Source organism: Micromonospora sp. NBC_01405 (assembly GCF_045040155.1).
Lineage (GTDB): Bacteria > Actinomycetota > Actinomycetes > Mycobacteriales > Micromonosporaceae > Micromonospora.
In genome coordinates this window covers 2,585,628-2,699,104 of sequence record NZ_CP109532.1, presented here as the reverse complement: position 1 = coordinate 2,699,104, position 113,477 = coordinate 2,585,628, and the positions used below count along the sequence as shown (strand labels likewise).

Sequence of the window (113,477 nt, the reverse complement as noted above, 5' to 3'; positions counted from 1 at the left end):
TGGAGCATTGCGGACGGCTGGGTCGGGTCGGCGCACTTCTCCTTGGCGTCGACCCTCGACACCACGGTGAAGGTGTCGGCCTCGCCGCAGGTCGCCGCCGTCACGTTGGCGCCAACCCGCTTCACGCAGGAGCCGACCGCCGGCACCTTGTCGTCGCTGAACTTGCCGAGCAGCATGAGCAGGCCGAGCGGGACCGCGAGGATCAGCACGGCGGCCACCAGCACGACGGCCAGCACCCGGCCGTTGCGCACCTTCGGCGGTGGGGCCTCGGTCTTCTGCTCGGCCGCGTCCGGCTTGAACGAGTCGAACCGGCCCTGCTCGGGCTCCACGTCCCAGGACGAACCCGACTGCTGGCCCTGCGTCGGGAAGGCCGGCGGGAAGCCACCCTGAGCCGGCTCGCCGAATGGGGCCGGGCCGTGCCCCGGCGCCGCGCCCTGGGCGGCCGCGCCACCGCTGACCGGGGCCGTCGGGCCGCCGAACTGGTCATTCGGCCGGTCGCCGTCGTGCGGCCGGACGCCGTTCACCGGCCGGTTGCTGACCGGCGGGTCCATGAAGGACGGCACGCCGGGCGGGAAGACGGGCGGAACTGCCCCTGCCGCGGCGGCCGGCCCGTCGCCGTATCCGTGTTGCCGGTCGGGCTCGTCGAAACGCTGCGGCGCCCGGTCGTCGAACCGCTGCTGCTGGCCGGCCTCGTCGAACCGCCCGTGCGGGCTCGGCTCGTCGAACCGGCTCTGCGGCCCGGGCTCGTCGAACCGCCCGTGCTGGCCGGCCTCGTCGAACCGCCCGTGCGGGCTCGGCTCGTCGAACCGGGCCTGTGGGCCGTGCTCATCGAAGTGTCCCTGTGGGCCCGGCTCGTCGAAGCGGTGCGGCGGGTTGGGGTCGGGGTAGAAGCCCTGCCCCTCCGCCTGCTCCGGCTCCTCGACCGGCTCCGGGCGGGTGGGCCGGCCGTACACCCGGGGCTGCGGCGCGGGCGCGTCGCCGGGCCGGACCTGGTCGGCCGGGGGCGTCACCCGGCTGGTCAGCGGCACGGACGCGCTCGCCGAGACGCTGCCGGGCTCCCCGGCCTCCGGCAGGGAGACAGCGGCCCGGGCGGACGCCTGGCCCTCCGGCGACATCCGGGGAGCGGGAACGACCGGGCCGGCGGGAGACTGGGGCTCCTCGGTGCGGCCCCAGCCGTTGTCGGCCCCCGCCAGTTCCGGCTCGTACGCCGACGGCCCGCCCTCGCGGCCTGACGGCTCGACCTCCGGGGTGAACTGGGCCGGCGGCAGGTAGTCGGCCGGCGGGGCGGCGGCCAGGCTGGCGCCGGGCACCCGCTGCTCCTGCGGCGGCAGTGGGACGGCGTTGGCCGGCGAGATCCCTGGGGCCGGTGCCGGCTGGTACAGCGGCCGGTCCTCCGACCGTTCCGGCTCCCAGCCGTTGCCGGCCGGCTGTGTTGCCGCGGGCTCCGCCTCGGCGGACCGTCCCCACGCCTCGCCCGGTGCCCACGGCTCGACGTCCGGCACGGCGGGCCGCTCGGTCCGATCCGGGCCGGGCCATTGCTGCTGGTCCTCTGCCGGGGCGCTCCAGGATGGCGGCCCGTCCACACTGACGGTGGCGGTGGCCCGGGCAGGCGGCACCGATGTCGGCTCGGCAGCCGCCCAGTCCGGGACGGCCGGGCGGTCCTCCTGCTGCTGCGGCACCGACGCCGCGCCCCACGCGCCGGGCGTGGCCGTCCCGTCGGCACCGGCCCAGGCGGTCGGCTGGGGCTGGTCGTCGCGCTTGCCTTCCGTGGCAGCCCAGCTGTCGGAGCGGGCGGGGTCGTCCTGAGGGGAGGCGGGCGAGCCGGCGTTCCAGCCGCCGGAGCGGGCGGGGTCGTCCTGCTGTCCGCCGGCGTTCCAGCCGCCGGAGCGGGCGGGGTCGTCCTGCTGTCCGGTGGGGTTCCAGCCGTCGGACGGGTTGGCGTCGGCCTGGGCGGGCCAGGCGTCCTGGGGCGGGGTGGCCTGGCCGGGGACGCGGGCGGCACCCCGGGCGGCCGACTCGGTCTGCCCCCAGGGCGTGGGCGGTTGCTCGGCCTTGCCGGCGAACGCGGGCTGCTCGGCCGGGGCCCAGCCAACTGGGTGAACGGCTCCGTCGTCCGGCTGCCGGCCGGCGTTCCAGCCGCCGGAGCGGGCGGGGTCGTCCTGAGGGGAGGCGGGCGAGCCGGCGTTCCAGCCGCCGGAGCGGGCGGGGTCGTCCTGCTGTCCGGTGGGGTTCCAGCCGTCGGACGGGTTGGCGTCGGCCTGGGCGGGCCAGGCGTCCTGGGGCGGGGTGGCCTGGCCGGGGACGCGGGCGGCACCCCGGGCGGCCGACTCGTTCTGGCCCCACGCGGCGGGCGGCTGCTCGGCCTGGGCGGGCCAGGCCGGCGCCGGCTGTTCGGGCTGCGTTCCCCAGGCCGGCTGGGGCTGATCACCGGCGGGGCCGGGCGGCGTGGGCGGCGCGGTGGCGGGCCAGGTGGGGCTGGGCTGATTCTCCTGCTTCCAGTCCGGCATCGGCTGGTCGGCCTGGCCCCAGGCGGGCTGCGACGCGGCGGGCGGTGGCCCCCACACGTCCGGCCGGTGCGGCTCCGGCTGCTGTGCCGGCGCCTGGGCGGCATCCCACGCGGCGGTGGGCGGCTGGTCGTTCTGCGACGCGGCACCCCAGGCCGCCGTGGGCGGCTGGTCACCCTGCGGTGCGGCCCCCCACGCGGCGGTGGGTGGCGGGGCGGCACCCCAGGCCGCGGTGGGCGGCTGGCCACCCTGCGGTGCGGCGCCCCAGGCTGCGGTGGGCGGCTGGGCGTTCGGCGGGGCGGCGGCGCCCCAGGCAGCCGTGGGCGGCTGGTCGTTCTGCGCCGCCCGGGCGGGAGCTGGCGGATTCGGCCGGGCCGTGGGGGGCGGGGGTGCCCAGCCCAGGTCCGGGCTGGCGACGCCGTACGGCGCGGGCGCGCCGGTGCCCGGCGACACCTCGTCCGGCTCTTGGCCGGGGTGGTGCGGGCCCTCGGACGTCATCGGTGCGCCTCCTCCATCACATGTCGGCCGCCGACGCCGGCGGTGCGTCGGCGTCGGTGCCGGTGTCGCCGGCGATACCGGCAGCGGGGACTCCCCGCACCGTATCCGGTGACCGCCCGCGGCACCGGGGAGCACCGGCCGTCACTCCGCGTCGCCGGACCGTGTCGAGCAGCATCTATCGGCGCGACGGGTCCGGACGGTGTGGTTGACGACCGAACTCCACCGTACCGGGCGGTGCTGCGGGGCGGAATCCCGGTGTCAATCGGTCCGAAACGCCGACGACCCGCCCGGGGTGACCGGGCGGGTCGTCGAACTGGAGGAGGAGAGAAAAGTGTGGGGCGTCAGCTCATGTGACGCTGGGCGATGGTGAGAAGCTCGTCACGGACCGCAGGCGAGTTGGCGGAACGCAGCGCGTGCTCGATGGCGCGGGCACGGCGGTTGGCGTCGCGGCGGTTGCGGATTCGCTCGATCATGCTCATCTGGGTCTCTTCTCCTGGCTATTCGGTTGTCATCCCCTGATGTGTCCATTGAAGCGCAAGATGGGCGGGGAATCCATCGATTATTAGGTGAGCTGGGACACCTGCCTAAGGATCGTAGGTCAACGAGGCTTTTGGCCTGGGTTTTCTTCTACCAACGGCGACGGCCGGTGTGCCGGGCGTTCACCCGTGGCACACCGGCCGTCGCTGGTGTCGGCTAACCGTCAGGTCCAGGCGAGCAGCGCCGCCTCCGGGTCGGCCAGGAAGTCCCCGATGTCGCGGAGGAACTTCGACCCGAGCTCACCGTCGATGATCCGGTGGTCGAAGGACAGGCCCAGCGTGGTCACCTGACGCGGACGGACCTTGCCCTTGTGCACCCAGGGCATCTCACGGACCGCGCCGAAGGCCAGGATCGCCGACTCGCCCGGGGGCAGGATCGGCGTGCCGGTGTCCACCCCGAACACCCCGACATTGGTGATCGTCAGGGTGCCGCCGGACATGGAGGCGGGCGAGGTCCGGCCGGCCTTGGCCGTCTGCACGAGGTCGGTCATCGCGTCCGCCAACTCGCGTAGCGACAGCCGGCCGGCGTCCTTGATGTTCGGCACGATCAGCCCGCGCTCGGTGGCCGCCGCGATGCCCAGGTTGACGTAGTCCTTGACGACGATCTCGTCGCCGGCCCACGTCGAGTTGACCATCGGGTGTCGTCGCACCGCGAGCAGCACCGCCTTGGCCACCAGCAGCAGCGGCGAGACTCGGACATCGCGCCACTCCCGCCGGCCACGCAGCCGGTCCAGGGCCTTCGTCGCCCGAGTGACGTCGACGGTCATGAACTCCGTCACGTGTGGGGCCGTGAACGCCGAGCGGGACATGTTCTCGGCGGTGAGCTTACGTACCCCCTTGACGGGGATGCGCTGCTCGCGGTCCGCGCCGAAGCTCGCCGCCGTGGTGGTCGGTGCCACCGCCGTCAGCGGCTCGGCCGCCGTCGCGGTGCCGCTCGCCGCCTGCCGTACGTCCTCCCGGGTGACCGAGCCCAGTGGACCTGACCCGGTCAGCGCGGCCAGGTCGACGCCAAGGTCCCGGGCGAGCTTGCGTACCGGCGGCTTGGCCAGCACCGGCCCGCCTGCGCGCGTACCCCCGTGGCCGTTGCCGGTCGTCGGCGCGACGACCACCGGGGCGGCCGGGACCGGTGCCGGGGCGGCCGGAGCGCGGGTCGCCGGGGCGGCGGTGGCCTGGGCCGGGACGCCGGCCTTGCGCGGCCGGCGCTTGGCCGCCGTGGTGCGCGGGCCGTAGCCGACCAGGACGGCGGTGCGGCCGCCCGGGGCGGGGCCGCCGATCAGGCCCGGCTCGACCGCGCCCTCGCTCGGGGCCACCTCGACCGCCGCCAGCGATGCCGCCGACGGGGTGGGCAGGTCCGCCGACGGGGTGCCCGTGGTCGACTCCTCGATCGGGCCGGCACCCGGGTCGGTGTCGATCGCGATGATCGGCGTGCCGACCTCGATCGTGCTGCCCGCCGGGTGGAAGATCGACCGCACCTGACCGGCCCACTTCGCCGGGATCTCGACGGCAGCCTTGGCCGTCTCCACCTCGACGATCGGCTGGTTCAGCTCGATCATGTCGCCCACCTTGACCAGCCAGGCGAGGATCTCGCCCTCGGCCAGGCCCTCGCCCAGGTCGGGCAGGTTGAACTCCTTGATCCGCGACACGCCGCTCACCACCCGAAGGCCCGGTCGACGGCGTCGAGCACCCGATCGAGGTCCGGCAGGTACTCCTCCTCCACCCGGGAGGCCGGGTAGGGGGTGTCGAAGCCGGTCACCCGCAGCACCGGGGACTCCAGGGAGTAGAAGCACTCCTCGGTGATCCGGGCGGCGATCTCCGAGCCCAGGCCCAGGTTGCCCGGGGCCTCGTGCACCACCACGCACCGGCCGGTGCGCTTCACCGACTCGTACGCGGCGGTCAGGTCCAGCGGGGAGAGCGTGCGCAGGTCGATGACCTCCAGCTCCCGGCCGTCCTCGGCGGCGGCGGTCGCCGCCTCCACGCAGGTGCGCACCATCGGGCCGTACGCGAGCACGGTCGCGTCCGTCCCGGGTCGCGTCACCCGGGCCGAGTGCAGCGGGTACGCCGCCGACAGCGGGGCGTCCAGCTCGACCGGACCCTTCTCCCAGTAGCGCCGCTTGGGCTCCAGGAAGACGATCGGGTCGTCCGAGGCGATCGCCTGTTGGATCATCGAGTAGCCGTCCTGCGGGTTTGCACAGGTGACGACCTTCAGGCCGGCGGTGTGCGCGAAGTACGCCTCCGGCGACTCCGAGTGGTGCTCGACCGCGCCGATGCCCCCGCCGTACGGGATGCGGATGACCATCGGGATACGGAGTTTGCCCTGCGAGCGGTAGTGCATCTTCGCCACCTGCGACACGATCTGGTCGTACGCGGGGTAGACGAATCCGTCGAACTGGATCTCGCAGACCGGGCGGAAGCCGCGGATGGCCAGGCCGACCGCGGTGCCGATGATGCCGGACTCGGCCAACGGGGTGTCGATCACCCGCTGGTCGCCGAAGTCCTTCTGGAGCCCGTCGGTGACCCGGAAGACGCCGCCGAGCTTGCCGACGTCCTCGCCCATGATGATGACCTTCGGGTCGTCCTCCAGGGCCCTGCGCAGGCCGGTGTTGAGCGCCTTTCCGAGGGTGAGCGTCTCCGTGGCCATCAGTGGGCCCTCCCCTCGAACGACTCCATGTAGCGGCTGAACTGTGCCCGCTGCTCGTCGAGCTCAGGCGAACCGTGCGGGTAGACGTGGTCGAACATCGTCACCGGCTCGGGGTCGGGCATGGCGAGCACCCGCTCGCGCAGGTGCACCGACTCGGCGCGGGCCTGCTCGTCGAGGTCGGCGAAGAAGTCCGCGTCGGCGATCTTCTGCTTCTCCAGGAACGCCTTCATCCGGGCGATGGGGTCCTTGGCCTGCCAGGCCTCGACCTCGCTGGCGATCCGGTACCGGGTCGGGTCGTCGGAGGTGGTGTGCGCCCCCATCCGGTAGGTGTACGCCTCGATCAGGCTGGGGCCCTGGCCGAGCCGCGCGTTGTCCAGCGCGTGCCGGGTCACCGCGTACGAGGCGAGCACGTCGTTGCCGTCGACCCGGACGCCGGGGAAGCCGAAGCCGCCGGCCCGTTGGTAGAGCGGCACCCGGGTCTGCCGCTCCAGGGGCTCGGAGATGGCGTACTGGTTGTTCTGGCAGAAGAACACCAGCGGGGAGTTGAAGACGCTGGCCCAGACGAACGCCTCGTTGACGTCGCCCTGGCTGGTGGCGCCGTCGCCGAAGTAGGCGATGACCGCCTCGCCGTCCTCGGTGCCGGTCTTGCCGTCCATGTGGATGCCCATGGCGTACCCGGTCGCGTGCAGGGTCTGCGCCCCGATCACGATCGTGTACATGTTGAACTTGAACTCGTTCGGGTCCCAGCCGCCCTGGTTGACGCCGCGGAACAGGCCGAGCGGCATGATCGGGTCGATGCCCCGGCAGTAGAGGACGCCGTGCTCCCGGTAGGTCGGGAAGGCCATGTCCTGGCTGCGCAGCGCCCGGCCGGAGCCGACCTGCGCGGCCTCCTGGCCCAGCAGGCTCGCCCACAGGCCCAGTTCGCCCTGCCGCTGCAACGCGGTGGCCTCGGCGTCGAGCTTGCGGACCAGCACGAGGTCGCGGTAGAGCCCGCGGTACTCCTCGTCGGTGAAGTCGACGCGGTACTCCGTCCCGTCCGGGCCGAACGCCGTCTCGATGCGCTCGCCCTCGGGCGTCAGCAGCTGTACGAGTTCCGGGTTGCCGGAAGCCGCTGACGCGGCCCGCTTGGAACGGGGTGCGGCCCGCCGGCCGCGGGTGGTGACCCCGGGGTCGCCCTTTGCCATCCGTCTCTCCCTGTCATGTCTGCGTCGGCACCGGGGGTGACCCGTCCGCGCAAATCGTGCGCCGGCCCGGCCGGTGCCGGGCTGGTCCTGGCGGCCGCGCCTAGCCCCGGTGGGGGTTGCCGCGCGGCGTGAAGCCGGATCCGTGGGACGAACCCGGTTCGGGAGCGCCGACGCCCAACCGGGCCTGCCGCGGGGTGCGCGGAGGCCGCGGCTGCGTTGCCGTCGTGGTCCATATTCGCAGAGGAGGTGAGGGGCCCCACAGTACGCCCGCCCAGGTTTCCGGTCGCTGTCAGCTTTGCGGCTCATCAGGCGATTTGTCGTAGCGGATTCGCGTCCCGGTGGCGGCGGCGGACAAATTGTGTGTCGACACGCTGTGGTGCCTGGTGAACTGACCGTCACTGGTCCAAGCTGATGACGCCGGGGCGCGGCTTTCATGGGCTTATGTCCGCTTATCGCTGCCCTGTCGCCCGTGACCGTGCCCGACGACGAGGAGTATGGCGTGTCCCAGTCAGGTGAGGGTCCGGCCGCTCCGCTGCTCGGTCGGCACCGCGCGGCGGGCGGCTACCGCCGGGTCGTCGGCGCGCACCGCGCCCCGGGCTTCGCCGCTCACGGCCGGGGGTACCTCTTCACGGTCGCCCTGCTCGCCGGCACCGCCTCGATGCCGATCCTCGCCGCCGTCAGCGCGGGCTCGGCCACGGTGGGCAGCACGGCGCTGCCGGACAGCAGCACCCCGTTCATTCCCACCCCGTCCGTCGGCCCGGTGGTCGTTCCGCTGCCGGTGACCGGCCGGCCCGCGGTGATCCCGTCCACCCGGCCGGGCATGGTCGTAGCGCCGTCGACCGGCCCGTCCGCCCCGGGTCTGGCGCCGCGGGCCCCGGCCCCGCCGGCCGACCCCGATCGGTCCGGCCCGGACGCGATACGCCACCCGCCGCCCCCGGCGCCGATCCCCCCGCCGGCCCCCCGGCCGCCCACGCCGCCTCCCTCACCGAGCCCGACCCCGGCACCGCACCCGACGCCGGTGCCGTCACCGACCGACCCGCCGACGCCGGATCCGACGCCCACGGTGACGCTCTCCGACTCGACGCAGGCCCCTTCCCCACCGGGCGACACCGGGCCCTCGACCAGTTCGGAGCCGACCGGTTCGGAGCCGACCGCGAGCAGCCTCGGCGCGACCGTTGACCCGGCCGCCCGGCCGCGCGACATGCTCTGCGGTCGTGGAGCATGAACCGGATCGGCGGGCAGACGCGCGGCAGCGACTGGAGCGGGGCCAGGCCGGCGCGACCGGGGACGGGGCGCTGAGCGGCCCGGACCTCCCGGCCGAGCCCCCGGTTCCGACCGAGCCGACCGAGCCGGGCCTGCGGATCGCCCGGCTGGTCACCGAGCTGACCGCGCCAGCCGTCCTGGTGACCCTGCTGACCGTGGTGGTCGCCTGGCACGGAGCCCGGGGCGGGGTCCACGGGCTGGCCTGGGGGCTGCTCGCCACCGTCTTCGCCAGCGGCATCCCGTTCGCGTACATCCTCGGCGGGGTGCGGCGCGGACGGCTCACCGACCACCACGTCGGCGTACGCGAGCAGCGCCGGCTGCCGCTGCTGTTCGGGCTGGCCTCGGTGGCGATCGGGTGGGCCCTGCTCGCGGCGTTCGGCGCGCCCCGCCCGCTGCTCGCCCTGGTGGCCGCCGGCGTGGTGGGGCTGGTCGTGGCGGTGGCGGTGAGCCACTGGTGGAAGATGTCGATCCATACGGCGGTGGCCGCCGGGGCGGTGGCCGTCCTGGCGCTCACCTTCGGCGCCCCGCTGCTGGCCGCCGCGCCGCTGCCCGTGCTGGCGGGCTGGTCAAGGGTGCGGCTGCGCGCCCACACGCTCCCGCAGGTGGTGGTCGGCGGCGCCGTCGGCGGGCTGGTCGCCGGGGTCGTCTACGCCACGCTCGGCTGAGCCGCCCGCCCCGGCCGCTCCTGACCCCGCAGCCCGCGCGGGCCGTCAGGCAGGGCCGGCCACCCCGTCGGGGCGGGCTCAGCGGCCGAGCAGCGACGCCGTGCCCGCTCAGGCCCCGTCGTCGGCGAGCCGGTGCCGGTTCGCCTCGATCCAGGCGTCCAGGGCGACCGGGTCGTCCGGGTCCACCCCGTCGGCCATGAGCTGGGCCACGGCCGCGGTGGCCGGGCTGCGCCGCTCCCCTGTCGAGTAGAGCCGGGCGAACTCCGGGATCATCTCCTCGATCGCAGTGTCGGTCCGGGTCGCCGCCGCCTCCGGCAGCCCCTTGCGCCTGGCCGCGTAGGCCGCCCAGCCGCGTAGCACCCGGGGGAGCATCGCGGCGTCGTCCATGTCGAGCACGGCCCGCCGGTGCACCCAGTCGAGCAGGAACAGCTCGGCCACCGTGGGACTCCACCGCAGCGGGTCCGCGTCCGGGAAGCTCGCGGCGTGGTCGAGCAGCAGGCTGAGACAGAAGTGCAGCGAGGCGAGCCCCGCGTCGTCGGACGGGTCCAGATCGAACCGGACCGCCTCGGGCGAGGCGAGAAACGCCCGGACCAGGGCGGTCCGCTCGTCGCCGGAGAGCGGCTCGGCGTCCCGGGCGGCGCGCGCCGGCGGGGGCAGCAGCGCGAGCCGCGCGCCGGCCAGCGCGCGGTCGGTGGCGAGTGATCCCTCGGCGGGCAGCTCGCCCAGCTCGTCGGTGACCGTCAGGTGCCGGCCGACCTCGCCGTGCAGCCTGGCCGGGTCCTCCTCCCGGAACCAGGTCAACTCGTCGCCGTCGACCATCTCCCGGACCTGGTCGACGATCCGGCCGGCAGGGCCACCGACGAAGATGTCCTTGGTGATGCCGATGTTGTGATCGACCAGGGCCACCAGCGCGTGCTCGGGGCCGCCGGCCTCGTCGTCATAGGCGAAGGTGGCCAGGTAGGAGGTCTGGTCGCCGTACACGTCGCCGTAGCACCAGGTGCCGGTGAGGTGCACCCGGCCGAGCTGCTCGGACCAGGCGGGGGCCTGGGTGCCGGGGTGGACCTTCGCCGCGCCCTCCGCGTCCGGCACCAGGGCTGCGAAGACGGTGCGAATGGTCTTTGCCGCAGCGGTGCGGCGGCGGGTGGTGGCGGCGAGGAAGCCGGAGACGAACTCCCGGACGGCCCCCTCCCGGTCGGTCTCCGCGACCGCGTAGACGCTGCCCAACAACGCCGCGCCGAGCATCTCGGCATCGAGGGCGGTGTCGAGCCTGGTCACGTCGCGTGCGGCGTGCAGCACCGCGTCGTAGGGGGTCTGAGGCGTGGCCATGCGTCGACCCTACGCCCGCGGGGGAGCCCCGGACAGTGAAGGCTGACCGGGGTTCAGCTGCGCTCGGCGTCCCGCAACGCCTGCCTCGCCTGCCCGTACCGGTCGAGCACCGCCCGGACCGGCGTCACCACGTAATCCCGGCCGACCGCATCGACGGCGGCGGTGAGTCGCTTCTCGGCCCGGTGGCGGGCCCGGCGGGCCGACCACCGCACCACCGGGCGGGTCAGCGCGGCCAGCAGCAGCCCGGCGAGCAGGCCGCCGAGCAGCAACACGGTGGGCAGTGGGGCCTCGCCGACCCGGGGATACTCCAGCGCCGGCAGGCCGAGGGCCCGCAGCGCGTAGCCGAGGGCGAGCCAGCCGAGGCCGGCGACGGCGGCGACCGTGACCAGCCACTGCACCGCGCCGACGAACCGCCACCAGACCGGCCTGCGGTCCATCCCCAGGTCGGTGCCGGCCACCGCGCGGTCCAACGCGTCCGGCAGGTCTCCCAGCCGGGACCGGGCGGCGGTGGTCACCGCGGTCGCCCAGGGTGCCGGCAGGCCCGCGCCGGACCGGTCGGCCACCGCCCGCACGGCCAGCCCCAGCGCCGAGCGCTGGGCGGCGGTCGGATCGGGTACGGAGGTCGCGGCGACCAGGCTCTCCGCCGGGGCCCCCGCGTCCGTGCCGGAGACCGCGCCGGGCAGGTGCAGCCGGCGCAGCGGGTCGGGGCGCAGCCGCCGCCAGCCCCGCACCAGCGGCCAGCCGGTGCTGGCCACGGCCCGGTGCCGGTACGCCCCCTCGACCGCCGCCGCCACCGCCGGCACGCCGGCCGTCCCGGCCAGCGCCCGGCTCAGCGAGCCGACGGTCCCCTCGTCCGGCCCGGCGGCCGGCGTGTCGGCGGCGACCAGCTCGTCCAGCCCGGCGACGACCGTGTCGACGTCCCCGGCGAGGCGCCGCAGCGCGGCCTGCCGACCGGCGACCGTGCGTTCCAGCGTCCCGCGCAGCTCGACGATCCTGGCCGGGTCGATGGCGGTGGTGGCCAGTAGCGGCACCCCGCCCAGCCCGTCGGCGTCGAGCAGCCGGCGCAGGTCGTCCAGCACTGGGGGCAGCTCGGCCGGGGGCAGCCGGTCGGCCTGGTTGAGCACCACCAGCGTCACGTCGCGGTGCCGGTGGAACTCGCGCAGGTAGTTGGTGTGGATCACCCGGTCGGCGTACTTCTGCGGGTCGACGACCCAGACCACCAGGTCGACCAGGCCGAGCAGCCGGTCGACCTCCAGCCGGTGCGACCGCTGCACCGAGTCGAAGTCCGGCAGGTCGAGCAGCACCAGCCCGTGCAGGGCGGACTCGTCGTCGGCGTCGAGCGCGCTCTCCCGGACGAACCGGTGGCGGGGCAGCACGCCGATCCAGTCGAGCAGCCGGTTCGCCCCGTCCAGCGGACCCCAGACGCAGGCGTGCGCCACGCCGGTGGTGGGGCGGCGCACCCCGACCGGGGAGAGACCCAGCCGGGCGAGCGCGTTGAACAGGCTCGACTTGCCGCTGCCGGTGGCCCCGGCGAGGGCGACGACGGTGTGGTCCCGGGAGAGCGCAAGCCGGGTGCCGGCCCGCTCGACCAGGGTGTGCGCGGGCACGAGCTGGGCGTCTGGGAGCTGGCCGTCCACCGCGTCGAGGAACCGGCGGACCGCGTCCAGGCGGGCGATCAGCGCGTCGGGGTCGACCCGCTGGTCACCCTGGAGCGCCGCGCGCACCCGGTCGGCGATGTTGGTCATCGGGCCTCGGCCTCCGGGGTCGGTGCGGCGGGCAGGACCGGCGCGTCGGCCGTCGCCAGGCCGCTGCGGCGCCGGGCGTCCTCCACCCGGTCGCCCGCGGCGCGCAGCGGGTCGCCGGCGTCCGCCGCCGGGCGGGCCGCCGCGGTGCGGGACAGGAACCGGTCGGCCTCGGCGTCGAGCAGCTCCCGGACCCGCGCCAGCAGGTCGCCCCGGGCCCGGTTGGCCAGCGTACGCACGGCCTGGTCGCCGAAGATCGCCTGGAGCACGGCCTGCGCGGCGACGGTGGTGCCGGCCCCGGTGGCCACCTCCAGCCCGGTCGGGATGAACGCGGTCGAGGCGAAAACGGCGATCATCACGGCCAGCCCGGTGGCGTTGACCGCGTACGAGGCGGTGCGGGCCACGAACCGCTTGTCGCCGCCCTCGGCCCGGACCAGCTCCAGCACCCCGCGCTGCCAGTCGCGGACCAGGCGCTCGGCGCGGGCGGGGAAGTCCTCGGCCGGGTGCGCCAGCGGCGGGTCGAGCAGCGCCGCCCCGGCGGGGTGCGCCCGCCACCCGGTGTACGCGTTCTCGGCCGCCTCGGCGGCCACCCCGCGCAGCAGCGTGACGAGCTGGGACTCGATGGCGTTGCGCAGCTCCGCGGCGGGCGCGGGCCGGCCGGTCACCGCGGACACCAGGCGGTCCCGCAGCCGGCCGATCCGGGCCTCCAGGGTGCGGAAGAACTCACCGGTGCCGACGAACTCCTGCCAGCGGGCGAGCACCTCGCCGCGGAGCAGCCGGCCGTCCTTCAGCCCCTGCTCCACGGCCCGCTCGGCCCCCCGGTACGCGGCCCGCACCCGCTCGTCGAGGGCGTCGGCGGCGGCCACCTGCTCGTCGGCGGCGTCGGCCAGCCCCGCCACCGCGGGGTGCAGGGCGGCCAGCGCCCCGTCCAGGGTCTGCCGGACGACGGCGGACCGCGCCCCGGCGTCGGCGGCCAGCCGGGCGAACCAGGTGCTCAGCGGGGCGGTGACCTGGTCCGGTAGCAGGCCCTGGCCGTCCACCCACGTCTCGGGCAGGACGAACAGCGGCGCCGCGCCGAGGCCCTGTTCGGCGAGCATCTCGGCCAGATGGGCGGCCACCTCGTCGGTCGCCTCCACAGGCACCCGGTCGAGCACCATCGCGATCACCACGCCCCGGGCCCGCGCGGTGTGCAGCAGCTCCCAGGGGACCGCGTCGGCGTACCGGGCGGCGGTGGTGACGAAGAGCCAGAGGTCGGCGGCGGCGAGGAGTTGCCCGGCCAACGCCCGGTTGGCGTCGACCACCGAGTCGATGTCGGGGGCGTCGAGGAAGGCCAGCCCGGCGGGGAGCGCCGGGGCGGTGACCAGGTGCAGGGTCCCTGGGCCCTCGCTCGGCTCGTTGGTGCGGGTGAGGCCCGGCAGCAGCTCGCCCTGGCGGAACCAGCCGGAGTCTGCCGGGTTGCACACCAGCACCGGCGAGCGGGTGGTCGGCCGGAGCACTCCGGCGGCGCTGACCCGGGCCTGGACCAGGCTGTTGACCAGGGTCGACTTGCCGGCCCCGGTGGAGCCGCCGACGACCACCAGCAGCGGCGCGTCGAGCCGGGCCATCCGGGGCAGGAGATAGTCGTCGAGCTGCGCGGTGAGGCTCGCGCCGATCTGGCGGGCGGAGTCGGCCGAGGGCAGGGCGAGCGGGAACCGGGCCGCGCCGATCGCGGCCCGCAGGCCGGTGAGCGCGGCGGGCAGGCCGTCTCCGGTGGGGCCGGACGGGTCCTTGCCGGCGTCCTCGGTGCCGGTACGGGCGGCGACGGCGGGCGAACCGGAGCGGGCGGCGGGGTCCCCGTGCGTCGTCACCGCTAAAGCGTGCCCGACCGGCGCAAGTGAAGACAACCGGGCTCCCCGTAACGTGAGGTTGCGTCGGGTCGGCTCAACCCGATTTGACGATCGCCGTGGGCGTGGCACTATTGAGTCAAGTTCACTCAACTTGTGGCGAGTACGCGGCGGGTTGTTCCCGTCACCTGCCCCAACGTAAGAAGCGAGGAAGCGAAGATGGCACGTGCGGTCGGTATCGACCTCGGCACGACGAACTCCTGCGTCAGCGTTCTCGAGGGCGGTGAGCCAGCCGTCATCGCCAACGCTGAGGGCTCGCGGACGACTCCGTCGATCGTCGCGTTCGCCCGCAACGGCGAGGTGCTCGTCGGTGAGGTCGCCAAGCGCCAGGCGGTGACGAACCCGGACCGGACCATCCGGTCGGTCAAGCGGGAGGTCGGCACCAACTGGACCGTCGACATCGACGGCAAGAAGTACACCCCGCAGGAGATCTCGGCCCGGACGCTGATGAAGCTCAAGCGGGACGCCGAGGCGTACCTGGGCGAGCAGATCAGCGACGCGGTGATCACCGTCCCGGCCTACTTCAACGACGGCCAGCGCCAGGCCACCAAGGAGGCCGGCGAGATCGCCGGCTTCAACGTGCTGCGGATCGTCAACGAGCCGACCGCCGCCGCCCTGGCGTACGGGCTGGACAAGGGCTCCAAGGAGCAGACCGTCCTGGTCTTCGACCTCGGCGGCGGCACCTTCGACGTGTCCCTGCTGGAACTGGCCGAGGGCGTCGTCGAGGTCAAGTCCACCAGCGGTGACAACCAGCTCGGTGGCGACGACTGGGACCAGCGGATCATCGACCACCTGGTGAAGACCTTCCGGGGCGAGCACGGCATCGACCTGGCCCAGGACAAGATGGCCCTCCAGCGGCTCCGCGAGGCGGCCGAGAAGGCCAAGATCGAGCTGTCGGCGGCCACCACCAGCAACATCAACCTGCCGTACATCACCGCCGGTGCGGCCGGCCCGCTGCACCTGGACGTGACGCTCAGCCGCGCCGAGTTCCAGCGGATGACGCAGGACCTGCTGGACCGCTGCAAGGGCCCGTTCGAGCAGGCCGTGAAGGACGCCGGGATCAAGATCTCCGGCGTCGACCACGTGATCCTGGTCGGCGGCTCGACCCGGATGCCGGCCGTCACCGACCTGGTCAAGCAGCTCACCGGCCGGGACCCCAACAAGGGCGTCAACCCGGACGAGGTCGTCGCCGTCGGCGCCGCGCTCCAGGCGGGCGTGCTCAAGGGCGAGGTCAAGGACGTCCTGCTGCTCGACGTGACCCCGCTGAGCCTGGGCATCGAGACCAAGGGCGGCATCTTCACCAAGCTCATCGAGCGCAACACCACGATCCCGAGCAAGCGCTCCGAGGTCTTCACCACGGCCGACGACAACCAGCCGTCGGTGCTGATCCAGGTGTTCCAGGGCGAGCGGGAGATCGCGGCCTACAACAAGAAGCTCGGCACCTTCGAGCTGACCGGCCTCCCGCCCGCTCCGCGCGGCGTGCCGCAGGTCGAGGTCACGTTCGACATCGACGCCAACGGCATCGTGAACGTGCACGCGAAGGACCTGGGCACCGGCAAGGAACAGAAAATGATGATCACCGGCGGCTCCTCGCTGCCGAAGGACGACATCGAGCGGATGCGCCGGGACGCCGAGGAGCACGCCGACGACGACAAGCGTCGTCGCGAGGAGGCGGAGACCCGCAACCTCGCCGAGGCGCTCCAGTGGCAGACCGAGAAGTTCCTCGCCGAGAGCGGTGACAAGCTGCCGGGCGAGAACCGGGAGCAGCTCACCGAGGCCCTCGGCGAGCTGCGCGGCGCGCTCGGCGGCCAGGACATCGAGAAGATCAAGGCGGCCCACGAGCGGCTCGCGCAGGTCTCCCAGCAGGCCGGCTCGCTGCTGTACGCGTCTCAGCAGGCCGATCAGGCCGAGCCGGGCCAGCAGCCGGGTGCGGCGGGTGCGGCGGGCGCGGGCGCCGGTGCGACCGGCGGCGCGCAGGCCGGCGGTGCCGACGACGTGGTCGACGCGGAGATCGTGGACGAGGACAAGAAGTGACGATCCGCCTCGCACACGTACTCACGGCAGAGGGATGAGGTAACCGCATGTCGGAGAAGCCACGAGCCGCCGACCCGGGCTCCACCGGGTCGGCGCCGGGTGGCTCCGCGACCGCCGGGCAGTCCGCCGGCGAGCAGCCGCGGGTCGTCATCCGTGACAACCGCAAGATCAACACGTCGGAGGAGCCCGCCGCCACCGACGCCGGGGCGGACGTCCCGGCGGAGGGGCTGGTCGCCGACGCCGAGGTCGTGGTCGACGAGATCGAGGTCGAGGCCGCCTCCGTGGACGGGCCACCCGTGGTCGACGCCCCGGCGCAGCCGGTGGAGAGCGGCACCCCGGCCACCGGCGTGCCGCCCGGCGCGGAGCTGGAGGGGCTGCGGGCCGAGCTCGACGAGCGGACCCGGGACCTCCAGCGGGTGACGGCGGAGTACGCCAACTACCGCAAGCGGGTGGACCGGGACCGCAGCCTGGTCCAGGAGCAGGCGACCGGCTCGGTGCTCGCCGCGCTGCTGCCGATCCTGGACGACCTGGACCGGGCCCGCGAGCACGGCGATCTGGTGGGCCCGTTCGGCGCGGTGGCCGAGCAGCTCACCACCGCGCTGGGCAGGTTCGGCCTGAACGCGTTCGGCGAGCAGGGCGACCCGTTCGACCCGACCCGACACGAGGCGGTGGCCCACCGAACCTCCGCCGACGTGACCGAACCGACCTGCGTACAGGTCATGCGCCGGGGCTATCAGCTCGGCGAACGGCTGCTGCGGCCGGCCATGGTCGCGGTCGCCGACCCGGAGTAGTGCCGACCCGCGCCGTCCCGCCCGCCCGCACCGGGCGGGCGGGACGTCCGGGGTACGTCCCGCGGAAGGGGGTGGACCGGTGAGTTCCAAGGACTGGATCGAGAAGGACTACTACGCCACTCTGGGCGTGCAGAAGTCCGCCTCCCCGGACGAGATCAAGAAGTCGTACCGGAAGCTGGCCCGGGAGTCGCATCCGGACCACAACCCCGGCGACCCGCAGGCCGAGGAGCGGTTCAAGGCCGCCTCCGAGGCGTACGCGGTGCTCGGCGACGAGGCCAAGCGCCGCGAGTACGACGAGATGCGCTCGCTGTTCGGCTCGGGCGCCTTCCGGCGTAACGCCCGGGGAGCGGGCGGCCCCGGCGGGCAGCCGTTCGACGTCTCGGACATGTTCGGCGGCGCGGCCGGCGGCGGTGACCGTCGCTTCGGCGGGGCCGGCTTCCAGGACCTGTTCAGTTCGATCTTCTCGGGCGGCGGGGCAGCCGGTGGGCCGTCCCGTCCTCGTGGCCCCGCCAAGGGCCGGGACATCGAGACCGAGGTGGCGCTCGACTTCGACGACGCGGTCCGCGGGGTGACCCTCCCGCTGACCCTGCGCGCGCCCGGGATCTGCGACACCTGCCACGGCAGCGGGGCGAAGCCCGGCACCCAGCCGGTGACCTGTCAGGTCTGCCACGGTGCCGGGGTGACCACCCGGAACCAGGGGTCGTTCAGCCTGTCCGAGCCGTGCCGCAACTGCCAGGGCGTGGGCACGGTCGTCGAGGAGAAGTGCCCGGAGTGCCACGGCACCGGCGGGGTCACCAAGACCCGCACGCTGAACGTCCGTTTCCCCGCCGGGGTGGCCGACGGGCAGCGGATCCGGCTGGCCGGGCGCGGTGAGCCGGGCGAGCGCGGCGGCCCGGCCGGCGACCTGTTCGTGCACGTGAAGGTCCGGCCGGACGAGCTGTTCGGGCGTACCGGGGACGACCTGACGCTGACCGTGCAGATCACCTTCCCGGAGGCCGTGTTCGGCACGGACCTGCGGGTCCCCACGCTCGACGGCACGGTGACCCTGCGGGTGCCGCCGGGCACGCCAAGCGGCCGGGTGCTGCGGGCCCGGGGCAAGGGCGTGGTGCGCAGGGACGGCCAGGCCGGCGACCTGCTGGTCACGCTCGACGTGGTGGTACCGGCACGGGTGTCCGACGAGGCACGGGCGGCGCTGGAGGCGTTCGCCGAGCAGTCCCCGCCGGCCGCCCGGGAACATCTCGACGCCCGGGTGCGTCGGTTCAGTTGAGCCTGCTGGAGTGCGTACGGAGGTGAGCGGGGATGGTGGGAGAGTTCACCGGCTCGGATGACCCTGCCTACGAGGCCAAGGTCCTGATGATCTCGGTGGCGGCGCGGATGGCGGGGATGCATCCGCAGACGCTGCGCCAGTACGACCGGCTCGGCCTGGTGCAGGCCGGCCGGGCGGCCGGCGGCGGGCGCCGCTACAGCGTCCGGGACGTGGTGCTGCTGCGCGAGGTGCAGCGGCTCAGCCAGGACGAGGGGGTGAACCTGGCCGGGGTCAAGCGGATCATCGGCCTGGAGCACCTGGTGGAGCAGGCGCAGCAGCGGATCGCCCGGCTGGAGGCGGAGCTCGACGCCGCGTACCGCCGGGTGGCCGAGCTGGAGTCGTTGGCCCGGTTTCCCGGTCGGGATCTGGTGCCCACCACCCGCACGTCCACCGCCCTGGTGGTCTGGCGCCCGCGCCGCGACCGCTGACCGTCCGCCACCCAGCCGCACCGCTCCACAGCTCCGGACCGCTCCATCGGCCCGGTCCGCTTCCCGGGTATCCCGGCGCGGACCGGGCCGTTCCGTTAACCTGTGAATCAGGGCCTATCAGCTCAATCCGGGTCATAAGAACCGCTGGAAACCACCGCACCGGCGAGGGGGGACCATGTCGGAACCGGCCAAGAAGGTGGCGCAGCAGGCGGAGGCGCGGCTCGACCGGATCGCGAAGTCCGCCCGGGAGCAGTTCAACAAGATCACCGAGAGCCGGTTCACCGACAGGATCAAGGACGGCCGGTTCGCCGACCAGGTCGACCACGGCGTCGACCAGGGGCGGGCCGACGTGCGGCGCGACCAGCAGCGCGAAGGGCGCGGTGGATCGGCCGCCTGACGGCCGGTGCGCCGACGTGCGGGCCGGGTTCCACGGGGGAACCCGGCCCGTTCGCGTGCCCGGGATGCGTGCCGGTCAGCCGATGCGGCGGTTCTCCCGGACCAGACCGCCCTCGCACCAGTCCCGGTAGGCGAAGAGGTCCGGGCGGGCCAGCAGCACCCGGCTGTTGTGCGTCCAGTTGTGCATCAGCTCGTCGCCGGCCCGTTCCGCCTGCTCGACGAGCTTGCGGAAGCGCCGCTTGGGATGGGCGCGGAAGTTCGTCCGGATGCCGTCGGCGGCGTAGATGTAGAGGCAGTGCAGCGCGAACCGGCGGGCCGGGCAGGCCGGGTCCATCGCCAACTCGAAGAGCGTCTGCACGAGGTGGTCCCCGGCGACCAGCAGGTCCCAGTCCTGAGGCATCGAGGTCAGCGGCACGGAGTCCGGTTGGTAGGCCCACGCCCGCAGCTCCGAGGGAGAGGGGTCGACGGGATTCGTGAAGCCGCGGAACGTCGACTCCTGCACGCTCACCGGCCAACCTTCCGCTTGCGTACGCGGGGGGACCGGCCCGCCGCGGACTGGCTGCTGGGGCGAACGGTAGCCGGGGTCGCCGACCAGCGGAAGGGCTCCCCGGCACGAATTCGACAACCGATGGAACGGGCCGGGTCGGCCGTACGGCCGACCCGGCCCGACCCGTTTCCGTGCCGGGGTCGCGAATCAGTCGGCGCTGACCAGCGGCTCAGTTCGCTGGCGGAGGGCCCGCTGCCGCAGCCACACCTTGAACCAGGCGAAGTCGGGCAGCCGGGCCAGCATCGGCCCGGTCACCACGGTGATCAGCACGTACGCCGTGGCCAGCGCGGCCAGCTTCGGTTCGACGCTGCCGGCGGCGACGGCGAGCCCTGCGATGACGATGGAGAACTCACCGCGTGGCACCAGGGCCAGTCCGGCCCGCCACCGTCCGGGCTCCTTGATCCCCACCCGCCGGGCGGCCAGGTACCCGGTCAGGGTCTTGGTGCCCATCGTCACCACGGCCAGCGCGAGCGCCGGCAGCAGCACGGGCGGGATGTCCCGCGGGTCGGTGACCAGCCCGAAGAAGACGAAGAAGACGGCGGCGAACAGGTCCCGCAGCGGGGAGAGCATCTCGGTGGCGTGGTGGGCCACCGGCCCGGACAGCGCGATGCCGACGAGGAACGCGCCGACCGCCGCCGACACCTGAAGCTTGGCCGCGATCCCGGCGACCAGCAGGGTCAGCCCGAGCACACCGAGCAGCAGCGCCTCCGGGTCCTTCGCCGACAGGGCCGTGGAGATCAGGTGGCCGTACCGGATCGCCACCACGAGCACCAGCACGACGGTGCCGACCGCGACGCTGAGCGCGATGCCGCCGCCGAGCAGGCCGCTGCCGGCCAGCACTGCGGTGAGCAGCGGAAGGTAGAGCGCCATCGCCAGGTCCTCGATGACCAGCACCGAGAGGATCACCGGCGTCTCCCGGTTACCGAGCCGGCCCAGGTCGGCCAGCACCTTGGCGATCACGCCGGACGAGGAGACCCAGGTGATGCCGCCGAGCACGATGGCGGCCACCCAGTCCCAGCCGAGCATGAAGGCGAAGGCCGCGCCGGGCAGCGCGTTGAGCACGCCGTCGATCAGCCCGGCGGGCGCCGCCGAGCGCAGGTTGCCGACCAGTTCGCCGGCCGAGTACTCCAGGCCGAGCATCACCAGCAGCAGGATCACGCCGATCTCGGCGCCGACGGCGAAGAACTCCTCGCTGGCGGCCAGCGGAAGCACACCGCCGTGCCCGAAGACGAGCCCGGCGAGCAGGTAGAGGGGAATGGGTGAGAGGCCGATCCGCCGGCCGAGCCGCCCCAGCAGCCCAAGCAGGAAGAGCAGCGCACCGACCTCGATGAGCAGCGTGGTGGTCTCGTGCATCCGCGCCTCAGCCGTCCGGATCGTTGTCGGCGAGGATGGCTGTCACGCCGTCGAGCCCCTTGCGGGTCCCGACCACGACCACCACGTCACCGGCCTCGAAGCGGAAGGTCGGGTCCGGCGAGACGATCACCTCGCCGTGGCGCAGCACCGCAACGATGGAGGCGCTGGTCCGGGTGCGTGCCTTGGTGTCGCCGAGCCGCTTGTTGACGTACTTCGAGCCGGCCGTGATGATGATTTGCTCGGTGAGCAGCCCGGCGGCCTGCTCCCGGAGCCCGGACAGCTGGCCCAGCATCAGCGACGCGCCGAGGATGTCGGCCAGCGCCTCCGCCTCGTCGTCGGTGAGGGGTATGTCGTGCTGGCATGAATCGGGATCTTCCGGGTCGTACAGGACGAGGTCGCGGCGGCCATTGCGGTGGGAAACCACTCCGAGCCGGCGGCCGGATTCCGTCATCAGATCGTGACGCATTCCGATTCCGGGGAGGGCAGTCTGTTCGACACGTACTCGCACGTGCGCAAGGCTACCGGCTGAGGGGAAGGTCGATGAATGGTCGGTTCCTCCGATGGGCGGTCGCTGTGCTGCTCGTACCGCTGGTGACGGGCTGTTCGATCGGTCCGGTCCGTCGCCCGCCCCCGGACCGGACGGTCCCTCCGCCCAATCCGGCGACCACCGCGCCGGCGTCGTCCCCCACGGCCTCCGACGTCGAGGTACGCGAGGTCCGGGTCGCCGTCGGCCGGCGGTACGACCCGCCGTACGTCGAGTTCGTCACCGCCGAGCAGGGGTACGCCCTCTTCGCGAGCTGCGGAGGCGAGCCCCCGGACCGGAACTGCCCGGCGCTGTTTTACACGACGGTGGACGGCGGGCGTTCCTGGCAGCAGCGGCGACATCCCCGTCCGGTCGCCGGCAGCCAGCAGTTGTACGCCGTCCCCGGCGTGTTGGCGCTCCACTCCGAGCCCCGCGACTGGTACACCTCCACCGACGGCGGCGTCACCTTCGCGCACGCCATCGGGGAGCGGGCCCCCGCGGCCTGGCAGGCCGCCCAGGGCCAGTTCCAGATCGACGAGGCCACCGGCCGGGCGGTTCGCTGGCAGGGGCGGCGGATGACACCCCTGCCCGCCCAGCCGCCGGTGCCCGAACTGCACGGCCTCGTCGAGACCCGTGGCCTGCTGGTGGCGGCCGGCGTCGGCGGCGGCGGGAGACCGTACGCGGCGATCTCGCCCGACGGCGGGCGGAGCTGGCAGCGGACGGCGGTGCCGGCCCCCGACGGCGAGGTCGGGATGCTGCGCCCGGTGGCCGGGCCGGACGGCGAGGCGCGGCTGATCGGCTGGCCGCCGGACCGGACGAGGTTTCCCACCTTCTGGCGATACCTGGGTCGGTGGATGCCGGTGCCCGCCGAGGGGCATCCGGCGCGGGCACACTCGGCGGTACCCCTGACCACCGGCCGGTTCGCCGTCAGCGGCCCGGACGGCGTGGGCGTGGTCGCCGACGGCCGGTACGACCGGCTCGACTGGCCGGTCGGCCCCGAGCACCACCTGACCCTGCTGGACGACGGCACGGTGCTGGGCCGCGCCTCCGACGAGGTACTGCTGGCCTCGGGGCCGGTCGGCAGCCGCCACTGGGTGCGGGTGGTGCTGGAACCCACCTGAGCGGCCGGCTCGTGCGGATGGCGGCTGCCCGCACCGGTTGTGCCAAGCCGGTGAGGGCCCTATTTAACCGCCTGTGGAGCTGCCCGGAGCTGCCCGGCCCCCTGCCGGCCGCCGGGGAGCTCGGCTGGCGGTGGAAGCAGCGTAGGTGACCCAGCTCACACCCCCAGGGTTGAGCGGAATAGGCTCAACTCTGGTTGTGTCCTTCCTAGTGGACACGCCGATCCGGGGGAGCCCATGAACACGGAACGTCTCACCACCAAGAGCCGCGAAACCATTACCGGTGCCGTCGCGCTGGCGAACCAGCGCGGCCACGCCACCGTGGAGCCCTGGCACCTGCTGCTGTCGCTGCTGGACACCGAGGGATCGACCGCGGCGGGCCTGCTGCGCGCCGCCGGGGCCGACCCCGCCGAGCTGCGCCGGGCCGCCCAACGCGCGGTCGACGGCCTGCCGGCAGCCAGGGGCTCCAGCCTCGCCGAGCCCACCCTGGCCCGCGAGTTCGTCAACGCCATCGGCGCCGCCGAGCAGATCGCCCGGCCGCTGGGCGACGAGTACACCTCGACCGAGCACCTGCTCGCCGGCCTGGCCCGGGTCGGCGGCGCGGTCGCCGGCGCGCTGAGGAACGCCGGCGCGACCGAGGAGAACCTGGTCGCCGCCTTCCCGACCGTCCGGGGCGGGGACCGGCGGGTCACCACCGCCGACCCGGAGCAGACCTACCAGGCACTGACCAAGTACGGCGTCGACCTGACCGCCAGCGCGCGGGACGGCAAGATCGACCCGGTGATCGGCCGGGACTCCGAGATCCGCCGGGTGATCCAGGTGCTGTCCCGGCGTACCAAGAACAACCCGGTGCTGATCGGCGAGCCCGGCGTCGGCAAGACGGCGATCGTCGAGGGCCTGGCCCAGCGGATCGTGGCCGGCGACGTGCCCGAGTCGCTGCGGGGCAAGAAGCTGATCTCGCTCGACCTCGGCGCGATGGTGGCCGGCGCGCAGTACCGGGGGCAGTTCGAGGAGCGGCTGAAGTCCGTGCTGGAGGAGATCAAGAACTCCAACGGGCAGGTCATCACCTTCCTCGACGAGCTGCACACCGTTGTCGGCGCCGGCAAGGGCGAGGGCTCGATGGACGCCGGCAACATGCTCAAGCCGATGCTGGCGCGCGGCGAGCTGCGGATGGTCGGCGCGACCACCCTCGACGAGTACCGCGAACACATCGAGAAGGACCCGGCCCTGGAGCGCCGCTTCCAGCCGGTGCTGGTCGGCGAGCCGACCATCGAGGACACCATCGGCATCCTGCGCGGCCTCAAGGAGCGCTACGAGGTGCACCACGGGGTGCGGATCACGGACGCCGCCCTGGTCGCCGCCGCGTCCCTGTCCGACCGGTACATCACCGAGCGATTCCTGCCGGACAAGGCCATCGACCTGGTCGACGAGTCCGCGTCCCGGTTGCGCATGGAGATCGACTCCCGGCCGGTCGAGGTGGACGAGATCGAGCGGGCGGTGCGCCGGCTGGAGATCGAGGAGATGGCGCTGGCCAAGGAGCCGGACGCCGCCTCCGCCGACCGGTTGGAGCGGCTGCGCAAGGAGTTGGCCGACAAGCGCGAGCAGCTCACCGCGCTGTCCGAGCGCTGGCAGTTGGAGAAGGACCACATCACCCGGCTCTCCACGGCCAAGGAGGAGCTGGAGCGGCTCGGCGGCGAGGCCGAGCGGGCCGAGCGCGACGGCGAGCTGGAGCGGGCCGCCGAGCTGCGTTACGGCCGGATTCCCGAGCTCAAGGCCGACCTGGCGAAGGCCGAGGAGGAGCTGGCCCGGCTCCAGGCCGAGGGCGCGATGCTCAAGGAGGAGGTCGGCGCGGACGACATCGCCGCCGTGGTCGCCTCCTGGACCGGCATCCCCGCCGGCCGGCTGCTGGAGGGCGAGACCGCCAAGCTGCTCCGGATGGAGGAGTCGCTGGGCTCGCGGGTCGTCGGCCAGGCCGAGGGCGTCGCCGCGGTCTCCGACGCGGTCCGCCGGGCCCGGGCCGGCGTCGCCGACCCGGACCGCCCGACCGGCAGCTTCCTGTTCCTCGGCCCGACCGGCGTCGGCAAGACCGAGCTGGCCAAGGCGCTCGCGGAGTTCCTCTTCGACGACGAGCGGGCCATGGTCCGCATCGACATGAGCGAGTACGGCGAGAAGCACTCCGTCGCCCGCCTCGTCGGCGCCCCGCCCGGGTACGTGGGCTACGAGGCGGGCGGCCAGCTCACCGAGGCGGTGCGCCGCCGGCCGTACTCGGTGATCCTGTTGGACGAGGTGGAGAAGGCCCACCCCGACGTGTTCGACGTGCTGCTCCAGGTGCTCGACGACGGTCGGCTCACCGACGGCCAGGGCCGCACGGTGGACTTCCGCAACGCGATCCTGGTCCTCACCTCCAACCTCGGGTCGTCGGTGATCAGCGACCTGACGATGGCCGAGGAGCAGCGCCGGGAGGGCGTCCTCGCGATGGTCCGGTCGCACTTCAAGCCGGAGTTCCTCAACCGGCTCGACGACATCGTGGTCTTCGCCGCGCTGCACGGGGACGACCTGCGGGCCATCGTGGACATCCAGCTTGAGCGGATGCGTCGGCGGCTGGCCGACCGCCGGCTCGGCCTGGAGATCACCGAGGCGGCTCGCGGCTGGCTCGCCGAGCACGGGTACGACCCGATCTACGGTGCCCGGCCGCTACGCCGGCTGGTGCAGTCCGCCATCGGCGACCAGCTCGCCAGGGCGCTGCTCTCCGGCACGGTCCGCGACGGCGACACGGTGAGGGTCGACCTGGCCGACGGCCGGGACGGCCTGACCGTCACCGCCTGACGCCGCCGCCCAGGTGTCGGAAGGGGCCCCCTGTGCAACGTTTCGGCGTTGACAGGGGGCCTCTTCGCCCGATCGGGTATGGAGGTGGGCATGTTCGGACGCGGAAACAAGGAGCTCGACGCGGCGGTGCGGGAGCTGGCGAAGGCCGACACCCTCGCGTTCGGCGGGGTGGGCTTCGCCGGCACGCTGTTGCCGGTGACCGAGGCGTACCAGGAGGTCGAGCGGCAGCTCGACGCGCACCCGGAGCAGGCCCGGCGGAAGGTCGACCGGCTGCTGGAACACGGCTCGCCAGCCGGTCGGGCGTACGCGGCGACGCTGCTCGGCCGGGTCGACCCGGCGGGCGCGCGGGCGGCGTGGGAGTCACTGCGCGACGAGCCGGCCGAGTTCACCACCTTCGGCGGCTGCGTCATGGGCCGGAGCCGGCTGGGCGAGTACGCCGCCGCCCGGCTCGCCGAGGGTTGATCGACCAGCCGGGTCGACGCTGACCGATCGGGGCTGACACCCACCGGCCGCCGGCCGTACGGTCCTGCCATGACCGCACCCGTGGCCGCCCCGGTCCGTCCGCCCCGACCGACCTCGGTCGTCGTCGCCTGTTGGCTCCAGATCGCCACCGTGCTGATCCTGCTCGGACTGGTCGCCCTGATGGTGTACGAGGCGGTGCGCTTCGACGGCGAGATCAGCCGGGTGGCCCGGCTGGTGCCGGACGCGGACCCCGCCGAGGTGCGCGACGAGCGGGACACCAACGTCTTCGGCACCCTCTTCATGGGCATTCCCGTCCTGCTGCTCGCCGGCTGGCTCGCCGGCACCGCACTACCGCTGCTGCGAGGGCGCAACGTCGCGCGCATCCTGGTCTTCGTCTCCGCCGGTGGGCAACTGCTGCTCTGTCTCGGTCCGGCGTGCTCCGGCACGCTGCTGTTCCCGCTCATCCTCGCGTTCGGGTTCTCCGAGGGGATGGGCCCCGAGGGGGAGCCGCTCCCCGAGGAGGACTTCTGGCAGGAGTCGAGGTTCCTGGAGACCCTGTACGGCCGGCAGGAGTCACACGACGATGTGATCTTCCCGATCATCGGGATCAGCGTGCTGACCGCGCTGCTGCTCACCGCGACCGTGGTGCTGCTGCTCTCCCTGCCGCCCGCGAACCGGTACTTCCGCCCTCGGGCGCAGCCGCCGGCCGGCCCGGTGCCCTACGTCGGCTGGCCCACCGCCCCGCTCCCGCCGGTCGCGCCGGCGGGCGCCTGGGTGCCGGCCGGGTACCCGGTCCCGTCGGGGTACCTGATCTGCCCCGACCCGGCCCTGCACCTCGCCCACCCCCCGACGTCGCCCGGCCCGGCCGGTCCGGCGTCAGTGCCGCCCGGTTCGACCCCCGCGCCGGCCGGGCCCCCGGTCCCCGATCCGCCCGCAGCGCCAGGTAGCTGAGCCCCTACTCAGCGATCGCGAGGTTCCCTGACGTGCGCAGGGTTGTTACCGTCTCCGCCGACGCAACTGGGGAGGCGATCGGATTGAACGGATCGGTGGCATATCTGGTGGCGGCGGCGGGCTGCCTCATCGCGGTGGCCGGGATCGTCATCGCCGTGGTGGCGATTCGGCGGACCCGGACCAAGCCGCCCCGGCACCCCGGCCCGACCGACCCGTTCCGCGACCGGGACGCCGACGCGCTGCGGGGCGACCCGCGCCGGCTGAGCCCCGGCGACATCGTCGAGATCCGTGGGACGTCGTACGCGGTGCGCGGCTCGGTGCTGCTCAAGGAGGGCAGCTGGACCTGGTCGGAGCACCTGCTCGACGACGCCGGCGGTGGCCAGCTCTGGCTCTCCGTCGAGGAGGACCCGGACCTGGAGCTGGTGTTCTGGAAGACCGACCCGGCGCTCACCCTCACCCCTGGCCCGCCGACCGTCGACCTCGACGGCCACCGGTACACCAGCAACGAGTCCGGGCACGCGCTCTTCACCGGCACCGGGACCACCGGCCTTGACCCGTCCGGCGCCATGCGCTATCACGACTACCGGGGCCCGGGTGCCCTCCGGCTCTCCTTCGAGGCGTACGGCAACGCCGCGTGGGAGGTGGCGCGGGGCGAGGTGCTGCACCGCTCCGAGGTGATGATCTACCCGCAGGCCGGCCCCGGGAAGGTGAGCTGACCCGTGCTGGTCACCCTCGACACCCCGTACGTCGACACCAGCGCCGCCGACCTCAGCCTCGCCCTCGGCGACGCGGAGCGCCCCGCGCTGCACGTGCTCGACCTCGACCTGCCCGCCGGTGTCCGGCTGCGGCTGCGCCTGCTCGGCGCCTCCCACCAGGTGGTGCTCCGCGCGGCGGGCACCGAGCTGACCGAGACCGTGGCCTGCCTGCCCGGCAGCCCGCCCGAGCTGCCCGCCACGAGGCTGGACGAGGCGAACGGCTACTGGTTCACCGCCACGGTGCTGCGGCCGGCCGGAACGGAGCTGAGCGACCGGGTCGCCGCGCTCCGCGCAGAGCTGGCCAACGACCCGTACGCCCTGGTCGGGGTCTTCCCGGGCGATGCGGACGCGGTGACCGCCCTCGCGGTCCGACCGGATCCGCCGGACGGGACGGTCTCCTGGCGCACCTGGCACGCGTACCCCCAGACCAACGAGCTTGTCCTGACCGAGACGGTGGTGTCCCTGTGAAGACGTACCGACCCTGGTTCGTGGTGGGAGCGGCGGTCGCCGTGATCGGTGCGCTGATCGCCGCCTTCGCGATCTTCTACGGCAACTTCTCCCCGCGCGGCTACGTGGAGGACAGGTACACCCGGGCGGTGAGCCGGGACATCGGCGGGAACGCCGCCGCGTACACCTCGTCGAAGTCGCCCAGCCAGGTCGCCGACGAGATGACCGACGCCTGGAAGCCGGCCGACCAGTACATCGACGGCAGCGGCGTCTATCTGCGCTACGACGACGACTCGGTGGTGATCCTGCCGATCGCCGCCGGCTCGGTGATCCTGCTCGAACGCATGACCACCGCCTACCCTCGCTACCACTCGACCGTCGGGTCGCACTGGGGCTGGGGACGCGGCAGCACCGTCCGGGGCGGCGGCCCCGGCACCGGCAAGTAGCCCGACGACCGACCCCCTCACCCTGGAGCCCTCTGTGCAGAACCTCGTCATCGATCTGCTGGTGACCCTCGCCTACGGCGTGGTCGGCGTCGTCCTGATGGGCATCGGCTACGGGCTGGTCGACGTGGCCACCCCTGGCAAGCTCCACGAGCTGATCTGGACCGAGCGCAACCGCAACGCCGCGCTGCTGCTCTCCTCCAACCTGCTCGGCGTCGGCACCATCGTGGTCGCGGCGATCGTGGCCAGCGAGGACGACTTCCTCATCGGCCTGGTCGGCGCGACGGCGTACGGGATCGTCGGCCTGGTCATCATGGCCGCCGCGTTCCTGCTGCTCGACGCGGTGACCCCGGGCCGGCTCGGTGAGCTGCTCGTCGACCCGGAGCCGCACCCCGCCGTGTGGGTGTCGGCCGTGGTGCACCTCGCCACCGGCGCGATCATCGCCGCCGCGATCAGTTGATGGCCGCTTCAGCTCACCCGGGCGGCAGGCGGCCGGGCAAGCCGGCGGTGAAGGCCTCGTCCTCGGCCGCCTCCGGCTGGATCGTCGCCCTGGTCACCGTCGTCGTGGTCGGTGGCTGCATCGGCGTCGGCGTCCTCAACGGCGACTCCGGCGGCACCACCGTTCCCGCTCCGGCGGCCGACGAGCGCGCCGACACCGTGCCGATCCTCGCGCAGGCCGCCACCAGCCAGGGCATCTGCTACGGCTGGCGGCTGGAGAGCTACTACGGCTCGGTGGTCAGCGTCGGCTCCAACCTCGGCGACGGGGTGGCCGTGGTCGACAACCCGGCCTGCCCGCGCTGGGTCGAGGTGACCGCCGAGGTCAGGTACACCTCGGAGAGCAGCGAGAGCAGTGACTCGGCGAGCCTCTACGTGAAGGGCTCGACCGACATGGCCCGGGCCGACCTGTACGCCGTGAAGAACGGCCTGCAACGGTTCGGGCTGGACGACGGCGCCTTCGTCGACGACCCCGGCTGGGCGGTCTGCCGGGCGGCCGTGGCGCTGCCCCTGCTGATGGCGGAGGCCGGCATGGCCGAGCCCGCCGCCACCCCCGCCGCCGTGCCGGGCGCGGCGGTTGCCCCGCTGCCCGACGTCGGCAGCGACTTCTGGCGGGACCGGTGGGGCTGGCTGCTCGCCACCGCCGGGCTGCTGCTGGTCGCCGCGCTGCTGTTCACCGTGGGGTTCGTGCGGCGCAGTCGGCAGCGCGCCCAGGCACCCGCCGGGCGTACCCGGGGGAAGGCGTGACCACCGAGGCGCCGGCGGCGGCCGACGGCGGCCCCACCGCCCGGCCGCGCTGGCGGCTGTCCCGCGCCGCGGTGCTGGTCGCGGTCTTCGTCTGCGCCGCCTGTGGCCTGGTGTACGAGCTGGCCCTCGTCGCGCTCGGCAGCTACCTGATCGGCGACACCGTCGGCCAGGCGTCGATCGTGCTCGGCGTGATGGTCTTCGCGATGGGCGTCGGCGCGCTCGCCGCCAAGCCGTTGCAGTCCCGGGCCGCCGCCGCGTTCGCGTTGGTCGAGCTGGCCCTGGCCCTGCTGGGCGGGCTGTCGGTGCTCGGCCTGTACGCGGCCTTCGCCTGGCTGGACATGTACGGTCCGGCGCTGGTCGGCACCGCGTTCGTGCTCGGCCTGCTGATCGGCGCGGAGATCCCGCTGCTGATGGTCATGCTGCAACGCATCCGGGAACAGTCCGCAGGCAGCGCGGTGGCCGACCTGTTCGCCGCCGACTACGTCGGCGCACTGCTCGGCGGGCTCGCCTTCCCGTTCCTGCTGATGCCCGTCTTCGGCCAGCTCAAGGGTGCCCTGGTGGTCGGCGCGGTGAACGCGGTGGCCGGCGTCGCGCTGGTCTGCACGGTGTTCCGCGCGGAGCTGAGCCGCCGGGCGCGGATCGCGGTCGGCGGCGGCTCCGTCGTGGTCGCCCTCTGCCTCGGGTACGCGTGGATCACCGCCCACGACTTCGAGTTGACCGCCCGGCAGCAGCTCTACCGGGACCCGGTGGTGCACGCCGAACGGAGCCGGTACCAGGAGATCGTGCTCACCCGCTCGGTGCGGGAGGTCGGCCACGCCGACACCGACCTGCGGCTGTTCCTCAACGGCGACCTCCAGTTCAGCTCGGTCGACGAGTACCGCTACCACGAGGCGCTGGTGCACCCCGCGCTGAACGGCCCCCGCGGCGAGGTGCTGGTGCTCGGCGCCGGGGACGGGCTCGCGGTCCGGGAGATCCTGCGCTATCCCGACGTGCGCCGGGTGACCGTGGTCGACCTCGACCCGGCCGTGGTGGCGCTCGCCCGCAGCGAGCCGCAGCTGCGCCGGCTCAACGGCGACGCGTTCGCCGACCCCCGGGTGCGGGTGGTCAACGTCGACGCGTTCGGTTGGCTGCGCGCCGCCACCGAGCGGTTCGACGTGGTGGTCGCCGACCTGCCCGACCCGGACGAGACGGCCACCGCAAAGCTCTACACCGTCGAGTTCTACGAGCTGATCCGGGCGGTGCTCGCCGAGCGCGGACGGCTGGTCGTGCAGTCCGGCTCGCCGTACTTCGCGCCCCGGTCGTACTGGTCGATCGAGGCGTCCGTGCGGGAGGCCGGCTTCGCCACCGTGCCATACCACGTCGACGTGCCGAGCTTCGGCGACTGGGGGTTCGTGCTCGCCGCGCCGGGGGGCACCCCGCCGGGGCTGGCGCTGCCGGCCGACGCGTCAGGGCTGCGCTTCCTCACCGCCGGGACGCTGGCGTCGGCCGCGAACTTCCCCGCCGACCGGAGCCGGATCGACCTGCCCGCCTCGACCCTGTTGCGGCCCCGCGTGCTGGAGTACGCCCGCGCCGAGTGGCGCGGCTACTAGGGTCGTTGCCATGGTGCGCGGACCGTCGCGTCGCCGGTGGATGCCGCCCCGGGCGGAGGCTGCGGCGGCGTACCTTGAGGCGTTCGTCCTGTCCGGGGTGGCCTCTGTGCTGCTCATCCGGGCGTACCTCCAGGCCACCGACTACCCGCAGCTCGGCGGCGGCGGCCTGCACATCGCGCACGTGCTCTGGGGCGGCCTGCTGATGGCCGCCGGCCTCGGCGTGGCGCTGGTCTTCCTCGGCGGCGCGGCCCGGATGACCGGCGCGATCCTCGGCGGCATCGGATTCGGCCTGTTCATCGACGAGGTGGGAAAGTTCGTCACCACCGGGACGGACTACTTCTACGCCCCGGCAGCCGGCATCATCTACGGCGTCTTCGCCCTGCTCGTGGTCATCACCCAGGCGGTGCGCGGGCGGACCCGGCTGCTCCCCGCCGAGCGCACCGCGAACGCCCTGGACGCCGTGCTCGGCGGCCTGATCAACGGTCTCACCGACCGGCGTCGGGCCGAGGTGCTCCGGCTGGCCCGGGGCTCCGGGGCGTTGACCGAGGCCGCCGTGGCCGGGCTGCTCGACGCGGTGCCCCGCCGGGAGCCGCCGCCGCCCCGGTTCTGGCAGCCATGGCTGGCCCGGCTCCGCCGGTTCGTCATCGGGCTGACCGCCCAGCGCTGGCTGGTCAGCCTGGTGGTGGTCTACCTGGTGGCGGCGCCGGCCCTGACCCTGATCGGCGTGCTGCTGGACGGGGTGACCGGCGCGCTGGACCAGGAGCGGGAGTGGGGCGCGGTGCTCGGCGTCTCGGCGTCCGCGCTGGTCACCGCCGTGCTCAGCGTCACGGCGGCGTTCCGGCTGCGCCGGGACCCGGTCGACGCGTTCCGGCTGTTCAAGCTGGCGATCCTGGTCGACCTGCTGTTCGGGCAGATCTTCAACTTCACGGTCAACCAGTTCGGCGCGGTCACCGCGGTGGGTGCCGACCTGTTCCTGCTCGCCGTGGTGACCGCCGAGCACCGGCAGCTGCGCCGGGAAGCCGACCGGCGCGCGTCCGCATCCGGCGCGCCCCGCACCATCTGACGTGCCGGGCTGGCCCGTACTGGATACGGTGTGAACCCGACTCCAGGGAAGGAGCACCGTGGTCGACCCCCACAGCCCACCGCCGGCCCGGACACGTCCGGCCGTCGTCACCATTTCCAGCTACCTGCTGATCCTCGTCGCCGTGATCCAGGTGATCCAGCTGATCCTGACGCTGACCACCATCGGCACCACCCGCGACGTGCTGCACGACGCGTACTCGGGCACTGACGCCAACGGCGCCGACGCGCTGGCGGACTTCACCGTCGCGATCGGCATCGGTGGGGCCATCCTGGTCCTGCTCATCGGGATCGGGCTGGTGGTGCTGGCCATGCTCAACAACCGGGGCCGCAACGGCGCCCGGATCACCACCTGGGTGGTCGGCGGCATCCTGGTCTGCTGCACCGGCAGCAACCTGATCAGCGGGCTCGCCGGCGGCTTCGCCGGCAGCGGCCAGACCTCCGGCGACGCGCCGAGCCCGGAGGAGATCCAGCGTCGGCTGGAGCAGGAGCTGCCCTCGTGGCTGACCCCGGTCAGCACCCTGCTCGCCGTCGTCGCGCTGCTCGCCCTGCTGACCGCGCTGATCCTGCTGGCCCTGCCGGCCGCGAACGAGTTCTTCCGTAAGCCGCGGCAGGGCTGGGAGCCCCCGGTTCCGGGTGCCGCCTACCCGGCCTACCCACAGAACCCGGGCTATCCGCAGAACCCGGGCTATCCGCAGAACCCGGGCTACCCGCAGGCCCCGGGCTACCCGGCGGCACCCGGCTACCCGCACGGTCCGGGCCAGCCCGGCCAGCCGACCCACCCGCACGCGACCCCCGGCTCGTCCTCCCCGGACCAGCCGACTCCGTACCCGGACCAGCCGACCCCGGGGCCGTCCTCGTCCGACCGGCCGGACCCGTCCGGGCCGGGCCAGTGGGGCGACTCGGGGCCGTCCACGAGCGGCGGGTACTCCGGGCCGTCCGGCGGCGGCGACTCCGGATCGTCCTCCGGCGGTGGCGGGGACTCCGGATCGTCCTCCGGCGGTGGATCGTCGTCGTCGGACTGAGCACCGGACACCGCCCAGGCCGCCGGCCCGCGCAGCCCGGGTGGCGGACTGGGCACGCCGGATAACGGCGACATCGACGATCCCTCCGAGTAGGTTCCACACGGACGCCTACCGGAGGGATCTGTCGTGTCGTACCCCGATCAGGCGCAGCCCCGTCGCCCCGCGGTCGTGGGGCTGGCGGCGGCGGTGCTGGTGCTGATGGCCGTCGGCGCGCTGGCCTACGCGGTCGCCGGCCTGGTCGCCCTCGGCGGCACCGTCGACCGGTTCCGGGCGGCGGCGGCCGGCACCACCGCCGGTGCCGGGGAGACCGACGGCCTGGTCACCCTGTTGCGGCTGGCGGTGGGGGTGTCGGCGGCGCTGACCGTGCTGGTCGGCGTCGTGCTCGTCGGGCTGGCGCTCGGCCTGTTCGCCGGTCGGCCCGGGTCCCGGGTGGCGACCTGGGTGGTCTGCGGACTGGGCCTGGCCTTCGGCTGTTGCGGGCTCGCGGCGCTGGTCGGCCAGCGGGCCGTTCCGCTGCGGCTGTCCGGGAGGGACCAGGCCACCACCGCCGAGACGCTCGGGCTCCTCGGCGACGCCTACCCGTCCTGGTGGATCCCGGTCAACGCGGCCCTTTCCGCCGGCCAGATACTCGGTTACCTTGTGGTAACCGCGTTGCTGGCCCTGCCGGCCGCCAACGCGTGGTTCCGCCGAGGCCGTCCCGTGCCGGCCCCGGCCGGTCCCCCGCCGGCCGCGCCCCTGTACCCGATCCGCTGAGGACACCCGTGACGGCAGAGCAGGTTCCCGCCGAGCGCCGCGCGCTGGTCACCGGCGCGACCGCCGGTATCGGCGCGGAGTTCGCGCGCCGGCTGGCCGCCGACGGTTGGGCCCTCGTGCTGGTGGCGCGCGATGCCGCCCGGCTGGCGGCGGTCGCCGCGGAACTGACCGGCAGGTACGGCCACCCGGCCGAGGTGATCGCGGCGGACCTGTCCACCGACGACGGTTGCGCCGCCGTGGAACTCCGGCTGGCCGAGGGCAGCCCGGTAGAGCTGCTGGTCAACAACGCCGGGATCAGCCTCAACCAGCCCTTCCTGAGCTCCTCGGTCGCCGACGAGTCCCGCTTGCTGCGGCTGAACGTGCACGCCGTGCTGCGGCTGACCCTCGCCGCGGTCGGCCCGATGACCCGCCGGGGCCACGGGGCAGTGATAAATGTCTCTTCGGTTGCGGGCTTCGGGCCGGTCATGCCCGGCTCGACGTACCCGGCCAGCAAGGCGTGGGTCACCGCGTTCAGCGAGTCCGTCGATCTGACCACCGCCGCGTCCGGGGTGCGCGTGATGGCCCTGTGTCCCGGCTACACCCGCACCGGCGCGCACGAACGGCTCGGGATCGACATGTCCGGGACCCCCCGTTTCATGTGGCTCCAGGCCGGACAGGTGGTCGACGAAGCCCTTCGTGACCTGCGGAAAGGCCGCTCCGTAAGCGTTCCGTCGCGGCGCTACAAGCTGGCCGTCGCCGGGGTCCGGCACGCGCCGCGGAGCCTGCTGCGCCGGTTCGCCCGGGACACCCGCGGTCGCGACGACCGCCGCGTCGGCTGACCTACGGCACAGTGCCTTCCGTCGGGCCCGGCGGCAGGTGTCCGCCCCTGCCCGGCGGCAGCGGTCGCACAGAGTAGCCGAACATCGCCAACCATCGGTCGCCCGCAGGGCTGATCGGGGTGGACCCGACACACGGCTCCCAGACTTGCGCAGTAACCTCTATCGCCATGGGGGACCACGACGACCTGCGCAAATTCATCAACGACCTAGCCGTGGTCCACGGGCGGGTGGTGCTCTCGTCGGGCCAGGAGGCGGACTGGTACGTCGATCTGCGGCGTGTCACGCTCCATCACCAGGCCGCACCGCTGGTCGGTCGAGCACTGCTCGACCTGACCTCCGACTGGGAGTACGACGCCGTCGGTGGCCTGACCCTGGGCGCCGACCCCGTCGCCCTCGCAATGCTGCACGCCGCGTCGACGACCGGCCGGTCGCTCGATGCTTTTGTCGTCCGTAAAGCGGGTAAGGCTCATGGTCTGCAACGCCGCATCGAGGGACCGGACGTGGCCGGACGGCGGGTGTTGGCGGTCGAGGACACGTCAACCACCGGTGGCAGCGTGCTGACCGCGGTGGAAGCGTTGCGCGAGGCCGGGGCCGAAGTGGTGGGTGTTGCGGTTATTGTTGATCGTGGCGCCGGCGACGCGGTGCGAGCCGCCGGACTGCCGTATCGGGCGGCCTATACGTTGGCTGACCTCGGCCTTGTGGCCTAAAAGTTTGCCGATTCGGATCTGCTGATATGCAGGCGGATCGATGCTGCTGGTGGAAGGATGGAATACGTGGGAACTGCGTTGGCTGAAATGACCATGCCTCAGATCTCGCCGCTTGCCGGCGAGCCGATCGAACGTGCCGACGCCGAGCGGCTTGCGGGGGTCCTCAAGGCCCTCGCGGACCCCGCTCGGCTGCGGCTGCTCAGCCTGATCCAGTCGGCGCCCGAGGGCGAGGCGTGCGTGTGCGACCTGACCGCACCGCTCGGCCTCTCCCAGCCGACGGTCAGTCACCACCTGCGTATCCTCACCGAGGCCGGCTTGCTGGAGCGGGAGAAGCGCGGTGTCTGGGCGTACTACCGGCTGGTGCCGTCCGCGATCGCGACGATCGCGGATCTGCTCACCCCGCCGCGCAAGCGGGCCACCAAGAAGGCTCGCTGACGACAAGGCTCTGTTCCGGGCCGTCCCGCCTCGGGTCGGCATCGGGTGGCGTGTCAGGGGTGGCGCCACCACCGGGCGGTGACGCGGGGCCGCGTCACCGGCAGTTGCCTCGTTGATTCGTCCGCCGTCGATTCGTCACGGCCTCGACCGATGGCCGGTCCCGCAGCTCGGGGCCGGCCATCGGCGTACGTCGTGACGGATCGCGCCGTCAGCGGCCCCGGCCCTGCTCCGGCCACCGGTCGCCCTCGTGTGGCTGCTGCTGCGGCTCCTGCTGCCCGTACTGGGGGTACTGCTGCTGCCCGTTCGGCTGCTGCGGCGACCGGTCGTGGGCGTGGTGGTGACGGTGGTGCTCCACGGTGTCCCGGACAGCCTCCATCGCGCCGGCGGCGCTCGCCGCCGCCACCACGGTCATCACCTCGCCGCGCTTGCGGGCCCGCCGGTCGCGGAGGAACTCGAAGAAGATCGGCAGCACCGAGATCAAGATGATCAGCGCGACCACCGGCAGGATGTACCGGTCGATCTTGTCGCCGATCGCGTTGTAGATCTGTTCGGCGAGCAGGTACCCGATCAGCAGGATGCCGTCCACCCAGAGGATCGCGCCGACGACGTTCCAGAGCAGGAACTGCCTGGCCGGCATGCCGAGCGTCCCGGCCACCGGGTTGAGGAACGTGCGGACGATCGGGATGAACCGGGCCAGCACCACGGCCTTGGCCGGGCCGAACTTCTGGAAGTAGTACTCCGCCTTCTCCACGTACTCCCGCTTGAACAGCCGGGAGTTGGGGCGCTCGAACATCCGCCGGCCGTACCGCGCGCCGAGCCAGTGCCCGAGCTGGGCGCCGACGATCGCGCAGATCGGCCCGCCGATCAGCAGCCCGATCAGGGAGATCCGGGTGCCGTCGCCGAAGATCGCGTCCGCCACCGGCGATGCGGCGACGCCGGCCAGGAACAGCAGCGAGTCGCCCGGGAAGAAGAAGCCGACGAGCAGCCCCGTCTCGGCGAACAGGATCACCCAGACGCCGATCAGCCCGAAGGTATGGAGCAGATCCTTCGGGTCGAGCGGATTCAGGGCGACGGTCTCGACGGCCGCCCGTGCCTTCTCTGCTGTGTCCACGGCCACACAGGGTACCGAACCCCGGTTCCGCTCCCGCCCGGCACCGCCCCGGTCCACCCGGGACGGTGCCGGGCCGCGCCCTCGGCCAGCCCTTCGACCACCGTCACAGGCGGGGGTCGACCGGCTCGGACTCGCAGGCCAGGATGGCGAAGACCAGCTCGTGGCGGCGCCAGAGCGGGGCGCCCGCCGACAGCGCGTCCAGGGCGGCGAGCCCGAGGGCGTGCTCCCGCAGGGCCAGCCCCCGCTTGCGGCCCAGCGACCGTCGGCGCAGCGCGGCGAGCTGCTCCGGCCCGGTGTACCCGGGGCCGTAGATGATCCGCAGGTACTCCCGGCCCCGGCACTTGATCCCCGGCTGGAGCAGCGACCCCCGCGAGGACCGGGCGGCCGGCCCGGCGTACGGCTTGACCACCATGCCCTCCCCGCCGCCGCCGGTCAGCGCCAGCCACCAGTCGGTGGCGTCGGCCTCGGCCGAGGCGTCGGCCAGGTCGACGACCCGCCGCCGGGTGAGGGTGAACAACCCCGGGTCGGCGGCGCACAGCCGGTCGGCCAGGTCGAGGTGCCAGCCGTGGTCCCGGTCGGCGTGGCTGGCCCCGGCGGAGGCGAGCACCACGAACGGGGCGAGGGTCACCCCGCGCAGCCCGTCAGTCGGCGCCACATACGCCCGATACGCCGCCGAGTACGCCTCGACCTCCACGGACCGGACGGCCATCCGCTCCCGCAGCTCCCCGACCGGCAGGCCCCGACCGGCCGCCGCATCCAGAGTGGCCAGCACCGCCGGCAGGGCGGCCCGACCGGCCGCGCCCACGCTCGCGTACTGCTCGCGGATCAGCCCGCCCGCCTTCGCCGACCAGGGCAGCAGCTCGCAGTCCAGCAGCAGCCAGTCGGTGCCCAGCTCCGCCCACAGCCCCGCCGTGGTCACCGCCGCCCGGACCCGGTCCAGCAGCTCGCCGTCCAGCGGCGGGCCGAAGAACGGCCGGCCGGTGCGGGTGTGCACCACGCCGCCGCCCGGCCCGAACGGGCCGCCGTCGGGGTCGCGGCAGACCAGCACCACGGCACGCGAGCCCATGTGCTTCTCCTCGCAGACCACCCGGTCGACGCCGGCCGACCGGTAGTCGGCGAACGCCTGCGCCGGGTGCTCCAGGAATCCCTCGACCGTCGACGTCGAGCACGGCGCCATCGTCGGCGGCAGCCAGGTCAGCCAGCTCGGGTCGACCGCGAACCGGCTCATCACCTCCAGCGCGGCGGCGGCGTTCTCCGCCGGCACGGTCAGCGTCCCGTACGGGTGCTCGACGTGCCGTCGGCCGGAGACGTCGCGCAGGTCCAGCACCGTGTCCGGGCGGGCCGGGACCGGCGCGACCAGCGGCCGGGCCGGGGCGTACCACTCCTGCACCGCGCCGACGGAGACCAGCTCCCGCTCCGGGTAGCGCAGCGCGGTCAACTTCCCGCCGAAGACGCAGCCGGTGTCGACGCAGATCGTGTTGTTCACCCATTCCGCCTCCGGGGCGGGCGTGTGCCCGTACACGACCATGGCCGAGCCCCGGTAGTCGCGCGCCCACGGGTAGCGCACCGGCAGGCCGTACTCGTCGACCTCGCCGGTGGTCTCCCCGTACAGCGCGAACGCGCGGACCCGGCCCGACGCGCGGCCGTGGTACTCCTCCTTCAACCCGGCGTGCGCGACCACCAGCCGGCCGCCGTCCAGCACGAAGTGACTGACCAGGCCGTCGATGAAGGCCGCCGCCTCGGCCACGAAGCTGTCCGGTTCCGCCGCCAGTTGGGCCAGCGTCTCCGGCAGGCCGTGGGTGAGCCGCACGTCCGCGCCGCGCAGCTTGCGCAGCAGCTTTTGCTCGTGGTTGCCCGGCACGCAGATCGCGTGCCCGGCCGCCACCATGCCCATCACCAGGCGGAGCACCCCGGGGGAGTCCGGGCCGCGGTCCACCAGGTCACCCACGAAGACGGCGGTACGACCGGCCGGATGCGCCGCGTCCACCGGGCGGCCCGCGTCGTCGCGACGCAGGCCGTAGCCGAGCCGGAGCAGCAGCGCCTCCAGCTCCTCGCGGCAGCCGTGCACGTCGCCGACGATGTCGAACGGCCCGGTCAGGTCCCGCCGGTCGTTGAACAGCTTCTCGTACCGCACCTCCGCCGCGTCGATCTCCTCGACGCCGCGCAGCACGTGCACCTTGCGGAAGCCCTCCCGGGCCAGCTGCCCGTACGACCGGCGCAGGTCCCGCTGCATCCGGGCCAGCACCGGCCGGCCGAAGGTGCGGTCCGTGCGGGCCTGGGTCCGCTCCCAGGCCAGCGCCTCCGGCACGTCCAGCACGATCGCCACCGGCAGCACGTCGTGCGCTCGGGCCACCCGGACCAGTCCGGCGCGGGCGTGTGGCTGGAGATTGGTGGCGTCCACGACGGTGAGCCGGCCGCGCCGCAGCCGGATCCCGGCGACGTGGTGCAGCGCGTCGAACGCGTCCGCCGACGCCGACTGGTCGTTCTCGTCGTCGGCGACCAACGCCCGGAACGCGTCGGAGGAGAGCACCTGGCTCGGGGCGAAGTGTCGCCGGGCGAAGGTGGACTTGCCGGAACCGGAGACGCCGACCAGCGCCACCAGGGCCAGCTCGGGGATGTCGATCATCGGCCCGCCTCCTTCGGTGTGGTCGGCTCCGTGGTGGCAACCGGCTGCGCCGTGGCATTCGTCGGTTTGGTGGTGAACACGGCGAGCTGGGTGGGGGCGCCGACCTCGGGATCGTCGTCGCCGATCCCGCCGATCGTCGCGGTGTAGCCGTGCGTGGCGGTGACCCGGTCGACCCAGGCGGCGAACTCCGCGCGGGTCCACTCGAAGCGGTGGTCCGGGTGCCGGAACCGCCCCGCGCCCAGCCCCTCGTAGCGGACGTTGTGCTCGGCGTTCGGCGTGGTCACCACGACCGTGGCGGGCCGGGCGTGACCGAACACGGCGTCCTCCAGCGCCGGCAGGCGAGACAGGTCGACGTGCTCGACGACCTCCATGAGCACCGCCGCGTCGTACCCGCGCAGCCGGTCGTCCCGGTAGGTCAGGGCGGACTGCCACAGCCGGATCCGGTCGCGCTGCCGCTCCGGCAGCCGGTCCAGCCGCAGTCGGCGCTCGGCCAGCGTCAGCGCCTGGGCGGACACGTCGGTGCCGACGACCTCGGTGTACCGGCGGTCGCCCACCAGGGCGGACAGCAGTGCCCCGCCGCCGCAGCCGAGGTCCACCACCCGGGTCGCCCCGCTGGCCGCGAGGGCGGCGAGCACCGCCTCCCTGCGGCGCACCGCCAGCGACGGCCGGCGCGCAGCCTCCCCACCGTCGGACTCGGCCACGCTGTCGGCGGGCGGCTCCTCGGCCAGCCGCTGCTCGGCGAGACGGGCCATGGCCTCCCCGGCCAGGGCGCGGCGGTGGGCCAGGTAGCGGCGGGTGATGGTGGACCGCTCCGGGTGGCCGGCCAGCCAGCCGGCACCCGCCCGGAGCAGCTTGTCGATCTCGTCCGGCGCAACCCAGTAGTGCTTCGCGTCGTCGAGCACCGGCAGCAGCACGTACAGGTGGTTCAGCGCGTCGGCGAGCCGCAGCGTGCCGGTCAGCGTCAGGTCGACGTACCGGCTGTCGCCCCACTCCGGGTACGTCTCGTCGAGCGGGATCGGGTCGGCCGCCACCGCCCAGCCCAGCGGCGCGAACATCCGGGCGGCCAGGTCGGCGCCGCCCCGGCAGCGCAGCACGGGCACCCGGATCTCCAGCGGGATCTCGGCGGCGGCCAGCTCCGGCCGGTCCCGGGACTCGCCGCGCAGGGCGGACCGGAACACCCTGGCCAGCGCCGAGGCGAGCAGGCTCGACGCGGCGTACGGGCGGTCGTTGACCCACTGGCCGAGGGTGAAGCCGTCGGGGGCGGTCGGCTGGCCCCGATTCTTGCCGCGACCGCCGGCCAGCCGCAGCGGGTCCACGTCGACCAGCAGGGCCACGGTGCAGCGCCCCTCGTCCGCCTCGGGGTAGACCACGTGCGCGACGCCTACGGGCAGCTCGAAGGAGTGCACCCGGTCCGGGTGCTTGACCAGCAGGTACCCGAGGTCGGTCGCCGGCCGGTGGGTGGTGGTCAGGGTGAGCAGCACGCGCCAATGGTGTCAGGGACCTCGATCTTGCGTCGTCCCGTTTTCGGGTGGCAAGGGCGGCACCCCGCCGACCCGGGTGGGTCGACGGGACGCCGGCGGTACGGGGTGGATCAGGCGACGAAGCGGGTCCGGCGGCGCTGACCTATCCCGTGCTGCGGAAGATCACCGACGCGGTGGGCGGGGTGGAGCTCTGCCTGCCGACCGAGGTGCGCTCGATCCACACCAGCCGGACGTACCCGGCCGGCTGCCAGCACCTGGACGGTGCCGCCTCCGTGGACCTGCTCCGGCAGCGGCGCACCCTTGCCGACGACTCCCAGGACCGGGACCGCAACGCCCAACGATTCGCCGCCGCCCTGGTGCGCCGGGCCGACGAGCGGGGCGTGCTGCACGACCCGGTGCGGGTGTCCCGGCTGGCCGCCGACATCGGCCCGCACCTCACCATCAGCTCGGCGAGCGGCTCGCTGCTCGACCTGCTGGCCCTCGTGCCCCGGTTGGAGTCCGCCGAGGTGGTCGGCCTCAACCTGCCGGCCGTACTGGTCGACGCCCCGGCCCACCGCTACGAGCCGGACCCGGCCGCCGCCCCGGAGCTGCTCGCCGCGCTGCGCGAGGACCGCCTCGCGGCGTGGGTCGCGGCGCACCCAGAGCGGGTCACCGGCCTGCGCTGACGCCGGCGGCGACGGGTGGACACCCACGCACCCGCCGCCGGCGGCCCGCTGCCGCCCGTCGATCGTGATCAGCGGTAGTCGTCCTCGTCGGGCGCGACCACCCGGGCCTGCTCCATGGCGTCCCAGTCGTCGACCTCCAGGCCGCGGCTCGGCTCCTGCTCGCCGTCGGCCGGGTCGATCGAGGTGGCCTGCTCCACGGCGTCGGCCGGGGACGCCTCCGGGTCCCGCTCCTCCGGAGCGAGGTGGTCGCTCGGAGCGAAGTCCTCGTCGGGCTGACCCATCGTCCCTCCCTGATTCCGGTGGAAAGCTACCCACACCGTACGGGCTGACCCGGGTGCGCGCTCGGAGCCGAGGAGAAAGCCGAGTAGCCGGAATCGGTCCTCCGGGCCCGGCCGGCGGTGCCAGGATGGTGTCGTGGGCTTCCTGATCCGGCTGGTGATCACGGCGATCGCTCTGTGGATCGCCACACTGGTCGTGCCCGGCGTCGAGGTGGGCGGCCGGCACGGCGGCAACACGGCGCTCACCCTCGTGGTGGTGGCGCTGATCTTCGGCGTGGTCAACGCCGTGCTGAAGCCGGTGATCAAGGTGGTGGGCTGCGTCTTCTACCTGCTGACCCTGGGGCTGTTCGCGCTGGTCGTCAACGCGCTGCTGTTCCTGCTGACCGACTGGATCGCCCGCCAGCTGGACCTGCCGTTCCGGGTCGACGGTTTCTGGGCGGCCTTCTGGGGGGCCATCGTGATGGCCGTCGTGAGCTGGCTGATCAGCGTCGCCGTGCCGGACCGGTGGGAGGGCCGGTGAGGTTTCGCAGGGGGTGCCCGGTGCCCCGGTCGCCGGCCCACGCCTCGGGCGGGTCAAGGGTCGGTTACGCCCGTGGTCGCCCTCTACGGGATACTTCCGGTGGAGGACAGCGCGGTCCGGCGCACCCATGGAAGACAGCGGCCAGTACGGCCGACAGCGGTAAGTAAGGAGCGTTCGATATGCCCATCGCTTCCCCCGAGGCCTACGCGGAGATGCTGGACCGCGCCAAGGCGGGCCGGTACGCGTACCCCGCGATCAACGTGACCTCCTCGCAGACGCTGAACGCGGCCCTGAAGGGCTTCGCCGACGCGGAGAGCGACGGCATCATCCAGGTCTCCACCGGTGGCGCGGAGTACCTGTCCGGCCCGTCCGTGAAGGACATGGTCACCGGTGCCGTGGCGTTCGCCGCGTACGCCCACGAGGTCGCCAAGAAGTACCCGGTCAACATCGCCCTGCACACCGACCACTGCCCGAAGGACAAGCTGGACAAGTTCGTCCGGCCCCTGATGCAGATCTCCAAGGAGCGGGTCGCCGCCGGCCAGGATCCGCTGTTCCAGTCGCACATGTGGGACGGCTCGGCCGTGCCGGTGGCGGAGAACCTGAAGATCGCGTCCGAGCTGCTGGACCGGGCCGCCGAGGCCAAGATCGTCCTGGAGATCGAGGTCGGCGTCGTCGGTGGCGAGGAGGACGGCGTCGAGAACGCCATCAACGACAAGCTCTACACCACCGTCGAGGACGGCCTGGCCATGGTCGAGGCCCTCGGCCTGGGCGAGAAGGGCCGCTACATGGCGGCGCTGACCTTCGGCAACGTGCACGGCGTCTACAAGCCGGGCAACGTCAAGCTCCGCCCGGAGATCCTCAACCAGATCCAGGAGGCGGTCGGCGCCAAGTACGGCAAGGACAAGCCGCTCAGCCTGGTCTTCCACGGCGGCTCCGGCTCGCTGCTGTCCGAGATCCGCGAGGCGCTGGACTACGGCGTGGTGAAGATGAACATCGACACCGACACCCAGTACGCCTTCACCCGGCCCGTCGCCGACCACATGCTCCGTAACTACGACGGCGTGCTGAAGATCGACGGCGAGGTCGGCAACAAGAAGCTGTACGACCCGCGCGCCTGGGGCAAGCTCGCCGAGGCCGGGCTCTCCGCCCGCGTCGTCGAGGCCTGCGAGCACCTGCGCTCCACCGGCACCAGGGCGAAGTAACACCCACCCGTACGACACGACGGCCGGCACCCGGGAGGGGCCGGCCGTCATCGTCGTAGTGGTCAGCCGGCGGTCAGCACCCGGACCGCCTCCCGTACGTCGTCGGTGAGGTGCACGGTGCCGGAGAGGTCACCGAACGGCGAGGCGGTCAGCAGCGGGCGCAGCAACGCCTCGACCGGCAGCTCCGTCGTCCAGTAGGCCCGGTCCAGGAAGACGTACGCGCCGCTCGACCCGTCCGTGCCGTAGTACGTCTTCGTCGCCGCCTGGAACACCTCCTGCACGGTGCCGGCCCGGCCGGGCGCGAAGACGATCCCGCCCCGGGCCAGCCGCAGGATGGTGTCCTCCCGGATGGCGTTGGAGAAGTACTTGGCGATCCGCCCGGCGAACAGGTTCGCCGGCTCGTGCCCGTACAGCCAGGTGGGGATGGCGAGCCCGCCGGCTCGCGCCCAGTCCACGCCGGCGCCGCGCTGCTGCGGCACGTCCGACGGCGCGCCGTACCGGGCCCGGACCTCCAGCGCGGCGGCGGTGTAGCGCTCGTGGTCGGTGAAGTCCGGCGCGGTCGTCAGCAGGTCGATCGCCGCGGTCAGCTCCTCGGCCGTCCGGCTCGACAGGTAGGCGCCCAGGTTGGCCGCCTCCATCACGCCGGGCCCGCCGCCGGTCACCACCAGCCGGTCGGCCCGGGCCAGTTCCCAGCCCAGCACCGCCGCCATCCGGTACGGCACGCTGCCCCGTCGGACGGCGTGCCCACCCATCACACCGACCACCGACTGCGGGCCGTGCGTGGCGAGCCAGGCGCGGGTGGCGTCGACCAGTGCGTTGTCCACGCCGTGATCGTGCAGCCGCTGGCCGAGCGCCTCCTTGACCTCGGGCAGCGCGCCGCCGTGCGCCCGGAAGTGCTCGTACACCCGGGTGTCGTACATGTTCGCGAAGCCGCCTTCGGCGAAGCCGGCGGCCAGTTCGTCTGGGGTGTAGAGGTGCGACGGCTGGGTCGGGTACGGCAGCCCGGAGAAGGGCGGCACCACGTTCGCACCGCGCCGGACCAGGTCGGCGCCCACCTCACGGGAGGCGAAGCGGCAGCCGACGAAGAGGGTGCCGGTCACCTCCGTCCCGGTGAGGTCGGGGACCGGGTCGAGGTCCAGGCGTAGGCCCTGGACGGTCAGCCCGGCCAGGGTGCCGGTGGTCAACCGCTGTTCGAAGATGCTGCGCGTCTCGATCTCGGTGGTGCTGGTGTCGTGCGGGGAGATGACATCCGCTGGAGGTGGGGTCGGCACCAGCCCATCCTGCCCACCCGGGGCAACCCGCCAAACCCGCCCGCCGGGACGCACCGCTGATCCGGCCGACCCGCCGGTTCGGCGGTGCGTCGGGCTCTGGACGACAGGAGCCCGGTGGCCTCGCCACCGGGCTCCTGCGTGACCGGTTCCTGGGGAGGCTCCGGACCAATAGTTGTAGTGGAGAACATCTCCCGGCGGCATGGGCCGCAGGTCCCCCGGCGTGGGGCCGCAGGCGTGACCAATGCCTCAACCGTTCAGCCAGCCGGGTCTGCCGACCCGCTCGCGCGGCGTAGAGCGAAGCGGGTTGAATGGGACGATGCAGAACCTGTTGCCTGAGCCGCCGGCCACCCTCCTGCCGGTCCACGACGAGGCCGACGCCACGCTCGCCGCCGCCACCGAGGCCGGCACCGACGAGGCGTACGCCGAAGTCGCGGCCCGTTTCCCGACCTACAGCGCCGGCTGGGCGGCGCTCGCGGGCCGCGCCCTGGCCGCCGGCCAGGTCGTCTCGGCGTACGCGTACGCCCGGACCGGGTACCACCGGGGCCTGGACCAGCTGCGCCGCAGCGGCTGGAAAGGGCACGGACCGGTGCCCTGGTCGCACGCGCCGAACCAGGGCTTCCTGCGCTGCCTGTACGTGCTCTCCCGAGCCGCCGGCGAGATCGGCGAGGCCGACGAGGCGGCCCGCTGCGCCCAGTTCCTGCGCGACTGCGATCCCGCCGCCGGGGACGCCCTGGCCAGCGCCTGATCCCTGCGAGCCGGCGCGACGGCCGGTCCGGCACCTGCCGGACCGGCCGTCGCGCTGCTCAGAGCCCTTCGGCGACCGATGCGGCGATCTTCAGCCAGGCGTCCCGGGTTGCCGAGGAGAGTCCTCCGTACCGGATCGGCTCGCCGGTGTCGATCAACCGCTCGTACGGGGCCAGCAGCACCGCCCGGGTCCGGGCCGCGAAGTGGTCCTGGATGGCCGGCAGGTCGATCTCCTTGCGTGACGGCGGCATGGACACCACCGTCACCGCCTGCCGGACCAGTCGCTGCCGGCCGCTCTGCTCCAGGTGGTCGAGCATCCGGGCGGCGGTCTCCGCCGAGTCGTTGCGCGCCGACATGGTCACCACGAGTTGGTCGGTGGCGTCCATCGCGGCCTGCCAGTTCTGCGCCCGGACGTTGTTGCCGGTGTCCACGAAGATCAGCTTGTAGAACCGGCTGACCACCTCCCGGATCTCGGCGAACGCCGACGCGGTGAGCATCTCCCCACCCGTGGCCGACTCGTCCGAGGCGAGCACGTCGAACATCCCCTCGCCCTGCGAGCGGACGTACTGCGACAGGTCGCCGACCCGCCCGTGGGCACCCTGGAACTGGCCCAGGTCGCGCAGCATGTCGCGCACCGTGCGGGAGTGGAAGTCCTGCTGGGCGCGCATCCCGAGGGTGCCCTGGGTCTCGTTGTTGTCCCAGGCCAGCACGTACCCGCCGCGCTTCTGCCCGAACGTCATGGCGAGCAGCAGGATCGCCACGGTCTTGCCCGCGCCGCCCTTCGGGTTGACCACGGTCACCTGGCGCAGCCCGCCGAAGTTGCGGCGAACCATCTCGATGTCGTGGCGCAACTCCTGCTCGTGCCGCCCCGGCGGGAGCTTGATCAGCCCCGTCTTGTTCACCACGGCCCGTACGCCCATCGTGGCCACCGGGTCGGCCGGGCGGACCTGCCGGCGGCGGGTGAAGTCCTCGGCGGTCGGCGCGGTCCCGAGGTCGGGCGTCCAGCCCACGTCCGGGTATCCGGGCGGCACCCGGGTCACCCCGTCCGCCTCCTGGTAGGGCGGGTGCGTCACCGGGGCCGCCGGCTGCTGGCCGTGCTGCGGCCAGCCCGGGGGATACCAGCTCGGCTGCCCCGCGACGCTGGGCCCCGGGGCGGGCTGCTGTCCCGGCCCCCACCCCGCCGGCGGGCCCGTCACGGCCGCCGGTCCCCCGGCCGCGTACGGGTCGGCCGCCGGGGTGGGGGCCGTGTACGGGTCGGCCGGCGTGCCGCCGGCGGCGGGCGGATAGGGGGTCGGGGGCAGCGGTCCGGGCGGGTTCATCACCGGCGGGAACGGCCCCGGCGGGTGCACTGCGCTTCCCGCCGGACCGGGGGCCGCACGCCAACTGGCATGCGGCTCCGGTCCCTCCGGCTCCGTCCCGCCCGGCTCGGCCCCGCCGACCGCAGCCGTCCCGACCGCAGCCGTCCCGACCGCAGCCGTCCCGACCGCAGCCGTCCCGACCGGACCCGGGCCTTCCTGCTCCGGTCCGCTCGTGCCGGAACGCCTCGGTGGCAGGGCCCACGGGGACTCGGCCGTCCCCCGCGCTCCGCCGTTCGATCCCGGCACCGATCCGCCGGCCGTTCCGTTCCGCCCGTCGCCGCTCTCGGCCGGTCCGCTCTCGGCCGGTCCGCCGCTCGCGCCCGGGTCGGTCGCCGCCGTCGGACCGGTCACCTCGGGGAAGGCCGGGCCGACCGTCGGCGGCACGGTCGTCGGGGGCAAGGTCGTCGGCGGTGTCGACGGGTCGGCCGGGCCCACCGGCCGACGGGCCGGAATCGGGGCCGGGTGCGCGGTGGCCGCCTGGTCCAGGGTGAAGGGCAGGTGCAGATCCACCGGCCCGGGCGCCGGCTGCCCGGCCCGGGGGGCCGGCACACCGCCTACGGGGGGCGGCGCCCACGCGGTCTCCGACGGCACCGGCGCCCACCCGTCCGGTCCGTTCGCCGACCACTCGTCGGGCCCCGATGCGCTCTGCCCGTACCCGTGCCCCTGGCCCTGGCCGTGCCCGTGGCTACCCCCGCCGTGCCCGTGGCTACCCCCGGCCTGCCCGTCCTGCGGTCCGACCACGGGGTATCCGCCCTGCGGCCCGGCGGTCGCCGGGTACCCGCCCTGCGTCCCGGTCTCGGGATACCCGGCCTGCGGCGCGACGGTGGGCGGGTATGCGTCCCGCTGCCCCGTCCCGGGCCGCGTGGCCGGCGAGGCGGCCAACGACGGGTACGCGCTCTGCGCGTCAGACCCCGGCCCGGGGACCGGGGGAAGGGGTGTCGGCTGCTGGGGCGCATTCACTGCCCACGTCGGGCCGGAGTCGGCCGGCCCGGGATCGGTCGGGTCCGGCGGCCAGAGCGGTTCGATGTCCCGCTCCGGAGCTGGCTGCTGGCCGGGTACGTGGACCCGGTCGGCGTTGTCGTCCACGACGGTTCCTCCCCATTCCTCCTGCCGAGGATAGGCCCCGGGGCCGAGCCGTCGGCCATCGACGCGGATCTCCACCGGTCCGCGCCCCGGAGGCACTCCCCCCGGACACCCCAGCGTGCCGGCGAATCGTCCGGCATGGTGGCCGTACCCGGGGCGGGCGCCGCCGGAAACGCCGCAGAGCCTCTTCAGGCCGTCCAGACCGCCCAGGCGCCCGGCTCGGTCCACCACGACCGCTTCCGGCTCAGCTCCCCCTCGACCCCGTCGTCGAGGTAGGGCACCCGCTCGTCGCGCGGGATGACGGCCACCGCGCGCCCCCGCGCCCGACGCACCTCGAACCGCATCCGCTTCCTGCCCAACGTCGAGCGGGTCACCACGGGAACGGCCACCGCCACCTCGACCACGCCGTCCGTCGGGTCTCCGGCGGTGAGCAGGGGAAGGCCGTCGAGCTGGGCGTATCCGCCCGCGTTGCCGATGGCGCAGGCCAGGAGGGGGTCGTCGCCCGCCGAGAGCACGACGTCGTCGACCTCGATCCGGCCCCGCCAGTGCAGCGGCCGGCCGGCGTCGTCGGCGGCGCCGAGCAGCGCGCCGTCCAGCGTCACCGAGCCGCCGTCGTTCCGCAGCAGGTCGAGCCGGCGGGGGGTGCCGTCCAGGATCGCGGCGGCCACGGCCACCGGGTCGCGCGGCAGCCCGAGCTGCGCCGCCAGGTCACGCTGCCCGCCGCCCCTGGCCGGGTCGAGCGGGAGTACGCCCACCGGCGGCAGGTCCGGCACCGTACGGTTCCCGGGCAGGTCGGCGGGGCGGCGGCTGGGCGGTGGGGCGTACCGCCGGACGAGCCGGCGCACGACGGCCCGCAACTGGCTGTCGCTGGCCGTGGCGACGACCAGCCGGGTCTTCGAGTCGGGATCGGGCCAGGTGAGCCCGTCGGGGCGGGGTGGGCCGTCGAGCCGCGCCAGCACCTCGTCGATCTCGGCGTCCGAGCATGCGGTGACGGTCTCCACCCGGGCACCCCGGGCGGTCAGCGCATCCGCGCAGGCCAGCACCGGCACCCGGGGAGTCTCGCACCGTTCCTCGGCCCGCTCGGGGGCGTCTCCGGTGGTGGTGTCACCGCAGCAGGCCCCGCCGCTGCCGCAGCCCCCGCCGGGAGCGTCCCGCTCCGAGCCGAGGGTGAGCAGCACCACGTCGTACACGAAAGATTCTCCTGACTCTCGACGAACCCCTGCTGGTCCCGCCGTGAACTCTTGTTAGCCTGACACCCCGGGCTCGCCGACCGGTCGCCACCTGGCACCCGAGCCTTCTGGAGGCGGAAAAGATGCCAGCGATCGTGCTCATCGGCGCTCAGTGGGGCGACGAGGGCAAGGGCAAGGTTACCGACCTGCTGGGTGAGCGGGTCGACTACGTCGTGCGCTACTCCGGCGGCAACAATGCCGGCCACACGGTGATCACCCCTGATGGGCAGAAGTACGCCCTGCACCTGATGCCGTCCGGCGCGCTCTCACCGAGCGCGATGATCATCATCGGAAACGGTGTGGTGGTCGACCCGAAGGTGCTGCTGACCGAGATCGACGGCCTCGCCGAGCGCGGGGTGGACGTGTCCCGGTTGCGGATCTCCGGCGACGCGCACCTGATCATGCCGCACCACCGGGCCTTGGACCTGGTGGTGGAGCGCTACCTCGGCAGCTCCCGGATCGGCACCACCGGCCGGGGCATCGGCCCGGCGTACGGGGACAAGGTCGCCCGGATGGGTATCCGGCTTCAGGACCTGCTCGACCCGGGCATCCTGCGCAAGAAGCTGGAGCTCGCGCTACGCGAGAAGAACCAGATCCTGTTCAAGGTGTACAACCGCAAGGCGATCGACGTCGAGGCGACCGTCGAGGAGTACCTGGAGTACGCCGAGCGGCTCAAGCCGTACATCGCCGAGACCCGGGTGATGCTCTGGGACGCCCTCGACCGGGGCGAGACGGTCCTGCTGGAGGGCGCCCAGGCCACCATGCTCGACATGGACCACGGCACGTACCCCTTCGTGACCTCGTCGAACCCGACGGCGGGCGGGGCGTGCGTGGGCGCCGGCATCCCGCCGACCGCGATCAACAAGGTCATCGCGGTGAGCAAGGCGTACACCACCCGGGTGGGCTCCGGCCCGTTCCCGACCGAGCTGTTCGACGACAACGGTCAGCACCTGCGCAAGGTCGGCCACGAGTACGGCACGACCACCGGCCGGGAGCGCCGCTGCGGCTGGTTCGACGCCGTCGTGGCCCGGTACGCCTGCCGCCTCAACGGCGTCACCGACCTGGTGATCACCAAGCTGGACGTGCTCACCGGCCTGCCGAAGGTCCCGCTCTGCGTCGGATACGAGATCAACGGCGAGCGCTTCGACGACATGCCGATGACGCAGACCGAGTTCCACCACGCCACGCCGATCTACGAGGAGCACGACGGCTGGTGGGAGGACATCACCAAGGCGAGGACCGAGGCTGACCTCCCGGAGAACGCGAGACGCTACATCGCCCGCATCGAGGAGATCTGCGGCACCCGAGTCAGCGTCGTAGGCGTAGGCCCCGGCCGCGAGGAAAACGTAACCCGCCACCCCCTCCTCCCCTAACCCCCCTCCTCCCTCCTCCCCCCTCCCCCCTCCCTCCCCTCCCCCGGCCTCCCCCGCCGCCAGCCCCGTTGATCATGAAGTTATTGCCCGCCATCTCGGCGTGTCGCGGCAATAACTTCATGATCAACGCAGGCGGGTGGCGGGGTTATCCACAGCGGGTGGGGGGGTTTTCCACAGGGGGTTTCGGGGGGTGGGTGGGGGCGGGAACCTGGGTTCGTGGATGCGGTGGGGGCGGTTGGGGCGGTGGGGGTGGTGCGGCGGGTTGCCGCTGCGCAGGACGGTGTCGTGACGTTGGCGCAGGCGCGGGCCGCCGGTCTCACCGTGCACGAGGTCCAACGGTTGTGCCGCTCGGGGCGGTGGCGGGCGATCGCGCGAGGCGGTTACCTCGTGGACGCCGACCTGTACGACGGCGTCCCCCGGGCGGCCCGGATCAGGGCGGCGGTGGCGTCTTTCGGCCCGGGCGCAGCCGCCGTCCTCGGGACCGCCGCCGAGCTGCACCGGATCGCGGGGCTGCCCCGGTCCGACGCGATACACCTGTCCGTGCCCGGGGCGGTCGCCAGGCCGGCCCGCGCCGCGCATCCCGAGGTGGTCGTCCACCAGTTGGTGATCGCGCCGGGTCAGCTCGGCTCGGTCGGGGGGATCGCGGCGACCGGGCCCCTGCGTACCGTCTCCGACCTCATCCTTCGTGAGGACCGCTACGCCGCCGTGTCCCTGCTCGACTCCGCGCTGAACCGAGGACTCCTCGGGCCCGAGGAGTTGCGCCTGATCCCGCCCATGATCCGGGGGAGGCGGGGAGCGGTCTCGGCCCGCCGCCACCTCACCGAGGCGGACGGTCGGGCGCAGTCGCCGCTGGAGACCCGGACGAGGCTGCGCTGCGTCGACGGCGGGGTGCCGCCCGAGGTGCTCCAGTTGGAGGTGCGTGATGCCGACGGTTACCTGCTCGGCATCGGTGACCTCGGCTGGCGTGCCGCGCGTCTGATCGCCGAGGCCGACGGGCGGGAGCCGCACAGCGGTCCGCAGGCGTTCCAAGCCGACCGTCGACGCCAGAACCGATTGGTCAACGCGGGCTGGCGGGTCCTGCGTTTCACCTGGTCGGACACCCTGCGTCCCGACTACATCCCCTGGGTCGTCCGCCAGGCGCTCAGGCGCGCTCCCCTCCGGTGATCATGAAGTTGTCGCCCGCGACACGCGGGGCGGCCGACAACAACTTCATGATCAACGGGTGGGGGAGAGGGGGTGGGGGAGGGGTGGGTAGGATTTCGGGTCGTGCGGGTACTTCTTTTGGGTGGTGGGGGGCGGGAGCATGCGCTCGCGCTCGGGCTCTGCGCGGATCCGGCCGTCGAAGGGCTGATCGCCGCGCCCGGTAATCCCGGGGTGGCCGGGGTGGCCGAGCTGCGGGCGGTGGATGTCGCCGATCCCGCCGCAGTGGCCGCGCTGGCCGTGGAGACCGGCGTCGACCTGGTGGTGATCGGGCCCGAGGCGCCGCTGGTCGCCGGGGTCGCCGACGCCGTGCGTGCCAAGGGCATCCCGGCGTTCGGGCCGTCCGCAGAGGCCGCCCGGCTGGAGGGCTCGAAGACGTTCGCCAAGGACGTGATGAACGCCGCCGGCGTGCCGACCGCCCGGGCGTACACCTGCGCGGACGAGGCGTCCACCGCCGCCGCGCTGGACGAGTTCGGCCCGCCGTACGTGGTGAAGAACGACGGGCTGGCCGCCGGCAAGGGGGTCGTCGTCACCGACGACCGGGCCGCCGCGCTGGCGCACGCCGCCGAGTGCGGCCGGGTCGTCGTCGAGGAGTACCTGGCCGGCCCCGAGGTCTCCCTCTTCGTGGTCACCGACGGCGAGGCGGCGGTGCCGCTGTTGCCGGCGCAGGACTTCAAGCGGGTCGGCGACGGCGACGCCGGCCCGAACACCGGCGGCATGGGGGCGTACGCGCCGCTGCCCTGGGCGCCGTCCGGCCTGGTCGACGAGGTGATGGCCGACGTCGTCCACCCCACCCTGGCCGAGATGCGCCGCCGGGGCACCCCGTTCGCCGGGCTGCTCTACGTGGGCCTGGCGATGACCGCCGCCGGCCCTCGGGTGATCGAGTTCAACGCTCGTTTCGGTGACCCGGAGACCCAGGTCGTCCTCGCCCTGCTGGAGACACCGCTCGGCGGCCTGCTGCACGCCGCCGCCACCGGCACCCTGGCCGACCACCCGCCGCTGCGCTGGCGCGACGGCGCGGCGGTGACCGTGGTCGTGGCCGCCGACAACTACCCGGGCCCTCCGCGCACCGGTGACGTGATCACCGGCGCCGACCGTCCGGGCGTCATCCACGCGGGCACCGCCCGCCGGGCCGCCGACGGCGCGTTGCTCTCCGCCGGGGGCCGGGTCGTCTGCGGTACGGCCACCGGCCCCACCCTCGCCGCCGCCCGGGACGCCGCGTACGCGCTGGTCGGCGGCATCGGGCTGGCCGGCTCGCACCACCGCACCGACATCGCCGCCGCGGCGGTCGACGGCCGGATCACAATTCCCCGCTGACCAGGCAACCCCCGCCCCCCTCACCTCCGTTTGACGGGTGAGGTGAGGGGGTGGCGGATTGCCTGCCGACATCGAGGGCTACCGCGAGTACGTCGCTTCGCGGCTGGAGCCGCTGCGTCGCACGGCGTACCTGCTCTGCGGCGACTGGCACACGGCGGACGACCTGGTGTCGATGGCGCTGGTCCGGCTGTTGCGACACTGGCGACGAGTCTCCGCGATGGACAACCCGGACGCGTACGTCCGGCGTGTCCTGCTGCGGGTCTGGCTGGACGAGCGCCGCCGGCCGTGGCGGCGGGAGGCCGCCTGGGCGGACGTGCCGGACGGCGCGGCGCGGTCGGCGACCGACGGGGCCGCGGACCGGCTGACCATCCTCGCCCTGCTGGCCGAGCTGCCGCCCCGACGGCGGGCTGTCCTGGTGCTGCGCTACTTCTGCGACCTCTCGGTCGAGGAGACGGCCCGGGAACTGGGCTGCACCACCGGAACTGTGAAGAGTCAGGCCGCGCGGGCCATCGAGGCGCTGCGGGGCCGCCTCGTCGGCGTGCCGGCCACCCACGAGGAGGTACGCGCCGATGGATGAGATCACGTCCCAACTGCACGCCGCCGCAGCCGACGCGCCGGCGACCCGGATCGACGTGGAGCACCTGATCAGCGCCGAGCGGCGGCATCGCCGGCACCGGTCGTGGGTGTGGAGTGGCATCGGCGTCGCGGCTGCCGTCGCCGCGGTGGCCGTGGTGCCGGCGCTGGCGGCCGGAGGCCCGCCCCAGGCGATCACCCTGCCGGCGTTCGGCATGCCCACCGGTGCCCCTCCGACCCCCGTGCCACTGTGCGCCGGGGTGACCCCGCAGGCCAGCGGGCCCCTGCCGCCCCTGCAGTCGTACGACACGGTCCGTGCCCGGCCGACGGAGGCACCCGGGGACGGGGTCGCCCGACTGACCGGGGCACTCCGGGACGCGCTGCCGTCCCTACTGCCCACCGGGGTGCGGATCGACCCGGCGCTGAAGGGCTGCTCCGAGCCGCAGTTCCAGTACCACCCCAGCTACCGGGAGTACACGCTGGACGGGACGGTCCGGCGGGGCGGGGAGTCCGGCGTCTTCCTGCTCCGGGTGCTGCCGACGGCCACGGACGAGGCCGCGCCGGACTGCCGGCACGCGATCGCGCCGGACGACTGCGAGGTCGTCAACTACCCGGATGGTTCGGCCGCCCTCGTCAGCAGCATGGTCGCAAGGCCGGGTCAGCGGCAGCTGCAGGTGCTGCTGCTGCGGCCGGACGGCACCTCGGTGCTCGCCGTCACCAACAACTTCCGGAATGATCGGGGCGGCAACCAGGTGCGGACCTCGAAGACCGCCGACGAGCCCCTGCTCACCGTGGAACAGCTCGCCGCGATCGCCCGGGCACCCGGCCTGACCGTGTACTCGTGAACCGTGGGTCGGTCGGCCGGGGCCGTCGGGACCGATCGGCGGGCGTGGGTCAGAACATGCCGAGGGCGGCGCCGATGACGGCCTGGGCGGTGGCGCTCAGCTCCTCGCCCTTGGCGTTCGTCGCGGTGATCGAGTACTCCACCCGGAACCGGCCGTCCCGGGTGGAGGCCACGGCGGCCAGGTAGCCGAACCGGGAGCCGGTCTTGGCCCACAGGGTCTCGCCGTTCGGCAGCGGCATGGCGGTCAGCCCGGCGCTGTACCGGGCCGGCCCGCCCTCGACGTCGTCCACCTGCGGGAGGGTGAACATCTCGGTGAGCTGAGGCTCCGGCACCACCCGGCCGGTGAACAGCGCCGTGATGAAGGTGTCCAGGTCGGCGAGGCTGGAGATGACGTCCCCGGAGGCCGGGGTGAAGGTCTGGCTCCAGGTGGTCGCGTCCACCAGCTCGGTCACCCCGCCGCGCACCACGGCCTGGTAGCCGTGCGCGTGCGGGCCGTGGATGCGCGGGTCGTCGCCCGGCGCGTACGTGTCCCGCAGGCCGAGCGGCCGGGCGATCCGCCGGTCCAGCTCAGCCTCGTACGAGTGGCCGGTGACCTTCTCGATCAGCAGGCCGGCGACGATGTAGCCCATGTTGGTGTAGTGCTGCCTCTCCCCGGGCTCGAACTCACGGCCGTTGTCCAGCCCGCGCCGGACGATCTGTTCCGGGGTCCACCGGTCGTACCGGTGGGCGAGCTGCCACTCGACGCCGCCCGGCATCCTCGGGCTGGGGATGCCGCTGGTGTGGTCGAGCAGCTGGCGGACGGTCACGGTCGGGTAGTCGGCGGGCAGCAGGCCGGGCAGGTACCCCTGCACCGGCCTGTTGAGGTCGACGCGCCCCTCGGCGGCGAGCTGGGAGCACCAGGGCGGCGGTGAAGACCTTGGTTGCGCTGCCCACCCGGAACCGCGCGTGCGGCGGCACCGGGGCCTGGGTGCGCAGGTCCCGTACGCCGCTGGTGCCCGTCCAGCAGCCCTCCGGGGTGGTGATCCGCACCTGGGCGCTGGTCGCGTCGGCGCTGGGCAGGCCGGCGATCGCCGCCCGGAGGGGGCTGGGGTCAAGGGTGCCAAGCCGGCAACCGGCGCCGCCACGGCCGAGCGTCGCCGTCCCGGTGCCCACGGAGCCGGCAGCCCCGGAGCCGGGGGCGGCGGCGGCCGCGCCGGGGGCGGTGACGGTCAGCAGAGCGCCGAGCGCCGTGGCGACGAGGACGGTCCGGCGATTCGTGATCTTCATGCCGTCGAGCCTGCCCGCCGGGGGGTGCCGGAGCATCCGGGAGAGTCCCCCGGCGCACCCCGGTCGGCGGCTCGGGTGAGTCCCTGGTGTGCCCGGTCTGCGGCCGGGGAGGAACCCCTGGGCCGTGCTGGTGGCGCGGCCGGGGGAGAGCCAGTCAGTCGTAGTAGCGGCGCAGCTCGCGGCTCAGCACCTTGCCGGTGGCGTTGCGCGGCAGGTACTTCACGAAGACCACGTCCCGGGGCACGGAGAACCGGGCCAGGTAGTGCCGGACGTACTCGCGGACCGCCTCCGGGTCCAGCGTCTCGCCGGGGTGCAGCGCGAGGAACGCGGCGAGTCGCTGGCCGTACTCCGGGTCCGGCACGCCGATGACGGCAGCCTCCCGGACCTGGGGGAGCCGGGCGATCAGATCCTCCACCTCGGACGGGAAGACGTTCTCCCCGCCGGAGACGATCATGTCGTCGGCCCGCCCGTCGACGAAGAGGAGCCCGTCGACGCCGACCCGGCCGAGGTCCCCGGTGTCCAGCAGCCCGTCCCGGCTCTCCCGTCCCGCCCCCGAGGTGTAGCCCTCGAACAGCATCTCGTTGCCCACGAAGATCCGGCCGACCTGGCCGTCGGGGACCTGCCGCCCCTCCTCGTCGAGGATCCGTAGCCGGGTGCCGTGCGGCGGCCGGCCGGCGGTGGTGGGGGCCCGTCGTAGGTCGGCGGGGCCCGCGATGGACGCCCAGGAGACCTCGGTGGAGCCGTACAGGTTGTAGAGGACGTCGCCGTAGGCGTCCATGAACCTCGTGGCGAGCCCGCCGGGCAGCGCGGAACCGCTGACCGCGACCACCTTCAGCGGCGGCCTCCGGCCGGGCGGGGGCACCTCCATCAGCCGCTGCACCATCACCGGCACCGCGAACATGGCGTCGCAGCGCTGCGCCGCCAGCGCGTCCAGCGTGGCGGCCGGGTCGAAGCGGCGGTGCAGCACGATGGTCGCCCGCAGGGCGAAGCAGACCTGGAGGGCGGCGTACCCCCAGGTGTGGAACAGCGGCGCGGCGATCAGCACGGTGTGCCGGACGTGCAGCGGGATGCGGTCGATGATGGACACCAGCGGGCCGAAGCCGTGCGGGGTGGGCCGGCGGGCCCCCTTGGGCGCGCCGGTGGTGCCGGAGGTGAGCACGATGGTTCGGCCGTCGCGCGGCGGCGGCCGGAGGTCGCCGGGCTGCGCCCACGTGACCAGCTCCTCCTGCCGGGCCTCGTCGACCCGGTGCAGCTCGGCGGGGAGGCCGGGGAGCCGGTCGGCGAACTCGGCGTCGTGCACCAGGACCTTGAGCGCCTGCTCCTCGGCGATGGTGGCGAGCTGCGCGGCGGAGAGCCCGGAGTTGACCAGCACCGCGTCCGCGCCGAGCAGGGTGGTGGCGACCATGGCCTCGATCAGCCCGTGGTGGTTGCGGCAGAGCAGCCCGATCCGGTCCCCGGCCTGGACGCCGAGCACGCCGCGCAGCGACTTCGCCAGCCGCTCGGCCCGGTCCAGCAGGTCCCGGTACGTCAGTTCGGCGCCCAGCTCGTCGACGACGGCGGTGCGGCCCGGTTCCCGGGCGGCGGCCTGGCGCAGCTCGCCGGCGAGGCCCCAACCCCACCTGCGCAGCGCGCCGAGCTGGGCGGCGATCCGGGTCGGCCGGCCCGGGGTGAGCAGCCCGCGCCGGGTCAGCGTGGCGACGATGAACGGCAGGTCCATGCACGGCCTCCTTCGGCGGTGCGGGGCCCCACCTGTGGGGCTCCTCGCCGGGCGTGTCCGGTCTCAGGTGCCGCCGGTGTTGCTGGGGCCGGCCACGCCCTGCTCGCGGGCCCCTCCGGTACCGGTCTCCACCGCGCCGGCGCCCTCGGCGACGAGGGCGCCGGCGCGGTGGTCGCGCGTGGTGGTGCGAGGTCGCTCCGGCGGCGGTCAGCGGATGTGCACGCCGGAGATGGCCCGGGAGATGACCAGCCGCTGGATCTCCGAGGTGCCCTCGAAGATGGTGTAGATCTTCGCGTCGCGGTACCAGCGCTCGACCGGGTGGTCCCGCAGGAAGCCGGCCCCGCCGAGCAACTGGACCGCCTTCTCGGTGACCGACACGGCCACCTCGCCGGCCTTGAGCTTGGACATCGAGCCCTCGCCGGCGGTGAACGGACGGTTGTTGCGACCCATCCAGGACGCCCGCCAGACCAGCAGCCGGGCCGCGTCGATCTCCATCCGCATGTCGGCCAGCGCGAACGCGACGGCCTGGTTCTCGATGATCGGCCGACCGAACTGGACCCGGTCCTTCGCGTAGTCGAGGGCGTACTCGTAGGCGGCCCGGGCCACGCCGAGCGCCTGCGCGCCGACGGTCGGCCGGGACAGCTCGAAGGTGCGCATCGCGGCCTGGCCGGAGGCGCGCCGGCCGGAGCGGGCCCGGTCGAGCCGCTCCAGGAGGGCCTCCCGCCCGCCGAGCAGGCAGCGGCCCGGCACCCGGACGTCGTCGAGGAAGACGTCCGCCGTGTGCGAGGCGCGCAGCCCCAGCTTGCGCAGCTTCCGGGTGGCGCTCAACCCGGCGGTGCCCGGCGGTACGACGAACGCGGCCTGGCCGCGCGAGCCGAGCGTCGGGTCGATCGAGGCGGTGACGACGTGCACCCCGGCGATCCCACCGTTGGTGGCGTACGCCTTCTGCCCGCGCAGCACCCACTCGTCGGTGGCCTCGTCGTAGACGGCCCGGGTGCGCATCGCGCCGACGTCGGAGCCGGCCTCCGGCTCGGTGGTGCAGAACGCCGCGACGGCGGGTGAGTCGACGTCGCCGAAGCACTGTGGGACCCACTCGACGAGCTGGTCGGGGGTGCCCGCGCCGTAGATGGCGGCCACCGCGAGGGAGGTGCCGAAGATGCCCAGGCCGATGCCGGCGTCGCCCCAGAAGAGCTCCTCGCTGGCGATCGGGAGGGACAGGCCGGTGGGGTCGGCCCAGCAGGTGGCGAGGAACTCGAAGCCGTACAGGCCGACTTTCGCCGCCTCCTGGATGACGGGCCAGGGGGTCTCTTCCCGTTCGTCCCACTCGGCGGCGGCCGGGCGCACGACCTCGGCGGCGAAGCCGTGCACCCAGTCCCGCAGGTCCCGCTGTTCCTCGTTCAGGTCGAGCGAGAACTCGGCCATGTCAGCCCTTGGGGATGTCGAACAGGTTGGCGATGTTGGCGGCCAGGCCCAGGTCGCCCTTGGCCTTCAGCTTGCCCGTCATGAACATCATGACCGGGTTGGCCCCGCCGGAGACGATCTTCAGGAACTCGACCGGGCCCATGGTGAGGCTCAGCTTCGGGTCGTGCTGCGGGGTCTCGTTGACCACGCAGGCGCCGTCGGCGATGGCGATCTCGTACGTGTCGGTGCCACCGTCGGGGCGGCCGGTGATGTTCCAGTGGATCACCGCGTTGGTGGCACCGGCCCGGTCGGCGCGGAACAGCGAGGGCATCCGGCCGAAGACCTCGCTCAGAACCTTGCCGCGCAGGTCGCCGGACATCACCTCGGCGATCTTGTCGTCGGGGGTGGACTTGACCAGCTGGGCGAACTCCTTCGGGCCGTAGTTGGCGAAGTTTGCCGGGTCGAAGTCGGTCATGGGAGATGCACCTCTCGGGCGGTGAATATGGTTACTCAAGTGTGGTTACTCAAGCGTAACCTTACGCATGAGTAGGTATGCTCGCAAGGTGTCCAGCACCCCCACCTTCAAGCGCCTGCCCCGGGCCGTACGCGAGCAGCAGATGCTCGACGCGGCCGTCCGGGTCTTCTCCCGGCGCGGCTTCCACGCGGCCAGCATGGACGAGATCGCCGAGGCCGCCGGCATCTCCAAGCCCATGGTCTACGCATACCTCGGCACCAAGGAGGAGCTCTTCGTCGCCTGCCTGCACCGCGAGGGCACCCGGATGACGGAGGCAATCGCCGGGGCCGCCGCCCCCGATTTGGACGCCGACGAGCGGCTCTGGCGCGGGCTGCGGGCGTTCTTCGGCTTCGTCGGGGCGCACCGGGATGGCTGGGCGGTGCTCTACCGGCAGGCCCGGGGCTCGCAGCCGTTCGCCGGGGAACTGGCCGCCATGCGGGCCCGGCTCGTCGAGGTGGTCGCCGGGATGCTCGACCACGCGCTGCGCGCCCGGGGACGCGAGGTGAGCGCAACAGACCTGGAGGTCGTCGCGTACGCCCTGGTCGGCGCGAGCGAGTCGCTGGCCGACTGGCTCGCCGACCACCCGGAGGCCGACCCGGAGAAGACCGCCACCCGGATGATGAACGTCGCCTGGCTCGGCGCCGACCAGCTTCTGCGCGGCAGCACCTGGCGTCCGCCGCAGCAGTAGCCCGGCGGGAAACCGTCGGCGGGCGCCGCAGGCGCAGCCAGCCCGGCGGCCACGAGGATGCGCACACTACGTCGGGAAAGACCCTTCGTCTTTGACCTACATCAATGTACCGGGACCGTCGCGCCCGGTATCGTCATCCATGACAATGATGGCCGTCGAGGCCCGTTCGGTACCTCTCACACCGTTCTGACAACACCTGACGACGGCGTCTGACATGGGGGACGAGTGGAAGACCAGCGTGCTGCCGACGAGTCGATTCAGGACGGCATGGCCGCCGAGAGGTTCGCCGATCAGTTGCGAACACTACGGACCAGCGTGGGCAACCCGTCATTCCGGAAGATGGCTGGGCGGTCGGGCCGCATCTCGCACACGACGCTGCACGAGGCTGCCGCCGGGACCAGGTTTCCCTCGTGGGAGACCACGCGCGAGTTCGTCCGGGCCTGCGAGGCGGACGAGGTCCAGTGGCGGCGCCGATGGGAGGACGCTCAGAGCCCGGGGACGGGACACTCCGTCCCGGCCGGCGACCTGATGCCGGTCAGCACCGATTCCTCGGCCGCAGTCGAAACTCGGGGCACCCTGGACACGATGGCGTCCGGCGTCGTGGCCGCCGGGACGTCCCACGCCATGGACACTCCGGCGGCCGGCAGGCCCGCCGTGTCCGGCGTCGCCGCGTCTTCGGACCTCGTGCCGGTGGGCCAGCGCGCGCTGCGGGCCGCGGAGCACCCGCAGGCGGCGGAGGACGAGGTCACGGGTGTGCGACGGCACCAGTTGCGGTGGCTCGCCGTCGTGGTGGCGGTGGCGGTGGTCGCCGTCCTGGGCGTCACCGTCCGCGGTCTGTCGTCCCCGGACGGCCCCGGCGCCGTGGCGGCGTCGCCGTCGTCGTCGGCAGGGTTCTCGGACGCGCTGATTCCCGGGGACTCGAGCCAGTTCGTCGCCGACGTCACCATCCCCGACGGTACGCGGGTGAAGGTGAACGCCCGCTTCGTGAAGGTGTGGGCGCTCGCGAACGTGGGATCGGTCGATTGGCACAACCGCTTCCTGGCGCGGATGAACCCCACCGGGGACGACGACGGTTGCCAGGTGCCGGATCGGGTGGCGATCGGCGACACGCCGCCCGGCGAGCAGGTGATGATCAGTGTTCCGGTCACCGCGCCGAGCCGCCCCGGGAAGTGCTGGGTCAGCTGGAAGATAGTTGACGAGCACGGGCAGGCCTACTTTCCCAGCCGCCGGCCGATCTACTTCATGGTCACCGTCACCGCCTGAGCACGCCTGGCGGCAGCCGCGGTCAGGCCCGCCGAGCCGCCGCCCCAGTCGATTTCCCGGTTCCGGGTCGCCCGACCGGTGTCAGGGCGCGAACGCTCGATGTCAGTCCCGGTTGCCGCCCGAACTGACAACACCGAATTCATAGAGGTCAATGACGTCCTGACGAATCTGACAGGACAGCGGGGTACCGAACAGCAGACCCCTTCTCGCAGAGTGATGTTCGTTCCGAACGCGACTCACTACCTACGAGGAGGATCGACCTTGCGCCGTCCCTGGTTACCCGTCGGGCTCGCCGCGCTCTGCATGGCCGTCGGCGTCCCGGCCCATGCGTCGGCCGCGACATCCGGCGCCACAGCGCAGCGGACCGTCACCACGACCGCGCGGCCTGTCGTGGACATGGAGGCCACCGTCCTGGCCGCCCAGATCGACCCCCGCCGTGACGACGACACACTGACCCCGGGCGCGAAGAGTTCCGTGCTCGCTGTCGAGCAGGCGCTCCAGGCCCAGAACCTGCTCAACGCGAAGTGGGTCGACGGCTACTTCGGCACCCAGACCGTCTCGGCGTACGCGGCCTACCAGCGCTCGCTCGGATACACCGGCCTGGCCGCGAACGGGCTGCCCGGCACGACGTCGCTGACGAAGCTCGGGCAGAACCGGTACACCGTCGGCAGCACGATCGGCCCGGGCGCGAAGGTCCAGCGTGACGGGTACGTCGTCAATGCCCGTACCCAGGCGATGCTGGCCGAGGCCCAGCGCCTGCTCGACTGCACCCTGGTGCTCGAACAGGGCTCGTACAACCCCGGGGGCGACCCGACCTCGGCCGGTACGCACGACGGCGGGGGTGTGGTGGACATCGCGGTCACCGGCATGACCGCGGCCACGCGTACCGCCGTCGTCCGGGCTCTACGCCAGGTCGGCTTCGCAGCCTGGGTCCGTAACCCGAGTCAGGGTGACTGGCCGTGGCACATCCACGCCGTGGCGATCAACGACACGGACCTGTCCAGCCAGGCGCAGCACCAGGCCGGCGACTACCACCTCGGCATGAACGGCCTGGCCAACCGTGGCCCGGACGACGGCCCCCGGATTCCGATCAAGACCTGGGAGCAGTACCAGCGCGGGCAGTGACCCGCATCCGGCCCGATCCACCAACCATCGCTCACTGTCCACGAGAGGACACCATGAACATCCGCAAGAGTCTCGCCGTCGTCGGCGCCGCGCTCGCCATGACCACCTCCATCCTCAGCGTCGCCTCGCCGGCGTCCGCAGCGGCCCGGGACGGGGTCTGCGACAGCGGCGAGTTCTGCTACTACTACAACAGTGACGAGGCCGGCTCGGTCTCGGACTTCACCGGGTCGCTCGGCGACTACGGCACGACCCAGCCGTCGTGCTACGAGTTCAAGGGCGCGGGCAACGGCCAGGGCGTGTGCGTGAAGAACAACGCCGCGTCGGTGTGGAACCGCACGAGCACGACCATCCGGGTCTACTTCAACAGCAACTTCGCCGGTGCGAGCCAGGACTTCGCGGCCGGGGCGAAGGGCAACCTCAACGCCACGCTGAAGAACAACAACGCCTCGCACGACATCGTCGGCTCCGGCGGCGGCACCTACCCGGCCGACCCGCGCGCGTCCGAGGCTGTCGCGTTCGCGAGGGCGCGGCTCGGGCACACCGACTGGAACAACCAGTGCGAGCTGTTCGTCGAGCGGGCGTTCGGCACCAGCGGCCGGTTCGCCACGGCACTCACGCACTACAACTGGCAGAAGAGCAACGGACGTATCCACACCGGCTCGGTGCCGCCTGCCGGAACGGCCGTGTTCTTCACGTCCACCACGTACGCCGGGCACGTCATGCTTTCGATCGGCGGCAACAGCGCCATCAGCACCGGACCGACCGTTTACCAGACCAACTCGTTCCGGAGCCGGTCCGACTACCTGGGCTGGGCCTACGTCCCGAGCGGCTGGTGACCCGGCATGCGCTCGCACCTGCACCTGAGCTGCGCCCAGGCCAACTTCCAGCACCTGCGCCACTTCTGATCGGCGGACGCTAATGACCATCCTGAGAAGAGTTCCGGGCATCCTGGCCGTCCTGGTGGCGACGCTCGTCGGTGTCGCGGTGGCGCCGGGCGCGGCGTCCGCCGCCGGCCGGGACGGGGTCTGCGACAGCGGCGAGTTCTGCTACTACTACAACAGCGACGAGGCCGGCTCGGTCTCGGACTTCACCGAGTCGCTCGGCGACTACGGCACGACCCAGCCGTCGTGCTACGAGTTCAAGGGCGCGGGCAACGGCCAGGGCGTCTGTGTGAAGAACAACGCCGCGTCGGTGTGGAACCGCACGAGCAAGACCGTGCGGGTCTACTTCAACAGCAACTTCGCCGGTGCGAGCCAGGACTTCGCGGCCGGGGCGAAGGGCAACCTCAACGCCACGCTGAAGAACAACAACGCCTCGCACGAGCTGCTGGGCACGGGCGGGCCGACGGGCTGCACCACCGACGGCACCAACAGCAAGCTGCCGAGCACCATCCTCGTCTACCGGGTCGGTCTCGGGCGAGTCGACCGGGTCGACTTCAAGACGTACGTCAAGAACGTCCTCCCGAACGAGTGGGTGACGAGCTGGCCGGGTGCCTCGCTGCAGGCCGGTGCCGTAGCCGTCAAGAGCTACGGCTGGTACTGGGCGCTGCACTCGACCCGGAAGACCCCCGGCGGACAGTGCTACGACGTCCGTGACGACACCGCCGACCAGGTCTACCGGCCGTCGTCGGCGCAGACGTCGACGTCCTCCGCGGTGGACAGCACCTGGTCGACCCGGATGACCCGGAACGGCAACATCCTGCGGGCTCACTACTGCGCGACCACGACCGCGTGCGGTGGCTGGGTGACCGGGGACTGGATGTCGCAGTACGGCTCGCGTGATCTCGCGAACGCGGGCAAGAGCTACCAGACGATTCTGCGCTACTACTACAGCAATGTGGTTGTTTCCTGACGTCACGCGCGAACCGCGCCGCCCGCCGCAGATCCGCGACGGGCGGCGCGCTCGTGGCTGCGGCACGTCACGGCGCCACCCGTGCTCGGCCGGCTGCCCCACGTCGGCCGACCGTTACCGCCGGGCCACCGTTGTTGTTCAACTCCGGCCGGCGGCGCGGCGGTGGGCGCGGCGGCGCAGCCGGCGGATCGCCTCCAGCAGCCCGGTGATCGCGACCGACAGCCCGACGCCCGCCAGCACGCCCGCGACGGGATTCCGCTCGAAGGCCAGCCCGCCGAAGTAGCCGAGCAGCCCGCAGTAGACCGCCCAGGAGCTGGCGGCCAGGGTGTCGAAGAGCAGGAACGCCCGCAGCGGGTACCGCACGGCGCCCATCGTGAGGGTCACGGCCGTGCGCCCGCCGGGCACGTACCGGGCGGTCATGAGGATGATGCCGCCGCGCCGGTCCACCGACCGGCGGGCCCACTCCGATCCGGCCCGTCGGCGGCTCTCCGCCGGCAGCCGGGTCAGCCGGCGCGCGCCGCCGCCCCGGCCGATGGCGTACGACAGGTTGTCGCCGGCCAGCGCGCCGACCGCCGCCACCACGATCACCGCGGTCAGGTCGGGCTGCCCGGCCGCCGCGAAGACCCCGGCGGTGACCACGACCGTCTCGCCCGGGACCGCCGGGAAGACGGCGTCCACCGCGGTGACCAGGAAGATCACCAGATAGACAAACGGCGAGGTGACCGTGTCGTGGAGCAGGTCGAGCACCGACTGCATGCCCTTCATGCTCTGCCGCGCGAGTGTCAGGAAGGGGCCCTTCCTGTGCAAAAGGCGTTAAAAGGTGCCGCTCCTTACCGCCTTGCCCTCGGCGGTGGGCGAGTGGGAGGTGAGCACGACCGGGGCGGCGAGCGCCTCCTGCACCGCCGCGGCCCAGTCGGCGGGCGGCGGATCGTCGTAAACCGGGCGGGCCGCCAGCAGGCGGGCGGTGAGCGCGGCCTGGCGGTCCAGGTCGCCGGGCGGGCCGGGCTCCAGCCGGTCGGCGATGTCGTAGCGGCGGCAGATCCGCAGCCCCCGGTCGGCCAGGTCGAGGTGGGTGAGCGCGAGGCCGTCGACCCCGCCGGCCACCGCCAGGGCGTACCGGTGGGCGACCGCGTCGAAGTGGCCGAACCGGAACCGCCCCTGCCACGGGTTGGTCGGGTTGCGCGGGTCGGCCAGCGGCAGCGCCGGATCCTCGGTGACCAGCGGACCGGGGCCGTGCCGGGTGGTCGCGATCCGCAGCACGCCCAGCCGCTCGGCCCCGCCGGGCTGGCCCGCCTCGGCGAGCAGGGTCTCGACGTTGGCGAACGTGGTGGTGCTCCACGTCGTGTACGGGTGGAAGCCGTGCCACTCGTCGAGCAGCACCCCCTGCGCCCCTTCGAAGACGCAGGTCCCGGCGCGCAGCACCCCGGCCAGGTACGCCCGGTCGACGATCGCCACCCGTTCGGCGAACCCGCTGAACGCGGGCAGGCAGTCCTCCACCGGCGGGGCGTCCAGCGGGCCGAGTTCGGCGGTCAGCCGGTCCCGCAGCACGGCGAGCCGGCGGCGCAGCACAGCCGGGGTGCGGCAGTCCGCCACCCGAGGCGCGGAGTCGGGGTGGGCGAGGCCGTACGCGACGGTCTCGCCCACCCCCAGCCCGCAGGAGCCGTGCCGGTCGGCTCCCCGGGCCAGCTCCCGGGCCCGGTTCGCGGCCCGGTGGTACGGGGTCGCCAGCAGCGCCTCCCCGTCGACCGTGAGCCGGTCGAGCGCGTCGGGCACCCCCACCGAGGCGAGGTGGTCGGCCTCGGCGGCCAGGGCCAGCGGGTCCACCACCACGTGCCGCGCCAGGTGGGTCCGCACCCCGGGGCGGAACGTCCCCGCCCCGAACTGCGCGAACGTGTGGTGCCGACCGTCGCGCAGGACGACGTTGTGTGCCGCCTGCGCGCCCCCGTTGAAGCGGATCACCGTGTGGACCGGCCGCGTCCCGCACAGCCAGTCCACGACGGTGCCCTTGCCGGCGTCGCCGTAGCCGAGGTCGACCACTGCCACGTGGTTCACAGCCGGGTGACCCCCCGGGTCGACGGCGGCGCCGACGGGGCCGGCAACGCGCACACCTGGTCCCGCGGGCCGCCGCGGAGCCGGGCCAGCGCCTTGGACACCGTGCCGGTGGCCGTCGAGCCGGCCCGCTTCAGGTCAGCCAGGCCCTGGTCCAGGTCGACGGCCTGCTCGCCGAGGCCGACGGTCAGCGCGATGGTCTCGCAGACGGCGTCCAGGTCGTCCAGCACGACGGCGTTCTGCCCCAGCAGGTCGCGCCAGAAGTCCAGCACCTTGGCGTTGCCGGCGTAGTGGCTGCCGGCGGGGAGCAGGTAGTACGTGTCCCAGCGGCGGGTCACCTCGTCGACGACCTGCCGCAGCGGCACGTCCTCGCCCAGGTCGTCGCCGATCAGGCGGCTCACCTGCCGCCGGTCGACCCGGGGGTAGGCCAGCTCGTCGCCGATGATGAACAGGTAGCCGCGCCGGCCCCGCTTCTCCCAGCAGTCGGTCACCGTGTGTCGGGCCATGTAGTACATGGCCAGTTCGTACGACTCCGTCATCTGGCCGCCACCGCCGCCCTCCAGCACGATCCGGCCGAGGTCGTCGTCCATCCGGTTGTCCGACTCGAACTGGCCGACCTGCAACGGCACCCGGTCGCAGGTGGCGTCGCCGATCGCGCCGAACATGATCTGCGGGTCGCGGGCGTACCCCTGGCGCAGCAGCAGCCCGAGAAGCTGCGGCAGCTTGGTCTGGAGGGTGCGCGGGACGTTCCTCATCGAGCCGGTCACGTCGAACAGCACCGAGATGGCCGTCGACTGCGGGTGCTCGGCCGAGTCGCGGCTCTCCCGTGCCGCGCCGCGCGGGTCGAGGGCGGGGTGCACCTTACGCGCCCCGCTGTCGCTGTAGGCGAACGCGCTCTTGCCGGTGGCCCGGCGGTAGCGGTCGGCGGCGTCGTACACGTCGGTGGACCACATTCCACTGCCCATGGCAGGCTCCTTAGGGGTTGAGGGTGAAGGGTCGGAAGGTGCGTGGCCCGTAGAGCCGCTCCAGCACCTCGTCCAGCTCGCCGAGCAGTCGCCAGGCGTCGTCGGGCCGGGAGTTCAGGGCCGGGCGGCGGCAGCCGTCGGCGAAGGCGCGCAGCTCGCGCGGGGCGCGGTCGCCCATCAGCCAGGTCATGCAGCGGGCGGCCATCGCCAGGTCGGTGCCCGGCCCGCAGGGCCGCTTCGCGGCGACCTCGGGCGGGTACCAGTCCTCGTGGCCGGGCACCAGCGCCGGGACCGCGCCCTCGCCGACCACCGAGAAGCACCAGTCCACGAGCACCACGCCGTGCCCGTCCGGCTCGATCAGCACATGCCGGGGGAGCACCGCGCCGTGCACCACGCCGGCCCGGTGGGCCAGGCCGAGGGCGACCAGCAGCCGCCGCCACATCCAGGCCGCGTCCCGGGCGTCCAGCCCGTCCGGGTACGCCCGGCGCACCTCGTCCAGGCTGCGCAGGCCGGGCGCGGTGGCCAGCACGCTGATCCGCCGCTGCGCGCCGGTCGCCGCGTCCCGGTGCCGGAAGGAGTCGACGAGCCGGGGCACGTACGGCAGGTAGCGCGGGTCGCCCCGTTCCTCGACGGTGCGCAGGGCGTGCGCCTCGCGGGCCATCAGGTCGTTGTCGGTGGGGTTGCGGGGCAGCTTGAGCAGCCGGTCCGTCCCGACGTCGTACAGGTCGGCCAGGTCGCCGGTGTGGGCGAGCGGGCCGAGCCGGTACGCCCCGAGGACGAACACCCGGCTGGCCCGCCAGCGGGTGGTGACCCGCACGAACGCGTCGGTGGCTTCGGCGCGTACCGCCTCGTCGAGCGCGCCCAGCCGATCGGGGTGCAGGGCCGCGACCAGCTCGCGGTAGCGGTGTGCCGGCGCGTCGGCGCCGAACAGGTCGGCGTCGGTGCGGGCCGTCGCGACCAGCCGGATGGCCTCGTCGGTCCTCATCGCACCGTCTCCTCCCGGGCCGGGCGCAGCAGCGCCGGGTGCAGCAGCCGGGCGTCGCCGGCGCGGTAGAGCTTGGCGCGCGGGCCGCCGCGGGTGCCGCCGCGCTCGGCGCTGGCGCCGGTGCTCTCCACGAAGCCCGGCACGGAGAGCACCTTGCGGTGGAAGTTGCCCGGGTGCAGCGGGTGCCCCCAGACCGTCTCGTAGACGGCGCGCAGCTCGGTGACGGTGAACTCGGCGTCCAGGAAGCGGGTGGCCAGCGGGGTGTACTCCAGCTTGGACCGCGCCCGCTCCAGCCCGTCCTCGATGACCCGGGCGTGGTCGAAGGCGAGCTGCCGGCTGGCCAGCGCGCTGACCGGCAGCCAGAGCGCCTCGTCGACGTCGCTGCCGGCGGCCGGGTTCGGCAGGTCGGGGGCGAACGCGAGGTGGGCCACCGAGACGACCCGCATCCGGGGGTCCCGGTCGGGGGCGCCGTAGCTGGCGAGCTGCTCCAGGTGGATCCGGCGCAGCCGCTCGCCGCCGAGCCCGGTCTCCTCGGCCAGCTCGCGGCGGGCCCCGGCGGTCAGGTCCTCGTCGGGGTGGACGAAGCCGCCGGGCAGCGCCCAGTGGCCCTCGAAGGGCGGCGCGCCGCGGCGGACGAGCAGCAGGTGCAGCGCGCCCTCGCGAATGGTCAGCGCGACCACGTCCACGGTCACGGCGACGGCCGGATGGTCCCGCGGGTCGTAGGCGGCAAGGAACTCCTGCTCGTTCACGTCTTCTCTCTCACTCTGAGAATAACTCGATGTGAGAACAACTTAGCCCACGAAAGAGTGAACGGCAAGCCCCCGGCTCGGCAGGGGCGGACGGTCAGCGGACGGCACCCGCCAGGTGCGGGCGGCCGGAGCGCGCGTCGTGTAGCGCGAACGCCCAGGCCGCGCCGTCGGCGGTGGCGCTGAGGGCCACCGTGGACGGCAGTGGCACCGGCAGCTTGAACGCCACGTCGACCGTGTACGCGTCCGGCAGCCGGCTCTCCAGGGCGGCCAGGCAGCGCGCCTTGCTCCACATGCCGTGCGCGATCGGGCGCGGGAACCCGAACAGCCGCGCCCCGAGCCGGGAGGTGTGGATCGGGTTGTGGTCGCCGGAGACCCGGGCGTAGTCGGTGCCCACCCGGGGCGTCACCCGCCAGTGCGCGGTGGCGGCCGGCGCCGGGGGCCGCTCGCCCCGATCGCGCCGCTCGCCGCCGCCGGCCGTGCGCTCCCTGCCGAGGTACGTCGAGACGCCCCGCCACACCTCCTCCCCGCCGACCGAGCCGACGAGCACCACGTCGACCTGCCGGCCCCGGTCGTGCGGGCGCAGATCCTCGGCGTACGCCCGGAAGTACAGCGTCTCGCCGGACCCGACGGGCCGGTGCACGGTGATCCGGTTGGCCACGTGCACCAGGCCGACCAGCGGCATCGGGAACTCCGGCGCGGTCATCAGCCGCAGCGCCAGCGGAAAGCCCATGACGTGCGGGTACGTCGCCGGCAGCCGGTCGGTCAGCCGGAACCCGCAGACCCGGTCGTAGTCGGCCAGGTGCGCCCGGTCGACGGCGACCCCGGCAACGGTCAGCTCGCCCCCGGGCAGCACGTCACCGCGCCGGCGGCCGGCCCCGGGCAGGACCCCGAGCAGGGCGCGCCGGTACAGCGGGCCGGCCTGCGGCAACCGGGGCAGTTCCACGATCGTCCTGGCCATCACGCCCCCAGCAGACTCTGGCCGCAGACCCGGACGATGTTGCCGCTGACCGCGCCGCTGGCCGGCCAGGCCAGCCAGCCGATCGTCTCGGCCACGTCCACCGGCAGACCGCCCTGGGACATGCTGTTCATCCGGCGGCCCGCCTCCCGGATCACCAGCGGGATCCGGGCGGTCAGCCGGGTCTCGATGAACCCGGGCGCGACCGCGTTCACGCTGATCCCGCGCTCGCGCAGCACCGGGGCGAGCGACTGCACCAGGCCGATCACCCCGGCTTTGGAGGTGGCGTAGTTGGTCTGGCCCCGGTTGCCGGCGATCCCGGCGATCGAGGAGACCGAGACGATCCGCCCGCCGGCCGGGATCAGCCCGCGTTCCAGCAGCACGTCGTTGATCCGCTCCTGGCTGGAGAGGTTCACGTCGAGCACCTGGTCCCACCGGTCGGCGTCCATCCGGCCCAGGGTCTTGTCCCGGGTGATGCCGGCGTTGTGCACCACCACGTCGACGTGCCCGTGCCGGCCGGCCAGGTGGTCGGCGAGCCGGGTCGGTGCGTCCGGGGAGGTCAGGTCGAGCTGCACGGCGGTGGCGGCGATCTCGTTGGCCACGGCGGCCAGTTCGTCCCCGGCGGCCGGGACGTCCAGCGCGACCACCTTCGCCCCGTCGCGGGCCAGCACCCGGGCCAGCGCCGCGCCGATCCCCCGGGCTGCCCCGGTGACCAGGACGACCTGCCCGTCCAACGGCCGGTCCCAGTCGGCCGGCGGTTCGGCCTGGCCCGCGCCGATCCGGATCACCTGCCCGGAGACGTACGCGGACCGGCCGGAGAGCAGGAACCGCAGGGTGGCCTCCAGGCCGGTGCCCGTGCCCGCGTCCCCGGCCGGGGTGACGTGGACGAGCTGGGCGGTCACGCCCCGCCCGAACTCCTTGCCGATGCTGCGGGTCAGCCCTTCGAGGGCCCGCTGGGCGGTCGCCTCGCGCGGCGAGCCGCACTCCTGGGGCGGGGTGCCCAGCACGATCACCCGGCCGCTGGGCAGCACCGAGCGGGCCTGCGGGTGGAAGAACTCGTGGAGCTGGCGCAGGCCGGTGGAGTCGGTGATGCCGGTGGCGTCGTACACCAGGGCGGCGTGCCGCCGCTCCGGGCCGGGCGCGGCGGCCGGGTCGGCCAGCTCGACCCCGGCGGCGGTCATGATCCTGCCGACCTGCTCGGCGAGCCGGCCGCCGGTGGCCGCGCCGAGCAGCACCGGCCCGGGGACCAGCGGATCGCCGGGGGCGTGCCGGCGCAGTCGTGGCGGGTCGGGCAGCCCGAGGCGCTTGACCAGCGCGCGGCCGGCCCCCGATCGGACGAAACTCGCGTACCTGTCGGTCATAGGCGTAGCCTACTGGCCAGTAGGTTGTGGGCAAGTCCTGAATTGGAGGCGGGATCGTGCAGAGCATTCGGCGGGTCGCGGTCATCGGCGGCAACCGCATCCCCTTCGCCCGGTCCAACTCCCGGTACGCCAGCGCGTCCAACACGGACCTGCTCGGCGCGGCGCTCGACGGCCTGGTGGCCCGGTTCGGGCTGGCCGGGCAGCGGGTCGGCGAGGTCGTCGCGGGGGCGGTGCTGAAGCACTCGAAGGACTTCAACCTGACCCGCGAGGTGGTGCTCGGCTCCCGCCTCGACCCGCGCACCCCGGCGTACGACATCCAGCAGGCCTGCGGCACCGGCCTGGAGGCGGCGATCCTGGTCGCCAACAAGATCGCCCTCGGGCAGCTCGACGTCGGCATCGCCGGCGGCGTGGACACCACCTCCGACGCGCCGCTCGCGGTCAACGAGGAGATGCGCCGCACCCTGCTCCGGCTCAACAGCGCCCGGACCCTCGGCGAGCGGCTGAGGATCGCCGCGAAGCTGCGCCCGTCGCAGCCGTTCCAGCCGGAGATCCCGCGCAACGCCGAGCCGCGCACCGGGCTGTCGATGGGCGAGCACGCCGCCCGCACCGCGCTGCGCTGGGACGTCGACCGGCAGGCCCAGGACGAGCTGGCGCTGCGCTCCCACCAGCGGCTCGCCGCCGCGTACGAGCGGGGGTTCTTCGACGACCTGATGACGCCGTACCTCGGGCTGACCCGGGACCAGAACCTGCGCCCGGACACCAGCCTGGAGAAGCTCGGCTCGCTGAAGCCGGTCTTCGGGCACAGGGGCCCGGACGCCGACCGGGCCACCATGACCGCCGGAAACTCCTCGCCGCTCACCGACGGCGCGTCGACGGTGCTGCTCGCGTCCGAGGAGTGGGCGCGCGAGCACAGCCTTCCGGTGCTCGCCTGGTTCAGCTGGTCCGAGACGGCCGCCGTGGACTTCGTGCACGGCGACGAGGGGCTGCTGATGGCCCCCGCGTACGCCGTGCCCCGGATGCTGGCCCGGGCCGGGCTGGCGTTGCAGGACTTCGACCACTACGAGATCCACGAGGCGTTCGCCTCCCAGGTGCTGGCCACCCTGGCTGCCTGGGAGTCGCCGGAGTTCTGCAAGGACTGGCTGGGCCTGGACGCCCCGCTCGGCGCGATCGACCGGGACCGGCTCAACGTCAACGGCTCGTCGCTGGCCGCCGGGCACCCGTTCGCCGCCACCGGCGGGCGGATCGTCGCCACCCTGGCCAAGCTGCTCGCCGAGAAGGGCAGCGGGCGAGGGCTGATCTCGATCTGCGCGGCCGGCGGCCAGGGCGTGACGGCGATCCTGGAGCGCTGATCAGGTGGTGGTCACCGCCAGACGGTGACCACCTCCGCCTCCCGGACGTCGCTGTTGTTCTCCTGCGCGAAGAAGATCGTCCACGGCTTTCCCTCCTCGCTGCGAGGAAGGCCGATCAGGTCTCCGACGTGCCGGAATTCGGCGGCGTCCGCCGGTGAGCAGCGCCAACCGATCCGCATTCCGGCCACGGTGCCGTTCGCCCCGCCGGCCGCGCCGCACCGTAGTGTCTGTCGCTCGTCGAAGGGATTGCGGACCTCCAGCGCCCAAGGCGCGTCGCCCATCGAACGGCGGACCGCCCGGGCACCCTCGATGTCCTCGATGATCCAGGCCGCGCTGTCCCATGGGCTCCGCAGGCAGACGGTGACCTCGGCCAGGGACCAGCACGGGTCGAACACCTGGGACTGGCTGAAGCAACGTTGCGCGTCCGGATCAGAACTCTGGTAGCTCTCGACGCACCGACCGCCGGCGCTGCGCCCCGCCTCCTGGTACGGCGGCAGCAGCCGCCCGGTGTCGTCGAACGGGCGAACCAGCCGGACCGCAGTCACCCGCGTCGCCGGGCTGGCGGACGGGGTCGGCTGCGGCGGCGTGGTCAGCGACTGTACGACGTTGGCGGCCAGCCCGGCGACGACGGCGGTGACGAACGCCCCGACGAGACCGAGCGTCCAGAGCAGAAGGCGTCGGATCGGCGGCGTGTCGCCTGCGGGACGATCCACGGCCCGCGGCCCGCCTGACGGCCGCTGCGGCTCCTCGCCGGCCCGGATCGGCGCGGCCCGTGCCGGCGCTGCCTGCTCTGTTCGGTCGGTGTCCCCCACCGCCGGGCGCACCTTCCGCTCCCCGCTGTCCGGCATCCCGACATCATCCCACCGAATCTGATCGCCATCTATGCCGTACGGCACCGGGGTCGGGCGCGTCCGTTCTTCAGCCTTTCGGGTGCCGAAGCTCGCAAAAGGCGGCATCTAGTTATAGATCTCCCAAAAATGAGGACCTGGTCGTCCTGTTTCGGGAGGTTGACAGTGAAGCGCAGACGTTGGTTGTTCGCCGTGCTCTCCGGCGCGACGCTGGTGTTCTTCCCCGCCACCGCCCATGAGGTCGCCGCGCCTGCGGCGACCGCCCACGCCGCCGCGCCCGTCGACGAGAGACCGCGCGGCGCGGACCGGTCACCCCGCGACGCCAGCCAACCGCAGCCGCCCCCGAGCCGGGATCTCTGCCGTCCCGGGACGCCGCCGTCCGCGCCGAAGACCACCCAGTACTACGACCACAACCCCCAACTGGGGCCGGTCCAGTTTCCCACCGCCGGCCCGGTCGGGCCGCTGCTCGCCGGCTACCAGCGCTTCGGCGCGCTCACCGAGAGCCAGTTCCTGGCGCAGTACACCAGCGGCAATCCGCCGACGTACGGCTACCCGCCGGCCAGCGGCTTCGTCCTCGGGCCGGACGGCAGGCCGATCAGGCAGGCGCAGACCCTGCTCACCGGCTATCGGCTCGACCGCTTCGGCTTCCCGGGCGGCGCGTTCCTCGCCCCGCTCGGCACCCCGTTCGGCTCCCGGTCGCTGACCCCGCAGAGCCTGAACACGCCGGCCGACGCTCTGCTGGCCAACTACCACGTCTACTGCGTGGTGAGGCCGTTCACGGTCGACTCCGGGCCGATCGCGCCCTGGTTCGCCCAGCCGGGCATGGGCACCCAGTTCCAGCTCAACCCGGCGTACCTGCCGCAGGCCGGGGCCACCCTGAACGTCACCTGGCTGCTCCAGAACGGGTATCTGGTCGAGGAGAACCTGGAGCAGGCGGCGGCGTGCCCCGCCCCGCCCCGGCGCAGCGAGACGCCCGTCGTCTGCTGACGCCGGGTCCCGTCGAACGGAGGCCGGGCGTGGACCGGTACGAGGTGCGCGGCGCCCTGCTGGCGGCGGGGCTGTCACCGGACGCCTTCGAGATCGAGGGCGTGCACGAGCACGTGCCGGTCCCGCCCGACTTCTGGTTCCTGCGCCGCTCGCCGGACGGGCGTTGGGAGATCGGCCTGTACGAGCGCGGCGTGCACGACGTCCGCCAGGCGTACGACTCCGAGCAGGCTGCCGCCGGCGGCCTGTACGCCGCGCTGACCGGCCGTCCCGCGCCCTGCTGAGCCGGCCCCGTCGTCCCACTGAGCCCGTCGTTCTGCTGAGCCGGACCCGTCGCCGGCTTCCGCCGGCCTTCCCGGCGGTGTTCGCGCAGGTCGGATCGCTCTTGCTGGATGTGCCTACCTTGGGTGCCAGCCCGCCCGGACGTCCCGGTGGCGGTGCCTCCTCTAGGAGTGGTCATGCCCGGTCGAGCTCTGCTCCGCCCCGCTGCCGTCGTCGTCCTGGCCGCCGCGCTCGCGGCCAGCGGCTGCACGTCCACCGCCACGAGTTCCACGGAATCCACCGCGTCGACCACCGTGACCGAGGCCCCCGCCGGCCCGCCGACGCCGACCCCCGCCGACGGCGACAGCGGCCCCGGCCCCGGCTCCGGCGCGACGGCCAGCTCCGGCGCGACGGCCAGCACCGGCGCGCCGGGCGGCGGGTCGACCGGGGGCGGCGCGAAGGGCGGCGGCACCGGCAGCAGCGGCGGCCAGTCCGGCACGAAGTCGACGTCGAACGCGCCCACCATCACCTACTTCCGCGTCGCCGACAAGCCGTTCTGTCCGGCCGGGACCAACATCAACCCGATCGCCGGGGGACCGGTCCTCGTGGAGTGGAGGGTCACCAACGTCGACTCCGTCGCCCTCTCGATCGACGGCCCCGGCATTTACGCCGACGACTACCCGTCGGCCGGCAGCGAGGCATTCCTCTTCCCCTGCTCGGGTGGGGAGGGCGACATCCAGAAGCACACGTACACGCTGACCGCGCGCAACTCCCACGGCAAGCAGACCAAGACCATCGTGGTCAGCGCCCCGGTGCACGACGTGCCCACGGTGTGAGTGCCGGTGGCCCGGCTCGCCCACGAGCACTCCGGCCTGGTGTTGACCGGCCGCTCGCACAACGTCGCCGCGCAGGCCACCACGCTGGGCAAGCGCTTCGCTTCGGCCGCCGAGGAACTGCTGATCGCGTACGAGCTGATCTCGATCTGCGCGGCCGGCGGTCGGGGCGTGACCGTGATCCTGGAGCCCTGACGGCCTGGCAGGCCAGGCGGCTGCCGAGCGATCTGACAGTGCACACGACAGTGGAGGCGGACCGCGGCCTGCCTCCACCCATGGCGGCGATCGAGCCGTTGCTCTTGATGGTGTAGATGGATGCCCCTGAGGCGGGGCTGCTGGTGTTCCTCGGCCCTCTCCACCGGCCAAATCCAGGCCAACACCTGACTCCCGCCGCTGGTCTCCACGGTGGTCGGGGTGGGGCTCGCCGCCCTGGCCGGCTTCGCCATCGGTGGTCTGCGCCCGCTCGGCCGCGCCAGCGAGCCGCTGCTGCAGGGGCTGGTGGCCCAGGTGTTGCCGCTGCCGATGCTGGCGCTCTTCCTGGTCGCGTCCGTGGCATTGCAGGTGGGCTACCTGGACCGGCTCGTCGTCCGGGCGGGCTGGCGGGATTGCCGCTCCCGTCACCTCTGGCTGGCAAAACGCACAAATGAGCATAAGGAGTACCTGGGCGCCGGCGTCCCACCGGGCCCGACGACCGCCGTGCCACGGCAGGGTGGGACGGGTGGCGCAGTGCCCCCGCCTGTTGAGGTCAGGGAACAGGGGAGGCGCAGCGAGCAACCCGCGAGTTGCTCTCCTCCGTCCCTTGGGCATGAGGCGAGCGAGAGAATTCGCGCGGTGAACCGGGCCGACGAGGAGGAGTTCCGGCAGTTCGTGGCGGCGCGGCTGGATCCGCTGCGGCGCACGGCCTACCTGCTCTGCCGGGACTGGCACACGGCGGATGACCTGGTTTCCATCACCTTCGGCAAGCTCTACCGGAACTGGCGGCGGGTGTGCGGCGCCGACAACGTCGACGCGTACGTGCGGAAAGTACTCACCCACGCATGGCTGGACGAGCAGCGGCGCCCGTGGCGGCGCGAACGCAGCACCGATGAGCTGCCCGACCAGGCGGACCCCCGTGCGGGCGAGCCGGTGGTGGGGGAGCTGGAGGAGCTGCTCGACCTGCTCGGCCGGCTCGCCCCGCGAAGGCGGGCGGTCGTGGTGCTGCGCTTCTACTGCGACCTGTCGGTAGAGGAGACCGCTGAGGTCCTCGGGGTCAGCGCCGGAACAGTGAAGAGCCAGGCCGCCCGTGCGCTGGGGACGCTCCGCCTGCTCGCGTCAGACCGATTGATCCTGGAAAGCGGGAGGACCACATGACTTACCGGCAGCTTTTCGACGAGGCGCTCGGCGCACCTCCGCCATCCTCTGTCGACATCGACGACCTGTTGACGCGCGAGCGGCGACGCGGCCGGCTGCGTCGTGGAGGGATGTACGCCTCGGTCGCCACCGGGCTGCTCGCGCTGACCCTCGGCGCAGGCGTAGCGACCGGCATCGGGCCTGCCAGTGATCCCGGTCCGATGACCGCGGCCTCGTCCGGCACGCAGCTCGACCACCAGAAGCACTTGCGGACGGCGATGCTGGCCGCGATCGAGCGCGAGGCGCCGGACCTGCGCTGGGTCAAGGGTGCGAAACCACCCACCAACGAACGCAAGTGGGACGGCCCGGTCACGGACACGCCGAACTGGTCGGTGGAAAAGTACGCGTGGGTCTCCATGGACGGCTGGCAGGGGAGCGGTGTCGCTGCCCGTGGTGGCGTTCGTTCCTACCTCGGCATCAATGTCGGCCGCCCCAAGAAGGGCGAGCCCTCGGGGCCGTACGACTGCTCCGGGCACAGCCGTGCCTGCCAGACCTCCACCGGTCCGAACGGTGACAAGGTGGTAGCCATCGACGGGGACGCCTGGAAGAAAGATCCCAGCAGCCCAACTGGGTCCCGGCCGATCACTGACCGGCACGTAACTGTCCACAGGACCGACGGGACAAGGGTGAGTGTGCAAATCTTCTCCAACGACGGGCACCTGCTCAGCGTCGAGCAGATGATCGGCATCGCGCTCGACCGGGCCATCGCCCTTCCCGGCCGGTAGCGGAACGATCGGGCTGCCGGCGGGGGGCTCCCCGCCGGCAGCCTCCCGCCGTCCGGGCCGGGTCGCCATCGGGAGGGCCCAGGTGGGAGGCATGAAAGACTGAGGTACGTGACGACGATCCCGAACGTGCTCGCCCACCGGTACGCCTCGCCCGAACTGGTCGACCTCTGGTCACCGGAGGAGAAGATCCGGATGGAGCGGCGGCTCTGGCTAGCCGTGCTCCGGGCCCAGCGTGATCTCGGCGTGGCCGTCCCCGACGGGGTCGTCGAGGCGTACGAGCGGGTGCTGGACGACGTCGACCTGGCCTCGATCGCCGAGCGCGAGCGGGTCACCCGGCACGACGTGAAGGCCCGGATCGAGGAGTTCAGCGCGCTCGCCGGGCACGAACACGTGCACAAGGGGATGACCTCCCGGGACCTCACCGAGAACGTCGAGCAACTCCAGGTGCGTGCCTCGCTGGAGCTGGTCCGGGACCGGGTCGTCGCCACGCTGGCCCGGCTGGCCCGGCTCGCCCACGAGCACTCCGGCCTGGTGCTGACCGGCCGCTCGCACAACGTCGCCGCGCAGGCCACCACGCTGGGCAAGCGCTTCGCGTCGGCCGCCGAGGAGCTGCTGATCGCGTACGAGCGGCTGGAAGACCTGATCAACTGGTACCCCCTGCGTGGGATCAAGGGCCCGGTCGGCACCTCCGCCGACCAACTCGACCTGTTCGACGGTGACGCCGCGAAGGTCGCCGAGCTGGAGCGCCGGGTCGCCGAGCACCTCGGCTTCTCCCGGGTGCTGGACAGCGTCGGTCAGGTGTACCCGCGCTCGATCGACATGGCGGTGCTCGCCGCACTGGCCCAGGTGGCCGCCGCGCCGTCGTCGCTGGCCACCACGATCCGGCTGATGGTCGGCCAGGAGCTGGTCACCGAGGGCTTCAAGGCGGGCCAGGTGGGGTCCAGCGCGATGCCGCACAAGATGAACACCAGGTCCAGCGAGCGGGTGAACGGCTTCGCGGTGATCATCCGGGGCTACCTGTCGATGGTCGGCGAGCTGGCCGGCGACCAGTGGAACGAGGGGGACGTCTCCTGCTCGGTGGTCCGCCGGGTCGCCCTGCCGGACGCGTTCTTCGCCGCCGACGGGCTGTTCCAGACGTTCCTCACCGTGCTCGACGAGTTCGGGGCGTACCCGGCGGTGATCAACCGGGAGCTGGAGCGCTTTCTGCCCTTCCTGGCCAGCACGAAGATCCTGGTCGCGGCGGTCCGGCGGGGCGTCGGCCGGGAGGCCGCGCACGAGGCGATCAAGGAGCACGCGGTCGGTGTGGCGCTGGCCATGCGCGAGCGGGGCACCGCCGAGAACGACCTCTTCGACCGTCTGGCCGGGGACGAGCGACTCGGCTTGTCCCGCGCCGACATCGACGACCTGGTCGCCGACCGTACCGCCTTCGTCGGCGCCGCCGAGGCCCAGGTCAACGCGGTCACCACCCGCATCGCCAAGATCGTCACCGCCCACCCCGACGCCGCCAACTACTCCCCACCCCCCATCCTCTGATCCACCCCACCCGCCTCGTCCTCCTTACCGGGCGGGACCGCGCCCGGGTGGGTCAGGAGTTGCGGGTGGGGGTTTCGGCGGCGGAGCTGAGGTTGGGGGCGCTGGCCGGTTCGGCGATGCCGCCGGGGGACCCGGTGATCGCCGGGTCGTTGGCCGTCTCGGCCGCGATCATGGGCTGGTCCGGGGGCATGATGTCCGGGGTCTTGGGGGCCACGATCACCGCCGTGCCGTACGCGCAGATCTCCATCCACATCTCGCCGCAGTCCCGGCTGTCGAAGCGCATGCCGATCACGGCGTTCGCGCCGAGGCGGCGAGCCTCCTCGCCGAGGCGCGCCACCGAGTCCGTCCGCCAGCGGGTCAGGTTGTCCGGCGCCATCGGGTCGTACGCGCCGCCGCGGAGGTTCTTCACCCCCTCGCGGTACGGGTTGCGCGTCCTGGCCATCGAGGACACCACTTCGCCGAGGATCTGGCGGATCTCGTAGCCGGGCAGTTGATCCGTCGTCACGACCAGCACGGTTCGATGCTGTCGCATCGGCCGGGGGCCGGTTCGTCGGCCGTGGTCAGCTGACCGGATGCTGCAAAACGGGTCGGCGCGGACGGCCGGCGCTCCGCCGACCATCCACGCCGCCCTCGGTGTCAACGACCCGACAGGCCCCAGACGGGGTGCCGGGACGGGTGACCGTCAGACACCGGCCACCGAGGTGATCCAGGCCCGGTTGTACGCGACGCTGCCGTAGTTCTGGATGCTCGACCCGTCTGCGGTGGACGCCACGCCGACCTGCCGGCCGCTGTAGAACTGCGGGCCACCCGAGTCGCCCCGCCACGCGTTGCCGTTGATCCGGGTGCTCCGGATCGCCTGCCCGCCGTACGCGTCGGTCACGTTGGTGCTGGTCACCTGGACGCTGGCGGTCTTGAGCTGGCTGGAGGCGGAGCAGCCGCTGTAGCAGGTCATGCCCCAGCCGTAGATCGTGTTGGTGGAGCCGACCGGCGGGTTGGCGCTGGCCAGCGTGACGGTGGACGTGCTGACCGTGCTGGACAGCTGCAGCAGGGCCAGGTCGTAGCGGGTGTACGAGGCGCTCACGGTGCGGGTGGTGCCGCCCGAGGCGTAGTAGACGCTGCCGACCCGCACGGACATGGTGCCGCTGACGCAGTGCCGGGCGGTGAGCACCCACTGCGCGGCGATGACGCTGCCGGAGCAGGTGAACGAGCCGTTGCTGAAGACGGCGGCCGCCCACGGGGCGGAGGAGACGGTGCCGCCGCCGATGATCGGCTGAGGGCCGGCCGGGGCGGCGACTGCGCCACCGGCGGCGCCCAGGACGCCGACCAAGGCGGTTCCGACCACGGCGAGCAGGGAACGGATACGCATCGGGACGTACTCCTTGCCTCTCGGACCCGGGATCGCCGGGTCGGTCGTGCCGGCGTGGGTCACGGTTCACCAGCCGGCAATGCATTGAGTTCTGTCGATGGATAGTAGGGGTTGGCGCATCTTGCGGCAAGGGTGCAATCGAGGCAAGCCGATGTAACAATTTGGCTCTCCGTGGCGTGGCGAACGACCTGCTCCGGGACGTTTCACGCAGGACCGGACACCGGGCGGCCGGTTATGTTGATCACTGCCTGAACTGCCCCCGGCCGGTGCGGCTGAGGCGGTATCTGCCAGGTAGGCTGGCTGCGCTCGCCCGTTGTGGGTCGGCACCCAACTGCGTACACAGTCAGGAGTGCCCAGTGCCTCGCGTCGTCGTCGACGTCATGCTCAAGCCCGAGATCCTCGATCCTCAGGGCCAGGCCGTCGCAAACGCGCTGCCCCGGCTCGGCGTCAGCGACGTCGCCTCTGTCCGGATCGGCAGGCGGATCGAGATCGAGTTCACCGGTGAACCGGACCTGGACCGGGCCCGGGAGATTGCCGACAAGCTGCTCGCCAACCCGGTCATCGAGGACTTCACCGTCCGCGTGGTCGAGGCCGACGAGACCGTGGGCGCACGCCCGTGACCGCGCGGGTCGGTGTGGTGACGTTCCCCGGCTCGCTCGACGACGGGGACGCCGCCCGGGCCGTCCGGATCGCCGGAGCCGAGCCGGTCCGGCTCTGGCACGGCGAGGCGGACCTGCGCGGGGTGGACGCCGTCGTCCTCCCCGGCGGCTTCTCCTACGGCGACTACCTGCGCTGTGGTGCCATCGCCCGGTTCGCCCCGGTGATGGAGACCCTGGTGGACGCCGCCCGGGGCGGTCTGCCCGTGCTCGGCATCTGCAACGGTTTCCAGATCCTCTGCGAGGCCCACCTGTTGCCCGGCGCGCTCACCCGCAACCAGCACCTGCACTTCCGTAACCGGGACCAGGCCCTCCGGATCGAGGCCGCCGGCACGGCGTGGACGAACACGTTCCAGCCGGGCCAGGAGGTGCTGATCCCGGTCAAGAACGGCGAGGGCTGCTACGTCGCCGACGCCGCGACGCTCGACCAGCTCGAGGCCGAGGGCCGGGTCGTCGCCCGCTACGTTCGCGGCAACCCCAACGGGTCGCAGCGCGACATCGCCGCGATCACCAACCCCGCCGGCAACGTGGTCGGCATCATGCCGCACCCCGAGCACGCGGTGGAGGCGCTCACCGGCCCCTCCCTGGACGGCCTCGGCTTCTTCACCTCGGTGCTCAAGCACCTGGTGGGGGCCCCGGCGTGACCGTGCGCGGCACCATCGGTCGGCTCAACCGCCCCTGCGGCGGCGAGCGCAGCGAGGAGAGGTCATGACCACCCATCCGGACCCGGCGGTACGGGAGAACCCGGGCGGCTTCCCGGCCGCCCCGGCGGAGCCGTTCACGGCTCCCGTGGCGCCGCAGCCCGGCCCGGTCCCGGCCCGGCCCGTCGAGGCGGTCCGCCACCCCGACCAGGCCCGGTCCGCGCCCGCCGGTGACTGGGCGCACGGCCCGGACACCGTGCCGCATGCCATGGACACCCCCGGCGAGCTCCAGCCGTACGCCGAGCTGGGCCTGCGCGACGACGAGTACGACCGGATCCGGCACATCCTCGGTCGCCGCCCCACCCAGGCCGAGCTGGCCATGTACTCGATCATGTGGAGCGAGCACTGCTCCTACAAGTCGAGCAAGGTACACCTGCGCCAGTTCGGCGAGAAGGCCCCGCCGAGTGACCGGCTGCTCGCCGGCATCGGCGAGAACGCCGGCGTGGTCCAGGTCTCCGCCGAACTGGCGGTGACCTTCAAGGTCGAGTCGCACAACCACCCGAGCTTCGTCGAGCCGTACCAGGGCGCGGCGACCGGCGTCGGCGGCATCGTCCGGGACATCCTCGCCATGGGCGCCCGCCCGGTCGCCGTGATGGACCCGCTGCGCTTCGGCGCGGCCGATCACCCCGACACCGCCCGGGTGCTGCCCGGCGTGGTGGCCGGCGTCGCCGGCTACGGCAACTGCCTCGGCCTGCCCAACATCGGCGGCGAGGTCGTCTTCGACCCCTGCTACCAGGGCAACCCCCTGGTGAACGCGCTCTGCCTCGGCGTGCTTCCGGTCGACCGGCTGCAGAAGAAGGAGGCCGCCGGCCCCGGCAACGTCGTGGTGCTGATGGGTGCCCGGACCGGCCGGGACGGCATCGGCGGAGTGTCGGTGCTGGCCAGTGCCACCTTCGACGAGGGCAGCGAACAGCGCCGCCCGTCCGTGCAGGTCGGCGACCCGTTCATGGAGAAGCTGCTCATCGAGGCATGCCTGGAGCTGTACGACGCCGAACTGGTCGTCGGCATCCAGGACCTCGGCGGCGCCGGGTTGACCTGCGCGCTCACCGAGACCGCCGCCTCCGCCGGCACCGGCATGCGGGTCCGGCTGGAGCGGGTCCCGCTGCGCGAGGCCTCGATGGAGCCGCACGAGATCCTGGCCAGCGAGTCGCAGGAGCGGATGCTGCTGGTCGTCGCCCCGGACAAGCTGGAGGCGGTGCTCAAGACCGCCGAGAAGTGGGGCGTCTGGGCCACCGCCATCGGCGAGGTCACCGCGCCGTCCTCGGACGGCCAGCCGGGCCGGCTGGTGATCACCTGGCGCGACCATCTCGTGGTGGACGTCCCGCCGGGCTCGCTGGTCGACGACGGCCCGGTCTACGCCCGTCCGATGCGCGAGCCGGCCGACCTGATCCTCATCCAGGCCGACCGGGCCGAGACGCTGCCCCGGCCCGCGACCCCGGAGGCGCTGCGGGAGACCGTGCTGCGCATGATCGCGTCGCCGAACCTGGCCGACAAGACCTGGGTCACCGAGCAGTACGACCGGTACGTGCTGGGCAACACCGTGCTCGCCCAGCCGGAGGACTCCGGCGTGATCAGGATCGACGAGCGCACCGGTCTGGGCGTCGCCCTGTCGCTGGACGGCAACGGCCGGTACGCCCGGCTCGACCCGTATCACGGCACGAAGCTGGCGCTGGCCGAGGCGTACCGGAACGTGGCGGTGACCGGCGCGAAGCCGATCGCCGTGACCAACTGCCTCAACTTCGGCTCGCCGGAGGATCCGGGCGTGATGTGGCAGTTCGCCGAGGCCGTCCGCGGCCTGGCGGACGGCTGCCTGGAGCTGGGCATCCCGGTGACCGGCGGCAACGTCAGCTTCTACAACCAGACCGGAGCGGCGGCGATCCACCCGACCCCGGTGGTCGGCGTGCTCGGCGTGCTGGACGACGTGGCCGGGCGCGTGTCGATGGGCTTCGTCCCGCGCACCGGCGGCGATCACGACCAGCTCTTCCTGCTCGGCGAGACGCACGTGGAGCTCTCCGGCTCGGAGTGGGCCTGGGTGACTCACGAGCACCTCGGCGGCATCCCGCCGCAGGTCGACCTGTCCCGCGAGCGGCAGCTCGCCGAGCTGCTGGCCGAGGCCGCCCGGGTCGGGCACCTCAGCTCGGCGCACGATCTGTCCGACGGTGGCCTCGCACAGAGCCTGGTCGAGTCCTGCCTGCGCCGCGGGGTCGGAGCGCAGATCGCGGTGCCGGAGCACTTCGCCGGCGGTTCGATGCCGTTCGTCTTCCTGTTCAGTGAGTCCGCCGGGCGGGTCCTGGTCTCGGTGCCGCGCGGCCACGAGAAGGCGTTCACCTCCCTCTGCGCCGAGCGCGGGGTCCCGTGGGAGGTCATCGGGGTCACCGACCAGGCCGGCGGGGCCCTTGAGGTGCGCGGCCAGTTCCGGATCGGTCTGGACGAGCTGCGCGCCGTACACGGTGCCACGCTGCCCCGGCTCTTCGGCGGGACGGAGTCGGCCGAGGTCGCCCCGGCCGGGCGGGGCACCGCTCCGGCGGCGACCGCGGCTGCTTCGGCTCCGGCGGTCGACACCGTCGAGGGTGCCCGGGAGGCGGCGGCCCCCGTCGCCGCGCCGGGCGATCGGGTGGCGCCGGAGCACACCGGCTCCGCCGTGGCCGATCGGACGGCCGCCGACACGACGGCGACTGCCGAGGCCGGGCCCACCGCCGACGCCCCGGGCGGGGCGTCCGGGCAGCCGGTCGACGGCGGGCCCGAGCGGGTCGACGGCGCGGAGCGGGCCGCCGGTCCCTCCGGGGCGACCGAACCTGGCGCTGGTGGTGCCGGGCTCGCCGCGCCCGATCAGCGCTGAGACGTTGGCCGCGGCCGTCTTCGCCCAACCCGGCTCCGGCGCCCGGTTCGACTGGGGGCTGACCGGCGCGGCGGAGCTCGGCCGCGTCTGCGCAGTCCTGGTGGTGGTGGACGTGCTCTCGTTCACCACCACCGTGGAGATCGCGGTCGCCCGGGGGATGCGGGTGCACCCGTTCCCCTGGGGCGAGCAGGCGGCGGAGTACGCGCGCCGGGTTGGCGCGGTCGCGGCCGTGGGCCGCCGGCAGATGACCCCGGAGCACCCGTGGTCGCTCTCCCCGGCGGCGCTGCGCACCGCGCCGGTCGTCGCCGACCTCGTGTTGCCGTCGCCGAACGGCTCGGCGATCAGCGCCGCCGCCAGCGCCACCGGGCTTCCGGTGGTCGCAGCCTGCCTGCGCAACGCCCGCGCCGTCGGGCGCTGGCTGTGCGAGCGGGGGTACGGCTCGGCCGACGCCCCGATCGGCGTGATCGCCTCCGGCGAGCGCTGGCCCGACGGCGCCCTGCGACCCTCCGTGGAGGACCAGCTCGGGGCGGGGTGTGTGCTCGACATCCTCTCCGGGGTGCCCGGCGGGCTGTCGGTGGAGGCCGCGATGACCCTCGCCGCGCTGGCCAGCACCCCGGACGTGCCGGCCGCCGTGCGTGGCTGCGTCTCCGGCCGGGAACTCGTCGAGGGCGGCTTTGCCGACGACGTGGAGGTCGCGGTCCAGGTCGGCGTCTCGGACGTGGTGCCGGTGCTGCGGCAGGGCGTCTTCTCGGCCGCCTGAGCCGGCTCGCCCGCCCCTCGGCCGGTCCCCTTCTCTTTTCCTCCCCGGCCCCGACGGCGAGAGCGGCTGCCCGACGGGGCAGCCGCTCTCTGCGTCGCGGTGCGGGCGGTCGACCCGCGAGGGTCAGTCGTCCAGCCAGTCCAGCCGGCGCCCGCCACGGTCCTGCTGCGGCGGGCCGTCGGGCCGGGCCCGACCCGGCTGGGCCTGGTCGCCGTAGCCGCCCTGCTGCTGGTCGTAGCTGGTCGGCTGGTCGTATCCGTGGCCCTGCTGCGGGGGCTCCTGGCCATACCCCCCACGCTGCTGCGGGGGCTCCTGGCCGTACCCCCCACGCTGCTGGTCGTACCCGCCTGCCTGGCCGTAGCCGCCCTGCTGGCCGTAGCTCTCGCCGCCGTAGCTGCCGCCGCGCTGGTCGTAGCCGCCGCCCGGCTGACCGCCATAACCGCCGCCCTGCTGGCCGGCGTCGTAGCCGCCCGGCTGGCCGCCGTAGGCACCGCCCTGCTGGCCGGCGTCGTAGCCGCCCGGCTGGCCGTACCCGCCGCCGGTGGGCTCGCCGCCGCGGCCGTACTGCGGAGACGGCTCCGGCTGGCCGTAGTTGTGGCCCTGGTCGGCCTGGTAGGTGCTGGTCGGGTACGGGTCCGCCGGCGGGGTGTACGAGCCGGTGCCCTCGCCGGTGTACCGGCCGGTCGGCTCGTCGTAGCGCTCGCCATAGCCGCCGCCCTGGCCCGGGTAGCCCCCGGCCGCCGCGTCCGCCGGTGCGCCGTAGCCCCGGCTGCCGTAGCCGCCGCCGGACGCCGGGGCGTCGGTGCCGTACCCGCCGGGCGTGCCGCCGTACCCGCTCCCGGAGGCGTACCCGCCACCGGTCGAGGTGGGGGCGGCGTTGCCGTAGCCGCCGCCGGACGCCGGGGCGTCGGTGCCGTGCCCGCCGTAGCCGCCGGTGGAGGCGGGCGCGCTGCCGTAGCCGGCCCCGGAGGCGGGCGCGCTGCCGTAGCCCCCGGCCGCGCCGTAGCCGCCGCCCTGGGGCTCGTCGCCGTATCCGCCGCCGCTGCCGGCTCCCCAGCCGCCCTGCTGGCCACCGGGGCCGTACGCGGACGGCGGGGCGCCGTACGGGTCCGGCGGGACGTCGTCCACGATCGGCCGCTGCATCATCGTCGGCGCGTCGCTGAGCGAGGCGCCGACGACCATCGTCGGGTCCGGCCCGGCGCCGGCCCGGTTGACCACCCGGGTCTTGTCGTCCGCCCCGTGGTACGCCCCCCGGGCGGCGGGCACCGCGCCCGCCGCGGCGGCACCGGCGGGGGCGTCGTCGTCGGTGTCGTCGCCGTTCTCCCGGCGCTTCATCCAGAGCAGCACGATGGTGCCCACGCCGACGGCCACGAACAGGCCACCGAGCAGGATGAGCAGCCAGTTGAAGCCGTCGGAGTCGTTCTCGGCGGAGGCGTTCTTCGGGGCCCCCGGGGTGGCCGCAGGGCTCTCCTCGGGGCTCTCCTCGGTCGGCTCCTCGGTGGGCAGCGGCTCCTCGCTGGCCGATGGGGTGGGACTCGGGCTCACCTCGACCTTGATCGCCAGGCTGATCCGCTGCCCGGTCACGCTCTGCCCGGCGCTCGCGTCGAAGGACTTGGTGGTGCGGAACTCGCCCCGGACGGCACCGATACCGATCCGGCCCGGGGTGATCGGCCGGTCCTTGCTGCCGGTGAAGCGGAAGTCTCCGCTGCCGTTGCTGGTGGTCTCGTAGCGGTGGCCGCCGCTGTCCTGGAGCATGACGGTGGCGTTCGGCACCGCAGTGCCGTTGGCTGTGGCCACCACCTTGCCGGAGACCGACTTGACGGTCTGCACCTGCTCCTGCGTCGGCTCCGGCGCGGCCTTCGCCTTGACGCTGAGCTGGAAGTCCCGACCGTTCTGGCCGCCCTGGATGCTGGTCGCGTTGACCGTCACCCGCTGGTTGTCCGCGTTCGGCGCGTCGCCGGAGGCGCGGAGCTGGACGACGTGGTTCACCGGGCCGGTGCCGTTGAAGTCGACCTTGCCGCAGCCGCTCCCACAGCTCACGCCTCGCGGGAGACCCGCCACGGCGATGATGACGAACTTCTCGTCGTCGCTCCTCGGCGTCAGCTGCACGTTGATGGCGGTGGTACCGCCTGCCTGGATGGTCGCTGAACCAGGGGAGACGCTGATGTCGGCTGCCAGGGCGGGTGCGGCGGGGGCGGCGAACAGGACGCCGACCACCAGCGCCACGACCACACCGGCCCGCTGCTTCCAGGCACGTCGGTGTGTTGACACGTCCACCGCCTTCCGGTCTGACTTCCCTGGCCGGCGGGGCGCCGGGCCGGGGATCATCACGGTACGAATACGCCGTCGGCAACTATGCCTTGTCTGACCGGATCGGCGCGACCCAGGGCCGTGTCGAAAGCGTCGGAGCCGGGTCGTATCGTCCCGTCGTGTCCTCTCCGCACACAAAGTCCGCAGCCGTGGCCGCCGCGCTCGCCGCCCTCGACGAGGGCCGTACGCCCGAACGGCTGGTGTTTCGGGAGGCGGTTCGTGCCCTCTTGGCCGCCCTTGCGGACCGAGCTCCCGGCCGATCGGTGGAGGTGCGCGTCCCACCCTACGGTGCAGTTCAGTGCATTCCCGGTCCCCGACACACCCGTGGCACCCCGCCCAACGTCGTCGAGCTGGACCCGGCGACCTGGTTGGAACTGGCGACGGGCCGCCGAAGCTGGGCGGACGCGGTCGCCGAGGGGCGAGTGCGGGTCAGCGGTGTCCGCGCTGACCTCTCCGTGCACCTTCCGCTCCGACTGGGCGACTAGCCATCGCGCCGGACACGGAAAGGGGTCCCACCGTGACTCTCAGTATCGACACTCATTCGCGTACACTCTGAGGCGACGACAGTGGTCCCGGCCGAGCAAGCGCGGATCCGCCCCCGAGATCCCGCCCGGCCAGTCCAGACCCAGCATGAGGGAGCGGTAAGTGCCCCGAGGCGACGGCCGGCTGAGCCACGACCTTGATCCCCAACGACCCGGCCCGCAGGACGCCTGTGGCGTCTTCGGCGTCTGGGCGCCCGGGGAGGCGGTCGCCAACCTGACCTACCTCGGGCTCTACGCCCTCCAGCACCGGGGCCAGGAGGCCGCCGGGATCGCCGTCAGCGACGGCTCGGGCGTGGTGGTCTACAAGGATCTCGGCCTGGTGGCCCAGGTCTTCGACGAGCCCACCCTGGCCAGCCTGCGCGGGCATCTGGCGATCGGGCACGCGCGCTACTCGACGACGGGCGGCTCGACCTGGGAGAACGCCCAGCCGACCATCCGGTCCACCAGTGCGGGCATCACGATCGCGCTGGCGCACAACGGCAACCTGGTCAACACCGCCGAGCTGCAGCGTGAGGTCGCCGAGCGGGGCATGGTCGCCGACGGCTCGACCAACGACACCTCGCTGGTGACCATGCTGCTGGCCAGCCGGCCGGACCTCTCGGTCGAGGCCGCCGCGCTGGAGGTTCTGCCCCAGCTGCGTGGCGCGTTCAGTTTCGTCTTCATGGACGAGTCGACGCTCTACGCGGCCCGCGACCCGCACGGCGTGCGCCCGCTGGTCCTCGGCCGGCTGGAGCGCGGCTGGGTGGTGGCCAGCGAGACGGCCGCCCTGGACATCGTCGGGGCGAGCGTGGTCCGCGAGGTGGAGCCGGGCGAGCTGATCGCCATCGACGAGGACGGGCTGCGGTCCAGCCGGTTCGCCGCGCCGGAGCCGAAGGGCTGCCTCTTCGAGTACGTCTACATCGCGCGGCCGGACGCCACCATCGCCGGGCGCAACGTGCACGCCGCCCGGGTGCAGATCGGCCGCCAGCTCGCCAAGGAGCACCCGGTCGAGGCCGACCTGGTCATCCCGGTGCCGGAGTCCGGCACCCCGGCGGCGATCGGCTACGCGGAGGAGTCCGGGATCACCTACGGCGCCGGCCTGATGAAGAACCCGTACGTGGGGCGCACCTTCATCCAGCCGTCGCAGACCCTGCGTCAGCTCGGCATCCGGCTCAAGCTCAACCCGTTGCGGGAGAACGTGCGGGGCAAGCGGCTGGTCGTCGTGGACGACTCGATCGTGCGCGGCAACACCCAGCGGGCCATCGTCCGGATGCTGCGCGAGGCGGGTGCTCTGGAGGTTCATGTCCGGATCTCCTCCCCGCCGGTCAACTGGCCGTGTTTCTACGGCATCGACTTCGCCACCCGGGCCGAGCTGCTCGCCAACGGGCTGGACAACGAGGGCATCCGGCGCTCCATCGGCGCCGACACGCTGGGCTACGTCTCGTTGTCGGGCCTGATCGCCGCGACCGAGCAGCCGAAGACCCGGCTCTGCCGGGCCTGTTTCGACGGGGAGTACCCGATCGAGCTGCCGGCCGGGAACCTGATCGGCAAGCACGTGCTCGAGGGAGTGGGACGCCGAGTCGCTGGTGCCCCGGACGTCCCGGAGCACGCCGCCGCACCGCTCGTCGCCGCTCCGGGCGGCGCGACCGTACACCGCCCATAGCACCGCCCGACGCGGGCCCGCCGGTCAGCCCCGGTACCCCGCGAGAACCACAAAGGGGAGAACCGTGACGCACGTGTCCGAGCGCAGCGGCACAGGAAGCAGCCCGACCGGCGCCGGTGGCGACCGCCAGCCCTGGACGGCCGGCACCGGCCGCCCGGCGCGCAAACGCTCGGTCTCGTACGCGGACGCCGGCGTCTCGATCGAGGCGGGCGACCGCGCGGTCGAGCTGCTCAAGTCCAAGGTGAAGCAGACCCGTCGCCCGGAGGTCATGGGCGACCTCGGCGGCTTCGCCGGCCTGTTCCGGCTGGACACGAAGAAGTACAAGAACCCGATCCTGGCGTCCTCGACCGACGGCGTCGGCACCAAGCTGGTGATCGCCCAGCAGCTCGACATCCACGACACGATCGGCATCGACCTGGTCGCCATGGTTGTCGACGACCTGGTGGCCTGCGGCGCCGAGCCGCTGTTCCTGCTCGACTACATCGCCTGCGGCGAGGTCGTCCCGGACAAGGTGGCCGAGATCGGCGCCGGCATCGCCGACGGCTGCCGGTACGCAGGCTGCGCGTTGCTGGGCGGCGAGACCGCCGAGCACCCCGGCGTGTTGCGCCCGGACGAGTACGACGTCTCCGCCACCGGCGTCGGCGTGGTCGAGGAGAGCGAGATCCTCAGCCCGGACCGGGTCGAGATCGGCGACGTGGTCATCGCCATGCGTTCCTCGGGCCTGCACTCCAACGGGTACTCGCTGGTCCGGCACGTGCTGCTGGGGGCCGGCCGGATGCGGCTGGACGTGGTGATCGACGACTTCGGTCGGCAGCGCACCCTCGGCGAGGAACTGCTCACCCCGACCAAGATCTATGCCCAGGACTGCCTCAAGCTGATCGCCGAGGCCGAGGTGCGCTCGATCGCGCACGTCACCGGCGGCGGCATCCCGGGCAACCTGGTCCGGATTCTGCCCGAGCACGTCGACGCGGTGGTCAACCGCTCCACCTGGAAGCCGCAGCCGATCTTCGACCTGATCCAGTCCAAGGGCCGGATCGAGGACCATGAGATGGATGCGACCTTCAACATGGGCGTCGGCATGTTCGCGATCGTCTCCGCCGAGGACGCCGACCGGGCCCTGGCCACGCTGACCGGCCGGGGCGTCGACGCCTGGCAGGCCGGCGAGATCATCGAGGGCACCGGCAGGGTGCAGATGGTCGGCCAGCACACCCGGGGCTGATCACGCAGCGCTGATCATCCGAGCACCTGATCAGGGGTTCACCCGAGTGGTCATCGCCGCCTAGCCTGAAGGACAACCTTTGGGCCAGGAAGGAGGGCGATGGTTGCTCGAAAACGGCAGGTGAGCGGGATGCGGGGGCTCTCCCCGGTCCCGTCTTACGTCGTGATGCAGCCGACCACCCTCTGCAACCTGGACTGCGCGTACTGCTACCTGCCGTTCCGGGCGGCGGACCGGCGGATGCCGGTCGCGGTGGCCCAGGCGGTCGCCGCGTCGGTGAACCCGTGGGCGTCGGCCGGCCGGTTCTCGGTGGTGTGGCACGGCGGGGAGCCCCTCGCGACCGGGCGGGAGCACCTGGCCGCGCTGCTCGCCCCGTTCGGGCCGGAGGTCGAACACCACGTACAGACCAACGCCACCCTGATCGACGACGCCTGGTGCGAGTTTCTCGCCGAGCACCGGGTGCGGGTCAGCGTGAGCGTGGACGGGCCGCGTGGGCGCAACGGCGACCGGGTCACCCGGGCAGGCCGGCCGGCGTACGACCGGATCGTGCGCGGGATCGAGACGCTGCGCCGGCACGGGCTGCCGTTCTCGGCGCTGGCGGTGGTCAGCGACCCGACCCCGGGCCGGGCCGCCGAGCTGTACGACTACTTCCTCGGCCTCGGCTGCGAGGTGCTGGGGGTCAACATCGAGGAGACCGAGGGGGTCAACACCCGCGGCAACGCCCACGAGGCGGCGCCGGTGCGGGCGTTCTGGGCCGAGCTGGTGGCCGCCTGGCGTCGGGATCCCCGGATCCACCTGCGCGAGGTGGAGTGGTCGCTACGGTACGCGGCGGCGGTGCTCGACGGCAGCTCCGACGATCTGCTGCCCCGGCGGCTGGACCCGATCCCCACGGTCGGCCACGACGGGTCGGTGACCGTGCTCTCCCCGGAGCTGGCCGGCTTCACCGACCCCGGGTACGGCGACTTCAGCAGTGGCAACGTGTTGACCACTCCGCTGGCCGAGATCCTGGCCGGGGCGGAGCGGAGGACCCCCTGGGTGGGTGAGTTCCTGGCCGGCGTGGAGGCGTGCCGGGCGTCCTGCCCGTACTTCGGCTTCTGCGGGGGTGGGCACGCCGCCAACCGTTACTTCGAGCTGGGGCGTTTCGACGGTACGGAGACCGAGCACTGCCGCAACAGCAAGATCCGCCTACTGGAGGGAGTGTTGGACCATGCCCGAGACCATCGGAGACCGGCAGGCTGAACGTGTCGGGGGAGACACCGGGCAACCGGTCGTCGACCGGGTGCGGGACACCGCCGCCGGGCTGGCCGACCTGCTCCAGGAGGCGGAGGACGCGCGCCGGCTGCGTTCGGAGGCGGCTGGGGGCGAGGGTGCCGGGGCGGTCTGCGCCTGGAACCACTTCGAGAACATCCCGACGTTCTACAACTGGAACAACCGGCCCCGGTGACGGGTGGGCGGGTCCGAGATCAAGGACCTGCCGCGGCGACCGGATCGGCTCCGGCACGGCAGGCCCCTGATCATCGGGTGGGTACGCCGCATCCCGATGGGTACATGCGTGAGCACGCGGGGCTTGCCGCGTGCTCAGATGTTCCCGGAGGTCAGCGGGTCGGACGGACCCAGGGGTCCGGGTCTTCGTCCGGGTCGTCGTCGTCGACATACTCTTTGTAGTCGTCATCGACGACGGCGTGGTCCGACTTACCAGCAGCGACGGCGTGGTCCGACTTACCAGGACCCGCCAGTTCGCGCTGCAAGGCGGTGAGGTCGGTGTTCGGGGAGTGGTACTTCAACTCCCGGGCCACCTTCGTCTGCTTGGCCTTAGCACGGCCGCGCCCCATGGCTCGACCCCCTCGCACAGAATGCGGGGCAGCCCGAAGGCGGGCCCCGATGACGTCAGGCATCTCTCGTGGCTCTTACGGTACATGGGGATGCCGCTGTTCGGCACCTCGGGTTACCGTCTGCCGGCCCTGCGCGTCGCAGTGACCCGGCTGTCACCAAGTGTACTGGGGTAAGGGCCGAATGCCGAACCGCCCATGACGCCGGACAGATGGGTGGCAATCACCTCTATTTCCAGCTTAACGCCGCCGCCCGTCCCGCTCCACCCGAGGAGCCCGACCCGGCGCTTTATCCGTACCGGGCCGGGCGTGGCGCTCAGCGCAGATGGATGGAGCGCAGCCGGCCGACCTCCGCCATCCGGCGCTCGGCGAGCCGGTCCGCCGCCACCGCCGGGGGGACACCCTCCTCGTCGGCCAGCCGCAGGATCTGGCGGGTGGTGTCGTAGATCTTCGTGGCCCGCAGCTTGGCCCGCTCGAAGTTGAAGCCCTCGATCTCGTCCGCGACCTGGATCACACCGCCGGCGTTCACCACGTAGTCGGGGGCGTAGAGGACGCCCCGGTCAGCGAGCAGCTTCTCGACCCCCGGGTGGGCGAGCTGGTTGTTGGCCGCCCCGGCGACCACCTTCGCCCGCAGCGCCGGCACGGTCTCGTCGTCCAGGGCGCCGCCCAGCGCGCAGGGGGCGTACACGTCGATGTCGGCGGCGACCAGCCCAGCGGCGTCCTCGATCAGCTCGACCTGCGGGTGGTTGGTGCGAACCCACTCGCGCGCCCGCGGGTCGACGTCGGTCGCCACCACCTCGGCGTGGTCGTCGAGCAGATGCCGGGTCAGGTGCTTGCCGACCTTGCCCAGCCCGGCCACGCCGACCCGTCGGCCGTTCAGGGTGGGGGCACCCCAGACGTGCTCGGCGGCGGCCCGCATGCCCTGGAAAACGCCCCACGCGGTGAGCACCGACGAGTCACCCGCGCCGCCGTGCTCCACGCTGCGCCCGGTGACGTAGCGGGTCTCCCGGGCGATCACGTCCATGTCGGCGACGTAGGTGCCGACGTCGCACGCGGTGTAGTAACGGCCGTTCAGCGACTCGACGAAGCGGCCGTACGCGCGCAGCAGCGCCTCGCCCTTGAGCTGCGCCGGGTCGCCCCAGATCACCGCCTTGCCGCCACCCAGGTCCAGCCCGGCCAGGGCGTTCTTGTACGCCATGCCGCGGGACAGGTCGAGCACGTCGGCCAGCGCGGCCTCCTCGCTGGCGTACGGGTAGAACCGGGTGCCGCCGAGCGCGGGGCCCAGCGCGGTGGAGTAGATCCCGATGATCGCCCGGAGTCCGGTCTGCGTGTCCTGACAGAACACGACCTGCTCGTGGCCGGTGGATGACGGTCCGTCGGTGCTGGCGAATACGCCCATGGCTGGCTCCTGTGTCGGTGTGCGTCCTTTTGGGACGCGGACCTGTGGCACGCCGGCGGGATGGTGCCGGTGGGTCGAGCCTAATGTCGGCCGAAGCCGTACTGTCGTCTCAGCATGTCCGACGTCCGGGCGTCCGGCGGGTGAGCAGGGACGCCGGCCGTGCGACCGGGGCGCTGGCCGCGTCTGGATTCCGTCTCGTGGGAGGATCGCGCAGTGCCGTCGCTCTTCGCTTCGTACCTGCGGGTGTACGAGCCGCTGACCGCCTTCGACCGGGATCGTCAGTCGTACTGGCGGCGCTACGCGTCCGATGGGCGGGCGGTGGCCCCGTCGGAGGGGCCGGGGCGGCAACGTACGGCGGTCATCGAGGCGCTGGGCGCGGGCTGGACCCGGCTGCCCGACCCGCCCGAGGAGGCGTACGTCCTGGAGGTCGACGACACCCTGCTGGTCTGCCCGTGGAACCTGCGGATCCGGGTGGCCGAGGCGGCGCTGAGCGCTCGGGACGGCGTGCCGTCGGTGCTGGCCGACGCGTTCGTGCCGCCGGTCCTCGCCGATCAGGCCAAGGCGGTGGTGGAGGACTGGCGTAGCGGGGCCCGGGTGCTGGAACACGGCGTTCCCCGGGTGCACGAGCAGATCGCCACGTGGGGCGTGCCGCTGCGCTGGTTCGTCCTGTTCGATTTCGAGGAGCGGGACCTGGTCACCCATCCGGGGCGACGCGCGCTGCGCTACCGGACGGAGATCGCCAAGGCCCGGCGCCGATCGTCCCGGGCGCTGTCGGTGTTGCGTAAGACCGTCGGCGAGGCGCCGATCACCGAGGCGGTCGAGGAGGCCGCCCGGTGGCTGGAGGAGTTCCACCCGCGCTCGGTGGTGGAGCTGGACTACGGCGGCCTCGTCCAGTTGCTCTCCGACGAGACCCTCGACGCGGACGACTCGCCGACGCTCGTCGCCACCGGGCTCGCCGGGCTCTCCAAGGGGGAGGCCGAAGAGGCGTCCACGGCCTACGACACGTTGGTCGCTCGCTGGCGAGCGGTCCAGCTCCTGGAACGCTGCAACTAGCCCCCACCTGGGCGAAGACCGCCCAGGAAGCCGTAAAACGCCCCTGGGAGCGCTCCCGAATCGAGGTGTGCTCGTAGTTGGAGCATCACGACCAGTGATTATGAGTCCGAATAAGGTGGTTCGTGCCGTGTATTAGTCGTATAAATCGGGCATGGTTCATCCGTCCGTCTAGGGACCTTCGGCCGTTCGGCCCATGTCGGACATCGGGGACTAGCCGGACCATGGGAGACGCGTCGGCCGGCGGGACCCCGGCCGATGTCTATACCTGTGGAGGAGTGACCGATATGGCATCGCGAACGCACGAACCGGAGCCGCTGCTCACACCGGCCGAGGTGGCGTCGATGTTCCGTGTCGACCCGAAGACGGTGACCCGGTGGGCGAAGGCTGGCAAGCTCAGCGCCATCCGGACCCTCGGGGGGCACCGCCGTTACCGCGAGTCGGAGGTTCGGGCTCTGCTGCAGGGGCAGATTCCCCAGCAGCGCCAGGGAGACTGACCGCCGGGAATTCTACAGACGTACCGAGCAGGGGCGGCGGACAACGGTCCGCCGCCCCTGCTTCGTGTCCGGCCCGGGCGGTCACTCCGACAGGCTGATCCGGATGCCCACCGTCCCCCGCTCGCCCCGCCGCAGCCGGCTGCCCAGCAGGCTGAGCCGCCCCACCAGCCGGTACTTCTGCTTCAGCAGTTCGCGGATCCGGCGGGTGTCCGCCGGGCCGGAGATGGTCGCGTGACCGGGCACCGCCTCGCCGTGCGGCCGGCCCCGCAGGTCGCACGGTGCCACCGTCACCTCGCCACTGCGCCGGATCCGCTTCACCTTGCCCGAGTCGGCGACGGTCCAGGCGGCCAGCGCGTCACCGTCGCGGGCGGCCCACACGGGGGTGGGCACCGCCCGCCCGTCCCTGCGGAACGTGGTCAACAGGACGTACTTCTCCGCAGCGAGGCGGTCCAAGGTGGTCACGCCGCAAGGATACGACCGCGCGACCCGCCGCCCATGGCGTTAGCGTGAACCCCGTGACCGGGGAACCCAGGATCGGCGACGTATTCGGCGAGCTGCTGCGGGACGCGCTCGCCGTGCAGACCGGGATCGGCCCCCGGCCGATGGCCGGCGGGCGGCTGCCCCGGCCCGTCATCGAGATCATCGAGCGGGACGACGGCCTGATCAACGGCGCCCCCGCCGCCCACTACCTGGCCGGCCCCGCCGAGTGGCAGCCGTACGACCACCGGGCGGTGGACCGGGTCCGGGGCGAGACGCTGGACATCGGCGTCGGCGCCGGCCGGATCGCGCTGCTGCTCCAGGAGCGCGGAGTGCCGGTGACCGGGCTGGACACCTCCCTCGGCGCGTTGAAGGTGTGCCGTCGGCGCGGGGTGCGGAACCTGGTGCACGGCACGGTCGACGAGCACGTCGCCGACGGCCGGCGGTACGACACCTTCCTGCTGCTCGGCAACAACCTCGGGCTGATCGAGGGGCGGGACCGGGCGTCGGCGTTCCTCGCCGCGCTCGCCGCGCTGGCCAGGCCCGGTGCGCAGGTCATCGCGCACGGCACCGACCCGTACGGCACCACCGACCCGGTGCACACCGGCTACCACGAGCTGAACCGGCACCGGGGTCGGCTCGGCGGGCAGCTGCGGCTGCGACTGCGGTACCGGGAACTGGGCACCGAGTGGTTCGACTACCTGGTCTGCTCGGTGGCCGAGCTGGCCGAGCTGGTCCGCGGCACCCCGTGGCGACTGACCGACGTGGATGACCGGGACGCCCCGTACTACCTGGCGACCCTGATGCTGACCGGCTGACCGGTCCGCGGGCGACTCCGGTACGCGGAAGGGGCCCTTGCCGGGCGGGAAGCCTCGGCAGGGACCCCTTCCGCGCGCCTCAGACCCGGACGGTCGGGGGGAGCGGCTCCGGCGGGAGGCCACCGTCGCCGTCGACCACCTCGTCGGGAGTCCCGTCCTCGTCGATGTCGACCATGGTGATGTCCACCTTGCCGTCGCCGTCGGTGTCGAACTGGAACAGGTCGGCCCGACCGTCGCCGTCGGTATCGACGATCCAGACGTCGGTCTTGCCGTCGTTGTTGGTGTCCGCGCGGAGCAGGTCGACCCGCTCGTCCCCGCGGGTCTCCACCGTCGCCGGGTTCTCCACACTCTCCGGTGCCTGGCTCATGTTCCGGTCCTTCCCTCGGTTGACGGCGCAGTACCCGGTTCGGCGTGCCCCCACGCATGCCGCCGATGCCCGTGCTGCATAGGGTCGCACCCATGAGCCAGCGGAGCGGGCGGCCCGGCGCGGCGGAGACCCCGCATGCCACCGTGCGCAGCGAGGAGACGTCATGAATCGTTTTGTCGTCGTCGGGGCCGGCACGATGGGCCTGGGCATCGCCTACGTGGCGGCCGGCGCGGGATACCACGTCGAACTCGTCGAGGTCGACGCCGACCGGGCGACCGCCGCAGAGGCGCGGCTCGGCGAGCTGTGGGACCGGGCCGTCCGGCGGGGGAAGCTCGCCGCGGACGAGGCGGCAGCGCACCGGGGGCGGGTGACGCTGGTCGCCTCCCTCGGTGCCGTCGCGCCCGAGCCCGACGTGGTCGTGGAGGCCGTGCCGGAGCGGCTGGAGCTCAAGCGCGCCGTCCTGCGGGCCGCCGCCGCGCTGCGCCCCGCGCTGCTGGGCAGCAACACCTCCAGCATCTCCATCGGGGAGCTGGCAGCCGGGCTGGACCGGCCGGAACGCTTCGTCGGGCTGCACTTCTTCAACCCCGTCTGGGCCATGACACTGTTGGAGGTCGTGGTCGGCGCGGACACCGCCGAGGAGACCACTGCGGCGGCCGTCGCGCTCGCCGGCCGGCTGGGCAAGGACCCCGTCGTCGTACGCGATCTGCCCGGCTTCGCCACCTCCCGGCTCGGGGTGGCCCTCGGGCTGGAGGCGATCCGGATGGTCGCCGACGGGGTGGCCGACCCGGCCGACATCGACAAGGCGATGGTGCTCGGCTACCGGCACCCGGTGGGCCCGCTGGAGCTGACCGACATGGTCGGGCTGGATGTCCGGCTGGACATCGCCCGCACCCTTCAGACCGCCTACGGGGACCGGTACGCGCCGCCGCCGTTGCTGGAGCGGATGGTCGCCGACGGCAGGCTGGGCAGGAAGTCCGGGTGGGGCTTCTACCGCTGGGAAGGTGGCGAGAAGCGGTGAGCGGGCTGCGGATCGACGAGCGGCCGGACCGTCTGGTGGTGACGCTGGACCGGCCGGAGAAGCGCAACGCGATCGACGCCGACCTGATCGGTGAGCTGCACGACGTCTGCGCCGATCTGGAGGCGCGGCCCCGCCTGCTGCTGCTCACCGGCGGCGCGGAGGGGATCTTCGCGGGCGGGGCGGACATCGCCCAGCTCCGCGAGCGGGGCCGGCTGGACGCGCTCGCCGCGATCAATTCCGCCGCCTTCGCCCGGATCCGGGCGTTGCCGATGCCCACCGTCGCGGCCGTCGACGGCCCGGCGCTGGGCGGTGGCGCTGAGCTGGCGTACGCGTGCGACCTGCGGGTGTGTACGGCGCGCGCCGTCTTCGGTCAGCCGGAGGTGCGGCTGGGCATCCTGGCCGGCGCGGGCGCGACCCACCGGCTCCCGGCGCTGGTCGGCGAGGCCCGGGCCAAGGAGCTGCTGTTCACCGGCCGCCGGGTGGATGCCGCGGAGGCGCTGCGGATCGGGCTGGTCAACCGGGTGGTGGACGAGCCCGCCGAGCTGCTGCCCGCCGCGCACGGGCTGCTCGACGAGATCGCCAAGGGCTCCTCCCTGGCGCTGCGGCTGACCAAGCTGGCCGTGGACGCACCGCCGGCCGCCCACCCGCACCTCGACCTGGTCAGTCAGGCGGTGCTCTTCGAGGACGAGGAGAAACGGCGGCGGATGACCGAGTTCCTGGAGCGCCGCCGGCCCCGCTGACGGCGCGTCGCAGCCGAGCCCGGTGCGCCGGATGCGCGGCGGCCGCCCCCGCGAGTCTGCCGGGGCGGCCGTCGGGCGTCGGGTCAGTGCCGGATCTGCACCCCGGAGTCGGCGAGCGCCCGGATCACCTGCGCGGACTCGGCGAAGCCGATGACCAGCACGGCGTCCGCCTCGTACTGCTTGATATCCCGGGCCCCGGCGGTGAAGTCCAGCGGCGGCGCCTTCGCGTCGGCCGGCGGATCGTACGTCAGCAGCTTCACCCGGTCGCTGCCGATGCCGGCCCGCTCAAGCTCGGCGCGGACGTTCTCCTGAAGGCCCTCGCCGTAGGAGTCCTTCCGGGCGACCAGCACGATCTTGTGTGGCCCGTCCCGCAGTATCACGTCCGCCAGCGCCCGCCCCTGGAGGCTGTCCGGCGGTGCGGTGCGGAAGTAGAGGCCCTTGTCCTCCACCGAGGTCAGCCCCGCGTCCGTGTTGGACGGTGCGAACAGCACCCGGCCGGCGGCGACCACGTCCGGCAGCACGGCGCGGGAGATGCCCGAGGCGCCGGCGCCGATGATGACGTGCGCGCCGTCCCGGACGTGCTTGGCCACGACGGCCTTCGCGACGTCCGGGTTGGTGCCGTCGTCGCCGTCGAGCCAGACCACCGGCTCGCCGAGCACCCCGCCCGCGGCGTTGACCTCCTTGACCGCCAGGGCGGCCCCGGCGGCCAGCGGCGGGTAGGCCAGAGCCAGGTCGCCGGTGCGCGGTAGCAGGCCGCCCAGGACCAGTGGCGCCGAGGGGACCTTCCCGCCGCGCTGCCTGTACGGCCGGGGCGGGTTCTTGGTGCTCGCGGCCGACTCGTCACCGGCGCCGACGAACTCGGTCTTGCCGTCGTCGATCTTGCGGTCCCCGAAGGTGAGGGTGGCGTAGCTGGCCGTGGCCGGCTCCCCGGCGTCGGTGAACCCGGCCCGGTTGAGCGACACTCCCCGGTACTCGATGTCCTGGCCGGCACGGGCCAGCTTCAGGCAGTCCACCGCCTTCTCGCACCGCTGGCCGTTGTTGGTGACGCCGACGATCTGCTTGGCGATCCCCGCCGGTTCGGTGCTGCCGGCAAGCTGCGTGGCCAGCGCCGTGATCACCACCGCGTCGTATGCCTCGGCCGCGTAGAGGTAGTCGTTGAGCTTCGGATAGACGGACCGGAGTCGGCTCTTGAAGGCTTCCGGCAGCGGCGTGAGCGGGGTCGTGCCCTTCATGCCGTCGATCAGATCGGCGCGCTCCTTCAGCTCCGCGGCGTACCCATTGATCATGTTGCCGTCGATGCCGTAGAGGCGGACCTGTGTGGTGGTGGTCTCCTCTGACTTGCCGGTGCCGCAGGCGGCACCGGCAAGGAGCAACGCCCCGCAGGCCACCAGGGCGGCGGCGCGCGAGCCGTGTGATACGAACATGGTCGTCCTTCCTCCGGCGAAGGTCCGCTGCGCACATTAGCGTGCCAGGCTGGGCTGCGGGGATGTGGAGCCCGGTCAATTGCCTGCTAGCCGCCCAGGCGCACGCAGGGTCACCGGGTCGACGCTCTCGGGTGGTCACGGGTTGACCACCCGTCGTACAGTGCGCCGAGTGACGGACGTACCGCAGCAGACGCTGGACGACGCGACCGCCGTGCTCCACTCGGCCCTGGCCGGAGACGGCGACGCGGTGGTGGGTGCCTTCGACGAGGTGGTCGACCGGGCCGGCCTCGCCGGGGCGTACGGGGTGGCCTGGTGCCTGGCGGCCACGATGGTCGGGGACGTGCCCGCTCCCGGCGGCGCGGAGCTGGACTTTCCCGGCATCGACGAGGCCGGCTACGACACCCGCTGGGTGGCCCGCTTCGTCAGCGCGTACGCCAACGCCGACGCCGACACCGGGGAAGCGCTCTTCGGCGCGGCGGTCGCCGACGGCCTGCTGCCGGATTGCCTGCTCACCCTCGCCGGCTCGACGGTGGCCACCCTGCGCAGCCGGGCCGCCTGACGCCCCGGCGCCGACCCGGGTGGCCGGGCGCCGGGGCGCCGCCGCTCAGAACGCGTGGTACGCGACCAGCGGCTCGTACTCGTAGCGCAGGTTCGAGAAGCGGACCCGGAAGTTCACCCCGTCCCGGACGTTGGTGGCCACCGTGATCCACCCGGACTTCGCCGGGAGGTAGGTCCAGTAGTTGCAGCTGTTGGTCTTGTCGACGAAGACCACGCAGGCCTGGGTGCCGAAGCTGCTCGCGTTGCGGACGTTGACGTCCGCACAGCGGCTGGTGGCCCGGTAGGTGCCGGCCTCCCCGCCCCAGCTCCCGGTCTGGAAGTACGAACGCACCGCGCCGCCGTAGCAGGTGGCGTCGGTGCCGGCGAGGTTCACCGCGGGTGTTCCCGCGCCGGGACTCGCGGGCGCGGGGGCCGCCTGGGCGGGGGCCGCGAGGGCGAGCAGCGACACCGCTGCCGTCGTCGTGGCCAGTAGGCGGACGACCGGGGATGACATGGGCGCCTCCAAGTGTTGACTGACCGTCCGTACCGGACGGTTGACCAAGGGCAACGATGATACGGGTCGATCGATCTCACCGCTGGCCCGGCGGTGTCCGGGGCGGTGTGATAGCTCTGGTGCATGTCGGAGGTCATGCTCGTCAAGGTGCGCAAGCTGCTGGCGAAGGCCGAGGACCCGGCCTGCACGCCGGAGGAGTCGGCCACGTTCACCGCCAAGGCCACCGAGCTGATCGCCCGCTACGGCGTGGACCGGGCCCTGCTGGCGGCCCGCGACCCGGCCACCGACCCGGTCGGCGACCGGGTGGTCGAGGTCGTCGCCCCGTACGCCCGGGACAAGGCCGGCCTGCTCGCCGCCGTCGCCGCCCCGCTGCGCTGCCGCTGCGTCCGTCGCCGGCACGGCAGCGGCTTCGCGATGCACCTGTTCGGCTTCGCCAGCGACCTGGAGCGGGTCGACCTGCTCTTCACCTCGCTGCTGGTGCAGGCGGCGCACGGGCTGGCCGGGGCGGTCGTCCCGGTGGGGGAGCACCCGGCCGCGTTCCGGCGCTCCTGGCTCGCCGGCTTCGCCCAGGTGGTCGGCACACGGCTGGTCGAGGCGGAGGCCGGGGCGGTCGCCGACTCCGGCGGGACCTCGGTCGCGCTCGTGCTGGCCGACCGCTCAGACCGGGTCCAGCGCCGGGTGGCCGAGGCCTACCCCCGGCTGCGCACCGCCGCTCCGCGCCGGCTCGCCGGCACCGGTTTCGGCTCGGGTGCCGCGGCCGGCCGCAGCGCTGATCTGGGCGGCCAGCGCCTGTCCACCACCCGAACCCGGCAACTTCCCCACTGACCCTGTGGTCGCCTGTCGGGTCAGGGTTGGGTGACTGAGGCCAGGTAACGGGAGAGCAGCTCGTGCCAGCCCGCGGTGAGCGCCTGCCGGTATCCCTCGGCGGCCTCGCCGTGCCGGTCGAAGTGCCGGTGCTCGACCTCCACCCGGGTCCGCTCCGGCCCCTCCGGCAGGAACAGCACCTCCACCTCGCTGGCCTGCGCCGGGTCGGGGGCCGGCACCCGGTCCGGGCCGATCTGCCAGCTGAACACCAGCCGCCGGGGCGGGTCCCAGGTGAGCACGCGGCCCCAGTCGCTCCGGAAGCCGTACGGGCCGATCTCGTAGAGCATGCCTCCGGCGCGTGGCTCAATGCCGAGCTCCGCCAGCGCCGCCGGGCCGGACCAGGTGTACTCCCGGACCCACCAGTCGGTCAGCGCGCCGGTGAACACGGCGAAGGCCCGCTCGGTGGAGGCAGGGATGAGGAGACTGCTGCGCAGCGAGTACCGCGCGACATCCTGTCGGACGTCTGCCGGTTCGGCCATCTCCTGTCCCATAGGCCCGGACCATACCGGCTGATGCCCCAGCGTGCAGCTTCGTGCTTGCCCTGAATCGGACACGGCGCGTCCGGATTGCGGACAGTCGCGATCTGACTCCGGACGCGCCAACTCCGGATACGGGGGCGCGCAACGGGTGAAACGGGCGTTTGGCACCGGACGGGATGGCCTGGGTGCCCACGATCAGGCTGTGGGTGGGGAAGCCTTGACACCGTCACAACGATGGGGCGATGAGTGACCCGGACCCGATGTTGACTGCCGCTCGCCTGGTGCTCGCAGTCGTCAACCTCTTCATGGTCGTGTTCGGCGTTCGCATCGCGGTGCTGCGACGGCCTCCCCTGATCTGGCTTCGTGGCGCGCGCCGGACGGAGCGCCAGCGATCGGAGCCCGTCCGCTTTGGCGGCGGCGTCGCGTTGGTCAACGCGAGCCTGCTGCTCCAGCAGGCACCGTTCCTGATCCCAATGCCCCACGTTCTCGGACGTGCGCTGTTCGCGGTGGCGCTGCTCCTCGTAGTCTGTGCGGCGGGATGGTACTACCTGGTGCGAAGGTAGCGCTCAAGCCACGGGCAACGGTGGCCGATGCGGTGGGAGTGCACACAGCAAGATCCCCACCAGCGTTTCCACTGGTGGGGATCTCTGTAGCCCGGCGAAAGGCTATGTGGCCAGGGGCGGGGTCGAACCGCCGACCTTCCGATTTTCAGTCGGACGCTCGTACCAACTGAGCTACCTGGCCGTGCCGCTCGGCTCATGGTACCCAAGAGGCGGGATCACCGCCGGCAGGGAACCTGCTCCGATACGCAGAACGCCGCGCATGGTACGCGCGGCGATCAGCGCTTGCGGTCCTGACGGGACTTGAACCCGCGACCTCCGCCTTGACAGGGCGGCGAGCACTCCAACTGCTCCACAGGACCTGGCTGGTGTTGCTCCGGCTTGCGCCGGTCGTGCCCCCAACGGGATTCGAACCCGTGCTACCGCCTTGAAAGGGCGACGTCCTGGGCCGCTAGACGATGAGGGCGGCCCCGCCATCATTGCACACTCGCAACTTCTAGCGGACTTGCTCCCATCCGGCCCCGCCGGAGGCTTGGAAAGCATACGTGACGGGCGGCCCGCGAAACAAATCGGTATGGCCGAGGGCCCGCTCGCCCGCAAAACCGCAGGTCAGGGCCGGTTCAACTGAGCCGGACCAGCCCGTAGCGACGCTTCAGGTCGCCGATGAGGTGGGCGCAGGCGGAGATCGTGGCGGCCCGATTCCCGCCGCCGTCGTGCATCAGCACGATCGCGCCGGGCCGGACGGCACCGGTCACCCGACGGGTGATGGTCGGGGCGGAGGGCTTGGCCCAGTCCTGCGGATCGACGCTCCAGTGCAGCGGCCGCATGCCGAGCTGCCGTCCCATCGCCACGACCTCCGGAGTCCACTTCCCGCCCGGCTGGCGGTAGAACGGCACCTTGGCGCCCGGCACCGCCGCCTGGATGGCGCGGTTGGTGCGTACCAGGTCGGCCCGGATCTCGGCGACCGGCCGCCGGCCGAGGTCCAGGTCGTGCCGCCAACTGTGGTTGCACAGTTGGTGGCCCTCCCGGGCGATCCGCGCGACCAACTCGGGGTGCGCCCGGGCCCGGGTGCCGATCACGCAGAAGGTGGCCTTCGCCCCGGCCCCGCGCAACTGGTCCAGGATCTTCGGCGTCCAGACCGGATCGGGCCCGTCGTCGAACGTCAACGCGACCGCCCGCCCGCCGCTGGTCCGGCGCAGCCCGGGCGGGAGCGTGGTGGGCTGCGGGCGCAGCCGTGGCGGGACGGTCCGGGTCGGCTTGGCCGAGGGGCTCGGCTTCGACTGCGGTGTCTGTTTCGGCGATGTCGAGGCCGCCGGTGCGGGGGCGGCCTCCGGGGAGCGGCCGGTCGTCTGCTCGCCGCAGCCGGCGAGGAACAGGATCAGGCTGATGCCGAACGCCAGGGCGGCGCGCTCACTCATCGTCACTCCGAGGGGCCGGGTACGTGGGCCACCCGACGCTAGTGGACGAAACGTGAAAACGGCCAGTGCGGTCAGTCTCCTGTCGGCCGGCCCAGGGAGTCGCGTACCGCGAGGGCGAGCGAGACCGCCTCGGCGAGGTCGACCGGGCGGACCACGCCGGCCGGCAGGGAGTCGGCCCACCAGCCCGGGCCGGCGGCCAGCACCAACAGGGGCCGGCGCGGGCTGGTCAGCAGCACGGTGAGCTGGGCCGGGTCGGCGGTGGCCCGGGTGTGCGACCAGACCACCACGGCGGCCGGCCCGGTGCGGTTGACCGCCTCGACCAGGGCCGCCGCCGGCACCCGGGCACCGAGCATCCGGTACGCCATGCCGGCCTCGGCCAGCGCGGCGGCCAGCGCCTCCAGCGGCAGGGTGTGCTGCTCCTCGTCGGCGCAGGAGAGCAGGATCCGGGCCGGACCGGTGGCCGTCCCAATCCGTGGGACGGTGGCGAACGCCTCGGAGACGCATCGGGACACCAGGTGTTCCACCTCGATCAGCCCGGCCGTGGCGGCGTGCCGCTCGCCGATGCCGACGAGCACCGGCCGCAGGAGCCTGTCCCAGGTGGCGACGACGCCGTCGGCGGCCAGGGCGCGGGCGATCGCCTCGCCGATCGCCACCGAATCCAGCCGCATGGCGGCCCGGGCCAGCCCACGGGCCGCCGGGCCGGCCCGGCCGACCGGGATCGCCTGGCCACCACCGTCGCGGACCCCGACCGGGCGGACCTCGGGGAGGGCATTGGTGGGTACCTCGCCGGTCGGCCCCGGTGCCTGCCGGGCCCAGCGGGCCGCCTCGGCCGGGGTGATCCCCTCCGCGGTCAGCCTGCGCATCGTCTCCAGGCGCGCGAGGTCGGCCGCCGTGTACCGCCGGTGGTGGCCCGGCACGTGCTGGCTGGGGCCGAGTCCGTAGCGCTGGTGCCAGGTGCGCAGCGTGGTGACCGCGACGCCCAGTCGGCGTGCCACGGCCCCCGCGCTCAGCGCCTCATCGGCCACCCGGCCGCTCCGACGCGTCGTCCGCCGGAAGGCCGGCCGGGGCCGCGCTGGGACCGGGGGCGCCCGCCGCCGGCCCGGAGGTACGCAGCAGGCGGTTCACCACCCCGCCCAGCCAGGGCGCGTACGCGCGGGGGTCGACGTCCAGGTCGGTCTCCAGCGTCGCCGGGTCGACCCAGCGCAGCTCGGCCACCTCGTCCGGGTCGGGACGCAGGGGCGCGTCGGCCGGCACGTCGGCGCGCAGCACGTGGTCGTACTCGAACTCGACCTGCCCGGTGGTGGGGTCCTCCGCGTAGTAGACGTACACCCCGACCTCGGTGAGATCGACGGGCCCGGCGCCCAACTCCTCGCCCAGCCGCCGGTTGGCGGCCTCGACCAGCGACTCGCCCGGGGCCGGGTGGCCGCAGCACGAGTTGGCCCAGCGCAGCGGGAACCGGGTCTTGGCGGCGGCGCGGCGTTGCAGCAGCACCCGGCCGTCCGGGTCGACCAGCAGCACCGAGAAGGCCCGGTGCAGCCGGCCCGGCGGTTGGTGGGCGGCAGCCACCGAGGCCTCGCCGTGTGCCCGGCCGTCGTCGTCGACCAGCTCGACCAGGTGGCCCTCCCGGCCGCTCATCGGGCCGGCCCCGTGATGCGGGCGGCGGCCAGCTTGCCGGAGATCAGGACCATCGGTACGCCGACTCCCGGCTGGGTGCCGGAGCCGACGAACACCACGTTGTCGAGCGTCCGATGCAGGTTCGACGGGCGGAACGGGCCGGTCTGGAAGAGGCTGTGCGCCGACGCGAACGGGGTCCCGGCCGCCATGCCCTGCTCGGCCCACTCGGCCGGGGTGACCGCGCGCAGCACCTCGACGCCGTCGCCGAAGCCGACGTATCCGCGCTCCTCCAGCGTCCCGACGAGCTGGTCGGTGTAGCGGCGGGTCAGGTCACCGCGCCAGTCGAACGGGGCCCGGTCGAGGTTGGGCACCGGGGCGAGCACGTAGTAGGTGTGGCGGTCGGCCGGGGCGACCGACGGGTCGGTGCGGCTGGGATTGGTGACCAGCAGCGACGGGTCGGTCATCAGCTCCCCTCGCCGGATCACCTCGTCGAACGTGCCCTTCCAGGACCGTCCGAAGTGGATGTTGTGGTGGGCGATTTTCTCATAGCTCTGCCGCGAGCCGACGTGCAGCACCACGCAGGACGGCGAGTAGGTGAGCCGGCGCTGCCGAGCAGCGGGAAGCAGGTCCCGGTAGGCGACCGGCAGGTCGGGGTTGAGCACCACCACGTCGGCCGGGATGAACTCGCCGTCCGTGGTGAGCACGCCGGTCGCCCGGCCGTTCGCGGTCTGCACCCGGGTCACCGTGGTGCCGTACCGGATCTGCACGCCGTGCTTCTCCGCCGCGCCGGCCATCCCCCGGGAGACCGCGTGGATACCGCCGCGTGGGAAGTAGACCCCGGCCACCGAGTCGAGGTACGCGATGACCGCGTAGATGGCCAGCGCGTCGTGCGGGGCGAGCCCGGCGTACATCGCCTGGAAGGAGAAGATCCGCTGGGTGCGCGGGTCCCGGAAGAACTGGCCGATCTTCGTCTGGAGCCGGCGGAACGCGCCGTTGGCCAGCAGCTTCAGCAGGTTGCCGGTGAGCAGGTCGGTCGGGGCGTCGAGGTTGCGCTCGATGAAGTCCGCCCGCTCCAGTCGCCACAGCTCCCGGGCGTAGTCGACGAAGCGTAGGTACCCGTCGGCCTCCCGGGGGCCGCAGACGGAGGCGATCTCGGCCGCCATCCGGGTGGTGTCGGTGATCACGTCAAGCGTCGAGCCGTCGGGGTAGTACGCCCGGTAGGCCGGGTCCAGCGGCAGCAGCTCGACCCAGTCGCGCAGCTCCTCGCCGACCGCGCCGAGCGCCTCGTCGATCAGGTCGGGCATGGTGAGGACGGTCGGGCCGGTGTCGAACTCGTACCCGTCGACGCCGAGCCGCCCGGCCCGGCCGCCCGGCACCGGCTCCCGCTCGACCACCGTCACCTGCCGGCCGCCGCCGGCCAGGTGCAGCGCGCAGGCCAGCCCGCCGAGCCCGGCGCCGACGACCACCACCTGGTCCGTACGTCCCGTCACGGTCCGCACGTGACCACCTCCTTCGAAATGTCGCTCATCATGCCCGCCGGTCGGTGGCGGCGGTGGCGAGGCCCGTCAGCGCGGTGCGCGCGGTCTCGTCGATCGGCGCGGTGTTCAGCGCGGCCAGCGCCTCGGCGACCCGGTCGGAGATCATCCGCTCGACCCGGGCGACCGCCCCGGTGTCGGCGACCAACTGGGCCAGCCGGGACATCTCCCGGGCTCCGGTGACCGCGCCGGCCCGGTCCAGCGCCCGACGCTGCGTCGGGGTGGCGAACTGTCGGGCCAACATCAGCAGCGCGGTCGGCTTGCCGGTGCGCAGGTCGTCGCCGGCCGGCTTGCCGGTGGCCACCGGGTCACCGTAGACCCCGAGCAGGTCGTCGCGGAGCTGGAACGCCTCACCGACGGCCAGGCCGTAGCGGGTGTACGCGGCGGTCAGCGGCGCGTCGGTGCCGGCACCGGCCAGGCAGGCGCCGAAGAGCAGTGGCCGCTGGACGGTGTAGCTGGCCGTCTTGTAGCGGGCCACCCGCAGCGCCCGGTCCACCGACCAGTTCGCCGCGTCGTTCTCGCCCAGGACGTCGAGGTACTGCCCGGCGATCGTCTCGACCCGCATCCGGTCGTAGCAGTGCCGGACGTCGAGCAGTCGCGCCGGCGGCACGGCGGCGCGGGACATCAGCCGGTCGGCCCAGACCATGCAGAGGTCGCCGATGAGCACGGCCACCGACTCGCCGAACCGGTCGGGGTCGCCGGCGTGCCCGGCGGCGACGTGCCGGGCGGCGGCGGCCCGGTGCGCTGTCGGCCGGCCGCGCCGGGTGTCGGAGGCGTCCATCACATCGTCGTGCACGAGCGCGAACGTGTGCAGCAGCTCCAGGGCCGCCAGCGCCGGCAGCACCGTCTGGAGCGGCTCGTCGCCGCCGGCGCCGCCCCGCCACCCCCAGTATGCGAAGGTCGGGCGGACCCGCTTGCCGCCGGCCAGCACGCAGTCGCGCGCGGTCGAGGCGAAGCCGCCCATCTCCGCGTCGATCTCGGTGAGCGAGGCGACCTCGGCGGCCAGGAACGTCGCGAGGGTGTCGTCCACCCCCTGGGCCAGGTCGTTGGCGAACGCGGCCAGCACGCCGCGGACCGGATCGTCCGTCGCCTCCGGCTGTGCCGGTGCGACGCGGAGGGTGTCACCCACAACTGCGTCGTTGGCCATGTGGGCGAGCGTACCCTAGGGTTACGAGTTGCGTCGATTCCTGCGTCGATAGTCAGAGGAGGGTCAGTGGACACCGACCTCGCCGCCGCCTATGGCCGCTGCCGTGACCTGCACAGACATCATGGCCGCACCTACTATCTCGCCACCCGGCTGCTTCCCGCCTGGAAACGGCGACACGTGCACGCCCTGTACGGATTCACCCGGTACGCCGACGAGATCGTCGACCGCACCGAGGACCTGCCGCCCGCCGAGCGGTCCGCCCGGCTCGACGACTGGTCGGCCCGTTTCCTGGCCGGGCTGCACGGCGCCCCGGTCGACGACCCGCTGCTGCCCGCCGTGCTGCACACCATCGCCGTCTTCGACCTCGACCGGTCCGACTTCGCGTCGTTTCTGCGCAGCATGGCGATGGACCTGACGGTCACCGCGTACCCGACCTACGACGACCTGCTCGACTACATGGAGGGCTCGGCCGCCGTCATCGGCACCATGATGCTGCCGATCCTCGGCAGCTCCGACCCCGCCGCCGCCCGGGAGCCGGCCCGCCAGCTCGGCCTCGCCTTCCAGCTCACCAACTTCATCCGGGATGTGGCCGAGGACCTGACGCGCGGCCGGACGTACCTGCCGGACGAGGACCTGGCCAAGTTCGACGTCACCCGCGGGGACCTGTACACCGCCGCCGCGCGCCGTCGCACCAGCCCGAAGATCCGCGAGCTGATCGAGTACGAGGTGACCCGCGCCCAGGCTCACTACGAGGCCGCCGCCCCGGGCGTCACCCTGCTGTCGCCCGCCTCGCAGGCCTGCATGCGGACCGCGTACGTGCTCTACGGCGGCATCCTCGACGAGGTGGCCGCCCAGGACTACGACGTGTTCACCCGGCGGGCGCTGGTGCCCCGGCGGCGACGGATGGCCGTCGCCGGGCGGGCCATACTCACCCCGGCCGGCACCCCGGTCGTGGTTCCCGGGTCGGGGCTGGCGGTTGGCCGGACCTGAGCCCGGTGCGTCTCGTCACAGGCAGGAGTGCAGGGCCTCCACCAGCTCGTCGACCCGGTCGTGGTCGGCGAGCCGGGCGGTGGCGTACGCGAACGTGTAGCCCCGTTCCGGGTCGGCCCAGGCGCTGCTGCCGCCGATCCCGCCCATGCCCCAGCTCCCGTCCGGCTCCCGCTGCATGCCCAGCGTCCAGCAGGCCCGGCGGCCCAGCACCAGGTCCGGGCCGTCGTACTGGGTCCGGGTCGCCTCGGCGACCAGGTCCGGGCCGAACAGGCGCACCCCGTCCAGGACGCCGCCGGCCAGCAGCCCGGCGTAGAGGCGGGCCAGGGCGGCGGCGGTGCCGTGCAGGTTCACCGCCGGCATCTCCGCGCCCCGCCACAGCGGGCTGTTCAGCACCGCCAGGTCCAGCCCGCCCGCCGGGTTGCCCAGCGCCCGGGCCCGCAGCGACCCCGGCTCGCCCAGCGCCCGGGCCGGCCAGCCCGGATCGGCGTACGACAGCTCGGCGCACCGCCGCTGGTCCGCCGCGTCCAGGCCAAAGGCCAGGTCGAGTCGCCACGGGCCGGCGATCTCCTCGGCCAGGAACCGGCCCACCGGCCGCCCGTCCACCCGCCGCACCAGCTCGCCCACCAGGTGCCCGTACGTCCAGGCGTGCTCGCCCGCGACCGACCCCGGCTGCCACTGCGGCTCGGCGGCGGCCAGGTCGGCGCAGAGCAGGTCCCAGTCGGCGACCGCCCCGGCCGGGCGGGGCACCGGAAACGCCGGCAGCCCGGCGGTGTGGCTGAGCACCTGCCGGACGGTCGCCGGGGCGCGGAACCCCGGCCAGTGGTCGGCGACCGGGTCGTCGAGGTCGAGCCGGCCCCGGTCGACCAGCGCCAGCAGGCACAGCGCGGCCACCGGCTTGCCGACCGAGTACACGTTGACCAGGGTGTCCGGCGCCCACTGCCGCCCCGGCCGGCCGGCGCCGGCGACGAGGTCGACGACCGGCCGGCCGTCGTACCAGACGGCGAGACCGGCCCCCGTCTCCCGGCCGGCGGAGAACAGGTCGTGGAAGCAGTCCCGGACCGGGCCGAAGCGTGGGCGCATCCGGCCACGGTAGGGGAGACGCGCGGGTGCCGGCACGGCGACACGATGCGGGGCGGTGGCGCGGTGCGGAATGCTGGCGGCATGGTGGAACCGGAACTGGTGGACGTGGTCGTGGACGTGGTCGTGGTCGGGCTCGGCGTCGGCGGCGAGGAGGTGGCCGGGCGCCTCGCCGAGGCGGGCCTCGACGTCGTCGGCATCGAGCGGAGCCTGGTCGGCGGGGAGTGCCCCTACTGGGGGTGCATCCCGAGCAAGATGATGATCCGGGCGGCGAACGCGATCGCCGAGGCCCGGCGGGTCAACGAGTTCGCCGGCACGGCCCAGGTCCAGCCGGACTGGGCGCCGGTGGCGAAGCGGATCCGCGCGGAGGCCACCGACACCTGGGACGACCGGGTCGCGGTGGAACGGTTCACCGGCAAGGGCGGCCGGTTCGTGCGCGGCAGCGGCCGGCTCGACGGCCCCGGCCGGGTACGCGTCGGCGACCAGGTCTTCCAGGCCCGGCACGGGATCGTGCTCGGCACCGGCACCCGGCCCTCCGTGCCACCGATCGCCGGGCTCGCCGACACCCCGTACTGGACGAACCACCAGGCCGTCGAGGTCGAGGAGCTGCCCGGGTCGCTGCTCGTCCTCGGCGGCGGCGCGATCGGGCTGGAGCTGGCCCAGGTCTTCGCCCGGTTCGGGGTGGCGGTGACGGTGGTCGAGGCGGCGGACCGGGTGCTCGCCGTCGAGGAGCCCGAGGCGTCCGAGGTGGCCGCCGCCGCGCTGCGCGCGGACGGGGTGCGGATCTCCACCGGGGTGAAGGCCGAGCGGGTCGACCACGACGGGCGGGCGTTCACCCTGGGAGCGGCCGGCGGCGTCGAGTTCACCGCCGAGAAGCTGCTGGTGGTGACCGGCCGGCGGGCGCACCTCGACGAGTTGGGGCTGGACGGCGTCGGGGTGGACCCGTCCCAGCGATACCTCGCCGTCGACGACCGGATGCGCGCCGCCGAGGGCCTCTGGGCGGTCGGTGACCTGACCGGCGAGGGCGCGTTCACCCACATCGCCATGTACCAGGCGGCCATCGTGGTCGCCGACGTGCTCGACCACGTCCGGCGGGCGCGGTCCGGCCCGGACGCCAGCGGCACCGCCAGCGTGGTC

Annotated in this window: 109 protein-coding genes, 3 tRNA genes and 2 pseudogenes (2 of these 114 cut by a window edge); 63 read left to right on the top strand and 51 right to left on the bottom strand. The window is 73.3% G+C overall.

Translation table 11 applies throughout. The features are described 5' to 3' along the window. From OG559_RS11190 to OG559_RS11165, 6 genes are all read right to left on the bottom strand, one after another. On the bottom strand, positions 1-3,002 hold the 5' portion of the coding sequence (locus OG559_RS11190; RefSeq protein WP_405114921.1) for a hypothetical protein. Its footprint begins 49 nt before the window's first position; only the first 3,002 of its 3,051 coding nucleotides appear in the window; the start codon lies at positions 3,000-3,002; its stop codon lies off the left edge, out of view. A gap of 341 nt (positions 3,003-3,343) precedes the next feature. Further along, positions 3,344-3,481 (bottom strand): hypothetical protein, encoded by a 138-nt coding sequence (locus OG559_RS11185; RefSeq protein WP_387026307.1) that lies wholly within the window; start codon positions 3,479-3,481, stop codon positions 3,344-3,346. Between the two features lie 221 nt (positions 3,482-3,702). Next, positions 3,703-5,190, bottom strand: a complete 1,488-nt coding sequence (locus OG559_RS11180) for a dihydrolipoamide acetyltransferase family protein (RefSeq protein ID WP_405114918.1) — start codon at positions 5,188-5,190, stop codon at positions 3,703-3,705. Further along, positions 5,187-6,176 (bottom strand): alpha-ketoacid dehydrogenase subunit beta, encoded by a 990-nt coding sequence (locus OG559_RS11175; RefSeq protein ID WP_405114916.1) that lies wholly within the window; start codon positions 6,174-6,176, stop codon positions 5,187-5,189. Before OG559_RS11175 ends, OG559_RS11180 begins: the two co-directional genes overlap by 4 nt. Continuing rightward, positions 6,176-7,360 (bottom strand): pyruvate dehydrogenase (acetyl-transferring) E1 component subunit alpha, encoded by a 1,185-nt coding sequence (gene pdhA / locus OG559_RS11170; protein ID WP_405114914.1) that lies wholly within the window; start codon positions 7,358-7,360, stop codon positions 6,176-6,178. The genes OG559_RS11175 and pdhA overlap by 1 nt, the downstream gene beginning before the upstream one ends. Before the next feature lie 606 nt (positions 7,361-7,966). After that, on the bottom strand, positions 7,967-8,563 hold the full coding sequence (locus OG559_RS11165; protein ID WP_405114912.1) for a hypothetical protein: 597 nt from the start codon (positions 8,561-8,563) through the stop codon (positions 7,967-7,969). 92 nt (positions 8,564-8,655) lie between these two features. Here OG559_RS11165 and OG559_RS11160 point away from each other — a divergent pair, with 92 nt between their 5' ends. Then, the gene (locus OG559_RS11160; RefSeq protein ID WP_405116575.1) at positions 8,656-9,288 is read left to right on the top strand and encodes a phosphoesterase PA-phosphatase; all 633 of its coding nucleotides are present in this window, start codon (positions 8,656-8,658) and stop codon (positions 9,286-9,288) included. 108 nt (positions 9,289-9,396) lie between these two features. On the opposite strand, the gene OG559_RS11155 is transcribed toward OG559_RS11160, so the two are convergent. From OG559_RS11155 to OG559_RS11145, 3 genes are read right to left on the bottom strand one after another with little or no spacing between them, the layout of a single operon-like run. Further along, a complete protein-coding gene (locus tag OG559_RS11155; protein ID WP_405114910.1) occupies positions 9,397-10,614 on the bottom strand; it encodes a hypothetical protein in 1,218 nt (405 codons plus the stop codon). Between the two features lie 53 nt (positions 10,615-10,667). Beyond that, positions 10,668-12,359 carry a GTPase gene (locus OG559_RS11150; RefSeq protein ID WP_405114908.1) on the bottom strand — a complete coding sequence of 564 codons (1,692 nt, stop codon included), beginning with the start codon at positions 12,357-12,359 and terminating at the stop codon, positions 10,668-10,670. Continuing rightward, positions 12,356-14,203 carry an ABC transporter gene (locus OG559_RS11145; protein ID WP_405114906.1) on the bottom strand — a complete coding sequence of 616 codons (1,848 nt, stop codon included), beginning with the start codon at positions 14,201-14,203 and terminating at the stop codon, positions 12,356-12,358. The genes OG559_RS11150 and OG559_RS11145 overlap by 4 nt, the downstream gene beginning before the upstream one ends. A gap of 195 nt (positions 14,204-14,398) precedes the next feature. On the opposite strand from OG559_RS11145, the gene dnaK reads away from it, so the two are divergent. From dnaK to OG559_RS11120, 5 genes are all read left to right on the top strand, one after another. Then, positions 14,399-16,273, top strand: a complete 1,875-nt coding sequence (gene dnaK / locus OG559_RS11140) for a molecular chaperone DnaK (RefSeq protein ID WP_405114904.1) — start codon at positions 14,399-14,401, stop codon at positions 16,271-16,273. Positions 16,274-16,320: 47 nt separating this feature from the next. Continuing rightward, the gene (grpE, locus tag OG559_RS11135; RefSeq protein ID WP_405114902.1) at positions 16,321-17,064 is read left to right on the top strand and encodes a nucleotide exchange factor GrpE; all 744 of its coding nucleotides are present in this window, start codon (positions 16,321-16,323) and stop codon (positions 17,062-17,064) included. Positions 17,065-17,143: 79 nt separating this feature from the next. After that, positions 17,144-18,331: a molecular chaperone DnaJ gene (gene dnaJ / locus OG559_RS11130; protein ID WP_396671736.1), complete on the top strand. Its 1,188-nt coding sequence runs from the start codon at positions 17,144-17,146 to the stop codon at positions 18,329-18,331. Between the two features lie 32 nt (positions 18,332-18,363). Continuing rightward, entirely contained in the window at positions 18,364-18,798 is a 435-nt protein-coding gene (locus OG559_RS11125) for a heat shock protein transcriptional repressor HspR (protein WP_405114900.1), read from the top strand. 175 nt (positions 18,799-18,973) lie between these two features. Further along, a complete protein-coding gene (locus OG559_RS11120) occupies positions 18,974-19,195 on the top strand; it encodes a hypothetical protein (protein ID WP_396671734.1) in 222 nt (73 codons plus the stop codon). A 75-nt stretch (positions 19,196-19,270) separates the two neighbouring features. On the opposite strand, the gene OG559_RS11115 is transcribed toward OG559_RS11120, so the two are convergent. From OG559_RS11115 to OG559_RS11105, 3 genes are all read right to left on the bottom strand, one after another. Next, on the bottom strand, positions 19,271-19,702 hold the full coding sequence (locus OG559_RS11115; protein ID WP_405114897.1) for a hypothetical protein: 432 nt from the start codon (positions 19,700-19,702) through the stop codon (positions 19,271-19,273). A 186-nt stretch (positions 19,703-19,888) separates the two neighbouring features. Further along, the gene (locus OG559_RS11110) at positions 19,889-21,094 is read right to left on the bottom strand and encodes a cation:proton antiporter (protein WP_405114895.1); all 1,206 of its coding nucleotides are present in this window, start codon (positions 21,092-21,094) and stop codon (positions 19,889-19,891) included. Positions 21,095-21,101: 7 nt separating this feature from the next. Beyond that, entirely contained in the window at positions 21,102-21,602 is a 501-nt protein-coding gene (locus OG559_RS11105; protein WP_405114894.1) for a cation:proton antiporter regulatory subunit, read from the bottom strand. Positions 21,603-21,634: 32 nt separating this feature from the next. On the opposite strand from OG559_RS11105, the gene OG559_RS11100 reads away from it, so the two are divergent. The 16 genes from OG559_RS11100 to OG559_RS11025 all read left to right on the top strand — a co-directional run bounded on the left by OG559_RS11100 (position 21,635) and on the right by OG559_RS11025 (position 36,268). Continuing rightward, a complete protein-coding gene (locus OG559_RS11100; protein ID WP_405114892.1) occupies positions 21,635-22,738 on the top strand; it encodes a hypothetical protein in 1,104 nt (367 codons plus the stop codon). A gap of 234 nt (positions 22,739-22,972) precedes the next feature. Then, on the top strand, positions 22,973-25,561 hold the full coding sequence (gene clpB, locus OG559_RS11095) for an ATP-dependent chaperone ClpB (protein WP_405114890.1): 2,589 nt from the start codon (positions 22,973-22,975) through the stop codon (positions 25,559-25,561). Between the two features lie 90 nt (positions 25,562-25,651). After that, complete coding sequence (locus tag OG559_RS11090) at positions 25,652-26,023, top strand: hypothetical protein (protein WP_405114888.1); 372 nt, start codon at positions 25,652-25,654, stop codon at positions 26,021-26,023. Positions 26,024-26,092: 69 nt separating this feature from the next. Further along, positions 26,093-26,974, top strand: a complete 882-nt coding sequence (locus OG559_RS11085) for a hypothetical protein (protein WP_405114886.1) — start codon at positions 26,093-26,095, stop codon at positions 26,972-26,974. A gap of 83 nt (positions 26,975-27,057) precedes the next feature. Further along, positions 27,058-27,690, top strand: coding sequence for a DUF4178 domain-containing protein (locus OG559_RS11080; protein WP_405116574.1), 633 nt, complete (start codon positions 27,058-27,060; stop codon positions 27,688-27,690). A 3-nt stretch (positions 27,691-27,693) separates the two neighbouring features. Then, positions 27,694-28,197 carry a DUF2617 family protein gene (locus tag OG559_RS11075; protein ID WP_405114884.1) on the top strand — a complete coding sequence of 168 codons (504 nt, stop codon included), beginning with the start codon at positions 27,694-27,696 and terminating at the stop codon, positions 28,195-28,197. Beyond that, positions 28,194-28,622, top strand: coding sequence for a DUF4247 domain-containing protein (locus tag OG559_RS11070; RefSeq protein ID WP_405114882.1), 429 nt, complete (start codon positions 28,194-28,196; stop codon positions 28,620-28,622). The genes OG559_RS11075 and OG559_RS11070 overlap by 4 nt, the downstream gene beginning before the upstream one ends. A gap of 34 nt (positions 28,623-28,656) precedes the next feature. Beyond that, positions 28,657-29,079 (top strand): DUF350 domain-containing protein, encoded by a 423-nt coding sequence (locus OG559_RS11065; RefSeq protein ID WP_396671723.1) that lies wholly within the window; start codon positions 28,657-28,659, stop codon positions 29,077-29,079. Further along, on the top strand, positions 29,079-29,861 hold the full coding sequence (locus OG559_RS11060) for a hypothetical protein (RefSeq protein WP_405114880.1): 783 nt from the start codon (positions 29,079-29,081) through the stop codon (positions 29,859-29,861). The genes OG559_RS11065 and OG559_RS11060 overlap by 1 nt, the downstream gene beginning before the upstream one ends. Next, on the top strand, positions 29,858-31,450 hold the full coding sequence (locus OG559_RS11055) for a polyamine aminopropyltransferase (protein ID WP_405114878.1): 1,593 nt from the start codon (positions 29,858-29,860) through the stop codon (positions 31,448-31,450). The genes OG559_RS11060 and OG559_RS11055 overlap by 4 nt, the downstream gene beginning before the upstream one ends. A gap of 40 nt (positions 31,451-31,490) precedes the next feature. Then, complete coding sequence (locus OG559_RS11050; RefSeq protein ID WP_405116572.1) at positions 31,491-32,513, top strand: hypothetical protein; 1,023 nt, start codon at positions 31,491-31,493, stop codon at positions 32,511-32,513. A 58-nt stretch (positions 32,514-32,571) separates the two neighbouring features. After that, positions 32,572-33,555, top strand: coding sequence for a hypothetical protein (locus OG559_RS11045; protein WP_405114876.1), 984 nt, complete (start codon positions 32,572-32,574; stop codon positions 33,553-33,555). A 126-nt stretch (positions 33,556-33,681) separates the two neighbouring features. After that, entirely contained in the window at positions 33,682-34,308 is a 627-nt protein-coding gene (locus tag OG559_RS11040; protein ID WP_405114874.1) for a hypothetical protein, read from the top strand. Positions 34,309-34,316: 8 nt separating this feature from the next. After that, positions 34,317-35,126, top strand: a complete 810-nt coding sequence (locus tag OG559_RS11035) for an SDR family NAD(P)-dependent oxidoreductase (RefSeq protein ID WP_405114871.1) — start codon at positions 34,317-34,319, stop codon at positions 35,124-35,126. A 167-nt stretch (positions 35,127-35,293) separates the two neighbouring features. Next, positions 35,294-35,833 carry an orotate phosphoribosyltransferase gene (gene pyrE, locus OG559_RS11030; RefSeq protein WP_405114869.1) on the top strand — a complete coding sequence of 180 codons (540 nt, stop codon included), beginning with the start codon at positions 35,294-35,296 and terminating at the stop codon, positions 35,831-35,833. Between the two features lie 57 nt (positions 35,834-35,890). Further along, a complete protein-coding gene (locus tag OG559_RS11025; RefSeq protein ID WP_007454255.1) occupies positions 35,891-36,268 on the top strand; it encodes a helix-turn-helix transcriptional regulator in 378 nt (125 codons plus the stop codon). A gap of 208 nt (positions 36,269-36,476) precedes the next feature. Here OG559_RS11025 and OG559_RS11020 read toward each other — a convergent pair whose 3' ends face one another. From OG559_RS11020 to OG559_RS11010, 3 genes are all read right to left on the bottom strand, one after another. Further along, entirely contained in the window at positions 36,477-37,385 is a 909-nt protein-coding gene (locus OG559_RS11020; protein WP_405114867.1) for a DedA family protein, read from the bottom strand. 97 nt (positions 37,386-37,482) lie between these two features. Continuing rightward, the gene (locus OG559_RS11015) at positions 37,483-40,005 is read right to left on the bottom strand and encodes a polynucleotide kinase-phosphatase (RefSeq protein WP_405114865.1); all 2,523 of its coding nucleotides are present in this window, start codon (positions 40,003-40,005) and stop codon (positions 37,483-37,485) included. Next, positions 40,002-41,486 (bottom strand): 3' terminal RNA ribose 2'-O-methyltransferase Hen1, encoded by a 1,485-nt coding sequence (locus tag OG559_RS11010; RefSeq protein WP_405114863.1) that lies wholly within the window; start codon positions 41,484-41,486, stop codon positions 40,002-40,004. The genes OG559_RS11015 and OG559_RS11010 overlap by 4 nt, the downstream gene beginning before the upstream one ends. A gap of 47 nt (positions 41,487-41,533) precedes the next feature. Here OG559_RS11010 and OG559_RS11005 point away from each other — a divergent pair, with 47 nt between their 5' ends. Beyond that, positions 41,534-42,151, top strand: a complete 618-nt coding sequence (locus OG559_RS11005; RefSeq protein ID WP_405114861.1) for an LCP family protein — start codon at positions 41,534-41,536, stop codon at positions 42,149-42,151. A gap of 68 nt (positions 42,152-42,219) precedes the next feature. On the opposite strand, the gene OG559_RS11000 is transcribed toward OG559_RS11005, so the two are convergent. After that, on the bottom strand, positions 42,220-42,432 hold the full coding sequence (locus OG559_RS11000; RefSeq protein WP_396671712.1) for a hypothetical protein: 213 nt from the start codon (positions 42,430-42,432) through the stop codon (positions 42,220-42,222). A gap of 133 nt (positions 42,433-42,565) precedes the next feature. Here OG559_RS11000 and OG559_RS10995 point away from each other — a divergent pair, with 133 nt between their 5' ends. Further along, entirely contained in the window at positions 42,566-42,949 is a 384-nt protein-coding gene (locus OG559_RS10995) for a phage holin family protein (protein ID WP_350880498.1), read from the top strand. Between the two features lie 179 nt (positions 42,950-43,128). Beyond that, on the top strand, positions 43,129-44,151 hold the full coding sequence (gene fbaA, locus OG559_RS10990; protein ID WP_405114859.1) for a class II fructose-bisphosphate aldolase: 1,023 nt from the start codon (positions 43,129-43,131) through the stop codon (positions 44,149-44,151). 62 nt (positions 44,152-44,213) lie between these two features. Here fbaA and OG559_RS10985 read toward each other — a convergent pair whose 3' ends face one another. Then, entirely contained in the window at positions 44,214-45,422 is a 1,209-nt protein-coding gene (locus OG559_RS10985; protein WP_405114857.1) for an LOG family protein, read from the bottom strand. A 316-nt stretch (positions 45,423-45,738) separates the two neighbouring features. Here OG559_RS10985 and OG559_RS10980 point away from each other — a divergent pair, with 316 nt between their 5' ends. After that, positions 45,739-46,167 (top strand): DUF3151 domain-containing protein, encoded by a 429-nt coding sequence (locus OG559_RS10980; protein WP_396671710.1) that lies wholly within the window; start codon positions 45,739-45,741, stop codon positions 46,165-46,167. Positions 46,168-46,225: 58 nt separating this feature from the next. On the opposite strand, the gene OG559_RS10975 is transcribed toward OG559_RS10980, so the two are convergent. Further along, complete coding sequence (locus tag OG559_RS10975) at positions 46,226-48,115, bottom strand: chromosome partitioning protein (protein ID WP_405116570.1); 1,890 nt, start codon at positions 48,113-48,115, stop codon at positions 46,226-46,228. 680 nt (positions 48,116-48,795) lie between these two features. Then, on the bottom strand, positions 48,796-49,797 hold the full coding sequence (locus OG559_RS10970; protein ID WP_405114855.1) for a hypothetical protein: 1,002 nt from the start codon (positions 49,795-49,797) through the stop codon (positions 48,796-48,798). 122 nt (positions 49,798-49,919) lie between these two features. On the opposite strand from OG559_RS10970, the gene OG559_RS10965 reads away from it, so the two are divergent. From OG559_RS10965 to OG559_RS10945, 5 genes are all read left to right on the top strand, one after another. Then, positions 49,920-51,209 carry an adenylosuccinate synthase gene (locus OG559_RS10965; protein WP_405114853.1) on the top strand — a complete coding sequence of 430 codons (1,290 nt, stop codon included), beginning with the start codon at positions 49,920-49,922 and terminating at the stop codon, positions 51,207-51,209. Positions 51,210-51,425: 216 nt separating this feature from the next. Then, positions 51,426-52,373: a type IV toxin-antitoxin system AbiEi family antitoxin domain-containing protein gene (locus OG559_RS10960; protein ID WP_405114851.1), complete on the top strand. Its 948-nt coding sequence runs from the start codon at positions 51,426-51,428 to the stop codon at positions 52,371-52,373. Between the two features lie 102 nt (positions 52,374-52,475). Next, complete coding sequence (gene purD / locus OG559_RS10955; RefSeq protein WP_405114849.1) at positions 52,476-53,726, top strand: phosphoribosylamine--glycine ligase; 1,251 nt, start codon at positions 52,476-52,478, stop codon at positions 53,724-53,726. A 58-nt stretch (positions 53,727-53,784) separates the two neighbouring features. Further along, entirely contained in the window at positions 53,785-54,303 is a 519-nt protein-coding gene (locus tag OG559_RS10950; RefSeq protein ID WP_405114847.1) for a SigE family RNA polymerase sigma factor, read from the top strand. After that, the gene (locus OG559_RS10945; protein WP_405114845.1) at positions 54,296-55,144 is read left to right on the top strand and encodes a hypothetical protein; all 849 of its coding nucleotides are present in this window, start codon (positions 54,296-54,298) and stop codon (positions 55,142-55,144) included. The genes OG559_RS10950 and OG559_RS10945 overlap by 8 nt, the downstream gene beginning before the upstream one ends. Before the next feature lie 49 nt (positions 55,145-55,193). Here OG559_RS10945 and OG559_RS10940 read toward each other — a convergent pair. The 5 genes and pseudogenes from OG559_RS10940 to OG559_RS10920 form a co-directional block, all read right to left on the bottom strand. After that, a pseudogene (locus OG559_RS10940) lies at positions 55,194-56,021 on the bottom strand (serine hydrolase domain-containing protein); the annotation flags it as partial. A gap of 73 nt (positions 56,022-56,094) precedes the next feature. Beyond that, positions 56,095-56,409: pseudogene (locus OG559_RS10935) on the bottom strand (hypothetical protein); the annotation flags it as partial. Between the two features lie 154 nt (positions 56,410-56,563). Next, positions 56,564-58,126, bottom strand: coding sequence for an AMP-binding protein (locus tag OG559_RS10930; RefSeq protein ID WP_405114843.1), 1,563 nt, complete (start codon positions 58,124-58,126; stop codon positions 56,564-56,566). 207 nt (positions 58,127-58,333) lie between these two features. Continuing rightward, entirely contained in the window at positions 58,334-59,548 is a 1,215-nt protein-coding gene (locus OG559_RS10925) for an acyl-CoA dehydrogenase family protein (protein ID WP_405114841.1), read from the bottom strand. Between the two features lies 1 nt (position 59,549). After that, entirely contained in the window at positions 59,550-60,002 is a 453-nt protein-coding gene (locus OG559_RS10920; RefSeq protein WP_396671702.1) for an SCP2 sterol-binding domain-containing protein, read from the bottom strand. A gap of 88 nt (positions 60,003-60,090) precedes the next feature. Between OG559_RS10920 and OG559_RS10915 the strand changes: the two genes are divergently transcribed. The 5 genes from OG559_RS10915 (at position 60,091) to OG559_RS10895 (ending at position 64,968) form a co-directional block, all read left to right on the top strand. Then, positions 60,091-60,729, top strand: a complete 639-nt coding sequence (locus OG559_RS10915; protein WP_396671701.1) for a TetR/AcrR family transcriptional regulator — start codon at positions 60,091-60,093, stop codon at positions 60,727-60,729. Positions 60,730-60,954: 225 nt separating this feature from the next. Beyond that, positions 60,955-61,992 (top strand): NBR1-Ig-like domain-containing protein, encoded by a 1,038-nt coding sequence (locus OG559_RS10910; RefSeq protein WP_405114838.1) that lies wholly within the window; start codon positions 60,955-60,957, stop codon positions 61,990-61,992. 261 nt (positions 61,993-62,253) lie between these two features. Further along, entirely contained in the window at positions 62,254-63,117 is an 864-nt protein-coding gene (locus OG559_RS10905; protein WP_405114836.1) for a peptidoglycan-binding protein, read from the top strand. A gap of 53 nt (positions 63,118-63,170) precedes the next feature. Continuing rightward, the gene (locus OG559_RS10900) at positions 63,171-63,953 is read left to right on the top strand and encodes a peptidase inhibitor family I36 protein (RefSeq protein WP_405114834.1); all 783 of its coding nucleotides are present in this window, start codon (positions 63,171-63,173) and stop codon (positions 63,951-63,953) included. Between the two features lie 82 nt (positions 63,954-64,035). Then, positions 64,036-64,968, top strand: coding sequence for a SpoIID/LytB domain-containing protein (locus tag OG559_RS10895; RefSeq protein ID WP_405114832.1), 933 nt, complete (start codon positions 64,036-64,038; stop codon positions 64,966-64,968). Positions 64,969-65,106: 138 nt separating this feature from the next. On the opposite strand, the gene OG559_RS10890 is transcribed toward OG559_RS10895, so the two are convergent. The 7 genes from OG559_RS10890 to OG559_RS10860 all read right to left on the bottom strand — a co-directional run bounded on the left by OG559_RS10890 (position 65,107) and on the right by OG559_RS10860 (position 72,032). Continuing rightward, entirely contained in the window at positions 65,107-65,724 is a 618-nt protein-coding gene (locus OG559_RS10890) for a DedA family protein (protein ID WP_405114830.1), read from the bottom strand. Positions 65,725-65,781: 57 nt separating this feature from the next. Next, positions 65,782-67,020, bottom strand: a complete 1,239-nt coding sequence (locus tag OG559_RS10885) for an adenylosuccinate synthetase (RefSeq protein WP_405114828.1) — start codon at positions 67,018-67,020, stop codon at positions 65,782-65,784. Further along, entirely contained in the window at positions 67,017-67,982 is a 966-nt protein-coding gene (locus tag OG559_RS10880; protein WP_405114826.1) for a hypothetical protein, read from the bottom strand. The genes OG559_RS10885 and OG559_RS10880 overlap by 4 nt, the downstream gene beginning before the upstream one ends. A gap of 10 nt (positions 67,983-67,992) precedes the next feature. After that, positions 67,993-68,967, bottom strand: coding sequence for a serine/threonine protein kinase (locus OG559_RS10875; RefSeq protein WP_405114824.1), 975 nt, complete (start codon positions 68,965-68,967; stop codon positions 67,993-67,995). Then, a complete protein-coding gene (locus tag OG559_RS10870; RefSeq protein WP_405114822.1) occupies positions 68,964-69,716 on the bottom strand; it encodes an NUDIX domain-containing protein in 753 nt (250 codons plus the stop codon). The genes OG559_RS10875 and OG559_RS10870 overlap by 4 nt, the downstream gene beginning before the upstream one ends. A 94-nt stretch (positions 69,717-69,810) precedes the next feature. Continuing rightward, a complete protein-coding gene (locus tag OG559_RS10865; protein WP_405116567.1) occupies positions 69,811-70,674 on the bottom strand; it encodes a MaoC/PaaZ C-terminal domain-containing protein in 864 nt (287 codons plus the stop codon). Next, positions 70,674-72,032 carry a 3-oxoacyl-ACP reductase gene (locus OG559_RS10860; RefSeq protein ID WP_405114819.1) on the bottom strand — a complete coding sequence of 453 codons (1,359 nt, stop codon included), beginning with the start codon at positions 72,030-72,032 and terminating at the stop codon, positions 70,674-70,676. The genes OG559_RS10865 and OG559_RS10860 overlap by 1 nt, the downstream gene beginning before the upstream one ends. A 56-nt stretch (positions 72,033-72,088) precedes the next feature. Here OG559_RS10860 and OG559_RS10855 point away from each other — a divergent pair, with 56 nt between their 5' ends. After that, entirely contained in the window at positions 72,089-73,381 is a 1,293-nt protein-coding gene (locus OG559_RS10855; protein WP_405114817.1) for an acetyl-CoA C-acetyltransferase, read from the top strand. 11 nt (positions 73,382-73,392) lie between these two features. Here OG559_RS10855 and OG559_RS10850 read toward each other — a convergent pair whose 3' ends face one another. Next, positions 73,393-74,229, bottom strand: coding sequence for a hypothetical protein (locus tag OG559_RS10850; RefSeq protein WP_405114815.1), 837 nt, complete (start codon positions 74,227-74,229; stop codon positions 73,393-73,395). A gap of 165 nt (positions 74,230-74,394) precedes the next feature. Here OG559_RS10850 and OG559_RS10845 point away from each other — a divergent pair, with 165 nt between their 5' ends. The 7 genes from OG559_RS10845 to purB all read left to right on the top strand — a co-directional run bounded on the left by OG559_RS10845 (position 74,395) and on the right by purB (position 79,954). Next, the gene (locus tag OG559_RS10845; protein WP_405114813.1) at positions 74,395-75,216 is read left to right on the top strand and encodes a TNT domain-containing protein; all 822 of its coding nucleotides are present in this window, start codon (positions 74,395-74,397) and stop codon (positions 75,214-75,216) included. A 29-nt stretch (positions 75,217-75,245) separates the two neighbouring features. Next, a complete protein-coding gene (locus tag OG559_RS10840) occupies positions 75,246-75,497 on the top strand; it encodes a hypothetical protein (protein WP_405114811.1) in 252 nt (83 codons plus the stop codon). A gap of 174 nt (positions 75,498-75,671) precedes the next feature. Continuing rightward, positions 75,672-76,310 carry a hypothetical protein gene (locus OG559_RS10835; RefSeq protein ID WP_405114809.1) on the top strand — a complete coding sequence of 213 codons (639 nt, stop codon included), beginning with the start codon at positions 75,672-75,674 and terminating at the stop codon, positions 76,308-76,310. A gap of 6 nt (positions 76,311-76,316) precedes the next feature. Next, a complete protein-coding gene (locus OG559_RS10830) occupies positions 76,317-76,502 on the top strand; it encodes a hypothetical protein (RefSeq protein ID WP_405117139.1) in 186 nt (61 codons plus the stop codon). Between the two features lie 219 nt (positions 76,503-76,721). Continuing rightward, the gene (locus OG559_RS10825) at positions 76,722-77,657 is read left to right on the top strand and encodes a SigE family RNA polymerase sigma factor (protein WP_405114807.1); all 936 of its coding nucleotides are present in this window, start codon (positions 76,722-76,724) and stop codon (positions 77,655-77,657) included. Next, positions 77,654-78,421, top strand: a complete 768-nt coding sequence (locus OG559_RS10820; RefSeq protein ID WP_405114805.1) for a hypothetical protein — start codon at positions 77,654-77,656, stop codon at positions 78,419-78,421. The genes OG559_RS10825 and OG559_RS10820 overlap by 4 nt, the downstream gene beginning before the upstream one ends. 108 nt (positions 78,422-78,529) lie before the next feature. Next, on the top strand, positions 78,530-79,954 hold the full coding sequence (gene purB / locus OG559_RS10815; protein ID WP_405114803.1) for an adenylosuccinate lyase: 1,425 nt from the start codon (positions 78,530-78,532) through the stop codon (positions 79,952-79,954). A gap of 52 nt (positions 79,955-80,006) precedes the next feature. Here the strand turns inward: purB and OG559_RS10810 are convergent, their stop codons facing one another. Both OG559_RS10810 and OG559_RS10805 read right to left on the bottom strand, forming a co-directional pair. Next, positions 80,007-80,573: a YbjQ family protein gene (locus tag OG559_RS10810; protein ID WP_350880553.1), complete on the bottom strand. Its 567-nt coding sequence runs from the start codon at positions 80,571-80,573 to the stop codon at positions 80,007-80,009. 63 nt (positions 80,574-80,636) lie between these two features. Beyond that, complete coding sequence (locus OG559_RS10805; RefSeq protein ID WP_405114801.1) at positions 80,637-81,320, bottom strand: S1 family peptidase; 684 nt, start codon at positions 81,318-81,320, stop codon at positions 80,637-80,639. Positions 81,321-81,676: 356 nt separating this feature from the next. On the opposite strand from OG559_RS10805, the gene purS reads away from it, so the two are divergent. The 4 genes from purS (at position 81,677) to OG559_RS10785 (ending at position 86,276) form a co-directional block, all read left to right on the top strand. Further along, positions 81,677-81,940, top strand: a complete 264-nt coding sequence (gene purS, locus OG559_RS10800; RefSeq protein WP_387017176.1) for a phosphoribosylformylglycinamidine synthase subunit PurS — start codon at positions 81,677-81,679, stop codon at positions 81,938-81,940. Then, on the top strand, positions 81,937-82,620 hold the full coding sequence (gene purQ, locus OG559_RS10795; protein WP_350880559.1) for a phosphoribosylformylglycinamidine synthase subunit PurQ: 684 nt from the start codon (positions 81,937-81,939) through the stop codon (positions 82,618-82,620). The genes purS and purQ overlap by 4 nt, the downstream gene beginning before the upstream one ends. 64 nt (positions 82,621-82,684) lie before the next feature. Further along, entirely contained in the window at positions 82,685-85,516 is a 2,832-nt protein-coding gene (gene purL / locus OG559_RS10790; protein ID WP_405114799.1) for a phosphoribosylformylglycinamidine synthase subunit PurL, read from the top strand. Between the two features lie 4 nt (positions 85,517-85,520). After that, a complete protein-coding gene (locus tag OG559_RS10785) occupies positions 85,521-86,276 on the top strand; it encodes a 2-phosphosulfolactate phosphatase (RefSeq protein WP_405116565.1) in 756 nt (251 codons plus the stop codon). Between the two features lie 123 nt (positions 86,277-86,399). Here the strand turns inward: OG559_RS10785 and OG559_RS10780 are convergent, their stop codons facing one another. Next, positions 86,400-88,604 carry a carboxypeptidase-like regulatory domain-containing protein gene (locus OG559_RS10780; RefSeq protein WP_405114797.1) on the bottom strand — a complete coding sequence of 735 codons (2,205 nt, stop codon included), beginning with the start codon at positions 88,602-88,604 and terminating at the stop codon, positions 86,400-86,402. A 131-nt stretch (positions 88,605-88,735) separates the two neighbouring features. On the opposite strand from OG559_RS10780, the gene OG559_RS10775 reads away from it, so the two are divergent. The 5 genes from OG559_RS10775 (at position 88,736) to amcA (ending at position 93,430) form a co-directional block, all read left to right on the top strand. Then, complete coding sequence (locus OG559_RS10775; protein ID WP_396672058.1) at positions 88,736-89,071, top strand: sterol carrier family protein; 336 nt, start codon at positions 88,736-88,738, stop codon at positions 89,069-89,071. Positions 89,072-89,231: 160 nt separating this feature from the next. Next, complete coding sequence (purF, locus tag OG559_RS10770) at positions 89,232-90,770, top strand: amidophosphoribosyltransferase (protein ID WP_405114795.1); 1,539 nt, start codon at positions 89,232-89,234, stop codon at positions 90,768-90,770. A gap of 64 nt (positions 90,771-90,834) precedes the next feature. After that, positions 90,835-91,989: a phosphoribosylformylglycinamidine cyclo-ligase gene (purM, locus tag OG559_RS10765; RefSeq protein WP_396671682.1), complete on the top strand. Its 1,155-nt coding sequence runs from the start codon at positions 90,835-90,837 to the stop codon at positions 91,987-91,989. A gap of 129 nt (positions 91,990-92,118) precedes the next feature. Then, positions 92,119-93,225: a cyclophane-forming radical SAM peptide maturase AmcB gene (amcB, locus tag OG559_RS10760; RefSeq protein WP_405116563.1), complete on the top strand. Its 1,107-nt coding sequence runs from the start codon at positions 92,119-92,121 to the stop codon at positions 93,223-93,225. Then, complete coding sequence (amcA, locus tag OG559_RS10755; RefSeq protein ID WP_405114792.1) at positions 93,194-93,430, top strand: multiple cyclophane-containing RiPP AmcA; 237 nt, start codon at positions 93,194-93,196, stop codon at positions 93,428-93,430. Before amcB ends, amcA begins: the two co-directional genes overlap by 32 nt. A 151-nt stretch (positions 93,431-93,581) precedes the next feature. Here amcA and OG559_RS10750 read toward each other — a convergent pair whose 3' ends face one another. Beyond that, positions 93,582-93,818, bottom strand: a complete 237-nt coding sequence (locus OG559_RS10750) for a DUF3073 domain-containing protein (RefSeq protein WP_405114790.1) — start codon at positions 93,816-93,818, stop codon at positions 93,582-93,584. Positions 93,819-94,131: 313 nt separating this feature from the next. After that, the gene (locus OG559_RS10745; protein WP_405114788.1) at positions 94,132-95,214 is read right to left on the bottom strand and encodes a Glu/Leu/Phe/Val dehydrogenase; all 1,083 of its coding nucleotides are present in this window, start codon (positions 95,212-95,214) and stop codon (positions 94,132-94,134) included. A 213-nt stretch (positions 95,215-95,427) separates the two neighbouring features. Here OG559_RS10745 and OG559_RS10740 point away from each other — a divergent pair, with 213 nt between their 5' ends. Both OG559_RS10740 and OG559_RS10735 read left to right on the top strand, forming a co-directional pair. Then, positions 95,428-96,267, top strand: a complete 840-nt coding sequence (locus OG559_RS10740; RefSeq protein ID WP_405114786.1) for a hypothetical protein — start codon at positions 95,428-95,430, stop codon at positions 96,265-96,267. A 284-nt stretch (positions 96,268-96,551) separates the two neighbouring features. Next, positions 96,552-96,761 carry a BldC family transcriptional regulator gene (locus OG559_RS10735; RefSeq protein WP_007073996.1) on the top strand — a complete coding sequence of 70 codons (210 nt, stop codon included), beginning with the start codon at positions 96,552-96,554 and terminating at the stop codon, positions 96,759-96,761. 81 nt (positions 96,762-96,842) lie between these two features. On the opposite strand, the gene OG559_RS10730 is transcribed toward OG559_RS10735, so the two are convergent. After that, a complete protein-coding gene (locus tag OG559_RS10730; RefSeq protein ID WP_405114784.1) occupies positions 96,843-97,223 on the bottom strand; it encodes a PPOX class F420-dependent oxidoreductase in 381 nt (126 codons plus the stop codon). A 53-nt stretch (positions 97,224-97,276) separates the two neighbouring features. Here OG559_RS10730 and OG559_RS10725 point away from each other — a divergent pair, with 53 nt between their 5' ends. After that, complete coding sequence (locus OG559_RS10725; RefSeq protein WP_405114782.1) at positions 97,277-98,056, top strand: class I SAM-dependent methyltransferase; 780 nt, start codon at positions 97,277-97,279, stop codon at positions 98,054-98,056. A 79-nt stretch (positions 98,057-98,135) separates the two neighbouring features. Here OG559_RS10725 and OG559_RS10720 read toward each other — a convergent pair whose 3' ends face one another. After that, positions 98,136-98,423, bottom strand: coding sequence for a hypothetical protein (locus OG559_RS10720; protein WP_405114780.1), 288 nt, complete (start codon positions 98,421-98,423; stop codon positions 98,136-98,138). Positions 98,424-98,586: 163 nt separating this feature from the next. On the opposite strand from OG559_RS10720, the gene OG559_RS10715 reads away from it, so the two are divergent. Together OG559_RS10715 and OG559_RS10710 are read left to right on the top strand one after the other, a co-directional pair. Then, on the top strand, positions 98,587-99,441 hold the full coding sequence (locus OG559_RS10715) for a 3-hydroxyacyl-CoA dehydrogenase family protein (RefSeq protein ID WP_405114779.1): 855 nt from the start codon (positions 98,587-98,589) through the stop codon (positions 99,439-99,441). Then, positions 99,438-100,181, top strand: a complete 744-nt coding sequence (locus OG559_RS10710) for an enoyl-CoA hydratase/isomerase family protein (protein ID WP_405114777.1) — start codon at positions 99,438-99,440, stop codon at positions 100,179-100,181. Before OG559_RS10715 ends, OG559_RS10710 begins: the two co-directional genes overlap by 4 nt. A gap of 83 nt (positions 100,182-100,264) precedes the next feature. Here OG559_RS10710 and OG559_RS10705 read toward each other — a convergent pair whose 3' ends face one another. Continuing rightward, positions 100,265-101,605 (bottom strand): ABC transporter substrate-binding protein, encoded by a 1,341-nt coding sequence (locus OG559_RS10705; RefSeq protein WP_405114775.1) that lies wholly within the window; start codon positions 101,603-101,605, stop codon positions 100,265-100,267. 169 nt (positions 101,606-101,774) lie between these two features. On the opposite strand from OG559_RS10705, the gene OG559_RS10700 reads away from it, so the two are divergent. Next, positions 101,775-102,164, top strand: coding sequence for a hypothetical protein (locus OG559_RS10700; RefSeq protein ID WP_405114773.1), 390 nt, complete (start codon positions 101,775-101,777; stop codon positions 102,162-102,164). A gap of 45 nt (positions 102,165-102,209) precedes the next feature. Here OG559_RS10700 and OG559_RS10695 read toward each other — a convergent pair whose 3' ends face one another. Beyond that, a complete protein-coding gene (locus OG559_RS10695) occupies positions 102,210-102,656 on the bottom strand; it encodes a hypothetical protein (protein ID WP_405114771.1) in 447 nt (148 codons plus the stop codon). A gap of 123 nt (positions 102,657-102,779) precedes the next feature. Between OG559_RS10695 and OG559_RS10690 the strand changes: the two genes are divergently transcribed. Next, positions 102,780-103,481: a DUF2786 domain-containing protein gene (locus tag OG559_RS10690; protein WP_405114769.1), complete on the top strand. Its 702-nt coding sequence runs from the start codon at positions 102,780-102,782 to the stop codon at positions 103,479-103,481. Positions 103,482-103,501: 20 nt separating this feature from the next. Here the strand turns inward: OG559_RS10690 and OG559_RS10685 are convergent, their stop codons facing one another. Next, a complete protein-coding gene (locus OG559_RS10685; protein WP_396671669.1) occupies positions 103,502-104,011 on the bottom strand; it encodes an SRPBCC family protein in 510 nt (169 codons plus the stop codon). Positions 104,012-104,241: 230 nt separating this feature from the next. Here OG559_RS10685 and OG559_RS10680 point away from each other — a divergent pair, with 230 nt between their 5' ends. Next, entirely contained in the window at positions 104,242-104,562 is a 321-nt protein-coding gene (locus OG559_RS10680; RefSeq protein WP_405114767.1) for a hypothetical protein, read from the top strand. A 107-nt stretch (positions 104,563-104,669) separates the two neighbouring features. On the opposite strand, the gene OG559_RS10675 is transcribed toward OG559_RS10680, so the two are convergent. The 8 genes from OG559_RS10675 to OG559_RS10640 all read right to left on the bottom strand — a co-directional run bounded on the left by OG559_RS10675 (position 104,670) and on the right by OG559_RS10640 (position 110,273). Next, positions 104,670-104,743 (bottom strand) — tRNA-Phe (locus tag OG559_RS10675). A gap of 104 nt (positions 104,744-104,847) precedes the next feature. Continuing rightward, positions 104,848-104,921: transfer RNA gene (locus OG559_RS10670), tRNA-Asp, on the bottom strand. A gap of 31 nt (positions 104,922-104,952) precedes the next feature. Beyond that, positions 104,953-105,025 (bottom strand) — tRNA-Glu (locus OG559_RS10665). Between the two features lie 154 nt (positions 105,026-105,179). After that, complete coding sequence (locus OG559_RS10660; RefSeq protein WP_405114765.1) at positions 105,180-105,977, bottom strand: polysaccharide deacetylase family protein; 798 nt, start codon at positions 105,975-105,977, stop codon at positions 105,180-105,182. A 71-nt stretch (positions 105,978-106,048) separates the two neighbouring features. Next, positions 106,049-107,002, bottom strand: a complete 954-nt coding sequence (locus OG559_RS10655) for a MerR family transcriptional regulator (RefSeq protein ID WP_405114763.1) — start codon at positions 107,000-107,002, stop codon at positions 106,049-106,051. Beyond that, complete coding sequence (gene idi / locus OG559_RS10650; RefSeq protein WP_405114761.1) at positions 106,992-107,612, bottom strand: isopentenyl-diphosphate Delta-isomerase; 621 nt, start codon at positions 107,610-107,612, stop codon at positions 106,992-106,994. The genes OG559_RS10655 and idi overlap by 11 nt, the downstream gene beginning before the upstream one ends. Continuing rightward, on the bottom strand, positions 107,609-109,090 hold the full coding sequence (gene crtI / locus OG559_RS10645; protein ID WP_405114759.1) for a phytoene desaturase family protein: 1,482 nt from the start codon (positions 109,088-109,090) through the stop codon (positions 107,609-107,611). Before crtI ends, idi begins: the two co-directional genes overlap by 4 nt. A 28-nt stretch (positions 109,091-109,118) precedes the next feature. Beyond that, positions 109,119-110,273, bottom strand: coding sequence for a polyprenyl synthetase family protein (locus OG559_RS10640; RefSeq protein ID WP_405114757.1), 1,155 nt, complete (start codon positions 110,271-110,273; stop codon positions 109,119-109,121). A gap of 66 nt (positions 110,274-110,339) precedes the next feature. Between OG559_RS10640 and OG559_RS10635 the strand changes: the two genes are divergently transcribed. Then, entirely contained in the window at positions 110,340-111,263 is a 924-nt protein-coding gene (locus OG559_RS10635) for a phytoene/squalene synthase family protein (RefSeq protein WP_405114755.1), read from the top strand. 15 nt (positions 111,264-111,278) lie between these two features. On the opposite strand, the gene OG559_RS10630 is transcribed toward OG559_RS10635, so the two are convergent. Continuing rightward, positions 111,279-112,343 carry a serine hydrolase domain-containing protein gene (locus tag OG559_RS10630; RefSeq protein WP_405114753.1) on the bottom strand — a complete coding sequence of 355 codons (1,065 nt, stop codon included), beginning with the start codon at positions 112,341-112,343 and terminating at the stop codon, positions 111,279-111,281. Positions 112,344-112,427: 84 nt separating this feature from the next. On the opposite strand from OG559_RS10630, the gene OG559_RS10625 reads away from it, so the two are divergent. Then, a protein-coding gene (locus OG559_RS10625; protein ID WP_405116561.1) for a dihydrolipoyl dehydrogenase family protein crosses the window boundary here: on the top strand, positions 112,428-113,477 show its 5' portion. 408 nt of this gene lie beyond the right edge of the window; only the first 1,050 of its 1,458 coding nucleotides appear in the window; the start codon lies at positions 112,428-112,430; its stop codon lies off the right edge, out of view.

Excerpts from the sequence above, each read along its gene's own strand:
- OG559_RS11185 (WP_387026307.1), bottom strand. The coding sequence starts at position 3,481 with ATGAGCATGATCGAGCGAATCCGCAACCGCCGCGACGCCAACCGCCGT.
- OG559_RS11175 (WP_405114916.1), bottom strand. The coding sequence starts at position 6,176 with ATGGCCACGGAGACGCTCACCCTCGGAAAGGCGCTCAACACCGGCCTG.
- pdhA (WP_405114914.1), bottom strand. The coding sequence starts at position 7,360 with ATGGCAAAGGGCGACCCCGGGGTCACCACCCGCGGCCGGCGGGCCGCA.
- OG559_RS11165 (WP_405114912.1), bottom strand. The coding sequence starts at position 8,563 with ATGTCGCGCGGCCGGGCGGCCGGGTCAACGGTCGCGCCGAGGCTGCTC.
- OG559_RS11155 (WP_405114910.1), bottom strand. The coding sequence starts at position 10,614 with ATGGCCACGCCTCAGACCCCCTACGACGCGGTGCTGCACGCCGCACGC.
- OG559_RS11150 (WP_405114908.1), bottom strand. The coding sequence starts at position 12,359 with ATGACCAACATCGCCGACCGGGTGCGCGCGGCGCTCCAGGGTGACCAG.
- dnaK (WP_405114904.1), top strand. The coding sequence starts at position 14,399 with ATGGCACGTGCGGTCGGTATCGACCTCGGCACGACGAACTCCTGCGTC.
- grpE (WP_405114902.1), top strand. The coding sequence starts at position 16,321 with ATGTCGGAGAAGCCACGAGCCGCCGACCCGGGCTCCACCGGGTCGGCG.
- OG559_RS11125 (WP_405114900.1), top strand. The coding sequence starts at position 18,364 with ATGGTGGGAGAGTTCACCGGCTCGGATGACCCTGCCTACGAGGCCAAG.
- OG559_RS11120 (WP_396671734.1), top strand. The coding sequence starts at position 18,974 with ATGTCGGAACCGGCCAAGAAGGTGGCGCAGCAGGCGGAGGCGCGGCTC.
- OG559_RS11110 (WP_405114895.1), bottom strand. The coding sequence starts at position 21,094 with ATGCACGAGACCACCACGCTGCTCATCGAGGTCGGTGCGCTGCTCTTC.
- OG559_RS11100 (WP_405114892.1), top strand. The coding sequence starts at position 21,635 with ATGAATGGTCGGTTCCTCCGATGGGCGGTCGCTGTGCTGCTCGTACCG.
- clpB (WP_405114890.1), top strand. The coding sequence starts at position 22,973 with ATGAACACGGAACGTCTCACCACCAAGAGCCGCGAAACCATTACCGGT.
- OG559_RS11090 (WP_405114888.1), top strand. The coding sequence starts at position 25,652 with ATGTTCGGACGCGGAAACAAGGAGCTCGACGCGGCGGTGCGGGAGCTG.
- OG559_RS11085 (WP_405114886.1), top strand. The coding sequence starts at position 26,093 with ATGACCGCACCCGTGGCCGCCCCGGTCCGTCCGCCCCGACCGACCTCG.
- OG559_RS11060 (WP_405114880.1), top strand. The coding sequence starts at position 29,079 with ATGGCCGCTTCAGCTCACCCGGGCGGCAGGCGGCCGGGCAAGCCGGCG.
- OG559_RS11050 (WP_405116572.1), top strand. The coding sequence starts at position 31,491 with ATGCCGCCCCGGGCGGAGGCTGCGGCGGCGTACCTTGAGGCGTTCGTC.
- pyrE (WP_405114869.1), top strand. The coding sequence starts at position 35,294 with ATGGGGGACCACGACGACCTGCGCAAATTCATCAACGACCTAGCCGTG.
- OG559_RS11025 (WP_007454255.1), top strand. The coding sequence starts at position 35,891 with ATGGAATACGTGGGAACTGCGTTGGCTGAAATGACCATGCCTCAGATC.
- OG559_RS11015 (WP_405114865.1), bottom strand. The coding sequence starts at position 40,005 with ATGATCGACATCCCCGAGCTGGCCCTGGTGGCGCTGGTCGGCGTCTCC.
- OG559_RS11000 (WP_396671712.1), bottom strand. The coding sequence starts at position 42,432 with ATGGGTCAGCCCGACGAGGACTTCGCTCCGAGCGACCACCTCGCTCCG.
- fbaA (WP_405114859.1), top strand. The coding sequence starts at position 43,129 with ATGCCCATCGCTTCCCCCGAGGCCTACGCGGAGATGCTGGACCGCGCC.
- OG559_RS10980 (WP_396671710.1), top strand. The coding sequence starts at position 45,739 with ATGCAGAACCTGTTGCCTGAGCCGCCGGCCACCCTCCTGCCGGTCCAC.
- OG559_RS10965 (WP_405114853.1), top strand. The coding sequence starts at position 49,920 with ATGCCAGCGATCGTGCTCATCGGCGCTCAGTGGGGCGACGAGGGCAAG.
- OG559_RS10945 (WP_405114845.1), top strand. The coding sequence starts at position 54,296 with ATGGATGAGATCACGTCCCAACTGCACGCCGCCGCAGCCGACGCGCCG.
- OG559_RS10930 (WP_405114843.1), bottom strand. The coding sequence starts at position 58,126 with ATGGACCTGCCGTTCATCGTCGCCACGCTGACCCGGCGCGGGCTGCTC.
- OG559_RS10925 (WP_405114841.1), bottom strand. The coding sequence starts at position 59,548 with ATGGCCGAGTTCTCGCTCGACCTGAACGAGGAACAGCGGGACCTGCGG.
- OG559_RS10920 (WP_396671702.1), bottom strand. The coding sequence starts at position 60,002 with ATGACCGACTTCGACCCGGCAAACTTCGCCAACTACGGCCCGAAGGAG.
- OG559_RS10900 (WP_405114834.1), top strand. The coding sequence starts at position 63,171 with ATGAACATCCGCAAGAGTCTCGCCGTCGTCGGCGCCGCGCTCGCCATG.
- OG559_RS10895 (WP_405114832.1), top strand. The coding sequence starts at position 64,036 with ATGACCATCCTGAGAAGAGTTCCGGGCATCCTGGCCGTCCTGGTGGCG.
- OG559_RS10890 (WP_405114830.1), bottom strand. The coding sequence starts at position 65,724 with ATGCAGTCGGTGCTCGACCTGCTCCACGACACGGTCACCTCGCCGTTT.
- OG559_RS10880 (WP_405114826.1), bottom strand. The coding sequence starts at position 67,982 with ATGGGCAGTGGAATGTGGTCCACCGACGTGTACGACGCCGCCGACCGC.
- OG559_RS10875 (WP_405114824.1), bottom strand. The coding sequence starts at position 68,967 with ATGAGGACCGACGAGGCCATCCGGCTGGTCGCGACGGCCCGCACCGAC.
- OG559_RS10865 (WP_405116567.1), bottom strand. The coding sequence starts at position 70,674 with ATGGCCAGGACGATCGTGGAACTGCCCCGGTTGCCGCAGGCCGGCCCG.
- OG559_RS10860 (WP_405114819.1), bottom strand. The coding sequence starts at position 72,032 with ATGACCGACAGGTACGCGAGTTTCGTCCGATCGGGGGCCGGCCGCGCG.
- OG559_RS10850 (WP_405114815.1), bottom strand. The coding sequence starts at position 74,229 with ATGCCGGACAGCGGGGAGCGGAAGGTGCGCCCGGCGGTGGGGGACACC.
- OG559_RS10835 (WP_405114809.1), top strand. The coding sequence starts at position 75,672 with ATGCCCGGTCGAGCTCTGCTCCGCCCCGCTGCCGTCGTCGTCCTGGCC.
- OG559_RS10820 (WP_405114805.1), top strand. The coding sequence starts at position 77,654 with ATGACTTACCGGCAGCTTTTCGACGAGGCGCTCGGCGCACCTCCGCCA.
- OG559_RS10810 (WP_350880553.1), bottom strand. The coding sequence starts at position 80,573 with ATGGTCGGCGGAGCGCCGGCCGTCCGCGCCGACCCGTTTTGCAGCATC.
- OG559_RS10805 (WP_405114801.1), bottom strand. The coding sequence starts at position 81,320 with ATGCGTATCCGTTCCCTGCTCGCCGTGGTCGGAACCGCCTTGGTCGGC.
- purL (WP_405114799.1), top strand. The coding sequence starts at position 82,685 with ATGACCACCCATCCGGACCCGGCGGTACGGGAGAACCCGGGCGGCTTC.
- OG559_RS10780 (WP_405114797.1), bottom strand. The coding sequence starts at position 88,604 with ATGATCCCCGGCCCGGCGCCCCGCCGGCCAGGGAAGTCAGACCGGAAG.
- amcB (WP_405116563.1), top strand. The coding sequence starts at position 92,119 with ATGCGGGGGCTCTCCCCGGTCCCGTCTTACGTCGTGATGCAGCCGACC.
- amcA (WP_405114792.1), top strand. The coding sequence starts at position 93,194 with ATGCCCGAGACCATCGGAGACCGGCAGGCTGAACGTGTCGGGGGAGAC.
- OG559_RS10750 (WP_405114790.1), bottom strand. The coding sequence starts at position 93,818 with ATGGGGCGCGGCCGTGCTAAGGCCAAGCAGACGAAGGTGGCCCGGGAG.
- OG559_RS10745 (WP_405114788.1), bottom strand. The coding sequence starts at position 95,214 with ATGGGCGTATTCGCCAGCACCGACGGACCGTCATCCACCGGCCACGAG.
- OG559_RS10735 (WP_007073996.1), top strand. The coding sequence starts at position 96,552 with ATGGCATCGCGAACGCACGAACCGGAGCCGCTGCTCACACCGGCCGAG.
- OG559_RS10720 (WP_405114780.1), bottom strand. The coding sequence starts at position 98,423 with ATGAGCCAGGCACCGGAGAGTGTGGAGAACCCGGCGACGGTGGAGACC.
- OG559_RS10715 (WP_405114779.1), top strand. The coding sequence starts at position 98,587 with ATGAATCGTTTTGTCGTCGTCGGGGCCGGCACGATGGGCCTGGGCATC.
- OG559_RS10705 (WP_405114775.1), bottom strand. The coding sequence starts at position 101,605 with ATGTTCGTATCACACGGCTCGCGCGCCGCCGCCCTGGTGGCCTGCGGG.
- OG559_RS10695 (WP_405114771.1), bottom strand. The coding sequence starts at position 102,656 with ATGTCATCCCCGGTCGTCCGCCTACTGGCCACGACGACGGCAGCGGTG.
- OG559_RS10690 (WP_405114769.1), top strand. The coding sequence starts at position 102,780 with ATGTCGGAGGTCATGCTCGTCAAGGTGCGCAAGCTGCTGGCGAAGGCC.
- OG559_RS10685 (WP_396671669.1), bottom strand. The coding sequence starts at position 104,011 with ATGGGACAGGAGATGGCCGAACCGGCAGACGTCCGACAGGATGTCGCG.
- OG559_RS10680 (WP_405114767.1), top strand. The coding sequence starts at position 104,242 with ATGAGTGACCCGGACCCGATGTTGACTGCCGCTCGCCTGGTGCTCGCA.
- OG559_RS10660 (WP_405114765.1), bottom strand. The coding sequence starts at position 105,977 with ATGAGTGAGCGCGCCGCCCTGGCGTTCGGCATCAGCCTGATCCTGTTC.
- idi (WP_405114761.1), bottom strand. The coding sequence starts at position 107,612 with ATGAGCGGCCGGGAGGGCCACCTGGTCGAGCTGGTCGACGACGACGGC.
- OG559_RS10640 (WP_405114757.1), bottom strand. The coding sequence starts at position 110,273 with ATGGCCAACGACGCAGTTGTGGGTGACACCCTCCGCGTCGCACCGGCA.
- OG559_RS10630 (WP_405114753.1), bottom strand. The coding sequence starts at position 112,343 with ATGCGCCCACGCTTCGGCCCGGTCCGGGACTGCTTCCACGACCTGTTC.